The organism is Priestia megaterium (assembly GCF_046599315.1).
Taxonomy (GTDB): Bacteria; Bacillota; Bacilli; order Bacillales; family Bacillaceae_H; genus Priestia; species Priestia megaterium_F.
Genome location: NZ_JBKIKC010000005.1, coordinates 171,041 through 261,227, shown reverse-complemented (window position 1 = coordinate 261,227; position 90,187 = coordinate 171,041). Strand labels below are relative to the sequence as shown.

The following is a 90,187-nucleotide window of genomic DNA, read 5'->3' as shown; positions in this document are numbered from 1 at the left end:
CATGCGAGAGAGGAAATCCTTAAAACATTTGGCTGCATTGATTTACTCATTAATGGTGCGGGTGGGAACCATCCCGATGCTATTACAGAGGGGGAGAAATATAGTGAAAAGGGGGAAGAAAAAACATTTTTCGAATTAGACGAAAATGGTTTTTCACAAGTGTTTTCTAGTAATTTCATAGGAACATTTTTAGCTAGTCAAGTTTTTGGAAAAGCATTATTAGAAGCGAGTTCCCCTGTTATTATTAACATTTCTTCTATGAGTTCATATGCACCGATGACCAAAGTACCGGCATATAGTGCTGCTAAAGCTTCTATTAATAACTTTACCATGTGGATGGCTGTTCATTTTGCCGAAGCTGGCTTACGAGTAAATGCTATCGCTCCAGGATTCTTTTTAACAAAACAAAATCGAGATTTATTGCTTAATAATGATGGAAGCTTAACAGAAAGATCTAATAAAATCGTCACTTCGACACCAATGAAGCGGTTTGGAAAACCAGAGGATTTACTTGGAACGTTACTTTGGCTTGCAGATGAAACGTATTCAGGCTTCGTTACAGGTATCACAGTACCCGTTGATGGAGGATTTATGGCTTACGCAGGCGTTTAGACTATCCTATTCATTGTTAAATGGGGCGTTAGAAATTAAAACTATTCACAAATAATTGTAAATACATTCCTAATACAATAAAATATTGTTTGATTACATGAATCATGGATCACAATTACTCTTTATAAGTTAGGAATGAATAATATGAGCAAAGTAACTATTGCAGATGTAGCTCAACATGCTAAGGTATCCAAAAGTACAATTTCTCAGTTTTTGAACAAGCGATACGAACATATGAGTGAAAAGACCAGAAAAAAGATTGAAGAAGCAATTAAAGATTTAAACTATGAACCTAATATTTTGGCCCGTAGTTTAAAGCAAAAATCGACGTTTACAGTAGGAGTTGTTGTCGCGAATATACTCCATACGTTTTCAACCCAAATCATCCGTGCGATAGAGAATTATTTTTACAACCAGGGATTCCATATTATTGTTTGTAACGCTGATGATGAGCCAGATAAAGAAAAAAATTATATTCAAATGTTAAAAGCAAAACAAGTAGATGGTATTATTATTTTCCCTACAGGGGGCAATCCAGACTTATATAAGCGAATGAAAAAAGAAAAATTCCCTATTGTATTTATGGATCGAACCATTCCAGAACTTGAAATTGCGACGGTCATGCTTGATAATCACTTAGCGGCTAAGCTGGCAATTGATCACTTTGTTGAAAAAGGATATAAAAATATTGCTATTGTAACTACGTCCATCATCCGAAATATTAGTCCGCGGGTGGAGAGAATTGAAGGATATAAATCTTCATTGTTATCACATGGAATAAATCCCAATGAAAATTATATTAAAACAGCAGATATAGAAGCGCTTTCAGAAGCACTTTCTGAACTATTCAGTTTATCCCAGCCGCCTAAGGCAATATTAGCAGGGAACGATATTGTTCTTAATGAAGTCTTGCAATATATAAAAAAAGAAAATTTAAGAATACCACAAGACCTAGCCGTTATTGGTATTGATGAGGTATCGTTTGCAAAACTTTATACGCCAACGATTACCACTATTAAACAGCCAACCGTACAGATGGCGAATTTAGCAGCAGAACTTCTTTTTAATCAAATCAATAAAACAGATAAAATCGATACCAGCATCCATCGTTTGAAACCAGTTCTGCTTCTTGGAACTTCTTGTTAGAAACCATCAAGCAAAAAAGAAGAACTTTTTTGCTTGATCCTTAGTAAATCGATTTACTTTTCAAAATGACCTTGCTTGGAGAAAGAAATTATTTAGCTTTGGTTTATAATGGAATCGCTTTCAAAAGAAAGTAGTGGCTGTACAAACAAAGGGGGGCACTTATGTTTTCACAAGGGAAAGGTATTGTCATTCTATTTTTATTTTTAGCAGGAATTATTAATTACTTAGATCGTTCTGCATTATCAATTGCAGCTCCTTTTATTCAAGATGATTTATCTCTTACACCCACTGAGATGGGAATTATTTTTAGTAGTTTCTCTGTAGGTTATGCAATTTTCAATTTCCTTGGAGGAATGGCTTCTGACAAATACGGTGCTAAGTTGACGCTTTTTGTAGCTATGGTTGTATGGTCAATATTTAGCGGTGCTCTGGTCATTGCTGTGGGCTTTGCAAGTATGATTGCTATTCGTGTTTTGTTTGGGATGGGTGAAGGTCCCCTTTCCGCTACAATAAGTAAAATGGTAAATAACTGGTTTCCATCAAGTAATCGTGCAACTGTTATTGGTTTGACTAACAGCGGTACACCTCTTGGAGGAGCTATTTCTGGTCCAATCGTTGGTTTTATTGCCATCGCATATGGCTGGAAAGTGTCCTTTATTGCCATTATGTTAATTGGAATCATTTGGGCTGTTTGCTGGTGGAAATTTGTTAAAGAAAAACCTTCGGATACATCAGAAGAGATGCAGATGCAAGAAATTCCTGTAGCAACAGAAAGTAAATTGAAGCTAACTTTTTACTTAAAACACAGAACTGTGTTATTCACAGCATTTGCATTTTTTGCTTACAACTACATTTTGTTCTTTTTCCTAACTTGGTTTCCAAGTTACTTAGTAGATGCGCGTGGCCTGAGTGTTAAAGAGATGAGTATTACTACCGTTATTCCTTGGATCCTCGGTTTTATTGGTCTGGCTCTAGGAGGCTTTGTATCGGATTTCTTCTCCAAAAAATTCGCTCAAAAAGGAGTGCTGTTTTCGCGTAAACTGGTACTTGTCACATGTTTGTTTTTATCAGCCGTTTGCATAGGTGTAGCAGGACTTGTAACAACTACAGTCAGTGCGGTAACACTCGTTGCACTTTCCGTGTTCTTTCTGTACTTAACAGGAGCTATCTACTGGGCAATCGTTAACGATGTAGTAGACAAAAATAACGTTGGATCGGTAGGAGGATTCATGCACTTCTTGGCTAATACAGCAGGAATCATTGGTCCTACATTAACCGGTTTCCTTGTTGAAAAATCAGGAACTTACACTGCTGCCTTTTTACTGGCGGGAGGACTAGCAGTATTTGCCTCACTTGCGGTTATTCAATTTGTACGTCCAATTGTAAAACCAACATCACAATTTGTTTCAAAAGATGTTAATTTGAGTTCTAAAACAGGGGTCTAGAATTAGATAAAAGGGTACAAGCACATCGTCACTTATTTGCTTGTATCCTTTTTTCACATTACCTCGTTTACATGTTACTTGTATCAGTTTTCTTTCTATAGGTGGCTGGAGTTGTATTCATATATTTTTTAAACGTTCGATAAAAATGAGGATCACTTTCAAATCCACATATTTCAGCGATGTGAGAAATTGTATAATCGGTTTCTAGTAAAAAGGCTTTCGATTTAATAATCCGCTTTGTGTTTATATAGGCAGTTAATCCTATCCCTATTGTTTCTTTAAAAACCCTGCTGAAATGAGAAGGACTGACTAAACATTTATCTGCAAGAGTTGTCAATGAAAGAGATTCATGTAAATGTTCGTTTATATAAAGTAAAATGTCTGCAATCCACTCTACCTTATACGTATCATCTTTTATTCTTCCTTTGCTTTTGGCGTGAGCACGATATAACTCTAGCATCATCTGGTGAACAATCAGTAAGACGTAGTGCTTGAAACCCGGTTCTTCGTTAGTTACTTCCTCATAAATTTGTATAAGCAATTTTTCAATTTGTTTTTTTTCCTCTGATTGCAGCGAAATTTTATAGTTTTTACCCTTTTTTACTACATCAAACACATTGAGATAAGAAAAAGAATCATTAATCAAATCTTTATAGATCAACATAGGGCTAAAAAAAAGAATAGTAGACGTTACAGGGTTTTCTTTATCTGGCATTGCGCGATGAATTGTATTATTAGGAATTAAAAAAACATCTCCTTGATTCATTTCGTAAAAAATATCACCTACAAAAAAATTTCCTTTCCCTCCATAAACGTACACAATCTCATAATAATCATGCATATGGTTAGATAATTCTTTTTGAGGGCTTTTCGTATCCTTATAGATAAATAAAAATGGAAAATTACTGTGTAATTCACTTTTTAAGTTACTCATGAAATCCAACTCCCCTTTGTACTAATTTATATCAAAAAACAGTATAAATACAGCAAAAACCGCAATTTTTATTTCGAATATTGCTGGTACTATATAAATATATTCGTAAAATGAAAACGTTATCTTTTTTGAAGTATCTAAATATGAGGCAAATGGAGGGGGAAAAATGAGTAAGGTTATTCAGTTACATTCAAAAGACAGTGTCGTTATTTCTATCAAGGAGATTGCCAAAGGTGAAGTTATAAACGTGCAAGGCGAGGATAAAAACAGTATTAAAATTCCTATTCGTACTGATATTCCTAGAGGTCATAAAATTTTAGTAAAGCCCCGAAAAAAAGGTGAGGACATCTTTAAATATGGATACTCAATTGGAAAAGCTAAAACAGATTTAGAAGAAGGAGAGTGGATTCATACTCATAATTTACAATCTGGATTAAGTGGTATTTTGAATTATGAGTACCAGCCAATTCCTCAACCAAATATTCCAAAAGCTTTGAATTATACGTTTCAAGGGTATATTCGTGAAAATGGCGAAGTAGGGATTCGTAATGAAATTTGGATTATTAATACGGTTGGGTGTATTAATAAAACGTGTGAAATTCTAGCTAAAATGGCGACTGAACAGTTCAGAGATGAAAGAGTGGATGGAATTTATCATTTTCCTCATCCATACGGCTGCTCGCAATTAGGAGATGATCTCGTAAATACACAAAAGCTTTTAGCTGCTTTAACTCAGCATCCAAATGCTGCGGGTATCCTAGTCGTTGGATTAGGTTGTGAAAATAATCAAATTGAAGCGTTTAAAGAGGTTATTGGTGAGTATGCGACAGATCGTATTAAATTCCTTAAAGCACAAGAAGTTGAAGACGAATTAGAAAAAGGAATGTCTCTTATTTCGGAGTTAGTAGCACATGCTAATCAATGTGAACGCCAACCTATCCCTCTTTCAAAACTAAAAATAGGTTTGAAGTGTGGAGGATCGGATGGTTTCTCAGGTATTACAGCGAACCCTTTAGTCGGAGCAGTTTCTGATATAGTCGTTGCTAGTGAAGGAACAGCTATTTTAACAGAAGTACCAGAAATGTTTGGTGCAGAAACGATTCTAATGAGCCGAGCTAAGAATGAAGAAACGTTTAACAAAATTACAAACCTAGTTAATAATTTTAAAGAATACTTTATTCGGCATAATCAAGAAATTTATGAAAATCCATCTCCAGGAAATAAAGACGGTGGAATTAGCACTCTAGAGGAAAAATCTCTTGGTTGTATACAAAAAGGAGGGCATTCTAGAGTTGAAGATATTGTTCCATATGGTGAGAGGGTAATCAAATCAGGATTGAACCTAGTAGATGCCCCTGGAAATGATTTGATTTCCGTAACAGCATTAGCTGCAGCGGGTGCTCATATTGTGTTGTTTACAACGGGGAGAGGTACACCATTTGGAGGTCCTGTACCTACAGTGAAGATATCTACAAACTCCGAGTTATCCCATCGCAAAAAACATTGGATTGATTACAATGCAGGGAGGCTAATTGAAGATCAAACCATAGAGGAGCTAAAGCATGATTTATTGCAGTATATTTTGAATGTTGCTTCAGGTCAAACTCAAACAAATAATGAACGTTTGGGCTTTCGAGAAATTAGTATTTTTAAAGAAGGCGTCATTCTCTAATATGCGTTTATTGAATAAAAGAATTTTAAATTGAAATGGAGAGATAAAGCATGAAAAGCATTGTATGTGAACAGCCCAACCAGTTGAAAAAAGTGGAAAGTAAAAGACCTATCCCCCAGGCAGGAGAAGCATTAATTCGTATTCAACGTATTGGGATATGTGGTACAGACATTCATGCCTATGGAGGAAACCAGCCCTTTTTCACTTACCCTCGTGTACTCGGTCATGAATTGTCAGGATACATTGAATTTATTCCTCACAATGAGTTGGGATTAAAAGTTGGTAATCAAGTCTCCATTATCCCTTATATGGAATGTGGAAAATGCATTGCTTGTAGAAATGGAAAAACAAATTGCTGTACAGATATGAAAGTTTTAGGTGTACATATTGAAGGAGGAATGAGTGAGTGGATTACAGTTCCTTATACGCATTTAGTGACAACTGAGGGACTAACACTTGACCAAGCTGCAATGGTGGAACCATTAAGTATAGGAGCTCATGCAGTTAGACGCGCTGAAATTCAGCAAGGAGAGTTTGCCTTAGTTATTGGTGCTGGTCCTATTGGCTTAGGGGTGATGGCATTTGCTAAAGACCAAGGAGCAAAAGTCATAGCAATGGATGTAAATAACGAACGCTTAGCGTTTGCCAGTGACTGGGCTAAAGTGGACTATACGCTAAATGTACTTAATAATCCGTTTGATAAATTAGTAGAGTTAACAAATGGTGAGATGCCAACAATAGTATTTGATGCGACGGGCAATGCTAAATCAATGACAGAGGCATTTAACTATTCGGCTCATGGCGGAAAATTAATATACGTAGGTCTAGTGAAAGCAGACATCTCATTTAACGATCCAGAATTCCATAAAAGGGAGCTAACGCTGATGGGAAGCAGGAATGCTACGTTAGAAGATTTTCATTATGTAGTGGACACTCTGAAATGCAAGAAAGTAGATTTAAGTCGCTATATTACACACCGAGCACAGTTTGATCAACTAATTGAACAGTTTGAAGACTGGTTAACTCCTGAAGCAAATGTGATTAAAGCTATCGTAGAAATATAATCAATCACTGTGAAAAGCTAAGCAATTCATTAAGCAAAGGAGGAATCTACATTGAATAATTCACAAGATACCTTGAACCCACTTAATAAAAAGACCGCTCCTATTCAAGATAACTATGTAGGCTTAGAATATCCTATAAAAGTGTTACAGATTGGGGAAGGGAATTTTCTGCGTGGCTTCTGTGACTGGATGATTCATCAATGCAATAAGAAAGGCTATTTTCAAGGAAGTATTGCTGTCACGCAGCCTCGACCTGCAGGGAAAGAGAAAATAGACAAATTGAAGGAGCAAGATGGACTCTATACATTGCTTACACGTGGAGTGGAAAACGGAGATACAGTTACGTCTAGTGAAGTAATTTCTGTTTTCTCCCAAGTCATTAATCCATACGAAGAGTGGAATACATTTTTACAATTAGCAGCAAATCCTACATTGGAATTTGTAATCTCTAATACGACGGAAGCGGGACTTAACTATCAGCCAACTTTATTGGAAGAAGGTGTCCCAATTCAATCATTTCCAGGGAAATTAACACTTTTTTTGTACCATCGCTATTTGCATTTCAGTGGAAATACAGAAAAAGGGTTAACTATGCTTCCGTGTGAACTTCTTGAAAGAAATGGAGATACCTTAAAAGAATGCGTGCTCCGTTATAGTAAAGAGTGGGAGTTACCTGAAGCATTTATAAAATGGATAAAAGAACATAATTTATTTCTTAATTCGTTGGTAGACCGAATAGTCACAGGATTTCCTAAGGCAGAAGCAGACTCTTTATTTATAGAATGGGGATATAAGGATTCCTTACTGAATACAGCAGAACCTTATCATTTTTGGGCTATAGAAGGAAACAGTGAATTAGATCATCGCCTTCCTTTTAAAAAATCCGGTTTAAATGTGCATTGGGTGGAGGATTTATCTCCTTACCAAACACGAAAAGTCCGTATCTTAAACGGGGCTCATACACTTATGGCATTACGTGGAATTTTGTCAGGAGTGGAAACAGTAAAAGAATTTATGGAAAACTCCAATTTTAACCACTTTCTGCATGAAGTAATAGGAAAAGAAGTTATCCCTTCGACTCAAGGTGATTTTACTGAAAATAAAGTATACGCAGAAGAGGTATTTGAACGATTCACCAATCCATTTATTCATCATCGTCTTGCTGATATTTCATTAAACAGCTTATCAAAATTCAAACATCGTCTACTGCCTACTTTAAAAAGCTATTTCAAGCTAAACGGAGCACTTCCCCTTGGAATCGTTCAAGCCTTTGCAGTGCTTGTTCGTTTTTATAAAATAGAAAAGCTTAAAGGCACTTGGACAGGAGAAAATTTTAAGGGCCACCCATATATATTAAAAGATGAGGAATATGTTTTAGAGTTTTATAGAGACCAGTGGTTGAAATATCAAAAAAATCAGATGTCTCTCTTGCAACTTGTTGAAAATATCCTAGGGAATAAAGATTTTTGGGATGAGGATTTAAATCATATAGAAGGTCTCTCAAACTTGGTACATAAATACTTAAATGAGATAATAAAATCCTGATAAATAACGGAATAACAAAAAAGAGAAACGTGACGGAAAAGATAAATCTCTTTCACGTTTCTCTGCTTTGTCATGTGCATAAATTTTATCTGTACACTGTCATAGGCAAGTATGTTAAAGACTGACCGGTAGCAGAAGCTGTTAAATGCGATTCTAATTCAAAATCTTCAAACGGTTCAATATGAGAAAATGCCTCTAAAAATGCTTCTAATATGATTTTCATTTCAAGTCGGGCAAGAGGAGCACCCAAACAAAAATGAGGTCCGTTTCCAAATGTTAAATGCTTTTTATTGGTTGGACGGTGAATATCTACAGAAAAAGGGTTTTCAAACATATTCTCGTCCATATTACATGCACTCATCCAGGCAATAACAACATCTCCTTTTTTTAGCTTAACGCCTAATAACTCGTTATCTTGTTTAACCGTGCGATCTCGCCTGGAGATGTGAAAGCGATATCGAAGCATTTCTTCTACTGCTTTTGGAGCTAATTCTCGATTGTTTCTCAGCTCGCTGTATAACGACTTGTCGTCATATAAGAAAGAATAAAACATATTTGCAATGGCGTGACTTGTGGTTTCAACCCCTGCACCTAGAAGCAGCATAGTAGCGTGCACAATTTCTTCATCTGTGAATGTTTCACCATCAACTTCCGCTTGAATTAAGTCTGAGATAATATCATCAGAAAGGTTGGAGCGCTTTTCAATGACAATAGGGAAGAGGTATTGAAAATACTCTGCTTCTGCACGTTGTTTTTCTTGTTCAATCTCTGCTAATCTTTCTTGATCATAAGGCTGAAAGAGAATGTCTACCCATCTTTTGAACTGATATCGATCTTTTACCGGTACGCCGAATAGATCTGCTATAACTAAACTAGGAAAAGGAGAAGATAAATCTTCAACAATATCAATAGTGGAATTCTTTTGTATCACTTCTACAAGATCTGCAGCAATTTGTTTGATTCGCGGTTCCCAGTTCTTTAAACTGCGAGGAGTAAAAGCTGCAGCAAGCAAAGATCGAGCTTTCCGGTGATCAGGAGGATCTAAGTTTGTGAGATTGGTAATTGGAGATGTGCTTTTTTTCTTACTATTATCTCCAACAAAAATAGTCGTTCTTTGTCCATCGTTTGAAAAAAATTCGTAGTTGCTCAAGACTTGTTTAACATGGTCGTATTTAAATACATTCCATGTGTTTGTTTCTTCATGAAAATAAACAGGTTGTTTATGCAGCATTTCTTTATACCATTCAATAGGGAAAAACTCTTCTGCACGTGATTGGAATTTTGGAATTTCTGTAACGGGAATAACTTCTTTGTTCATATGATCTTATTCCTCCTTTAGAATATATAGATTTAAAATCTAATAGCTACATAGTTAAGCAGTTATCGCTTGCCAAGTAGATCATTTCTTTGTTGAATTGTACATTTAAGATGTTTTAAAAATTAACGGGTAATGAAGCTACTCCTTGTGAGCTCAGTGTAAAATGTAAATTCACTTCTTCCCGAGGAACCGAAAGGCGTAGATTAGGCAGACGTCTTAATAGGGTAGAAAAGGCAACATCTCCTTCTATACGAGCTAGCGGAGCTCCTAAGCACATATGAATACCATGACCAAAGGCCAAGTGACGCTTGATAGTACGCGTAATATCAAGTTCCTCTGAATCTATAAACTGCTGCTCATCACGATTTGCTGACTTTAAGACAGGAATCACCATGTCGCCTTTTTTAATCTGCTGACCACCCAGTTCAAGATTTTTTGTAGCATAACGAGGTCCTGAAATAGTGGCTGGCCCATTAAAACGAAGCAATTCTTCAACAGCTGAGGATACTAAGGAAGGGTCTGATTTAAGTTTTTCCAGCTGTTCAGGATGATCAAATAACATTAAAGATCCGGTCGCAATTAAATTTGAGGTAGTCTCATGACCTGCAAAAATTAATAATGTAATCATTGAAAGCAATTCTGCTTCACTCAAGCGATCTCCTTCTTCTTCAATCGCGACTAACTGACTTATTAAGTCGTCCGTAGGGTGCTTACGCTTAGCATCTACCAACTGCATAGTGTACGTTCCAAAAGCTTTTATTTGTTCTTCGACGCCGGGATCTCTTCGCCCTAAGCTCAGCCCTTTTGCAATGGCAGCCGACCAACCGTGAATTTTTTCTTTATCTTCTTTTGAAACACCGAGCATGTCAGAAATAACGTTGATAGGTAATGGGAAGGCGTAGTCTTTAACAAGATCCATTTTTCCTTTGTCCTGTACTTCATCAAGTAATTCATCGGCTATTTTCTGTACACGTGGACGTAAGCTTTCCATATATCTTGGCGTAAATGCTTTTGATACAAGCTTGCGCAGGCGCCGGTGATCTGGATCATCAACAGAAAGCATCGATTGTCCGCCAAAAAATGTAGGAGGATCGGACTCATCAGCTTTATGTTTTCGCATATCATGATTTTTACTAATAGAACTTTGGTCTACAGTAAAATGATGATGATCTTTTAGAACTTGCATAGCCTCTTCCATATGAGTCACTACCCAAGTCTGAGTTTTTATTTCTTCCATCGGAGAAGGAATAGGAATAACAGCCCCCATCTCCCGCATTTTCGAAAATAACACAAATGGGTTTTCACGGCTCTTACCACTAAATACGTCTAGGATTTCCTTATCTTCTACGGTTTTATCTAGGTTTTTCACAAAAACATTCCTTTCTACATATAGTTGTAGCCGGATATAGCTTTTTTCACAGGTGATTAACCTATACTATTAGTACATTTTTATACCATATGTATAAAAATGTACTAATAGTATATAATTATTTTTACTTGTTTATCAAGGAAAAAGGATAAAATTTACGTAGGAAAAGGCAGATAAGTTATACTAAATAAAGAGTAATTTGTAAACAGAGGAGTAGCAGCAATGAACCAAAAACAGCTCGATATTTTAGGGCATACACACCAGCTTTTTATGGAAAAAGGATACGTGGACACTTCGGTACAAGATATATTAAAGAGAAGCGGTATTTCAAAAGGAACATTTTATAAATATTTCTCATCTAAAAGTCAACTGCTTATCTCATTACTTTCTTCTCTGCAAGAATCACTTATTCTACAGAGAGAAAAAGTAGCCATTGAACATAAAGGGGATAATCAGAAGGTATTTGAAGAACAGATGATCTTTATGCTGAACTTTGCAGAGCAAAATAAAATTCCTGAAATAATTGAAAGCACACTGGTTTTAAATGAAGTTAAAACATTTCATTATATAGAGGAATTAAAAGCTGCAACATTCAACTGGATATATGAACGCTTTCAGCAGATTTTTCCGGCTGAGACTTCTCCTTATTTATTTGATGGAGCTGTGCTGCTAGAAGGAATGCTTAATAATATGTTTAAAATGAATAAAGCATTAAACTATCCATTACCTATTGAACAAATTGTCCGTTATTGTATGAAACGTACAGAGGAAATCGTAATCCGAGTAGCAGAACAGAAAGAACAATTATTTAACCATTCCGCTTACTCTGCGTTATTTAATGACAAATTGGAAAGTCATTTTTCGACTGAGCTTACACGCGTAACTGCAAAGTTAAAACGAGTGATTGAAAATAGATTAACAAATGAAGAGGAACGAAAGAAGAGTCTAGAATTTGTGACGTTTATATCTGATGAATTATTGCAAAATGATACAGAGCCTCGCATATTTATTATTCAAATCTCTCTTTTATCGCTAGAGAAAATCAAATCTCTTGCACAAAGCAAAGAGCTGGAGGAATATAAAGAAGTCATAACTTCTCTGACAAGAAATGCTTCATAATTTAAAAAGCAGGTAAGCTAAACTAAAAGGCAAGGCTTTCCGTAGTTCAGAAAAGAGCAGGTTGCCAATAACATATAAACAGCCAGTTGCCGTTATGATAGGTGACTGGCTGCTTGAGATGAAAGAGGTGAGAGTGGGGACAGAAATAATACTCTTATTAAAATAGGGTAATTCTTTCCCTTTGATAGAAAATCTAGTAATCAAAAATAGCTGCTTCATTCTTAAAGTCAAACGCGATATAGTTTACTAACCTTTACGTTGACTCAATTAACTTATAGGACTAACACTTAAGAAAGAATCAATAACAATGGAAACAGCTCCTAAAGCAGGTGCATTTTTTCCTAACGAAGAAGGCAATAGTTCACATTTATTGTCTAAATAAGAATGGACTCTGGAAGAAACTTCGTTTTTAATCGTATTTAAAACAATGGGATGAGATTCAATTATATGATTTCTCAAGATAACGGCCTCTGCATCAAATGTATTGAGAATATTGGTTAATCCAATGCTGATATAAAAGCCAAAGTTTTGAAGTGCATTTAACATTTCTACATCATTTTTATTTGCGCGTTCAATAATTTCTTTTCGAGAAATATTCTTTTCTTCTTTAGAGAGCGAAGCCAGTAACACTTTTTCAGAAGCATATAACTCCCAACAGCCTCGGTTTCCACAGCTACATTTGGGCCCATTAAAATCTATCGTCATATGACCCATTTCCCCAGAAAAACCCTGAACACCTTTATATAATTCGTTATTAATAACAAGTCCGGTTCCAATTCCGACATTAATACTGATGTAAACGATGTTTTCATAGTTTTTTGTCATACCAAATACTTTTTCACCGTATGCTCCTGCATTAGCTTCATTTTCAACAAAAACAGGGACATTAAACTCACTCTCAATTAAAAACTGCAAATCTTTAATATTCCAATTTAAGTTAGGCATAAAAATAATTTGCTGATGACGATCTACCAGACCTGGCACACAAATTCCTATTCCCACTAGACCATAAGGGGACTCAGGCATACGGGTTACAAAATCATGAATAAGTGCAAATAAAATCTCTTTCACTTCACTAGCAGAAGAACTAGACAAGTCAGAAGTTTGCTCGAGAATAATATTTCCTTCTAAGTCGGTTAGAATTCCGTTAAGATAGTCAACTCCTATATCGATACCGATCGAGTAGCCTGCATTCTTGTTAAAAACAAGCATTACAGGTCTTCTGCCGCCTCTAGATTGCCCTGCTCCAATTTCAAAAATAAAATCTTTTTCAAGCAGTGTATTTACTTGAGAGGAGACAGTAGACTTATTTAACCCTGTAATCTCAGAGAGAGTTGCCCTGGAGATAGGGGAGTTCTTTAAAATTTCATCTAATATTAATTTTTGATTCATTTTTTTTACTAAAGCTTGATCTGCAATTTGAATAATAACCCCTCCTTTGTTTATCTATACAACTAAGTTGATGTTTTGTGAAGCTTGAATTAGATATTCATAATCCTCATACCTAATATTATAACTAAATTTTCTAAAAAAAACATTGAAATATACATTTATTTTGTATATGATGAAATAAAGTTAGTTTATTGGATAAACAAACTAACTAAATTAAGATAATTAATGGATGAACTTGTTCACTTAAATCAAAGGGGGAAATGACAAATGGTCCAAACTAGTACTAATAAAATTAATTATTTTGAAAGCGTAAACAAAGTTTTATACGAAGGTAAAGATTCTAAAAACCCTTTAGCTTTTAAATATTATAACCCTGAAGAAATAGTAGGCGATAAAACGATGAAAGATCAGCTGCGTTTTTCCGTTGCTTATTGGCACACGTTTACAGCAGATGGTACTGATCCTTTTGGTGCAGCTACTATGCAAAGATCCTGGGACAGATATGATGGAATGGATTTAGCAAAAGCGAGAGTTGAGGCAGCTTTTCAACTTTTTGAAACACTAGATGTACCGTTCTTCGCATTTCATGACCGAGATATTGCTCCTGAGGGAAGCACGTTGCAAGAAACAAATAAAAATCTCGATGTTATCGTCACGATGATCAAAGAATACATGCAAACAAGTAACGTAAAGTTATTATGGAACACAGCGAATATGTTTACAAATCCCCGGTTCGTTCATGGTGCAGCTACTTCTTGTAATGCAGATGTATTTGCTTATGCAGCGGCTCAAGTAAAAAAGGGGCTTGAAACAGCAAAAGAACTAGGCGCAGAAAATTATGTGTTCTGGGGTGGCCGTGAGGGATATGAAACGCTGCTTAACACAAATTTACAGTTGGAGTTAGATAACTTAGCTAGATTTATGCATATGGCTGTAGATTACGCAAATGAAATTGGATATACGGGGCAGTTTTTAATTGAACCTAAACCTAAAGAGCCTACGACACATCAGTATGATACTGATGCTGCAACAACTATTTCATTTTTAAGACAATACGGATTAGATAAATACTTCAAACTTAATCTAGAAGCTAACCACGCAACATTAGCTGGTCATACATTTGAACACGAATTACGTGTGGCTAGAGTACAAGGCTTTTTAGGATCAGTGGATGCAAACCAAGGTGACCCTCTTTTAGGGTGGGATACAGATGAATTCCCAACGGATTTATATTCTACAACGTTGGCAATGTATGAAATTCTGCAAAATGGAGGATTGGGCAGCGGAGGATTAAACTTTGATGCCAAAGTGCGCAGAGGTTCTTTTGAACAAGACGATTTACTCTATGCTCATGTAGCAGGAATGGATACGTTTGCTCGAGGGTTAAAAGTAGCACATAAATTAGTGGAAGATCGTGTTTTCGAAAATGTTATTGGTGAACGCTACAGCAGCTTTAAAGAGGGCATTGGCCTTGAGATTGTGGAAGGAAAAGCTAACTTCCATACACTGGAGCAGTATGCGTTTAAGAATCCGAATATTGTGAATAAATCAGGAAGACAAGAACGATTAAAGGCCATTCTAAATCAATATATTTTAGAAGTTTAATGGACAAACGAGAGTAGAAACAATTTCTACTCTCGTTTATAAACGCGGAGGTATCAAGATGAAATATGTCATTGGAATTGATCTAGGAACAAGCGCCGTAAAAACGGTTTTAGTTGATACTAAAGGCGAGATTTGCTCAGTGGTTTCTAAGAATTATCCTCTTCTTCATGAAAAAACAGGGTATAGCGAACAGAATCCAGAAGAATGGGTTCAGCAGACGGCTAGTGCTTTAAATGAATTAATTGCTAACGCTAATATAAAATCAGAAGATATAGAAGGAATTAGTTATTCTGGACAGATGCATGGCCTTGTGCTACTGGATGAAAACTATAACCTATTACGTAACGCCATTTTGTGGAATGACACAAGAACAACAGAACAGTGTCATCATCTCTATAAAATGATTGGAGAAAAACGTCTTTTAGAAATAACGAAAAACCAGGCTTTAGAAGGATTTACTCTTCCTAAGTTATTATGGGTTAAAGAGTATGAACCAGAGATATTTGAAAAAACAGCTGTATTTATGCTGCCTAAAGACTATTTACGCTTTAAAATGACTGGCTTTATTCATAGTGAATATTCAGATGCTGCCGGTACATTATTATTAAACATCAGCAAGAAAAAATGGGATGAAGAGCTTTGTCAATCAGTAGGAGTCAATATTAACCTTTGTCCGCCACTAGTTGAATCTAGTGAATGCATAGGCAATATTAATGAGGAGTTCTCTCAAAAAACTGGATTAGCAACTTCAACGAAAGTATTTGCAGGTGGAGCTGATAATGCTTGCGGAGCAATTGGCGCCGGCATTTTATCATCAGGGGAAACACTATGTAGCATTGGGACATCTGGTGTTGTTCTTTCTTATGAGGAACGAAGCGATAGAGACTTTGGTGGAAAAGTACACTATTTTAATCATGGAAAAGAAAATGCATTTTATACAATGGGCGTTACATTATCTGCTGGTCACAGTTTAAGCTGGTTTAAGGAAAATTTCGCAGAAAACGATACGTTTGGAGAATTGTTGGCCGACCTAAAACATGTACCAATCGGCTCAAACGGCCTTTTATTTACCCCTTACTTAGTCGGGGAACGTACACCGCATGCAGATGCTACGATTCGCGGAAGTTTTATAGGGATGGATGCCTCTCATAAAAAGAGAGACTTTACGCGGGCAGTTATTGAAGGAATTACGTTTTCATTAAATGAATCAATTGAAATTTTTCGAGAAAACGGAAAGGAAATTACGTCTATTGTATCAATTGGCGGGGGAGCAAAAAACGATCACTGGCTTCAAATTCAAGCAGACGTTTTTAATGCAAAAATCGTAAAGTTATCTACTGAACAAGGCCCAGCGTTAGGAGCGGCCATGCTAGCAGCTTATGGCTGTGGCTGGTACAACTCATTGGAAGAGTGTGCAAACGTATTTATTACGTCTTCAAAAACATATTATCCTAACGTAGAACATGTGCAAGTCTATAAACAGCTTTATGAATTATATAAAGAAGTATATCTTCAAACACACGACTTAAGTAAAAAGCTAGGTGAATTTAAAGGGAAGTAATAGATTACAAAATATACAACCTTACTTTAAAAAGGAGTCTCATATGAAAGTAACTTGTATTATTTGATTATGTTTGTATATCGATATACCTGACACAAAAGGAAGTATAGAAAATGCTGTAGTAAGATTTGATTCGATAGAAAAATACGTACGTTAGAGGGGAGGATAAGAGCAGTTAGTAAAATGGACGAAGGAAATTTCTTTTGAGTTCTAAAGATTTGAAAACGCATTCAAACAAGTGCGAACCCATTTAGAAATAAAACTTCTGCTGTTACTCTGAACTGCTTTTAACAACGCATGAAACAAAATCGAAACTCATTATATATTTTTTCTATTACCTTAGTTGCCGCTATCGGAGGGTTATTGTTTGGATATGATACAGCTGTAATATCTGGAGCTGAAGAATCATTAAAGGTATATCTTATTGACAGCTTAGGCTTAGGATCTTTAGCACACGGTGTTACTGTATCAAGTGCTTTAATAGGATGTATTATTGGAGGGTTGATATCTGGTTATTTTGCGACAAAACTAGGGCGAAAGAAATCACTTATACTAGCAGCTATTCTTTTTATAGTCTCAGCGTTAGGTGCTTCTTATCCTGAGTTTTTATTTTTCACAAAAGGGGAACCGACACTCTCTTTATTACTTGCTTTTAACTTTTACCGCATTATAGGTGGAATTGGCGTTGGCTTAGCATCAGCTATTTGTCCAATTTATATAGGGGAGATTGCGCCGGCAGATATTCGCGGCAGATTGGTATCGTTCAATCAATTTATGATTATTTTTGGAATGTTAGTCGTTTACTTTGTGAACTGGGGTATTGCAAATGGGGAAACCTTAGAATGGATTAATGATGTAGGATGGAGATACATGTTTGCTTCAGGAGCTATTCCAGCTTTACTCTTTGTGGTACTCTTGTTTTTAGTTCCTGAAACGCCTCGCTACTTAGCTATACAGAATCAAGATCAAAAAGCTTTAGCTATACTAACTAAAATTAATGGATCTTCAGAAGCGAAATCGATTTTAGACGATATTAAACAGACAATCGCTACCAATGTTTCGTCTGAAAAATTATTGGCATATGGAAAATTAGTTATTGTTGTAGGTATACTGCTTTCTGTATTTCAACAGTTTGTAGGAATAAATGTAGCTCTATATTATGCTCCACGTATTTTTGAAAGCATGGGAGCAGCTAAAGGTTCTTCTATGCTGCAAACGATTATTATGGGATTAGTAAACGTTATTTTTACAGTAATTGCAATTTTGACGGTTGATCGTTTGGGAAGAAGACCTTTATTAATAACGGGTTCTATTGGAATGGCTATCGGAATGTTCGGTGTAGCAAGCATGGCGTTTTCAAACATCATTGGGATAGGTACGCTTGTATTTATCATTATTTATACAGCTTCCTTTATGATGTCATGGGGACCAATTTGTTGGGTGCTCATCTCGGAGATTTTCCCTAATAAAATTAGAGGTCGTGCTGTAGCTATTGCCGTAGCTGCTCAGTGGGCGGCTAACTATTTTATTTCCTCTACATATCCTATGATGATGGAATATAGCGGAGGATTAACATATGGTTTTTACGGTTTAATGAGTATACTTTCTGCTTTATTCGTCTGGAATTTCGTTCCTGAAACAAAAGGTAGAACTCTTGAACAAATGGAAAATATGTGGAGAAAAAAACACGAGACTTCAAAGAGTAAGACGGCCATATAAACATTGAGCTTTTGTTTAGAGTAAAAATAAATATAAAACTTTCAAAAACACCTAAACTAACTTTAGGTGTTTTTAATATGTAATCTTCATGAACAAAGCGGATAGCTTTTTTGAAGAAGATAGCTATAATGATAATTTTCTTTGAAACTACAAATGTAGTTCTCTTTATGAGGAGTGTTTCACCGTAAATATAAATAACGGTGCAATGAGGCTACACATTAATAATAGAGCAAGGTTACATCTGCTTATATAAATCAGATTATTCAAATTAATTGACTAGACTCTGTTTCAAAAAAGGGAAAATTAGTTGATAATTATAAATAAAGCAAGAATCTACTCTCAAGTTATTATAGAAAGGAGCTTATAACACTATGAAGAATACATTCCAAGAGCACATAGAAGTCGACTGTCCTTCTAAAGAGTTTAATTGGTGGCATGCCGTTATAAATTCGATAAATGATGGTATTCTAGTTATTGACCAAGAGGGGATTGTTAGGTTTATTAACCCAGAGTATACGAAGATTACGGGAGTAAAAAGTGATATTATCGGAAAACCACTGATAGAATATCGCCCAGGCGCTCAGTTAACAAATACCCTAAAAGATCAACAATGCAGAGTAGGAGTATATCGAAAAGAAAAAAATCGGGAATATATGGTGGACATGGCTCCAATTATAATAGAAGGTAAACTTGTAGGAGCCGTATCGGTTTGTAAAAGCCTCAATGAAGTTGACAAATTATCAAAAGAGTTAAGAAGACAAACGGAAAAGCTAAAGAATTTAGAAAACCGAATGGATTCTATTTATGAAGCAAAGTATACATTTGAACAAATAATCGGTAGGGACGGAGGGTTAAGGCACGCTGTTTATATAGCTGAAAAAGTAGCAGAATCTCAATTTCCTATTCTTGTGACAGGGGAAAGCGGCACGGGAAAAGAATTATTTTCACAGGCTATACATAATAAAAGTGAACGCAAGCATGGTCCTTTTATACCTGTAAATTGTGCTGCTATTCCCTCATCTCTGTTGGAAAGCGAGCTGTTTGGATATGGAGATGGAGCTTTTACGAACGCTAAAAAAGGCGGGAAAGCTGGACTATTCGAAATAGCAAACAACGGAACTATATTTTTAGATGAAATTGGAGATATGTCATATGATCTTCAGGCTAAGTTATTAAGAGTTTTACAAGAGAAAAAGATTCGAAGGGTAGGAGAAGCTACTGAACGTGTAGTTGACGTAAGAATTATTGCTGCTACACATCGCAATCTAAAGCAGCTTGTGAATAAAAAACAGTTTCGAGAAGATTTATTTTATAGACTTAACGTTATTCAATTAGAGATACCTCCTTTAAGAAAAAGGAGAGAAGATATACGTGAACTCGTCTATTCTTTTATTGAATACTCGACCACCAACACCTCTTACAAAATTGACGAATATACACTAGGTTTTCTTCAATCTTATCATTGGCCTGGCAACGTAAGGGAATTAAAAAATGTAATTGACTATGCAACATGTATGGCGGAAGACACAGATATTGTATTTCGTCACCTTCCAGAATTTATGATCAAAAACGAAAAAAACTTTTCAGATATTGTAAGTAAAACAGAAAAATCTAGTCAAACACTGCAAGAAGCTATACAGGATAAAGAGTGCGCATTTATTCAGGAAATAGTAAGAAAATATCCAAATAACATTGAGGGAAAAAAGAAAGCAGCAGAAGTTTTAGATATTTCTTTAGCTACTTTATACAATAAAATGAAAAAATATCATATTCATCTCTAAGTCTTTAGATAGATTTCTAGATTCTTAGAAATACTGAAGACTATGTCTTAAGAAGTGTATTTCTTTACCGAACAGCAGTTATTTCTAAAACATTAGAATTTAGATTAACAAAAACAAAGAAAGAAAGCAGCTTTATTGGTAGCGCTTTGATTCTTTGTTTTGTCTTAAATTTCTTTTATCATATTTTGAAAGGATTTAGTAACGGTTTGTTGCTATTTTTACATATCTTTGGCATGAATCCTGCAAGAACAAAAAGTACCGAAGTTTTTTACATCTGAGATTTTTGAATATATAAATTTAAGGCAGGGGGGATTACATGTTAGCATTATTAGGATTTTTAATTATTGGTGTATTTCTATTTTTAATTATGACCAATCGTTTATCTGTATTAATTGCGTTAGTTCTCGTACCAACTGTTTTTGCATTGATAGGCGGATTTGGTATAGAAATGGGAGACATGATGTTAGAAGGGATTATAAAAGTAGCGCCTACAGGCATTATGATTGTTTTTGCAGTTTTGTACTTCGGTTTAATGATTGATACAGGATTATTTAATCCTATGATTTCTAAAATGCTTCGTTTAGTTAAAGGAGATCCGCTAAAAGTAGTCGTAGGGACAGCTATCGTTACAATGCTTGTATCATTAGACGGAGACGGTGCATCTACTTTTATGATTACCATTACAGCGCTGCTACCTCTTTATAAGAGATTAAAGATGAACCCTCTTATTTTATCAGGAGTGGTTGCTTTAGGAGCGGGAGTTATGAACTTAGCTCCTTGGGGGGACCTACTGCTAGAGCCATGACTACATTTAATGCAGATTCTTCTCAATTATTTAACCCTGTTATCCCCGCAATGATTGCTGGAATTGTATGGGTGTTAGCATCTGCTTTTTGGCTTGGGAAAAAGGAGCGGCAGAGACTAGGAGTCATTGAGTTAGAAGAACATGTACAAGGATTTACAGAACATGCAGCTGCTCTAGAAACAAAAAGACCAAGGCTTTTTTTATTTAATCTTACCCTAACAATTTTGCTTCTTGTCGCTTTAATTAAAGTATGGCTACCTCTACCGGTTTTATTTATTGTCGCTTTTGTAATTGCTCTTTTGGTGAATTATCCAAATCCAGAAGAACAGCGAAAACGCTTACTAAGTCATGCAAATAACGTGTTAATTGTTTCTACGATGATTTTCGCCGCAGGCATTTTCACGGGTATCCTAACAGGAACAAAGATGATAGATGGAATGGCTTCTGCAATGGTTAGCATTATCCCTGAATCACTAGCTTCTTACTTACCTGTATTAGTAGCGATTACAAGTATGCCCCTTAGCTTAGTGTTTACGCCGGATGCTTACTATTTTGGAGTATTACCTATTATTAGCCAGACGACTAATAACTTCGGCATCGATCCGATTGAAATTGGCAGAGCAGCTATCTTAGGACAGATGACAACTGGGTTTCCTTTAAGTCCTTTAACCGCCTCGACCTTTATTCTTGTCGGATTAGCAGGTGTAAATTTAGGCGATCATCAGCGTTTTATCTTTAAGTGGGCGTTTGGAACGACCATTGTTATGACAATTGTGGCATTAATAACGGGAGCAATTACTATTTGAGGTGATGGAGATGATAAGAATTGGGTCAGGCGCGGGTTTTTCAGGAGATAGATTAGAACCGGCGGTTATATTGGCTGAAAAAGGAAATTTAGATTATTTAGTATTAGAATGTTTAGCTGAAAGAACAATCGCACTTGCCCAAAAAAGAAAAAGTCAAAATCCTTTAATGGGTTATGATCCCTTATTGGAAAAAAGACTAGAGCTTCTTTTGCCTATTATCAAGAAAAATAAAGTGCGAATTATTACAAATATGGGAGCAGCCAATCCAATAGGTGCTGCTGAAAAAGTTGTTGAAATGGCTAACCGATTAAACATTGAGATAAAAGTGGCAGCCGTATCGGGAGATGACGTACTAAAGTTGATAGATAGAAATGGATTGACTCTAGAAACAAATGAACCGATATCTCATTTTGGAAACGTCATATCTGCAAACGCTTACCTTGGTGTAGAAACAATATTGCCAGCTCTAGAGACAGAGGCTCAAGTTATTATTACTGGTAGAGTAGCAGATCCGTCTTTATTTGTTGCTCCAATGGTACACCACTTTGGATGGTCTTTAGACGACGTAGATAAAATTGCTCAAGGAACAGTAATTGGGCACTTATTGGAATGTGGGGGACAGGTAGCTGGTGGTTATTTTGCTGATCCCGGAAAAAAAGAAGTCCCAAAGCTTGCTGAATTAGGTTTTCCATTTGCTGATGTTAAAGAAGATGGGACAGCCATCATTACTAAAGTAGAAGGGACAGGAGGAGTCATTAACTTAGCTACTGTAAAAGAACAGCTTCTTTACGAAGTAACTAACCCTCATCAATATATAACACCGGATGTTATTGCAGATTTTACTTCCGTTCATTTACAGGAAATTAAATTGAACCAAATTCAAGTGTCTGGTGGAACAGGTATAACAAGGCCTGAAACGTTAAAAGTCAGCGTAGGTTACGAAGCAGGTGTTATTGGAGAAGGGGAAATTTCCTACGCTGGATCCAATGCTCTAGAAAGAGCTAAGCTAGCTAGTGAAATTTTATATAAGCGTTTAAAAGATAAAGTAGTTGACTTAAGAATTGATTATATTGGTATTTCCTCCGTTCATAGAGTCTCTTTTCAAGAATCGGCTCCTTATGAAATCAGGCTGAGAGTAGCAGGGAAATGTCTTACTTCAAAGGAAGCAGCCAAAATTGGAGAAGAGGTAGAAGCTCTTTATACAAATGGACCCGCAGGCGGAGGTGGAGCAAGAAAGTATGTTAATGAAGTAGTAGGAATTGTTTCTACGTTGATTTCACGTAATAAAATAGAAACCCACTTTACATTAAAGGAGAGCTTAACAAATGAAAAAGAAATTATATGAACTTGCTCACAGTCGAGCTGGGGATAAAGGAAACACGCTTATGTTATCACTAATTCCGTATGACGAAAAAGATTATTTCTTATTACATGAAAAAGTGACTGCTTCAGAAGTGAAAAAACACTTAAAAAATATTGTAGAAGGAGACATTGTTCGCTACGAAGTTCCTAATATATCAGCGTTTCAATTTGTATGTCACCGCGCGTTACTGGGTGGAGTGACTACTTCTTTAGGAATGGATACGCACGGGAAAAGCTTAAGCTATGCCCTTTTAGAAATCGAAATAGACATTTAAAAAATGGTATAAAGGAGGTACCCTATCAATGAACAATACGTCACTACAAAAAGTTCTAAGTTTTATTACTGTAGGAGTTCTTATTCTAGCTTTCTTTCCTTTAAATAGTGTTGCGGCAAAAGAAGAAAATAATTATAAAAACGTAAAAAAACCAACATCTTCAGTTTTATCAGGTAACTATTATTTGGAGCAGAAGATTGAATTAAAGACAGAAGCCTCGTTATAATGTGATGGCTTTAATACTTGGAATTGTTTTTGTTATTACGATTGTAGCAGGATCTATTTGGATAATGACTTTTAACTCTCAAGTTCAATGAAAACGGAGCTGTGTGTGGTGCACGGCTCTATTTTTTATTGATTTCTCTATTTTGTGATAAATGTCACATACTTTTGTTTTCGTAAGACGTAGAATAAAAAGTGTAGCAAGGAAGATCTTTATAAACGAAAGACAAAGGAGAGATTATGATGAATAGTTATCGTAATATACTCGTAGCAGTAGACGGCTCTGTAGAAGCAGAGTGGGCATTCAAAAAAGCAGTTAACAGTGCGAAAAGAAATAATTCTCATTTGATACTTTGTCACGTTATAGACATACAGGCGCTAAGTCCATCACCTTATGCATTTTATACGGATACACGCTTTCAAGATGCGGAGAAATTTGCTGAAGAACTTTTAACCAACTATAGTGAGCTGGCCATAAAAGCTGGAGTAACAAAAGTTGAGACATTAATTGAACACGGTTCTCCTAAAACAAAAATATCTAAAAAAATTGCACTCGAAAAGCACGTTGATTTAATTGTTTGCGGTGCAACGGGGGTAAACGCCGTAGAGCGCATCTTAATTGGAAGCGTATCTCAGCATATTTTACGCTATGCCAAATGTGATGTGTTGATTGTTCGCACCCCTAAAGAAGCTGAAGAGGAATTGAAGCCTTTGCAAGTGGAACTAACAGACTAGCAGTCACAGAAGAGAAAGAAATGAAGCTTATTATTTGCAGTAAAAATGTAGCTACCTAGTCATTTATTCAAAGAGGCTGGGACAAAAATAGTTTAGTTAAAAAAATCCGAACGGTGAACCGTTCGGATTTTTTTATTGTGATGGTGAACGTAGGTTTGATCTATTTAGTTGCTTCTAGCCGTTGATTAGAGGGCAAGACGAAGACTCCTGGGGGAAAAGAGGAAGAGGTGAGACCCTACAGGAGCGTAAGCGACGAGGAGGCTCACCAGCCGCCCGCGGTGCACGAAAATTAACAGCGGTGTAACAAGTAACAAGCGATCCCTACTAGCTCACGTATCCCATTTGTTCGTCGTTAGATTGGATTGATGTAGTTATGTCTCAATTTCTTTTTTATACGTAGTAATAAAAGGGCGGTAATGATAGTGGAGCATATTAAATATGTTTACTGAAAAAGAAGACGGGAAGAACAAGTATATAGAAAACTTTTCCTTAGTTGGTTAAGGGTAATTTATAAAGGAGTGACGAATATGTCAAAGTTAAATAATCCATTAACTCAATACTTTTATGAAGACTATCCAAAACAGTATCAAGAACCGCCTGGTGTACAAAAAGAAATGAACGTCATCCCAGACTGCGGGGAGAACAGTTACATAGGTGCAGGTAAATTAAAAGGCAGAAAAGCTCTTGTGACAGGTGGAGATTCAGGTATAGGCCGAGCAGCAGCGATCGCTTACGCAAGAGAAGGCGCAGACATTGCGCTTAATTATTTGCCACAAGAGCAAGCAGATGCAGAAGAAGTGCAAAGGCTCATTGAAGCAGAAGGAAGAAAAGCTGTGCTTATCCCCGGTGATGTAGGCGAAGAGTCCTTTTGCAAAGAGCTAGTAGACAAAGCTTATAAAGAATTAGATGGGTTAGATGTTTTAGCACTTGTAGCAGGTAAACAGCAGGCAGTAGAAGACCTTGCTGATTTAGAAACGGATCAACTACGCAAAACCTTTGAAGTGAATGTTTTCTCTCTATATTGGACGGTAAAAGCAGCACTGCCTTATTTACCAGCAGGAGCTTCTATTATCACAACAAGTTCTGTACAAGGCTATAGCCCAAGTCCTAATTTATTAGATTATGCAGCTACAAAGTTTGCAATTAACGGATTCACTAGAGGACTAGCCAAACAACTAGCTCCAAAAGGTATTCGCGTCAATTCCGTTGCTCCAGGACCTATCTGGACACCGCTGCAAATTTCTGGGGGTCAGCCAAGTGACGCCATTCCATCCTTCGGGCAAGATACACCTTTGCAGCGTGCAGGCCAGCCTGTAGAGTTAGCAAATGTATACGTATTTTTAGCTTCCACGGATGCAAGCTATGTAACAGCGCAAGTTTATGGCATTACAGGCGGAATAGAATTAGCTTAACTCAAAAAAACCACTTGCAGTTCATAACTGCAAGTGGTTTTTTTGTAGAGTTAATTTTGTTTTACTGCCTTTTGCCTTTTGCCTTTTAAAGTTTGTACACAAATGTAGCTAAGCGTAGCAAATAAAGCGGTAATGAATGCCGAGTGAGACAGTGTAGCAAAGACATTTAAACGAGACATTACAACAAATATACCGCTAAATATTTGAGCAATGGTTAAAGCGACCGCAATGATAGACGCGTAGTAAATATCACGGCGAGTTTCTTTATACTGCTTGATGGCGGACACCATAATCCAAATGATAAGAACAAACAGCACAAGAGCAGCAAAGCGGTGGGCAAAATGAATACCTGTTGTTCCTGAAAGCTTTGGAATAAAAGTATTACCATAACAAGCAGGAAAGCTTGTACACGCTAAGCTTGCACCTTTGTGACGCACATATGCACCTAAATAAATGTCGCAATAAGTGAACAGAAGCGTAAACCATGCGAGCCATTTAAATTTGCCTGTGACCGCTCCTTTAATAAAATGGTCCGAACGGTCCTTTTGAATAACAAACATGGAAAGTAAAAATACCCCGGTAAACGCAATAAGCGAAAGACCGAAATGCAGTGCTAGCGCTTCAGCTGACTGAGGCCAGATAACTGCAGAAGCTCCGAGTAATGACTCAATAACGATAAACGCAATACTCATAATCGCTAAAATTTTCACTTCGCGGTTTCTGCGATAACGAATCCAAGCCCAAATAGAAAATGCTAAAACAAGAAGACCTGCAAATGCGGTAATCAAACGATGCGTATATTCAATCATTGTTGCTACTGCGTATTCTGGTATTAACTGCCCGTTACACAATGGCCACTCGTTTCCGCATCCTAATCCAGATCCTGTGGTTGTTACAAGGCTGCCGGCAATCATCAAAATAAACATGACAATCGTTGTAAATATAGCTGTTATTTTAAATAAATTTCTCATACGTTGACTCCCTTTGCTGAGTTACTAATTATGACTATAGATTTGATGAATACGATAGTCAAGTAGTAGAGCGCAATTAACAAATAACTGTCACAAACTTACACATGCTCTTCTTAAGATTGATGTCAGAAAAGCTTTCTTTATTAAACTTGGGAACAGCTTTTTCATGTTAAACGATGTAAATATGGTTCCATACGTAAGATATAAAAAAATATATTAGTGATTTTATACAATTCACAAAAAAAACTTTAGAGAGAATGGAGATACAATCATATTCCAAAAGTGATAATATTAATATAAATCATACGATGTTACAAAACCTATCATTTTATGTTAGGTATAAAATAAACTTTTTATCACAGAGAAACTTTATTGAAAGGAGAGATAACGATGAGCTTAGAAGCTTTAAATAAAAGAGTAGAAACCGATCTGTCTTACCTTTCCTTTAGGAAACCAACAGAAGTACAGCCAATCACCCCTAAGAGCGGACACATATACGATGTAATCATTATTGGAGGAGGTCAAAGCGGTTTAGGAACGGCCTTTGGTTTACTGCGAGAACGCGTGTCAAATATTCTTGTTATTGATGAAAATCATTCGGGTTTAGAAGGTCCTTGGGAAACCTATGCGAGAATGATCACCCTGCGAACGCCCAAAAACTTAACATCTATCGATTTAGGTATTCCTTCGCTTACGTTTCAGGCGTGGTGGGAAGCACAATTTGGCTCAGAAGGCTGGGAAGCTCTTGACAAGATTCCAAGAGGAGACTGGATGAATTATTTACGCTGGTATCGGAATATTCTTAACCTTCCTGTGGCAAATGAAATAAAATTAACATTAATTGAGCCTATAGAAACAGGTATTCATCGCTTGCATATTGAAGGGAATGGAGCTGCGTGTCCTATATTGATGGCACGTAAAGTTATACTAGCTACGGGAATTCAAGGAGGAGGAGAGTGGCATGTTCCGCCTATGATTTCTGAAAAGTTGCCGCTTCATCTTTATTCTCACACTTCACAAGCTATTGATTTTACTAAGTTGAAGAACAAAAAAGTGGCTGTTTTAGGAGGAGGAGCTTCCGCATTTGATAATGCCAACTACGCGCTCTCCAAAGGGGTTGCTGAAGCTCATGTATTTGTACGGCGAAAAGAACTCCCGCGTATTAATCCAATCAGACAAATGGAAGCTTCAGGAATGATTGAACGTTTCAATGCACTATCGGATGCTGAAAAATATGCAGTAATGGCTCATTTTTTCGAATACAATCAACCGCCTACTAATGATACATTCGGACGCGCTTCCTCATGGCCAGGTTTTTATTTACACGTACATGCACCATGGCTCGATGTGGAGGGAAATCATGACAAAGCGGTTGTAACAACTCCTCAGGGAACGTTTACGTTTGATTATTTAATTATTAGCACCGGGCTTCTAACAGACCCAGCTCTGCGCCCAGAGTTACAGCTTGTCGAAAAACACATCGCCCGCTGGAGCGATCATTACAAAGCGCCACATGAAATCGCCAACCCAGTATTAGATGCCCATCCTTACCTTAGTAACGGCTTTGCTTTTTCAAGTCGCGATAAGGGAGGTCAAAAAATGGTATATGGCCTTTTTGCTTTTAATTATTCAGCTTTAATTAGCTGTGGAATTTCTGCTTCGGCTCTTTCAGGCCTCAAATATGCAATACCGAAGCTCGTATCAGAAGTCGCCAATCAGCTCTTTATTGATAACCGCCATGAGAATTTAACTAATTTCTTTGACTATGACGAGCCCGAATTTGTTGGCAACTGGTCGAAAGACAATAATCAAGTGAAAACAATATAATAAGAACACACTTTTAACAATGAAAAAGGTGAAGCATATGGAGCCCATCTCTAAAAAGAAGATAGCTACTTTATATACTCAAATCAGCCAAGAGATTTTTAATGTAGGCGTGAATACTCAAAAAATAGATATTATTGATAATAAAATTCTTATTCTAGCTCAATCAAAAAGAATGCCAGCACTAGAAGCCCTCAGTGAAGAATACAGAGAATTAGTAATGTCTCTTGATGCGGCTTTGTCGAATAAATATAAAAAAATGCTAAAGCAAAAAATGGAACTTTTATTTGATATCCAGGTCACTTCTTTATTTAGAGATTATGATCCTGTTACAGAGAATTCTTGTACGGTTATTTGCTTTAGGTAAGTTCTTCTCTAGATAAATTGCAAAACGTTCGATGAAATCGTTTGTTTCGCAAAACACGTAAAAGACGGATGCTTATCTTCTGTTTACAGAAGTAAAGAGCCGTGAAAATAGAAGGATTCCCTTCTATTTTCACGGCTCTTTTTATAGATATTTTCATAAAAAAAGGAGAGGGAAAATGGTTGAATATATACTTGCTGATAAAGTGGCTGTAAAAACTAGTTAAAAGAAAATCCAATCGATAATTAAAGGAGTGAAAAGCAAGTGGCGATGAATGAAAAAATGGAAGCTCAGCATATGGAACTAACAAAAAAATCATCCTCTAATCCTTCATGGTTAGATAAGCTGTTTCATCTAACCGAACGTAAAACAGATGTGAAAACAGAAATTCTTGCTGGAATTACTACTTTTGTGACAATGAGCTATATTATCTTTGTTAACCCGACCATTTTATCGGATGCAGGCATTCCAAAAGAAGCAGCAATTGCCGCTACGATTTTTGCCACTGTCTTTGCAACTCTTTTGTTTGCGTTGTGGGCGAACATGCCTATTGCAGTAGCACCCGGAATGGGACTAAACGCTTTTTTTACGTATACAGTGGTATTAGGGGAAGGGTTAACGTGGCAAACAGGTTTAGGAGCCGTATTCATTTCAGGCGTTGTGTTTTTTATTTTAACGATAACAGGCTTACGCAAGAAGATTATTGAAGGGATACCCACTATTTTAAAAAGTGCTATTTCCGTTGGAGTCGGCCTATTTATTGCTTTTATCGGTTTTAAGCAAGCTGGGATTATTGTAAGCAACAAAGAAAATTTAGTAGCGCTTGGTCAACTTACAAAACCAGGCCCATTCCTTGCTTTATTAGGTTTTATCGCGGTGACTGCATTAACTGCTCGAAAAATCAAAGGTGCTGCTCTAATTAGTATTTTACTAGTATCAATTGCCGGGATGGTGTTAGGCATAGTAGAAGCACCTAAAAGCATCAGCAGCGTTGTGTCGTTTTCAATGCCAAGCATGTCAGAAACTTTTTTACAAATGGATATTAAATCAGCTCTTCATTACGGCCTTTTCCCTATTATTTTTTCATTTACACTTGTGGAGCTATTCGATAATTTAGGATCGATGATTGGGCTATCTAAAAAAGCTGGATTAATGGATAAAAAAGGGGAAATTAAAGGGTTAGATAAAGCGCTTATGGCAGATTCTCTTGCGACTGTAGCCAGTGCTGCTATGGGATCTACTGCGATGAATGCGTATGTAGAAAACGCTGTGGGAATTGCAGAAGGAGGCAAAACGGGCCTTAAGGCACTGGTTGTTGCCATTTTATTTTTAGTGAGTATTTTATTTACTCCATTAATTAGTATTATTCCTTCTTTTGCTACGGCCCCTATTTTAATTATGGTTGGAGCTCTCATGTTAACAGAAATAAAAAACATTTCTTTAGACGAGATAACAGATGCTGTTCCTGCGTTTTGTACTATTATTTTGATGCCGTTAACGTTTAGTATCGGCGAAGGCTTAGCGTTAGGGTTTTTATCTTATACATTCGTTAAATTGTTAGCAGGCAGAGCGAAGGAAATTCACTGGATTATGTATATCATTAGCGTCGCTTTTATTATCAACTTTGTTTGGGCTACTTGAGCACATATATTTACAGTAAAAAGACTTCTCAATCGAGAAGTCTTTTTACTGTTCATGTAGATTTCAATTTCTCTTTCCTTACAAAAATAAAAGGTAGCGAAGGAAGATATATAATGTTGAAATCAGAAGAGATACGAGAGTGATTGGAGCTCCAATTTTTAAAAAGTCCATAAACGAAAATTTATGTCCTTTTTTCACAGCCATGCCAGCTACAATCACATTGGCAGACGCTCCAATTAACGTACCGTTTCCACCCAAACATGCTCCTAGAGCCAGTGACCACCATAATACATTAATTTGAGCAGAATCAGGGCTCATTCCCATTCCGTGAGCCATGTCTTGAATAAGTGGAATCATTGTAGCAACAAAAGGAATGTTGTCAATAACAGCTGAGGCAATTCCACTAATCCACAAAATGAGATAGGCTGACAGTGCGATGTTGCCATCTGTAACGTTTAACGCGCCAGCAGCCAGCTTTTTAATGATGCCTACATCAATTAATCCTCCGACAAGAATAAACAAACCTGCAAAGAAAATAATGGTTGTCCATTCAACAGAATCAAACGCACTTTCTACTTCATCATGACTTCTTAATCCGATTACCAATAATACAGCAGCACCTGTAATGGCTACCATAGCGGCATCAATATGTAAAACAGAATGCAGGGTAAAGCCTAAAATAGTTAATACTAATACAGTTAACGATTTTTTCATTAAAACGGAATCTTGAATATAATCTTTTTCATTTAAACTCATTAACTCTTGCTTTTTACTATCTTCTACTTTTAACTTCTTACGATAGATAAGAACGAGAATTCCTAGCGTAACAACACCGATAATAAGTATCACAGGAGTTAAATTTAATAAAAAAGCATTAAAATCAAGATGAGGGTTTGCTGCCCCAATCATGATATTAGGCGGGTCTCCTATTAAAGTTGCCGTTCCTCCAATATTTGAAAACAGCACTTCTGATATAAGAAACGGAAAAGGATTAATATTTAAAATAGTAGTAATGGAAAATGTAACGGGAACAATTAATAAAACGGTTGTTACATTATCTAAAAAAGCTGATCCGACGCCTGTTAAAATCGATAAAATAATTAGAATCCGAACTGGATCACCTTTAGCGATTTTAGCAGACTTGATGGCTGCGTATTGAAATACACCGGTCTTATTTGTAATACCGACTAAAATCATCATACCCATAAGAAGGACAATCGTTTCCCACTGAATGTGCTCCATAATGGCCTTATTAAAATCAACAATTCCTAACAGAACCATCAATATAGCACCTAAAAGTGCTGCTGAAGCACGGTTGATCTTTTCGGTCATAATCAGGAAATATGTAATAATAAATATAATAATGGCTGCGTATACATGAAAACTTGTAATGTGTTGAATTGCATTGTGCATAACAGTAACCTGGCAATGTGTCATCTAGTGACGAGAACTTTGGATGTTTTCCAGGTTTTCACCTCATCTTTCATCTTTTAATTTACATCCAACTTTATGGTGAAATTTTTATAAAATCCGCTTTGCTTTAACAGACCTCCTTTAAGAACTTTATTATTCCTCAAAAATAAGATAATTCCTTCAGCATTATATCATATGTACGTAAAAGGTTTCTTGTTGATTATTTAATGTTGTTTTCATCACGTAATCTTATTATGTACCTTAAATTTAGTTTATTGGTCTGTCTAAGTTTGGACAAAGTTAGACAAAGTTGGAATAGCGTCCAATTTTGTCTAATTTTATAAGATCAGATAAAACAATAGATTGCTAGTTTAAGGCGTTTTTAATGTTGGCACGATACTTGCAATAGTAGTTAAGTGAAGTCTAGAAATCAAATGAGGAGGCTCACCATAATGAAAACTGCTCAAAATAAAACAGAAAAGCTCACGAAAGATAAAGCCAGATGGATGTATCAGAAAATGGTAGAAATTCGAAAGTTTGAAGATGAAGTACATCAAATTTTCGCAAAAGGAGTACTGCCTGGTTTTGTTCATTTGTATGCAGGTGAAGAAGCAGTAGCGGTTGGAATGTGCGCTCATCTTAACGACAGCGACAGTATTACGAGCACTCATCGCGGACACGGCCATTGTATCGCTAAAGGTGGCGACTTAGATGGAATGATGGCTGAACTTTTCGGAAAGGTAACCGGGTTAGGCAAGGGAAAAGGGGGATCCATGCATATCGCGGATTTAGATAAAGGAATTTTAGGAGCAAATGGAATTGTAGGAGGAGGATTTCCGCTTGCATGCGGTTCGGCTTTAACAGCTAAGTATAAAAAAACAGAAGATGTAAGCGTTTGTTTTTTTGGAGACGGAGCTGGGAATGAAGGAACGTTTCATGAAGGAATTAACTTAGCAGCCATTTGGAAACTGCCGGTTGTTTTTGTTGCTGAGAATAATGGCTACGGAGAGGCAACTCCGTTTTCTTATGCTTCAAGCTGCAACGCTATTGCAGACCGTGCCGCATCTTATAACATTCCAGGCATACGAGTGGATGGAAAAGACGTGATGGCTGTTTATAAAGCAGCTGCAGAAGCTATTCAACGAGCTCGCAGAGGGGAAGGCCCAACGTTAATTGAATGTGTAACATACCGAAATTACGGGCATTTCGAAGGCGACGCACAAACGTACAAATTAGGAAATGAAAAGAAAGAACATCTTCAGGAAAAAGATGCTATTGCTCTGTTTGAAAACTATTTGCTTTCAGAACAAATAGTAACGGAAAAAGAGCTCAGAGATATTGATGGTAATGTAGAAAAAGCAGTAAAACGCGCAGTTGAGCTAGCAGAAACAAGCGATTATCCTGATGCTTCGGAACTATTAACAGATGTTTATGTATCTTACTAATTAAAGGGGGAAAAGAAGATGACTAGAAAATTAAGCATGTCTGAAGCCATTAATGAAGCTATGAAACTGGCGATGCGAAAAGATGAAAATGTGATTCTTTTGGGAGAGGATGTAGCTGGCGGAGCGGAAATTGACCACTTGCAAGATGATGAGGCGTGGGGCGGGGTCCTTGGAGTTACGAAGGGGCTTGTGCAAGAATTTGGACGGGAAAGAATTCTTGATACGCCTATTTCAGAAGCAGCTTATATAGGAGCTGCAATGGGAGCTGCAGCCACGGGGTTAAGACCGGTTGCAGAATTAATGTTTAACGACTTTATTGGCTGCTGCTTGGACCAAGTGCTGAATCAAGGCGCAAAATTCAGATACATGTTCGGAGGAAAAGCAGAAGTGCCAGTCACGATTCGAACGACTCATGGAGCTGGATTTAGAGCTGCAGCTCAGCATTCTCAGAGTTTGTACGCTTTGTTCACTAGTATTCCTGGCATTAAAGTAGTGGTGCCTTCTAATCCTTACGATGCAAAAGGGTTATTGTTAGCAGCAATTGAAGACAATGATCCTGTTATCTTTTTTGAAGATAAAACATTGTATAACATGAAAGGAGAGGTTCCGGAAGGCTACTATACAATTCCGTTAGGGAAAGCGGATGTGAAACGCGAAGGAACGGATTTAACGATTGTAGCAATTGGAAAACAAGTAAATACTGCGCTTACGGCAGCAGATCAACTATCTCACAAAGGAATTGACGTAGAAGTAGTCGATCCGCGAAGTTTATCACCTTTTGATGAAGAGACGATTCTTTCTTCTGTAGAAAAAACGAATCGATTAATTGTCATTGATGAAGCCAACCCAAGATGCAGCATAGCAACGGATATTGCTGCGCTAGTTGCAGATAAAGGATTTGATATGCTTGATGCACCTATTAAACGAATTACAGCACCACATACGCCTGTACCGTTTTCACCTCCATTAGAAGATATTTATCTGCCAACACCACAAAAAGTAATTGAAGTTGTATCGGAATTGCTAGGAGATAAATCGCTTCTAAGCGTGTAACTAAAGATAAAGGAGGAGGAAGCAAATGGCTGCAGAGGTTGTAATGCCAAAATTAGGAATGGCAATGAAAGAAGGAACCGTTTCGACTTGGAACAAAAAAGTTGGAGACTCCGTTTCAAAAGGAGATATGATTGCAAGCATTAATTCTGAAAAAATAGAAATGGAAATTGAAGCTCCGCAGGACGGTGTAATTCTTGATATTCTTGTGCGAGAAGATGTAGGAGTGCCTCCTGGAACTATTATCTGTTATGTTGGAAATCCAAACGAGCAGCTCACTGAGCAGAGCCGTTCAGCAAATGAGCTTCAAGCTCCTAAAAACGAGGTAGCAGCCACTATCTCTTTAGAAGAGCCGCCTGTAAATGCGGCTCCATCCAAAAAAAGCAAAGAAACCGTACGCATTTCACCAATTGCGAAGAAAATAGCAGAATCTGAAAACATTAATATTGAAACGATTAAAGGCACAGGACCAAAAGGAAGAATCACAAAAGCAGATGTAGAGAAAGTGCTGACGGAAAGAGCTTCGGAAGCGAGTCATTCACCCTCAGAAATAGATACTCCCGCTATAAAAAAAGAAACGCTTCCAGTAGCGGGCATGAGGAAAGTCATTGCAGGTCGAATGCATAATAGTTTATTAAACAGTGCCCAATTAACGATCAATATGAAAGCTGACGTGACGGATTTACTTTCTCTTCAGCGAGAGATCAAAGAGGTGATCCAACAACGCCATGAGGTGAAAATCTCTCTAACGGATTTTATTGCTCGGGCTGTTGTTCTTTCACTTCAAGAACACAAACAAATGAACAGTGCCTATATCGATAACGAAATTCACCTCTATCACCATATTCACCTTGGAATGGCCGTAGCTTTAGAAAATGGATTAGTTGTTCCTGTCATGCAACATGCTGAAAAGATGTCGTTAGTTGAATTAGCCGCAGAGATTAAAACACGAGCAGCCGATGCTCGGCAAGGTCAACTAGGCACTGATAGAATGCAAGGTTCAACATTTACTATTACTAATCTAGGTGCTTACGGAGTAGAGTATTTTACACCTGTATTAAATCCCCCTGAAACAGGAATTCTTGGTGTTGGAGCTACTGAAGATGTACCGATATATAAAGGAGATGAATTACAAAGAAGGAGTGTGCTGCCTTTAAGCCTAACGTTTGATCATCGCGTACTGGACGGAGCACCTGCAGCCAATTTCCTTGGAACCATCAAACAATACTTAGAACAACCTATTTTACTACTCTTATAGAAAGATGGTGCATTCCGTGAAACCTTTAGTTGTCATTGGCGGCGGCCCTGCAGGATATGTGGCGGCCATTACCGCTGCCCGGCAAGGGAAACAAGTTACGTTAATCGAACAAAAAGATTTAGGTGGAACCTGTTTAAATGAGGGCTGTATGCCAACAAAGTCATTATTAGCAAGCGCGGAAGCCTATGAGAAAATCAAGCAAGCTGAGCAATTCGGCATCACTCTTCCTTTGGAACAAGTGAAAATTAACTGGGATGGCGTTCAGCATCATAAAACAATCATTGTTAAAAAACTGGTTCAGGGAATTGGCTATTTGATGAAAAAGAATAAAATTAAAGTCATGAAAGGTGAAGCTTCGTTTTTGACAAATCATCGTCTAGCCGTACAAAACGAAAACCAGGTAGAAGAGGTAGAGGCTGAACAGTTTATTATCGCTTCGGGTTCAGAACCTGCTAGCCTGCCATTTGCTCCTTTTGATGGAAAGTGGATCATTCACAGTGGACAAGCCATGTCGCTGCCTGCTATTCCTTCATCTCTTTTAATAGTAGGAGGAGGTGTAATTGGATGTGAATTTGCAAGCATTTACAGTCAAATGGGAGCAAAAGTAACGATTGTGGAAGCTGCGGACCAGCTGCTTCCTGGTGAAGATGCCGACATCGCATTTACGTTACAAGAAGAGTTAGAGAAAAAAGGAGTAGCAATTTATACATCCGCTTCGCTAACAGAAATGCAGCCAGAATATAAAACGGCTCTATTTAAACATAAAGAAGAGCTACATGAACTGCAAGTTGACTACGCATTAATTTCAATTGGAAGAAAACCTAGAGTGCTAGGTTTAGGTTTGGAAAAAATCGGCGTACATTTTTCAAAACAAGGAATTGATGTTAATGAGCATATGCAAACGAATGTACCTAATATCTATGCTTGTGGAGACGTAGTTGGCGGAATTCAGCTTGCTCATGTAGCCTTTCATGAAGGCACAGTTGCTGCTTTGCACGCATGTGGAAAAGATAAGAACGTGAATTACCGAGCTGTACCACGCTGCATCTATACTCACCCTGAAATTGCAAGTGTCGGTATGACAGAAAAACAGGCCCGACAAGAATACGGCGATGTTCGTATTGGAGAATTTTCGTTTATGGCAAACGGCAAAGCGATGATTGCAAATGAGCCCGTTGGAAAAGTAAAAGTAATAGTAGAACCACAGTTTAATGAAATTATCGGGCTTTCCATTATAGGTTCACATGCCACAGAATTAATTGGACAAGGAACAGTCATGCTGCACGGAGAATTGACCACAGATGTAATGGAAGACTTTATCGCGGCTCATCCTACATTATCCGAAGCGATTCATGAAGCTCTTTTGCATTCAACGGGTCAGGCCGTTCACTCCTAATTATACAGGTGCCTAAGTTATTAAACTTTTTAAAAATGCAAAGTAAAAAATGAATGATTTAAAAAGATAAGCTAGAGGAGGAAGGAATTGTGGAAGAGGTATAGGTGTTTTTTCCCGCATCCTCGTCTAGTTTTTCTATTAATTTTTACATAAGGTGAGTTTAAAAATTTATCTTTGATAATGATAACGCTTTCTTTGTGATTTATAATAATGTTAACAAGCCTTGATTTACTATATTCAATCAAGTTTATAGGGGAGAGGTATAGAATGGAATCTACACTTTCTTTAAACACATGGAAACGTTTTGTAAACGAAGGGGCACTTGAATCTTCAAGGTTAAACGACATTATTATAAAATCATGGCATCGTTGTAAAAGCGCAGATGTTAATCCTTACCTAGATAAAGGCAGATCGATTTTAAGAAATGAAGCTTTTCAGTCTCGAAAACAAATGAACTCTTTGTTTCTTGATACGGCTTTGCCGCACTTAGAAAGAATAAAACAATCAACGGCGGATTTAGGAATGGTTGCTCTACTAATTGATCCAGAAGGCTATATTTTATCTATTACAGGAAATAGACTTACACTTAATGAAGCAAGGAAAATTAATTTTGTGGAAGGCGCCTGCTGGACAGAGAAAGAAGTAGGAACAAATGCAATCGGTACAGCTCTACAAACGGAAGAGCCAATTATGATAACAGGGACAGAACATTATTCGATTGCTTCGCATCAATGGAGCTGTTCGGCAGCACCTGTTCGAAATGACGACGGAAATTTAATTGGGGTTATTAATATTTCTTGCCCTGTAAACAGAGCCCACCCTTATATGCTTGGAATGGTTACCTCCATTGCGTATACCATTGAACGGGAGATAAGCATTCGAATGCACAAAGACGAAATCGAGTTGGTTCATGCTTCTATGAATTTTGTAGATAGCAAGCAGCTCTTGCTTCTTTGCAATTACAAAGAAGTAATTGTAGGAGCAAGTAAAACCGTTCGAGAATGTATACCTAAATGGTCAGGTATGCAGTTAAATACAATTGTACAACAGGGGTTTCGTATAGTCATGGAAGTGCCTGTATGTTCAAAAAGACACGGTAATTCTATAGGAAAGATTATTTATTTATCAGAAGAAGCACCTCATAATCAACCAAATAAGCAGATCCCTGCTCAATCATTTTGTTTTAAAGGAGAAGCGGGCATAAGCCGTTCCTTTCAGCGAACACTTGAAGAAATAAAGCATGCAGCGCCTACAGATACAACAGTTTATATTTTAGGGGAAACAGGTACTGGAAAAGAAGTGATAGCCCGAACGATTCATGAAAACAGTTCGCGTAAAAACGGGCCTTTTATTGCTCTTAATTGCGGTGCCATTCCGAAAGAACTTATGGAAAGTGAATTATTTGGGTATGCGGAAGGAGCATTTACAGGAGCACGGCGTCAGGGATATCGAGGAAAGTTTGAGCAAGCTAATCATGGTACGATTTTTCTTGACGAAATAGGTGAGCTTCCTCATCCTATGCAAGTTTCTTTGTTAAGAGTATTGCAAGAACGCAAGGTAACGCCCGTTGGAAGCAATCAGGAAATTCCGGTAGACATCCGAATTATTACCGCTACTCATCGAGATCTTCATCAGCTTGTCAGTGAAGGAAAGTTTCGAGAAGATTTATATTACCGACTTCACGTGTATCCTGTACATGTTCCCGCTTTGCGAGAAAGGAAAGAGGATATTCCACATCTGATACGCTACTTTTGTCAAAAAAATGCTTGGAATATTAATTTCCCTAAGAAATTAGTAGATAAATTGATAGATTACCAGTGGCCCGGAAACATTCGAGAATTATTTAATGTACTTGAACGCTTGAAGATCTCGCTTAAAACAGAAGCAGAAGAAGAGAAGATATTGAATTATCTGAGTTCTTTAAATCTTGGTGGCCAGAAGAACATCTCTCACTCTGATACCTCACAAGAAATAGAAGAAAATGATTTTACGTCCTTACCCGTACTCACATTTCGTGAAAAAGTTCAAAAAGACTTAATGATGGATGCTTTACGTAAAACACAGGGAAATGTGTCACTTGCCGCTAAGCTGTTAGATATACCAAGAAGTACATTTTATAACAGATTAAAAAAATTCAATTTGTAAGCTGAGAGTTCGTAGCTGTTTTAAATTTTTAAATAAGGATAGGAGCTGAGTAGAATGAAAGCATTAAGATGGCATGGCGTTAAAGATGTGAGGTTAGAACATATTGCAGAACCTACCGTCTCTCAAAGGAAAGTGAAAATTAAAGTAGAATGGTGTGGAATTTGCGGAAGTGATTTGCATGAGTACACGGCAGGACCAATCTTTATTCCTACAGAAGAACCACATCCATTAAGCAAAGATAAAGCACCAGTAGTGCTGGGACATGAGTTTTCTGGACAAGTTGTAGAAGTCGGAGGAGGTATTACGAATGTAAAAGTCGGAGACAGAGTAGTGGTAGAACCTATCTATGCATGCGGAGAGTGTGAAGGCTGTAAACAAGGAAAGTATAATCTTTGTAATAAAATGGGGTTTTATGGTCTTGCAGGAGGAGGCGGAGGTTTTTCTGAGTATGCCTCCATACCAGTAGAAATGATTCATAAAATACCGGAAACGGTGTCTTACGAGCAAGGAGCTCTTGTAGAGCCTTCAGCTGTGGCTCTTCATGCTGTGCGCCAAAGCAAGTTGAAGGTAGGGGATAAAGCCGCTGTATTTGGGACGGGGCCAATCGGTTTGTTAGTGATTGAAGCGTTAAAAGCATCGGGTGCATCTGAAATTTATGCCATTGAACTATCGGAGCAGCGCAGAAGGAAAGCTGAAGAACTTGGGGCGATTGTCATTAACCCACAAGAATATGATCCCGTAGCAGAAGTACATAAGCGTACAGGCGGAGGTGTAGACGTTTCCTATGAAGTTACGGGTGTTCCCTTAGTTTTAACTCAAGCCATTAATTCTACCAAAACTGGCGGAGAGGCAATGATTCTTAGTATATTTGAAAAAGAAGCGTCCATTCATCCCCAAACAATTGTTTTACAAGAGCGTACAGTAACAGGTATTATTGGCTATCGCGATGTATTTCCAGCGGTTATTAGTTTAATGGCAAAAGGATATTTTTCGGCTGATAAATTGGTGACAAAACGTATCAAGCTAGAAAATGTGATTGAAGAAGGTTTTGAGACATTATTAAAAGAAAGAGAACAGGTAAAAATTTTGGTGAAAGCTGAATAAAAAATGAGCTTATATCTTTAATAGATATAAGCTTTTAAATTTTATGTAGAATGTATGTGTATTTAATTATCGTACTATTCTGAACTATATACAGTATATTGTATACAATATATAATTTAATCATTATCTAATTAACAAAACTAGAGGTGATGAGTAAATGACAGACAAACAGTTTAGAAATGCACAAGACGGAACAAAAGCGGTATGGGCAGGAGAAAAAGAATCGCTTGCTTACAATGCCACTCAAGTTCCCGTCGTCTTCAGCGTAGCTTACAATTATGATGACGTAGATGAGTGGCAAGAAGTTGCTTTAGGAAACAAACCTGGCTATACGTATAATCGCATGAGTAATCCCACGGTTAGAGCGTTTGAAGAAAAAGTAAGAATACTTGAAGAAGCAGAAGAAGCGGTCGCATTGTCTTCAGGAATGGCGGCCATTAGCAGTACATTGTACACTTTTTTGAAACCAGGAGACCGCCTCGTATCGATAAAAGATACATATGGAGGAACCAATAAAATCTTCACTGAGTTCCTTCCTAACATTGGAGTTGATGTAACCTTATGTAATACGGGGAACCATGAAGAAATTGAAGCGGAAGTAAATAAAGGGTGTAAAGTGCTATATTTAGAATCACCTACAAATCCTACGATGAAAATTATTGATATTGAAAGAATAGCGAAAGCAGGAAAATCGGTTGGGGCAGTCGTCATTATTGATAATACGTTTGCGACACCAATTAATCAAAACCCTCTTCAATTAGGAGTGGATCTTGTCATCCATAGTGCTACAAAATTTTTAAGTGGACATGCGGATGCCTTAGGCGGCGTAGTATGTGGTTCTAAAGAATTAATGCAGCATGTATATCACTACCGTGAGATCAATGGAGCGACCATGGATCCCATGTCAGCATATCTTATTTTAAGAGGAATGAAGACTTTAAAATTACGTATACGTCAACAAGAACAAAGCGCCTTAGAAATTGCTAAATTTCTTCAAAAGAAAGAATCTGTTAAAGCCGTCTATTATCCTGGATTAGAAACACACCCTCATCATCATATTGCCAAAAAACAAATGAAAGGCTTTGGCGGAATATTAAGCTTTGTTTTAAAAGGAGAAATGGAAGCTATTAAAATTTTGCTTCCAAAGTTAACGTACGCAAATAAAGCCGGTAATTTAGGAGCGGTTGAAACGATTTATGGACCAGCAAGAACGACTAGTCACGTAGAATGTACGCTTGAAGAGCGTAAAGCCCTTGGAATATCTGAAGGACTGGTTCGTATATCTGTAGGAATTGAAGATACGGAAGATCTGATTGCAGATTTAGAACAAGCATTTGCTCACTTAGAATCCGCATCATCTATTAGTAATTAAAAAGATACGTATTACTTTTTTTAATAAAATTAAGGTAAGCACCTCTTTTTAGTCGATAGGGACCTATTCAACGTTGCAGAGATCTTGTGGAATAAAGCTGATTAATTAAACTACACGTGTATTTTTTCGTCTGATTTTGTAGGTATACTGATAAATTAGATGAAATAAAAATATTTTTACGCGCTTTAAAAAATAAACTAACTTACAATAGCCTACAAATAAGGAATGATAGTATGTCGAAACAAGAAAGTGAATACACAATGAAAGATGCATCATTGTTTGGATTAAAATTAATGCAGGTAAGTAAAGCCATCTGGAGAGCTGCGGAAGATGACTGGGAGCAATGGGTGAAACCTTATGGTCTGAATGTAAATGAGCATCATATTTTATGTTTAGCCAGTAACACGGGAGAAATTTCTATGTCAGAGTTAGCTAATTTAGGAGCTATGCATATCTCTACAGCGTTTAATTTTTCAAAAAAATTAGAAAATCAAGGATACCTGCATTTATCAAAAAGAGAAAATGATAAACGAAACACCTACATCAAATTAACTGAAAAGGGAGAAAAATTATTACTTACTACGCTTAAAGGGTATGAACCACATAATAGTAAGATATGTAAAGGTGCACTTCCTTTAAAAACGTTATACGGCAAATTTCCCGCTTTTCCAGAGCTAGTAACCGTTGTTCGCCACGTTTGCGGCGGCGAGCTCGTGAACGTGGCTGATCAACCTTTTGGGAATATAGAAGAAGCGGGAATAGACGAAAATGAAGACAAGGAGGAAGTCCAGCTAACTAGTAATTGAGTGCAGCGAATAGGTCCGACTTTAGATTAAAATACTTAAAAGTTAAGAAATAGATAAGGTAGAAAAAACCACCCTAAGAACAAATCGAGCTAGGAGATTATAGATAGAAACAATCAAACCAATTAAAATAGGTTCAAAAAAAATTTGAAAGAGAAATTAACAGCACCCGAAACAGGAAAACTTTGGGCAACCTATATGGGCAACAGCATGTCTTCGTATATTTTAAGTTACTTTCTTGAACACATTGAAGATCCCGATAAAAAAATATTACAGCATGCAAAAGACTTAACGGAAGAACTTCCAAGTAACGTAAAAGAAATTTTCACAAAAGAAAATGTGCCGATTCCTTATGGACTCACACAAGAAGACGTTAACCTAGGCGCTCTAAAGCTGTTTGAAGATGAATGTCACAAAATGAATATGTTCTCAATGAAAATGATGGCTTTTGGAAATTCAGTAGCTGTAAATGGAAGGCATGATTTAGCGCTGTTACACGGAAAATCAATGAAAAGTGTCTCAAGCTTTGTAAATGATGCAGCAGCTATTATGATGGAAACCAGCTGGATGGAAACACCATCAGAAGTGGTAGATAGAGATCATTTAACCTCCAATTAGTTAAGCAATTTTTCATAAAATGACGAGAACCTGTTTAAAAATAGTGCAGGTTCTCGTTATCTCGTTAGGTTAACGGAGCAGGGTTAAACAGGCATAAGTCATTATGCAATCCCCAATAATCACTCCACGTTTTTTTATTTCCGCTTGCAATTTCTATAATTAAGTGAAAGAGCTCCCAACCAACCTCCTCAATGGTTGCTTCTCCTTGTGCTATTCTTCCGGCATCTAAGTCTATTAAATCATGCCATTGCTCAGTTAATAAACTTCTAGTAGATACTTTAACAACAGGGGCCATTGCCAAGCCATATGGAGTTCCTCTCCCCGTTGTGAAAATATGCATGTTCATTCCAGAAGCTAACTGTAATGTTCCGCACACAAAATCACTCGCCGGAGTTGCTGCATAGATTAATCCTTTTTTAGTCGGTTTTTCTCCAGGTGACAAAACTTCGACAATTGGAGTTGTTCCGGCTTTAGCTATGGAACCAAGTGCTTTTTCTACTACGTTTACAAGTCCGCCTTTTTTATTGCCAGGTGAAGGATTTGCACTTCTATCTGCTTCGCCTCTTTTTAAATATTGATCATACCACTTCATTTCTTTAATCAGAGATTGACCGACTTCTTCACTAATTGTTCGTGGCGTTAACAAATGCATAGCATCTCGAACTTCAGTAACTTCAGAAAATAAAACAGTAGCGCCTGCTCTTACTAGTAAATCTGCCGCATACCCAACTGCTGGATTGGCAGTAACACCGGAAAAGGCATCGCTTCCTCCACATTGTAAACCTACCGTTAAGTCAGATACAGGACAGGTTACACGCGTCCGGCTATTTAGTTTAATTAATTTTTCTTCTGCCATCTCCATAATCGTAGCAACCATTTGCTTAAAACCCGCCTGGTCCTGCAAACGTGTTATATTTTCTGAACCCTCTTGTGGATTTAAACGTTCAGGAAGCAGCTTTTCACACCCCAAGCCCACTACTAAAACTTCGCCTCCGAAATTTGGATGAGTAGATAGGTTTTGCAATGTACGAATCGGAATGACGGCGTCCGGTGCATTAATGGCAACTCCGCAGCCATAATTATGAGTTAGAGCTACTACGTCATCTACATTTGGATAAGATGGAAGAAGCTCTGTTTTAATTTTTTTAACCACATAATCAAGTACTCCTACCACACATTGAACACTGGTCGCAATCCCAAGTATATTCTTTGTTCCAACACTTCCATTTGTATTTTTATAGCCTTCAAATGTGTATCCTTCTAAAGGAGATAAAGGGGCAGAGACTTTAGTTGCCAAAAGCAGCTCTTCTAAGACAGGCGGATTAGGTAGATTGACCAATGATTCTTTCACCCACGTCCCCTGAGAAATCGGCGAAGAAGCAAATCCAATAATTTCTCCATAGCGAATAATTTTGTCGCCTTTCTTAAAGTTTTTTAATGAAACTTTATGCCCCTGAGGGATATATTCTTTTAGTTCTAATCCAGATGGAAACACAGTTCCTTTCGATAATCCTTTTGAGTTTACAATCGTAGCAACATTATCTTTTTCATTCACTTTGATATAAAGGGGTTTTTCTGTTTGATTGATATGCAAAGACATGATTCATCTCTCCCTAATTGTTTTAAGTTTTTTACTAAACATGTTCATGGTTATTTATTGCAATAACCATGCCAATTGGTGTACCACATAAAAAAGGCTTTTTACCAAGTGGAAGTGATGAAATATACAACAATTGTTGTATTTAAAGCAACAATTGTTGTGCCTATGCGTTATAATAAATAGAATATTCTAACTAATTAGGAGGCAACGGACATGTCAAAAATCGCCTTTATTGCTCCGGATAAGCAACTATTTTTACAAGGAAGAAAAGTAATCCAAGAGTTAGGATTACAAGAAGACGTTGAAGTCTATCTTGCAAGGTTAAGTCGCGCCGTAAAACTTGCCAATAAATTAGAATCCCGATGTGATGTTATTGTTTGCCGAGGAGGAACTGCCAGGTTGATTACTGATTCTTTAATCAGAATTCCTGTAGTCGAGATTCCAATTACAGGACAAGATTTAGCTCACGTATTTTATAAAAGCAAAAAGGCAACAAATCTGGAGAATCCTAAAGTGGCAATGCTAGCGTTTCAGAATATGAAAAATGATGTGGAAATTTTAGCAGATATTTTGGGTATCAACCTTTCTATTTATGCTCTTGATTCAGTTGAAGATATTCCAGCCTGTATTGAGAAACTTTCTCCAGCTGAGACAGATATTGTTATTGGAGGAATGAAAACAATTACTTTATCACTTAGAAAAGGGTTTAAGGCAATTCCGATTTCATCTGGAAATTCTGCTGTTCAAACAGCTTTTTTAGAAGCTAAAAAAATTTCTTTAGGAAGGAAAATTGAAAAAGAGCGCGCCCAAACAGTTAAAGCCCTTATTGATTATTCTATACAAGGAATTATTAGTATTGATCGGGATAAAAAAGTAGAAGTATTTAATCATGCTGCTGAACACTTGCTAGAATTAAAAAGGCAAGAAGTGCTAGGAAAGCAGATTGATACTGTTATGCCTTTTATGCCTATTAAAGAGTGTTTTCAAGGAAAAGAACATTTAGGTATAATCAAAAAGCTCAAAAACAAGAGTTTAATATTTAATATTGCTCCAATTAGTGTGGAGAAAGATATTATCGGAGCAATGATAACTTTTCAAGATATTACAAGTGTTCAAGAAATGGAAGCTAAAATTAGAGGAGAAGTACTGTCTAGAAAATTTAAAACACGCTACACATTTTCTGATGTTTTAGGGCATTCCAAAGAAATTTGTGAATCCAAACGAATTGGACAGACAGTGTCTTCTGTAGATGCAACCGTTTTAATTTTTGGTGAGTCCGGCACCGGGAAAGAATTATTTGCTCAGAGTATTCACGCAGAAAGCTTGCGAAAAAACGGGCCTTTTGTTGCTGTTAATTGTGCAGCCATTCCGCCTAATTTACTGGAAAGTGAGTTATTTGGATATGTAGAAGGGGCCTTTACTGGGGCAACAAAGAAAGGAAAGCAAGGTCTGTTTGAAATGGCGCACCGAGGAACGATTTTTTTGGATGAAATATCGGAGATGGATACATATGGACAATCCCGTTTGCTTAGAATTTTACAAGAAAAGCAGGTGATGCGCTTAGGTGATAACAAATACATTCCTGTAGATGTAAGAGTTATTGCCGCAACTAACAAAAATTTATTAAAAGCGGTAGAAACAGGGCAATTTCGAGAAGATTTACTTTACAGGCTTAAGGTCTTAACGATAAATATTCCACCCCTCCGTAAAAGAAAAGATGATATTCGTTACCTTGCTCAGCATTTTTTAGTTTATTATACAAATCTTTATCAAAAGAAGAATGTAGAAATTACAGAAAAAGCTTTTTCACAATTAACTACCTATGAATGGCGAGGAAATGTAAGGGAATTAATGCATTTTATTGAAAGATTAGTGGTGATTAGTAAAAATGATATAGTTTCAGAGCAGGATATGAAAGAGCAGCTAAATGAAAACGTTTTTAAAATTAATGACACCAGCGAAGAAGCAGAAACCAACAATCATCTTCAATCTGAAAAAGAGCAAATTTTACTCGCTTTAGCAGAAAGCCATTCCAATATCTCTCAAGCAGCTAAATTGTTAGAAATTGATCGAAGCACACTTTACCGTAAGTTGAGAAACTACGGAATTGAAATAAAAAAGACGTATAAATAGAAAAAACACCTCTAAAAAGGTGTTTTTTTGTTGCTGTTTTGAAATTCTTTATTTAAAAATTAAAAGCATTTATTCTATTAATAAACAATTTAATTTGCCTTACAATAGAAATGTAAAAATTATCTGGAAATTTATAGAGGGATATGTATATGACTACGAATAGAAAAGCACCTACAGGAATTTTAGGTTTTCCCGTTGCTCCCCTTAATAACCAAGGAAAATTAGATGAAAAAGCTTTAGAAATAAACATTCAATTTTTATTAGACGAAGGGCTCGAGGCTATCTTCATTGCTTGCGGTTCAGGAGAATTTCAATCATTAACTACAAAAGAATATACAGCAATGTTAGAAGTAGCTATATCTGTCGTAAATCGAAAAGTTCCTGTTTACACAGGTGTAGGCGGTAATCTTTCTACAGCTTTAGAATGGGCTCGTATTTCAGAGGAAAAAGAAGCAGATAGTTATTTAATTTTACCTCCATACTTAATTGAAGGCGAACAAGTGGGCCTATACAACTACCTAAAAGCAATCATTGAGCATACAAGCTTGAATGCAATTGTTTATCAAAGGGATAATGCCATTTTACAGTTGCCAACTTTAGAAAAGCTCACAGAATTAAACCAACTAGTAGGGTTAAAAGATGGATATGGAAATATGGAATTAAATATAGAATTAACTCAGTCTTTTGGAAAACGATTAGGCTGGCTAAACGGGATGCCGATGGTCGAAGTAACGATGCCAGTATACGCTCCAATTGGATTTGATTCTTATTCATCAGCAATATCTAACTATATCCCGCACATATCAAGAATGTTTTACAACGCTTTATTAAGTCATGATCAAGATTTACTAAGTGAACTCTATCAAAATGTAATTCTTCCAATCAACGATATTCGCAAGCAGAAAAAAGGATATGCTGTTTCATTAATCAAAGCAGGGATGGAAATTATAGGTTTACCTATGACAGATACAGTAAGGCCCCCTATCGTTTCAGTAGACAAAGAACATTACACACAGCTCGCGGACAGTATCTTCACAAAGCTGCGGATATTATGGAAAATAGCTCCAGCACTTGTTTATGGAAACACTGTCATAATTAAGCCAGCTACTGAAACAGCTATTATATTTACAGGATCCGATCGAGTAGGCAAACAAATCGGTCAACAGGCTTTCGTTCGAGGAGCTAAATATCAGTTAGAAATGGGGGGAAAGAACCCGGTAATTGTAGCAGCAGATGCAGATTTAGATCTGGCAGTAGAAGGTACAATCAGCGGGGCATTCCGTTCAACAGGTCAAAAATGTACTGCGACCAGTCGGGTAATTGTTCAGCAGGAAGTATATGAAAAATTCAAACAAAAACTATTAGCAAAAACGAAAGAAATTACCGTTGGAGAAGGATTAAACAAAGACACGTGAATGGGACCTTGCGGAAGTGAAAATGGATATTCAGCAAGAGAAACAATGGCTGAATTTCGAAGAGCAACTGGGCTGCCGACTGCTACGAATATGATTGCTACAGATTGGCGTCAAATGGGGCATGCTATTCAGTTGAACGCTGTGGATATTCCTCTAGCAGATCCACATTTTTGGACACGATGCAAGGTTCAGTTCGTGTCGCTCAAATGTGTCACGAATGGGGCCTTACATGGGGATCACATTCAAATAATCATTTTGACATTTCACTGGCCATGTTCACTCATGTGGCTGCTGCCGCTCCTGGTAAAATAACTGCTATTGATACTCATTGGATTTGGCAAGATGGTCAGCGATTGACAAAAGATCCTTTTAAAATTGAGGGAGGAATAGTAACAGTGCCTAAAAAGCCAGGACTTGGCATAGAGTTAGATTTAGAACAAATTGCACAAGCGCATCAGTTATATAAAAAGATGCAATTAGGAGCACGTGATGATTCAAAAGCTATGCAGTATTTAATGAAAAATTGAAGCTTTGATAATAAACGTCCTTGTTTAGTACGTTAAAAAATAATTTTTTCTAAGTAATTATAGTATGCTTTTAGCTCGAACATCTCTACGCCTTTGTTCGAGCTTCTGTTTTATAATAATGAGCAGTTTAATACATATCCCTGTGTAGATAAGAGACAAGAATAGTTAAGAAGTAGGGATTAGTAATACATAAAGCAATTCTATATGATATAATTAGTCTTACAAATAAACAATATTCAGAAAAGGGGGGATGGAGATGAGTGGTTCGACTAAAAAAGTGTCATTTGAATCCGTTAATCGTAATACGCTGGCAAAACAAGTAGTCGACCGTATTATTCAGTTATTGGTCAGCGGGCAATTAAAGCCAGGAGATAAACTGCCAACTGAAATGGAGTTATTAGACGTACTGAATGTAAGTCGCCCTGTATTGAGAGAAGCTTTAAGTGCATTAGAAGTACTTGGTGTAATTACACGAAAAACCCGAGGAGGTACATATTTTAATAACAAAATAGGAGCGCATCCTTTTTCAGTTATGCTAGCGTTATCAATGGATAATTTACCTGCAGTAGTAGAAGCGCGGATGGCACTCGAACTAGGCCTAGTAACCATGGCGGCTGAAAAAATAAACGATGATCAATTAAGACAGTTAAAGGAAACGATTGAGGAAATAAAAAAGAGCACAGATAACAACTACGGTGCAGCGGATAAGGAGTTCCATCGAGTTATTGCTGTTAGTGCTGATAATCCAGTGGTAGAAGGAATGATTAATTCTCTGCTCTTCACTCATGAAAAAACAGATAGTGAAATTACTTTTAGAGAACCTGAACTTACTGTAGAACATCATACTGCTATTTATAATGCATTAGCAAATCATGATCCCGATGATGCATTCAAGAAAATGTATCATCATCTAAAATATGTACGCGATAAAGTTCTTAAACAATATAATCCTAATAAGTAAAAAAAAACACACAAAGCAGATGTAAAGAATTTGTTTTGTGTGTTTTTTTATGAAAGTATACATATGCATAAAGTAAGAAAGGGCATTTCTATTTTATAGAAGTGCTTTTTTAGTCCGTTATATATTATGTCTACCAAACTAGTAATCACTTTAGCTTAATGTTTACGTATATAAAAAACGCTATTTATTTGATGCCCTTTATTTTAGAGAAATTACTATACATTTATAAAAGATTAAAAAGAAATTAAAGAACTTATAAACATTGTTAAAACTTAGATTAGTAAAAGCCTTCTGCTGACTGAGTTTAAACGGAATTAACGAATCAAAAAAACTGCAGTTAGCTACAAGAATTTTCACAAAAAATTTTTGGTTTTTTGTGAAATAGTAATATTTTCTACGCAGCAGTTTGGAAAATAACTTATATTTATTTTATTTTTTATTCATTTAGTTGATTTTTTTCGCGAAAATGAAAATCATTATCATTTAAGAAGGCTTGTTATAGCTGAGAGCTGTTTTATATTTTAGTAAGTTAAAGAGAAAAAAAGAATGTGAGGGAAATAGAATAGAAATAAGTAAAAAAAAGCATAACAAAAAAGAGTATTATAGAGCGTTAATTTTTGCCTGATAATACCCGTTGGCAATTTTTCGGATATACGTAAAAAAGTTTGACTCCATTTCATGCACAAGAGGGCGAAATGCATCCATACTTTCTTCTATGTAAGTTTGTTGTAAGTAACTCTGAACAGACGTTAATGATTTTTCGATTATATCTAAGCCAAACTCATGCACAATAGAATGAATATCTTCTTTTTTAATTGAATAATGGCCAAAAGATTTAAAGAAATTCTTAAACTGAGCAAATGCATGCTCTCCGCGGATTTTTTCGATTTCTTTTTGCTTTTTACTATCATGAGTACCAGTTAAATTAAAGCTTAAAATAAAACCATCCTTGATTTTTTCAATAATCGATTTTCTTGGCTGCTTTTCTTCTAATAATGTTTTGACGCAATCATCTTTTTCTAATACATCAATACGGAAGATGGAGCTTAATTTACTAGCCATTTCCTTAATAGCAGCTTTATAGCCAATATATTTCGGGAGAATGTGCTTTACTTCGGTGTAAGATAAAAGTGCTTCTGAATCTTTCTTTACGTTTACATCAGATTCATATACATACAAAGCACGTAAAGCCAGACGTAGCATGTTAATGTTCTTGATAGCCAGCAATTGATAAATCACTTCCATTGAAACAGAAGTATAACCACCTTTTGAAGTATATGTATTGGGATCTTTATCAAGTATTTCAGGATTATATGATATGTTTTGAACATCAGCAGCTTCTTTTATATGTAAATCTAAAAAATCCTCTAAATAGTTGTTTAAAGAAATTTGAATATAGTCTCCCCATAAACGATCCCAGCGAATGATCTCATATTCTTCTAAAAGCCTATTATTATTTTGAACGGTCCGAACGGAACATTGGATGGTATTAGCCAGTTCTTGCTCAGAAATAATGGAAATATGACCTTGGCTATTACATTTAGCTACGTAAGCTAAAATTTGCTTAATCAGAGAACCCGTCCACTTTATACTTACAAAGTTTTTCGCTAGGCCAAATGAATGCTCTTCATAGTAATAGCTGTTTTCTCGTTTAGTATTTCTATTTAACCCACTCATGACAATCAGCAGCTTGTTTGCTACAAGGGTGTGCCGTTTTAGTGACAGCTTTTGTGTACTCATACAGTTACCTCCTTTCCAAAACTATATACGTCGTCTTTTACAGTATAGACACAGTCATATAGGCTGTAAAATGACATATTTGCACGGGAAATTGGTGCATTTTTTAAAGAGACCAGTGATATCAAGGGACGAGACGTCTATTTACACGGTGACATATTTGCACGGAGATGTGGAGCAAAAATAGCGGTATAGTTTATAAATGCTGATAAAACGGCATTTTTAAGAGAAATGTCGTATGATGGCGAACAAAATAAACAAAATGCGACAAATTCAAAAAAATTTTCATGTAAAAATGACATATTTGCACGGATAATAGGAGCAAAAATGATAAAATTAGAGATTCAGGCGAGGAAGTGACACATTTGCACGGAAAATGGGTGCAAAAAAAAAGAAAAATGCCTTTTAAAGACACAAAAAGTTCACATTTTAACAGGAGATAAATGAACATTTGCAGCAAAAATAGCGATTTTTTAAGAAAGTGGCATGTTTGCACGGAAACTTGGAGCAAAAAACACTTTTGCACGGAGATGTGGAGCAAAAATTGCACAAAACAAAGGAGAAGGTTCGCTACTACAAGAAAATTTATGTAAAAGTGGCATATTTGCACGGAAGATTGGAGCCAAACTTATTATGAATAAAGTATATAAGGAAAAGCGACACATTTGCACGGGAATCTGGAGCAAAAAGTAGACGCAACACCTTTTTAAGACACAAAAAGTTCACAAAATGATAGGAAATGTGAAGTTTAGCTGCTAGATTAATAGGGGAAAAATATGTTTAGGGAAAGATGTGGAGCAAAAAAACACTTTTGCACGGAAATGTGGAGCAAAAAATGCAGCGAATAATGGTAGATAGATAAAAAGAATGCCCTTATGGAGATTATAAGGGCATTCTTTTTTAGCCTATAGAACTTGTTACGTTTTGATAAATAGAAAGGGGAGCATATTCGTAATCCCCGGCTAATAAGTCTTTTACTTCACTTTCGCCCACAGGAATAAAGGTAATTTGAAATACTTGGCCGACTCTTTTATAAGATTGGACAGCTAATTTTTGTTCCACTAGCTCATCTAAGGCTGTTTCAATTTCAACAAGGTTTTCTTTTTTACGTCTTTTTCGAAAGCGGACTCTTGTCGAAAAATACAAATAATCTCTTGTGACATTATATGAAGATTTTGTTTCATAGCAAATGAGACGCTCTTTCTGCATAACAAATAGCAAATGATAAGCGGCGTCTAAACTTAATTTTTCTACTTTATTTTTGTAAATACGCACTGTTTGGCGTTGAATATAGTCTCTGTATATTACTTCATTGACGTGAATTTCAGCAATTCGCGTTCCATTTGGCATCGTAGTAATATCCACAAAGTCAAAAATACCATAGGCAATTTTCTTATTATGCTGCACTTTTGTCATACTGTAGTGCTTCATTTTCGTAATTCGTTCTTCTATCATCTGATAGTTACGCTTACTGTCTGTTTTATAAAGTGCTTTCACAAGATCACCAATTTTTACGTTAATGATTTTTTGTGTAGCGAACAATTCGTCGCGTTGGCTCATGATCTCTAAAAACACTTTATAGTCAAATCGATCTAAATCACTAATTTTATTTCCATTTTCTTCAGCGTATTCTTTTTCTATTAACAATTCGTAATCTGTCCCGTCTTCAGAGTTATAAGTACTTAAAAAATATTCTTTTCCTTCTTTTTCTAATAGGGGTTGCTCGACGAGAAGCTTTGCTCTTGAGTTAGAGAAAAAAGGGTTCTCTACAGTTGAAAAAGGGCTTTCAATAATACTATGATTTCCGTTTTGGAAGCTTGGATCCAGTATAGTCAGCCCAATAATAATGGATATATCCGTGTGGATTGCTTTTTCTCGCTGCGTTTTGGTTTTTTGATGAATATAAGGATAATCAGTTAAGAAAAAGCTATCTTCTTGGCTCCATTCGCGTAGAATATCAATTCGTTTATTAATTACTTCTTCCGGAGACGATACGTTTTCAAACTGCTTGCAAAAGAGTTCTTTTCCGTTTGTTTTATAATAAGCTGTTAGCGCTTTGTATTCTCCAATCAGCTCTTTATTTTTCTTAGGCTTTTTTTGGTCATAGTCACGTATAGCAGCATCTAACCATCTGCGTTTCGTACGATTGAGAAAGTCTTTTTTTAAAATCCTCAACGCTTCATTTACATCTTTATTTTCAAAGTGCTGCTGATAAAGAGGGAGAATGGTGCTCTCTAAATCACCGTTTATACTTTCATTATAAACAGATAAGAGGCGTAATTTAGATACTCTATCAATGACTTCGCGTATGAGTAAAGATGAATAATCCATACACATCTAACCTCCTTAATCTTAAGTTAGTCATTTTTAATTCTTAGTTAGATAGTAGCTTTAAATTTATTGTAATGTACTAAAGTTCGATGCTTCAAACAAAAGACAGCTACTATTTATAGTCTATTTTTCATTATACACGTGCAAAGCAGGCGAAGGGGGAGATTTTCTCATTTTCTTTTTTAGTAAGCTAAATTTGGTCAGAAAATATCTACAGTTCATTGATAGAAAGTACCTCAAAATTAGAAGGATATGAATGAGGGGAAGCGAATACTTTGTAGAAATTACTAGATTCATTCCGGAGGTCATAGATGAATCCTATACTAAATGAAGTAGGCACCGTTTTCATTCCTGTAAATGACATAAAAAAAGCACGAGATTGGTATTGTGACATGCTAGGTTTGCCAGCAGACGGAGAAATTTTATATGATCATTTATATGTTATCCCTATGAATGGAACAGGGATTGTATTAGATAGCAAAACTTATTCAAAGGATACGATTTTTAAAACGCCAGCTTTTCATTTGAATACAAATAATATTAAACAAGCCTATGAATATATGAAAAAGAAAAAAGTAGAGCTAACGACAGGAATTGCACACAATCACTGGTTTACATTTAAAGATCCCGATGGAAATCATCTTATGGTTTGTCAGTGCTAAACCTATTGAATAAAGAAAGGACCTTCAAGAGAAGGTCCTTTCTTTATGTTACCTTTGCATTTTATAACTTGATAGATTTGTTTCTGAATTGAATCATTCTTACGATATTTATCACAATCGTTTTTGTTACAGCATAGGCCGGAATCGCTAAAATCATTCCAAGTATTCCTGCAATATTACCCGCAACAAGCAATAAGATAATAATCGTTAAAGGGTGAGTGTTTAACTTCTTACCAATTACCAGCGGAGAAATAATATTCCCATCAAGCTGCTGAACGATTACGACGACTATAATCACTAATATCGCTTTTGTAGGAGAGTATAATAAACCTACGATCAAAGCAGGGGCTACGCCAATGAAAGGACCGACGTAGGGAATGATATTAGTAAGGGCTCCTATTAGTGCGAGTATTAATGCATAAGGCAACCCAATGATAAGATAACCAATAAATGTACTAATACCCACAAACAAACAAACGAGCATTTGCCCTTGGATATAAGTCGCTAGCGTATTTGTTGTTTCTTTCATTGTACGTAATGTTTCTTTTTGGTAAGAAACAGGCACCATACGTAACGTGTTTTTACGGAGTTTGTGGCTGTCTTTCAGCATATAAAAAAGAATAAAAGGAACGGTTACGACCGTAAGTGTAATATTTGTTACGACGCTTAAAACAGATGAAATACTGTTTGTGAGATTCGTAGGTAAAGTAGACGCATAGTTTAAAAGTGACTCTTCAATATGATCAAGTGACACATATTTTTGTTCAATGAGCCAGTTAAACCATCTTGAGTTAGATAAGTCATTTATGTATTCTCTCGTTTCTACAATGTAAGAAGGAATATTCTTAGCCAAATCAGTTAATTGTTTGGATAGAGTAGGTCCCACACCTCCCACAATAGAGGCGATTACGCCAATAAAAACAACGTACAATAGTAAAATGGCCAGTGTTTTCGGCACTTTTTTTCTTGTGAGAAATGACACAATTGGTTCGAATAAAAAGAAAAGAAAACCAGCTACAAGAATAGGAAAAAACAAGGTGGAGATAAACACACCGATTGGTAGAAAAACAAACGAAATATGTTTACAAATGTAGATCAGTAAAGCAATCATTAATAGTTCTAATGTCCAAAAATGCAGTTTTGATTTAAACAAAAAGTTACCCTCTTTCTTTACTATTTTTTACTATCATACATCAAAAAAGAAACCCACTGCACGTGAAAAGTGGGCTTTTTTAGTCTTTACAACTTTCATTTACACAAAAATTATGATTTTTCCTCTTTATCTTTAGCAGTATTCTCTGGAGTTTGTTTATCGTCATCCTGTATAATTCCTTCTGCTGCATTTTTAAATTCTCGCAGGGAATGTCCAAATGCTCGTCCTATGTCCGGCAATTTACTTGGTCCAAATACAATTAAGGCAGTAATTCCGATTACGACCATGCTTGTGGCTCCTGGCATGATATCCTCTCCTTTAAAAGCAATGAATATATATAAATTAAAAAGAGATAGTAAATAAAGTGCATGTTTATACTATTCACTTTTCTCTTTAAAATTCCTTTATTTTAAATGATACGAAAATAAGGTGCAGCGGTTATGTATGATTTAAATGCTTGTAGTGATATTTCTCTCTTATGCATACGAAGCTAATTATAGCATTAAAGACAGCCCTTCGTCTTAGTAATCTTGTATAAGCTTTATGTAAAGAAATCTCCTTTAATTCTTATAGAATCGTGTAACAAACCCTATTTTTCAACATGAAGAATCAGTACGTCAGAAAAAATTGAAAAATATAAAGATAAATTGTTGTAAAATTTAGAAATAAGTAATAAAATAAAGTAAAATGTTAACGTTAACATTTTTCAAGTGTGAAGATTGCAACTTATTAATATAGTTATCTATAAATAAGATTATTTATTAGTTTATATAATTTTGTTAACGTTAACAAAAAAGTAGAGGAGTGAATGGGAATGAAAAAGTTTATGGATGAAAATTTTTTATTAACAAATGAAACAGCCGCACATTTGTATAATACTTACGCAAAAGATATGCCAATTATTGATTATCATTGCCACTTAAATCCACAGGAAATTTATGAGAATAAACAGTTTAAAACGTTAACTAACGTTTGGCTAGATGGAGATCACTATAAATGGAGACTGATGCGAGCCAACGGAATTGAAGAGGAAAAGATAACAGGGTCAGCAAGTGACTATGAAAAATTTCTCGCATGGGCTAAAACAGTTCCAATGACAATTGGGAATCCGTTATATCATTGGACGCATCTAGAGTTAAAACGTTTTTTTGATATCGATGAGATACTAAATGAACATACGGCACCGGTTATTTGGGAAAAAGCAAACGAGAAATTAAGCAGTGGTAAGTTTGGTGCACGAGATCTTATTACACGTTCTAACGTAAAAGTTATTTGTACAACCGACGACCCGACAGATTCATTAGAGTATCATATGAAACTAAGAGATGTACAAAATTTTGAGACTCAAGTACTCCCAAGTTTTCGTCCGGATAAAGGGCTTGAAATCAACCAAGAAGGATTTAAGAGCTGGATTACAAAGCTGCAAGGTTGTTCACATCACTCCATTCACACCTATGATGATTTGTTAAAAGCTCTTGAAAGTCGAGCTCGTTTTTTCCATTCTATGGGGGGGCGTTTATCTGATCACGCACTAAATAAAATAGTATATACCCAGACTTCAAAAGAAGAAGTTTCACAGATTTTCTTAAAAGCCTTAAAAGGCGAAGTCGTAAGTGCTGAAGAAGAAAGTAAATACAAGTCATATACGTTAATCTTTTTAGGAAAGCTGTATAATGAGTTAGATTGGGCAATGCAATTTCATCTTCATGCTCTTAGAAACAATAACACAAAAATGTTTCGCCAGTTAGGGCCGGATACAGGGTATGACTCGATGTATGACGGACAAGTGGCAGAACCTCTCGTGCAGCTTCTTGATCGAATGGACGTACAAAATAGTTTACCAAAGACGATTTTATATTCGTTAAATCCAAAAGACAATTATGTATTAGCAAGTATAATTGGCAGCTTTCAAGGAGATGGAATTCCCGGCAAGCTGCAGCTTGGTACGGCATGGTGGTTTAATGATCAGAGAGAAGGTATGCTGGAACAAATGAAAGCGTTATCAAACGTTGGGCTGTTTAGTCGGTTTATCGGTATGTTGACAGATTCTCGAAGTTTTCTTTCATATACAAGACATGAATATTTCCGGCGATTAGTATGCAGTTTAATCGGTACGTGGGTAGAAGCAGGAGAAGTACCTAATGACCAACAGTTGCTTGAGCAAATTGTAAGGGGAATATGCTATGAAAATGCTAAAGACTACTTTAGCTTTCCAGCCTACACGCTGCAAAAATAAAGGGGCAAAATAGTGGAAAGAATTGCAAGGGGAGAAGGGGGATTACCATGAGTGTTGTAGCAACAGAAAGAAAGGTTGAAATTAAGGTAGAAGAGAAAAACCTTAGTGTAAAAGAAAAAATATCTTATGGTATGGGTGACTTTGGTAACGGTTTCATGTTTGATTTAGGGCAGTTATACTTATTGAAGTTCTTTACAGATGTGGCAGGAATTCCTGCCGCTGCTGCGGGTGGGATTTTTCTAGTAAGTAAGTTATTTGCGGCAGTTTGCGACCCAATTGTTGGTTCCTCCATTGATTACCGTAAAAATATAGGAGCTAAAGGGAAATTCCGCCCGTATTTATTATTCGGAAGTATGGTGTTGGCCATTTTAACGGTGCTAACGTTTATTTCGCCAAACCTTTCACTAGCGGGTAAATTAATTTATGCTTACGCTTCTTATATGATTTGGGGAATTGGCTATTCATTCGTAAATATTCCGTACGGATCACTAGGCGCATCCATGACTCAAAATACTTCCGATCGTACGTCTCTTGCTGCTTTTCGTCAAACAGGATCATTAGGTGCACTGTTTGTAACAAGCATTGCTGTAGTACCGCTCATTCTGTTATTTCCAAATGAAAAAGTCGGTTACCCCGTTGTCATGGGAATTATGTCGATCATTGGAGTCATTGCTTTTTATGTGTGTTATCGTAATTGCAAAGAGCGAATTGTTGTAAAAGAGAGTCCAAAAGAAAAATTATCAGTCCAGTCTATTTTTAAAACGTTTGTAAGCAATAAACCTCTTTTAATTTTAGTGTTTATGACGGTATTTACCATTTCAGCTTACAATATTAAATCAGCTATGCTTATTTACTTTGCACAATATAATTTAGGAAATGTTAAATTGATGGCATATATGAACTTTATTATTATTGGTTCATCCTTCTTAGGAGTCATTATGCTGCCAAAGCTTGTTAGCCGATTTGGAAAAAAGCAAGCAGCAATGATTGGTTTAGGAATCAGTATTGCAGCAGACACACTAAATTTCTTTATGCCTTCTAACGTAGTAATTTTTACGATTTTAGCAAGTATTGCTTTTATAGGTATCAGCATTCCTAATGGAATTACGTGGGCGTTTGTATCAGATATTATTGATTACGGTGAATGGAAAACAGGTGAAAGAAAAGAAGGCACAACGTATTCACTGTTCAACTTTTCTCGAAAACTCGCTCAGTCGTTATCTGGCTTTTTATCAGGTATTGGTTTAGGGCTAGTTGGGTATATCCCGAATGTGGCACAAAAGGCAGGTACATTAGTGGGGATTAAAAGTTTGTTGTTACTATATCCTGCTATTGCTTTATCTATTGCTGCAGTGATTATTGGTTTTATGTATAAGCTAACAGATAAAAAGCACGCGGAGATTGTCCGAGATATTCATGCTAGGTCTTAGTCAAAACTCTCATAACATTCACCATTTGCTTATTATTCCTACTAAGTTGTGATATCCTTATAATAAAAATCGATACTGATTCATTAAAGGAAGGTAAAGGAAATGAGTGTTACAATTAAGGATATTGCAAAACTAGCAAACGTATCACATACAACAGTTTCACGTGCATTAAACAATAGTCCGCTTATTAAAGAAAAAACAAAAAAGAAAATTTTAGACATTGCAAATACACTTAACTATATCCCTGATTATCATGCTAAAAATTTAGTTCTTCAAAAATCTCATACAATTGGATTGTTTTTTACGAGCATGGCAAATGGTACGTCACCAAGTTTTTTAGTAGATAGTATTAGAGGGGTAAGTAAAGTCATTGATGTTCAGTATAATTTATTTGTAAGAGGCATTGACGATTATGATGATTATACGTACATCAATAATAAACGTTTTGATGCCATTATTTTAATGAGTCAAAGCGATCGTGATAACACATTTATATATAACGTAGTAGAGAAAGGTATCCCATTGATTGTACTCAACCGCCAAGTTGACGATTCATCAATTATTAATATTTTGTCAAATGACAAAGAAGGAGCCTACAAAGCCGGCGAATATTTGATTGAATTAGGTCACAGGCATATAGCCATTATAGAAGGAATAGAAGGCTTCAAATCAACTCAGCAGCGTAAGGAAGGATTTCTTAATTCATTAATTGATCATGATGTTTCCATTCGACAAGAGTATATGATTCAAGGAAATTACGATATGCAAAGCGGATATGAAGGCATGAAAGCACTATTAAGTTTGAAGCAACCGCCTACTGCTGTTTTTTGTTCGAATGATGATATGGCGATCGGTGCTATGAATGCCGCATTCGAGTCTGGGCTACACGTACCTCATGATATCTCGATTATTGGATTTGATGATATTGAATTAGCCAAATATACCACTCCTTCATTAACAACTATTAAAAGACCAATCGAGAAAATCAGCATGACAGGAGCAGAAGCGGTTTTATCTCTAATGAATAAAGATGACAAGAGTGTGCTGCAAAATAAAGTTTTAATTAATACTGAATTAATGGTTCGCCAGTCTGTAAAGTCACGCTCATCTATGTAGCCGGTTATTTAGTATAACCGGCCCAAAAATGTTAACGTTAACATTTTTAATTAAAAACTAGGTTAAACCCTTTATAATTAATAATGTTAATGTGTGCAAAAAAGGAGATGCTAATATGAAGTTAAACCGTCAGATGCAAGTTGACACACGTATATACCCGGAAAGAATTCTGCAGTTTGGAGAAGGGGTATTTCTAAGAGGGTTTGCTGATTGGCAAATTCATCAAATGAACAAAAAGACTGAATTCAATGGCAGTATAGTAGCCGTCAATCCAAGAATCACGGGAAATGCAAGTAAATTGAATAAGCAAGACGGTTTGTTTACGGTTTCTCTCCAAGGGCTTCAAGGCGGTAAAGCAGTCAAAGAACACGAAGTAATTGAATCCATTAGCCGAGGTCTAAATCCATACGAAGACTATGAGGCGTATATTCAATTAGCAGAGAAAGAAGAGCTAAGATTTCTCATTTCTAATACAACAGAGGCAGGCATCGCATTTTTAGAAGAAGATCGCTTGGAACATGCTCCGCAAACGAGTTTTCCAGGTAAAGTCACGGCATTTCTATATAAGCGGTTTAAAGCTTTTCGAGGAGATCCAACCAAGGGACTTATTATCCTGCCGTGTGAGTTAGTGGAGCGAAACGGGGACTTGTTAAAGAAAATGGTATTACGCTATGCCGACAAATGGAATTTAGAAGAGAAGTTTATTGAGTGGGTACACCAAGCAAACGCTTTTTGCTGCACGCTTGTTGATCGAATTGTGCCAGGGTATCCAAGCGATGAAAATATAATCACCGAACTGAGTTATGAAGATGATTTTTTTATTATCGCAGAACCTTTTTACTTATGGGTTATTGAAGGGCCAGAGTGGGTGAAAGAAGAGTTTCCGGCGGAGGAAGCTGGTTTACATGTGAAATTTGTAAACGATATTGCGCCCTATGCGCTGCAGAAAGTAAGAATTTTAAACGGTATTCATACTGCTATGATGCCTGTTGCGTATTTAGCGGAATTAAACACGGTAAGAGAAGCAGTCGAAGATGAAGTAATCGGGGCGTTTATTCGAAAATGTCTTTATAAGGAAATTATTCCTAGTTTACCAGTTTCCGAGGAAGAGTCTTTGTCATTTGCTAAATCTGCATTAGAACGCTTTCAAAATCCGTTTATCCACCACGAATTAATGAACATCTCTTTGAACAGCATGACAAAGTTTAAAACGCGAAATATCCCAACGCTTAAAGAGTACGTTGAAAAACAAGGGGCGCTGCCTGTCTTGCTTACATTCTCTCTAAGTGCTCTCATCTCTTTTTATAAAGGAAAAAGAGGAGGAGAAAAATTTGAGCTATCAGATGACTCTGCAGTTCTAGAGATGTATGAGTCGCTTTGGAATACGTATGACGGTACTGAAGAAAGTATTTCATACATTGTAAAAGAAGTGCTGGGATATAAACAGCATTGGGGAGAGGATTTGAATATGATTCTTGGCTTAACAAAAACCGTAACAAAAGGAGTTATAGCCATTGAAACTTCCGGAATGAAGCAGGCAATTAAAGAAATTCTTTATGTATCCGCGACTAAACAGTAAGAGGTGAAGCATATGAAAGAAGTAATTCGTATTCATCAAGAAGATAATGTAGCAGTAGCTTTACGAGACTTTTTAGCACAAGAGAATCTTATGGTTAACGGAAAGGAAGTTTCTCTAAAAGAAGAAGTGAAACGGGGACACAAAATAGCTATTGCGCCCATTTCAGCCGGTGATAACATTATAAAATATGGTTTTCCAATCGGGCATGCGACTCATTCTATTTCACCTGGTGAATGGGTGCATACGCATAACACAAAAACAAATTTAAATAGGATGAACGAATATGAATTTCACCAGGAGTTAGCAGCTCCTAAAGAAAAAAAGCAATCGCTAACGTTTAAAGGATATCGCCGCAAAAATGGAAATGTTGGAATTAGAAATGAGCTTTGGATTGTTCCAACAGTAGGATGCGTGAATGGTATAGCTGAACAAATCATCAAACAGTTTCAAAAAGAAATAGGGGATCTCTCACCTTTTGAACATGTGACCGTTTTAAAGCACAATTATGGATGTTCTCAGCTCGGTGATGATCACCTTAATACAAGAACCATACTCACAAGAATGGTACAGCATCCAAATGCAGGTGGAGTATTAGTATTAGGCCTTGGGTGTGAGAATAATAGCTTAGAAGAGTTTAAACAAGCGTTAGGTACAATTGATGAAAGCAGAGTGAAGTTTTTACAATCTCAAGATGTCGAGGATGAAGTTGAGGCAGGGGTAGCCTTGTTAAAAGAAATTTACGACGCTGCTAAAGACGATAAAAGAGAGGATGTTGACATTTCTAGGCTAAAAGTAGGTCTCAAATGCGGGGGGTCAGATGGATTATCAGGTATTACAGCAAATCCGCTGCTCGGCAAATTCTCCGATTGGCTTATTGCTCAAGGAGGTACAACAGTCTTAACAGAAGTGCCTGAAATGTTTGGAGCGGAAACCTTGCTAATGGAAAGAGCGGTTGATGAACAAACATTTAATAAAATTGTTAATCTGGTTAATGACTTTAAAACATACTTTCTCAATCACAACCAGCCGGTATATGAAAATCCTTCTCCCGGCAATAAAGCAGGCGGCATTACAACGTTAGAAGATAAATCACTTGGCTGCACTCAAAAAGCAGGAACAGCCCCAGTTGTAGATGTCTTAAAGTACGGAGATCGCTTACAAATTAACGGTTTAAATTTACTAAGTGCTCCTGGAAATGATTTAGTTGCCTCCACTGCTTTGGCCGCTTCAGGGTGTCATATTGTATTGTTTACAACGGGAAGAGGCACGCCGTTTGGAACGTTTGTGCCCACTGTAAAAATTTCTACAAACACCGCTCTTTATAACAAGAAGCCTCACTGGATTGATTTTAATGGTGGAGTACTGGTTGAAGGTGAGAACGAAGAAGCTACGTTAGAAAGCTTTATTCAGTATATGATCGGCGTTTCTAGTGGAGAGCTTGTAAATAACGAAAAAAACGATTTTAAAGAAATGGCCATTTTTAAAACAGGGGTTACTTTATAAATAAGGCGGTTACTAGATTGTTGAACGAGAGGGGAAAAGCTAGTGAAAAAATATGTGCTTTTTTTGTTTGTAATGACTCTTATGATTGTTTTACCTTTCTCTGCACAAGGAGAAGTTCTTTCAACAAGTAAAAAAATAACGGCAATTAAAGAACAAATTCAGCCTCTCTCATTTCCAAACCGTACGTTTAATATTAAGCGGTACGGAGCAGTAGGAGATGGGAAATCTGATTCAACCACGGCTTTTAAAAAAGCGATCGAAGCGGCTAATAAAGGAGGAGGAGGGCGCGTTGTTGTTCCACCAGGAACTTACGTTACCGGTGCGATTTATTTAAAAAGCAACGTAAATCTTCATATAATGAAAAAAGCTACGATTAAGTTTAGTCAAAATCCTGACAAATACTTACCCGCTGTTTTAACAAGATGGGAAGGTGTGGAGCTATATAATTATTCACCACTTATCTATGCTTATAACGAAAAAAATATTGCAATTACAGGAGAAGGAACGTTAGATGGACAGGGTGATAACGAACATTGGTGGCCATGGAAAGGAAAACAGGAATTTGGATGGAAAGAAGGAGAACCGAATCAAAAGCAAGATCGCGATTTGCTGTTTGAAATGGCAGAAGAGAAAGTACCTGTTAAAGATCGCGTATTTGGCAAAGGGCACTATTTGCGGCCTAGTTTTATTCAGCCTTATCACAGCAAGAATATCATGATAAAAGGCGTAACCATTTTAAATTCGCCAATGTGGCAAATCAATCCGGTCTTAAGTGAGAACATTTTAATCGATGATTTGAAAATTATAGGTCATGGTCCTAATAATGATGGAGTAGACCCTGAATCGAGTAAAAATGTGCTTATCAAAGATTCCTACTTTGATAATGGAGATGATTGTATTGCGATTAAGTCGGGACGCAATGCGGACGGAAGAAGAATCAACGTACCAAGTGAAAATATTATTATTGAAGGAAATGAAATGAAAGATGGCCACGGGGGTGTTGTAATCGGCAGCGAAATATCAGGAAGCGTTCGGAACGTATTTGCTCAGCATAATATCATGGACAGCCCAAATCTAGACCGGGCGCTGCGGATTAAAACAAATTCAGTTCGCGGCGGTACTATTGAAGATATCGATTTTAGCGATAATACGGTTAAAAGCGTTGGTAGCGAAGTGATTCAAATAGACATGTACTATGAAGAGGGAGACACCGGGAATTTTACACCGGTCGTTCGTAATATCAACATAGAAAATTTGCAAAGCAATGGAGGCAAATATGGTGTATGGATTCGAGCCTATGAACGTTCTCCTGTCACAAACCTAACGATTCGTCATTCCAATTTCCAACACGTTGCAACACCATTGTTAATGGAGAATGTAAAGAATCCTGTGTTTGAAGAGTTTTGTATAAATGGAAGCTGTATGAATACAAACCATTAAAAGGTGTGTTCATAATTATCTGCAAGTAAGAGGCTGGGACAAAAGTATTTTAGTCGAAGAAATATCCGCACAATTAATCAAGATTATTGATTAATTGTGCGGCCTTTTTTCGTTGTTACGGTGAACGTAGGCTTAATGTGTTATTTGCTTCTAGCTGCGGATTAGAGGGCAAGGCGAAGACTTCTGCGGGAAAGGCGAACTAGGTGAGACCCCGCAGGAGCGTAAGCGACGAGGAGACTCATCGGCTGCCCGCGGAAAGCAAAGTCTTGCACGAAAATCAACAAAGGTGTAACAAGCAATTTATACTAGCTCATTTATCTAATTTATTCGTCTTTAGATTGAATTGATTTAGTTATGTCTCAATTTCTTTTATGCGAATACTTCAAAACATATACATAAATGATATGTTTGTGTGTTGATAATGGTAAAAAATCGCTACATAATTTTTGCTATTTTATAGATGAGTCAAATGGCTCTTACTAATTGATAGATAACATGTGTGAAAGAAATAACTTTTAACGATTATTTTATTAGCAATTTATTACCTAAATGTGGATATGGGAGTTACGATGGAAGGTACATGAAAGGATTATAAAAACATTTGTCTTTGTAAGCGTTTTATCTATTGTTTTAATAAAGAGCAAAAAAAGGATGTTTTTCTCTATTTTTTTACCATTGAATATTTGGAATAAAGTTCATAAAATAAACTTGTAAGCGTTTTAAAAGCATTGAAAATATCTCAGTTGAAAGTTAAATAGAGAATTAGTTATGAAGAAAGGAAATGTTCTTTTTTTTGCTTTCGATTATCGTTTCCGAGTATACCCTAACAATTAGAAGCAATCATTCATTTAATGAAATAAAGAAATAGATAGGAGTAGAGAAAAATGTACATCGGTGTCGATTATTACCCTGAACATTGGCCAGAGAATATGATGGAAGAAGATATTCAAGGTATTAAAGAGTTAGGATCAAATATGGTGAGAATAGGAGAATTCGCTTGGCATCTTATGGAGTCTAAAGAAGGACAATATGATTTTTCTTTTTTTGATAGCGCTATCAAAAAGCTCAAAAAACAGAATATTGATGTTATGTTTGGTACTCCTACGGCAACTTTTCCGGCTTGGCTTGCGAAGAAACATCCTTCTGTTTTATCAAAAGATGAAAACGGGGCGATCAGAGCATTTGGAGGAAGACGTCAATAGTGTTTTAATTCTCCTCTTTACCGGAAGTATAGTGCTCAGATTACAGAGCAATTAGTAAAGCGCTACTGCTCAGAAGAAGCAATCGTAGCATGGCAGGTTGACAATGAATTTGGCCATGAAGGCAGTGATATGTGTTACTGCGAACAATGTCATAAAGAGTTTCAGCAGTTTTTGGAAAGAAAATATGAAGATATTAATAAGTTAAATGAAAAGTATGGCACTATTTTCTGGGGACAAACATATAACGACTTTACTGAAGTGCCTATGTCTGTAAAAACAATTAAGACACACAGCCCTTCGTTAAAGCTGGACTGGGCGCGCTTTCGCTCTTTTTCATTAAACAGATATGCTCACGAACAAACAGCAATTGTCAGGAAATATAAAGGTGATCACCAACTGGTGACAACGAACGTATCAGGAGGCTTTTTTGATAAATGGTTTGATCACGAAGAAAACCTAGAAGTAATGGACTTTGTATCCTATGACAATTATCCGGTATGGGGCGGTCAAACAGAGCCGATTACCCCGGCTCATATTGCACTAGGGCATGATTTTAATAGAGGTTTGTTACATAAAAGCTTCTGGATTGTAGAGGAATTAATGGGCGCTCAAGGTCATGATGTAATTGGTTATCTTCCGCGACCTAACCAGGCAAAGATGTGGTCTTATCAGGCGTTTGCTCATGGATGCACGGACATGCTGTATTTTCGTTGGCGCGGCATGACAAGAGGAGCTGAGCAATATTGCTATGGAAGACGTTACAAAGAAGTTCAGTCGTTATTTAGTGAAATCGTTAATTACGAACATGTACTGAAATCTGATATTAAATCGGATGTGGCCGTTTTATATGATTATGAAAATATATGGTCATGGCGCTTTCAGCAGCAAAGTGAAGGATTTGACTTTATTCAAGAGCTTCTTAGAGGGTATACACCGTTTTATAAGTTAAATACACCTATTGATGTTATTCCTGCTACAAGAGATTTTTCAAGTTATAAAGTACTGGTTGTTCCCGCTTTGCAAATAATTGATGAAGAACTAGGCGGAAGATTTACTGAATTTACAGAAAACGGTGGCGTGATTATTTTTACTTTTAGAACCGGTATTAAAGATAAACAAAATAACATTCACTTTAAACAGACGCTGCCGGGATACGTAAAAGAGATAACAGGGATTGAAATTCATGAAGTGGAAGCACTGTCTTCTACTCAAAAAGCAGCCATCAAAGGAAGCGGACAGTATGAAGGAGAACAGTCAACTGCGTCCGTGTGGAGAGATATTATCACGCCTGTAACAGCTGAAGTGCTGTATGAGTATGATGATCCATTTTATAATCAAGCGGCAGTAACGAGAAATCAGTTTGGGCGCGGAACGGCTTATTATGTAGGCTGCGGAATTGAGGAACAGACTTTTGAAAAAATTGCGCTTGATATTGTAAAACAACAGCATATTGAGCATACAGAAAGTGAAGAGGGAATTGAAGTATATCCTCGAAAGCTTGGAGAGAAGAGTTACTACTTCATAATGAATCATACGCAAGAAGTAAAAGTGTTTAGAGATATTGTTCTGCAGCCTTACGAAAGTCGTATTGTAGAAAACGTGTAGTAGCAACAGAAGACTAGAATCTCATAAAGTAATGAGATTCTAGTTGCCAATGATATGAAAGCGTTTTATAGGAGAAGGGAGTCAAGTTATATGAGCATGGGAGTACAGTCAAAAGTTTCTCTGAAAACCGTATTATCATACGGTATGGGGAGCTTTGGAAACAATATTGTTTATGCATTAACAAGTACATATTTAATGATTTTTTATACAGATAGTGTAGGATTAAATGCCGCAGCTGTAGGAACTTTATTTCTTATTGCTAGGATATGGGATGGAATTGCAGACATTATTATTGGAATGATTGTTGATAATACAGAAACGAGATTTGGTAAGTTTAGGCCTTATCTTTTAATAGGCGGATTTTTTGCAGCCGTCGCTACAGTTGCTTGCTTTATTAGTCCTGATCTTTCTCATACAGGAAAATTAATTTATGCTTATATCACCTACATCGCGTGGGGAACAAGCTTTGCCATCATGGATATTCCCTATTGGTCGCTTTCGGCAACGATTACACAAGATGTAAAAGAACGAAATAAAGTAGTAGCTTTCCCTAGAACTATTGCAGCAGTAGGATCTTTATTTGCTAGTTTATTAACTCTTCCATTAGCTCATTATTTCGGAAATTGGTTTATGCTTAGCCTTATTTATGCGTGTATCTTGATGATTACAATGATTATTACATTTTCAGGAGTAAAAGAAACCTATACTGTAAAAAGACAAGAAAAGCAGACGCCAAAAGTAGTTTGGAACTTATTTATTCAAAATAAACCGCTGCGCTATCTGGTCTTCTCAATGCTTTTAGTAGAAACGATTTTAACAATTCGCACTACGTTTTCTATTTACTACTTTAAATACAATTTAAATGCAGAAAATATCGCGTCTCTTTATTTAACCTTATTTTTCACAGCACAAATTTTGGGAGCGATTGCGTCTCCTTTTATTTCAAATAAATTTGGAAAGAAACGTGCAGCGATATGGGGAATTGCGCTAAATGCTGTGGCTACTATCACAATGTTTGTAACTGGTTTCCACGTTATGCCGGTGATGATTTTAAGCTTTTTAGCTTCTTTCGGTGGTGGAGTTAGCAACATTGCTCAAACATCTATGCTTGCTGACTGTGTAGAATACGGCGAATGGAAAACGGGGAACCGAGCAGAAGGAATGGTGTTCTCTACGAATATCTTCAAAACGAAAGTTGCTTCAGCCATGGGCGGAGCAGTAGGCGGGTATATTCTTTCAGCAGTAGGATATATCCCAAATCAAATTCAGTCACACAGCACACTCATTTGGATTGCTTTAATCTTTACGATGATTCCAGGCATTCTCTGCTTGTTATCACTTGTTCCGCTCGCGAAATATGAATTGACTGAAAAGAGATACCTAGAGATTTTACAGGATATGAAAAAGCGTTCAAGCGGTACAAAAGAAAAAACGGCTATGAGAGTGTCTAGCTAATTCACATTAGCATAACCATTGTACACAAAAACAATAAGAAAAAAAGACTGCATTTTCTCGGCTCCTCTTGCTATGATGTCAGGTAGACGGATATCAATGTAAAGAGGAGTTTTTATTTATGTTTATTAATTTTTCAAAAGAAGATAAAGATAAAATGCTGAATGAAATTCAAACGTTCTTTTATAACGAACGAGATGAAGAACTAAGTGAATTTGCAGCGGAAAATGTATTAGAGTTTATTAAAGAGCATATCGGCCCCCACTTTTATAACCAAGCAATTAAAGATGCAGAAGATATTATGAACCAGGTCATGCTTTCTGCTGAAGAAAATTTACATGCATTAAAAAAACCAATTGAAAAGTAATTCAAAAAAGAAAATATGAAGTGGGATAAAAGCGTTTTATGTATAACAACATAAAGCGCTTTTGTTTGTCTATGAAACAAATTATTTGTTCGAACAAGTGATATATGATACATTCATTTTAAGATAATATTAACGTTTACGTAGAGGTTATATTTGGGTGTTTTGATTCAATTCAATGAAGGCATACCTTCAGCAAAAGACAGGGGTGGAAATATTACGTTTTACGGAGAAGATCCAATTGTTCCTAGTACCCTGCGTCTGGCTTCAGCAGCAGCTATTGCACTAGTTGCTAAATCAGTAGCTGTCTCAAAAATTTAGAGAGTACGCGGAGGAAAAGGACAAGATATTCATATGGATTTGCGAAAAGCCATCCGAAGATTATCACCTTTTTACGATAAGAAATGGGAAAAACTTAATGGATATGCGCCAAGTAAAGCGAATGATCCGTATAACCCATTAGGTTTTCGCTTTTATCAAACAAAAGATGACAAATGGGTGATGTCGCTGAATCCATATCCGCGCTCTAAACATGAAACGCTAAAGCTATTAAATTGTATAGAAGACCCTGATGCAGTCGCAAAAGCAATTCGCGAATGGAATGCGGAAGAATTAGAAAAAGCCGCAGCGGAACGAGGAGTTATCATGCCTGTTGTTCGGACAATTGAAGAATTTATGAAAGAGCCTACGTATGAAGAAGTAGCGCAACTTCCATTGATTGAAATTGAAAAGATTGGAGAAAGTGAGCCGATTCCTTTTTCAAAAGATTCTAAAACGCCGCTAGATGGTATTCGAGCATTAGAACTTGGTCATGTTATTGCAGGAGCAGGATTTGGTAGAGCTCTCGCTTTACACGGTGCGGACGTATTAAATATTTGGAAGCCAACGGATTAGGAGCACGATACGATTTACGCTACGTCTAATGTCGGTATGCGCTCTTCAACGCTTGATATTGGTGAAAAAGAAGGAAAAGAAAAAATGGTTGAACTTCTAAAAGGAGCCGATATCTTTTTTGCGAACCGTCGATACGGATTTCTAGAAAGATACGGTTTGACAGGTGAAGAATGTGCGGAACTAAAACCAGGAATCATTCATTGCACCGTTAATTTGCACGGAACGCAAGGAGACTGGGCGAAAAGAAATAGGTTTGATCAAACAGCGGGAAGTGTAACGGGAGCCACGGCGCTAGAAGGATCACCAGAAAATCCTAAGCTGCCTCCTATTGTAGTTGTAAATGATTATGCAGTTTCTTGGTTGCTTGAAGTTGGTGCCTTAATGGCACTAGAAAGAAGAGCAAAAGAAGGAGGCAGCTACCGCGTGCGTGTATCATTAGATCGCGTATCTTTATGGATTTTATCAATGGGCATCTATGACAAAGCGTACGCTCATCAAACAGCTGGTTCCTCAAGGTTCTTCACGTCCAGAGTGGTTGTGATAACAAGAGGCTGGGACAAAAGTATTTTAGTCAAAGTGAAAAACGAACTAATAATCAAAATTATTGATTGTTAGTTCGTTTTTTGTTGTTATGGTGAACGTAGGTTTCATCTGTTTAGTTGCTTTTAGCTGTTGATTGGAGAGCAAGGCGAAGACTCCTGCGGGAAAGGCGGAACAAATGAGACCCCGCAGGAGCGTAAGCGGCGAGGAGGCTCATCGCCCGCCCGCGGAAAGCGAAGTCTTGCACGGAAATCAACAGCGGTGTAACAAGCAGTCCAGAATTTGTCCAATTTGTTTGTCTTTAGATTGGATTGATTTCGTTATGTCTCAATCTCATTTTTTGGGGGTCACATTTAAAATGAAAGATAAGAAAAAATATTTGAATAATTATATGATTTCTTATATAATAGCGAAAAGGATGAGGAGTTGACTTGTAATGGAAAACTATACGTCCCGCAAAATGACACGAGAAGAAGTAAAAGTATCAGATGCGACAGCAGCTCAATTAGTATTAAATAAATCTCTTCGTGACTTTAAAAAAGCGCAGCTTTTACTGCAAATCGATCAGTCTTTAGAAAAAAGAGATAAAGAAACTTTTTTACGTTTAACGGAAGAGTTAAAAGAAGTCTGTTAACTAATCTACCAACATAAACAATCAGCCTTTGCTTTTAGTGAGCAAAGGCTTTTTATATGGAAAAAAACGGATAAATGTTTTGGCTTTTCTGAAAGTGGTAAAAGTATAGTATGGATGATAAGGCAAAAATCAAGAAGTCTCTTACTTTATTATTTTTTGCTTTATCATCTACAACATCTAGGTGGTAATGCATCAAGAAAGAACAAAAAGAGAGAGGGTTCTTTAAATGTATAAAAAAATCTTAGTCGCCTTTGATGGTTCGGCACCTTCTATTCGTGCTCTTAAACATGCAAGTGAACTAGCTAAAAGCGTAAACGCTAATAAGCTGACAATTGTACATATTAAGGAAAGAATTCACTTGCAGCAGCCTGTTTTTAGCGTTGACTTAGATGCGCTGATAGAAGAAGAAAATCGCGACATTTTATCTGAAGCTCACAACCATTTAACTCAATCAGGTATTCCGTATGAGACATACGGTTTAGAAGGCACAGCTTCGAAGAAAATTGTTGAATATGCACATGACAAACACCAAGACGTCATTGTAATAGGAAGTCAAGGGAAGGGCTTCGTTAAAGAAACATTTTTAGGCAGCGTAAGCCACGAAGTTGCTCAATCAGCAGAATGTCCTGTTATCATTGTTAAATAAAAAGCATGTTCTCCTAGGAGAACATGCTTTTTATTATGAGTTAATATGCGTTGCCTTTAAATCGTCTAGTGATTTAGCTGCTTGGAAAATTTCAATAAGGTGAAAACGCAGGGGGTCTTCATGTAATTGTAATACACCACTTTTATCAGAAAGCTTTAAGAAAATGAAAAAATACATGCCTAAATAACTAATAAGACGAGGTAAGACCTAGAAGGAGGTATGGTTGTAAAGCCTTACACTTCCATAAGTTATCTCTAAATTCGATAAATTAGCATATATACCGCCTGATTTACTTCTGTTATCCTTTTGTTTGCAGAAAAACTTATAGTGTCAGATGCACAGGGTTATAAAAGTTTTCGCTCTTTTGAGTATATGACTTTTTACAAAAACAACGCGATCTCTACTCTTTTTTCTACTAACAAAATAAAAAGTGTAGAGAAAGTGATAAAAATACATAGAGGATATAAAAACAGCGGTAGAAACGTTTTTTTCTTTACATAATAGCTAAAAAGGATAGAAAGCAGGTATGCATGTGCAAACAACACCATTCAACAAAAAGAACAGGCGAGGTGAGAAGACGACTGGTTCGCACACGGACAAAAGTAAGAAAAAATTCATTTTTGAGACTAGTTCTCTAAAGCGATGGCATATCATTATAAGTCTATTTATACTCGTAATCATTTTTACTCTTTTTTCAGCTTTTGTTTCAGGCTTAAGCCTTCACTTTAATCCGGTTTTGCCAACATGGGGGACTGAAGAAAAGAATGAATTTTCCACTATTTATCCATCTGATAACGATAGCGGCCAGCTCTCTTCTTTTTCAGAAGATGAGTCTCATAAAAAGTTTTTAGAAAAACGGATTGTGAACAAAGATGATTTTTATGCGTTCTATGTTAATTGGGATAAAAATAGTGAACGTTCATTAAAAAATAATATTGACCAAATTGATGTTCTTGTACCTCAATGGTTTTCATTAAATTCGAACTTGGAATTAAAAAGCAGTATTCAAAAAGATATCGGAGTTTTTGCTAAAAAGCATGATACAAAAATTTTACCGTTGCTGACAAATGAGTCAAATGGAAAATGGGACGAGCAAACGGTTCACCGCTTGCTGCAATCTCCTCAGGAACAATCCAAACTCATACATAATTTACATCATCAAATTAAAGAAAATGGATATGATGGGGTAAATATAGATTTTGAAAATATCAAAAGCAGCGACAGAGATTTACTAACGGACTTTATGAAAAAACTTTATACAGCCTTCCATGAAGATGGGTTAATGGTAACCATGGATGTGCCTCCAGCTAATAAAGTATTCGATTATAGCCGTTTAGAACAGTATAATGACTGTATGATTTTAATGATGTACGATGAACACTTTCAAAGACCGGGTCCTGTTGCTTCATTTTCTTGGTATCAAAACAATTTATCAAAATCATTAAAAGATAAGATGATTGTTAGTCTTGGAAACTACGGATATGACTGGGATGAAAAGAGCAAGCAAGGCGGAGAGGTTGTATCATTTGAAGATGTTATGCGAATGGCTCAAAAAGCCCACTTGAATGTGGAGTGGGATAATAAAAGCAAAACCCCGTATGTAAATTATAAAGATGCAACGGGTGCGCATGAGCTATGGTTTTTGGACAGCGTGACATTTTATAACCAGTGGAAAGCCGCTTCATCAAGCGGTGCTAAAGGAGTTGCTTTGTGGAGGCTGGGAACGGAAGACCCATCTGTATGGGATGTAGTAAAAGGACATAAAGTAAGTGAGATTCAGACTGTTAAAAATGGCGAAGTTGCTTACAATTATGGAGAAGGAAGCATACTTCATGCAAAAACAGAGGCTTCTCCCGGGGAAAAACGTTTTGCTTTTGATTCGAAAGGATTTATTTCAGGGGAAGAGTACACAGCAATGCCGCAAGCTCCTGAGATTGAGCGGCTAAGCAAAATATTTAACAAAGAAATTGTTTTGACATTTGATGATGGGCCAGATCCTGAATACACAGAGGAAATTTTAAAAATTTTAAAAGCCTACGATGTCAAAGCTACTTTCTTTATGATTGGTGAAAATGCAGTATTTCATCAAGATATTGTTAAAGAAGTATATGAAGATGGTCATGAAATTGGAAATCATACGTTTTCCCATCCAAATACAATCAATATTTCTAAAAATCAGCTAAAGTATGAAGTAAATGCAACAGAACGAGTCATTCAAGGTATAACTGGTCATTCATCTATTTTATATCGTCCCCCGTATGGAGATAATCAAAACACTTACAATGGTTATGATGAATCGGTATATGACCCAGCTTCATTTCAAAAAATGGCGGATACGACGAAGATGGGATATATAACTGTTAACTACGATATTGATTCGAGTGACTGGAAAGCTAAAAATAGTAAAGAGATTGTAAACCGTGTGATGAAGCAAGCAGAGAACGGTGATATTATCTTACTTCATGATGGAGGAGGAAACCGAGAAGCAACAGTAGAAGCACTGCCTCAAATCATTGAAAAGCTGCAGGCGCAAGGGTATACATTTGTAACAGCAGGGGATTTGACGAACAAAAGCAGGGAAAGTACAATGCCCGCCGTTTTAAAAGCAGAGAATCCGATTATTCAAAACATCAAATTGATTCTAGCGAATATTGCTGCGTTACATACTGGTTTTTTCGTTTTGTTTTATGGAACATTAATTGTATTTACGCTGCGTTTGCTTATTATATTTTATCTCGCTCTTAAACATAAAAGAAAAGCTAACAAACTCCAGTTTGATGCTTCATATCAGCCTTTAGTCACCGTAGTCATCGCTGCATACAACGAAGAGAATGTCATAAACAGGACAATCAAATCGGTATTAAAGAGTTCATATCAAAATCTTGAGATTATTATGGTTGATGATGGTTCAACAGATGGTACATCAAAGGCTGTTACTGAAGCTTTTAGAGACAATGACAAGTTTCGCCTCCTTCGAAAAAAAAATGGAGGAAAGGCTGCGGCTATCAATTTGGGTATCCAAAAAGCACAAGGAGATATTATTGTGTCAATCGATGCCGATACTATTATTTCACCTGAAGCTATATCACTTATGGTGAGACACTTTGACGATGACAAAGTAGGAGCGGTGTCGGGGAACATTAAAGTGGGAAATGTCCGTAATTTATTAACAACATGGCAGCATATTGAATATGTGTCAGGTTTTAATTTAGAGAAACGAGCTTTTTCCATGCTTAATTGTGTGACGGTTGTCCCAGGTGCAATAGGAGCATGGCGGAAAAAACTTGTTCAAGAATTAGGATATTTTACGGCCGATACATTAGCTGAAGATACAGACATGTCTCTGCGTATATTACGCAGCGGTTATAAAATTTCAATTGAAGAGAAAGCAAGTGCGTATACAGAAGCACCGGAAAAGCGTAAAGATTTTCTCAAACAGCGCCATCGCTGGAATTTTGGAACTTTACAATGCTTGTGGAAGCACAAAAGAGCTTTTGGAGGGCGCAAGCATAAAGCATTAGGCTTCATGGCTCTTCCTAATATGCTGCTGTTTCAATTCATTTTTCCTTTATTTGCACCATTTCTAGACCTTTTATTTGTTTTGAGGCTATGTACTGGAGATGTTAAACATTCGATTCTTCTATACGGCTGCTACTTCATTGTTGATTTTCTTGTTTGTTTAGTGGCTTTTAGATTAGAGCGAATAAGCAGTAAACCATTGATCGCTCTAGTGATACAAAGAATTGTCTATCGCTACTTATTACTATGGGTAGCCTGGAAGGCAGTTTTAGCCGCATTAAAAGGAACAAAAGTAGGATGGAACAAATTAAAACGCTCCGGAAATTTGCAAGTAACAAGAGACAGTTCAGCTGAGAGAACTGGATGAAATTATACTATTTAACGAGGTTAATTAGCTTTTGCTGATTAACCTTTCTTTAATTGAAGAAGTAGTGAAGGGTTGGCTTAATAAAGATAGTTAAAAGAACCTTCGTTTTTACGTGTATCAATAGGGATCATTCAACATCCCTTTCTTGTTCTTTGAAAAGCCGTTCTGTGTACGTACGTATCAGTGTACCTATGGTAAAATGTCAGAGAATAACGCTTATTTGACCAATCGAGTACAGCTGTACCAACAAAGGAAGCTTCTTCTCAGAAAATTTTTCATAGAATAAAGACAATTATTTTGTGAAGCATTTTTATTCTGCACAGTTTCTTCAATTATTATTTCTATAATGAAAGCAAGGGATGTGAATAAATGAATAGAATTTCTATTAAGCTTGGACTCTTGTTTTTAATGTTCATGTTACTAGTTGAAGCCGCTCTCTTTTTTTACTTATATAGCGGTCTTGCTAACACTAGAATTTCAGAAGAACTACAAAGCCTACGTCTAAGAGGAAACAGTCACCGGGAAGTATTGGAAAAGCATCATGATTCAGCTACGCTTAGCCATGTTGCACTGATGGAATCCGAAGCAGAAACTGATGTTGTCATAACAGATAAATCTGGAAAAATTATTAGTTCGTCTAGGCCTTTAATTCGAGGTGCAAGAAAAGCAGTAGAAGAATGGAAAGGAAAGTCTCTTACATATAAAGGTGAAATTATGCAAGGCGACTGGAAAAGCAAACCTTATATCGCCACCGCATCACCTATTAAAAAAGGTCATCAGCAGTTTGGAACGGTTTATATGTTCAAAAACACAAATGATATTCATGAAATGATCGCGAGGCTTCAGCATCATTTTTACGTGGCAGGAGCTGTTTCCATTTTATTTTCAATTGTAACTATTTTTGCCCTGTCTAAATTTATAACCGCTCCTTTAATCAAGATGAAAAAAGCAACAGAGAAGCTGAGTCAAGGAGATTTGTCTGTGAAACTTGGTGCTCATTCAAGAGATGAACTAGGCCAATTAGGAATGTCCATTCAATCGCTAGCTAACGAGCTGCAGCGGTTACGAAAAGAGCGAAATGAATTTTTAAGCAGCATTTCACATGAACTTCAAACGCCTTTGATGTATTTAAAAGGCTATGCGGACGTAGCAAGACGACCTTCTAATCGACCGGAAGAACGTGATAAATATCTTGCTATTGTGGAGGAAGAAGCGGAAAGAATTTCACAGTTAGTCAAAGATTTGTTTCAGCTGGCGCAGCTCGATCAGCATACATTTTTTATCCAAAAACAAAAAGTAGAACTAGCTACATATTTGCACACCATATGTGCGCATTTTAATTTAGCTTTAAAAGAAAAGGAGATGGAGTTGGATATAAGCTGTTCGCAAGGCCTTTACATCTCAATAGATCCTGAAAGATTTCAGCAAGTAATTATCAATTTACTTGATAATGCAATGAAATATTCAAAAGAAGGGACCGAAATTGATTTAGTTGTAAAAAAATCAGCTAGATCATTAATAATAACACTTAAAGATCAAGGGATAGGTATTCCAGAAAAAGATTTACCTTATATATTTGACAAGCTGTATCGAGTAGAAAAATCTCGCTCGAGAAAAAGCGGAGGATACGGGTTAGGCTTATCGATTGTAAAAGAGATTGTGGAAGCTCATGGAGGAGAAATAACGATCACAAGTGAGACAGGAAAAGGAACAGCTGTAGAGATTGTATTAAGAGAGGATGAATAGGATGACAACCGTTTTATTAGTGGATGATGAAGTAAGGATGCTAGATCTACTAGAACTTTATCTACTACCAAATGGATTTACATGTATAAAATTTGAAACAGGCACAGACGCGCTACACTATCTTTGTGAAGGTAACAAAGCAGATTTGATGTTATTAGATATTATGATGCCAAGCCGAGATGGGTGGGAGATTTGTCAAGAAGTAAGGAAAATGTCTGATCTACCGGTCATTATGCTCACAGCCCGCAGCCAAACGTTAGATGTAGTAAAAGGATTAAATATGGGGGCAGACGACTATATTACTAAACCGTTTAGTGAAGAAGAATTAGTTGCACGTATTAGTGCAGTTCTTAGACGTTCATCAAAAGAAAAAAACGAAATCACCTACAAAGGGTTAGTATGGAGCAAGGAAGACCACGTATTAAAATATAAAAATCAGCACATTCAAGTAACGCCCAAAGAGTTTGAGTTAGTGGGGCTACTTCTTCAGCATTTAAATCGTGTGTTCAGCCGAGATGACTTGCTTATGTTAGTGTGGGGATATGAGACCGAGATTGGAGATCGCACCATTGACTCTCATGTGCGAAACGTTCGGGATAAGCTTAGAAAAGCGGGCTTTCCTGTAGACGAATACTTGCAAACCGTATGGGGAATAGGCTATAAGTGGGTTGATGTTGGTTGAAAATGATATGAGCATAGCCATTGAAATTAGTGAAAAGATAAAGTAAGCAGAAGTGATCTTTTTCCTTTACATAGGGTAGGGGGGTATAGTATCATGAAACCATGAAGGGAGGACGTTAAATGGTCGAAGCCAATCACATGAATAGTGAAGAAAAATGTTGTACGATAAATAGTGAAAGAAAAAGTCACCATTCTCCAGAAGTTAAAAAAAATCTAACAAGCCGATTAAATCGAATTGAAGGTCAAATTCGAGGGATTAAAGGATTAATTGAAAAAGATACGTATTGTGACGACGTGATTACTCAAATCGCAGCCGCGCAGTCTGCTTTAAATAGTGTAAGTAAAATTTTGCTTGAAGGTCACTTGAAGCATTGCATTGTAGAACGCGTGCAAGATGGTGATAAAGAAGTAGTAGATGAATTATTAACAACCATTAAACGATTAATGAAATAAAGGAGTGCTAGAAATGGAAAATGTAACATTATCAGTACAAGGAATGTCTTGCGGTCATTGTGTCAAAGCGGTTGAAGGAGGCGTAGGCGAACTTAATGGCGTTAAAAGCGTTGAAGTAAGCTTAGAAGAGGCAAAGGTAACAGTTGCATTTGATCCGAGTCAAGTAACGATTGAAGCTATTAAAGAAGCTATTGATGACCAAGGTTATGACGTATTATAAAACCACATCGCGTGCGAATATCTTCGCACGCTTGATTTAGGAAAAAAATATACCCCTTATAGGTATATAACAGGAGGCGAAACGTAATGAGTGAGAAACAAAAAGAAGCCACCTTGCAAATTACGGGTATGACATGTGCGGCGTGTTCAAACCGAATTGAAAAAGGGTTAAAAAAAATAGAAGGCGTAAAAGAAGCAAGCGTAAATTTGGCTTTAGAAAGATCCACTATCATATTTGATCCGTCTAAAACAAGTCCCCAGGCTTTTGAAGAAAAAATCGAAAAGCTTGGGTACGGAGTTGTAAGTGAAAAAGCCGAATTTTCAATTACGGGCATGACGTGTGCCGCTTGTTCAACTCGAATTGAAAAAGGGTTAAACAAATTAGAAGGCGTGACAAAGGCAACCGTTAATCTTGCTTTAGAAACGGCTTCTGTTGAATACAGCCCTTCTCAAATTGCTCCGCAGGATATAACACAGCGAGTTGAAAAACTTGGATACGGAGCAAAGCTAAAGTCGGAAGAAAAAGAAGAAGAGCAAAGCTACCGAGAAAAAGAAATAAACAAACAAAAAGGCAAGTTTTGGTTTTCTTTTATTTTAAGCGTACCGTTATTATGGGCAATGGTTAGCCATTTTACGTTTACGTCATTTATTCCTTTACCTCATATGCTAATGAATCCATGGGTTCAGCTCGCTTTAGCTACGCCTGTTCAATTTGTGGTAGGGAAGCAATTTTATGTAGGCGCATTTAAAGCCCTGCGTAACAAAAGTGCCAATATGGATGTTTTAGTAGCGCTAGGCACAAGCGCAGCTTATTTCTATAGTCTATACTCTTCTCTTAAATCGCTTGGGTCATCTGCTCATACAGCTCAGCTTTACTATGAAACGAGTGCTATATTAATTACGCTGATTCTTTTAGGGAAATTATTTGAAGCAAATGCCAAAGGCCGTTCTTCAGAAGCAATTAAAAAGATGATGGATTTACAAGCCAAAACGGCCGTTGTATTAAGAGACGGAGCGGAAGTTGAAATTCCTGTGGAAGAAGTGCAAAAAGGCGAAGTTATTTTTATTAAACCCGGTGAAAAAGTACCTGTAGATGGAGAGATTATTGAAGGACAATCAGCTTTAGATGAGTCCATGCTGACAGGTGAAAGCGTACCGATAGATAAAAATATTGGAGATAAAGTAATTGGAGCCACACTCAATAAAAATGGTTTTCTAAAAATAAAAGCTACGAAGGTTGGAAGAGAGACGGCGCTTGCACAAATTATTAAAGTAGTAGAAGAAGCGCAAGGGTCTAAAGCGCCTATTCAGCGATTAGCTGATTATATCTCAGGTATATTCGTGCCAATTGTAGTCGGTATTGCTCTTCTCACTTTCTTTGTTTGGTATATCTGGATTGTGCCTGGCGAATTTGCACCGGCTTTAGAAAAGCTTATTGCCGTATTAGTGATTGCGTGTCCATGTGCGTTAGGCTTAGCTACTCCAACTTCCATTATGGCCGGGTCGGGCCGCGCCGCGGAATTTGGTATTTTGTTTAAAGGCGGCGAGCATTTAGAAGCAACGCATAAAGTCGTTACGATTCTTTTAGATAAAACGGGAACTGTTACAAATGGAACCCCCGAGCTAACCGATGTACGTATTGCACAAGGATACAAAGAAAATGAGCTATTACAGTTAGTTGCATCCGCTGAGCGTTTATCGGAGCATCCTCTAGCTCAAGCCCTCGTAGCAGGTATAAAAAATAAAGGTATAGAGATTCAAGACCCGTTATCTTTTGAAGCTATTCCAGGCTATGGGGTAAGGGCAACTGTACAAGAGCGAGAGCTGTTAGTAGGAACAAGAAAGCTTATGAACCAACATAAAGTGAACGTTGATACAGCTTTAGAAGAAATGACAAATTTAGAACGGGAAGGAAAAACGGCTATGCTTGTTGCTGTTGACGGGGAATATGCCGGCATGCTTGCTGTTGCAGACACCATTAAACTGACTTCTAAAGAAGCAGTTTCTAGGTTAAAAGAAATGGGCTTAGAAGTGATGATGATTACAGGAGATAATCGTCAAACAGCGCAGGCTATTGCAATGCAAGCGGGTATTGAGCACGTTATAGCAGAAGTGTTACCAGAAGGGAAAGCAGAAGAAGTAAAAAAGCTTCAGCAGCAAGGTAAAAAAGTCGCAATGGTAGGAGATGGTATTAATGACGCTCCTGCACTAGCGTTAGCTGATATTGGAATGGCCATCGGAACAGGAACGGACGTAGCGATGGAAGCCGCCGATATTACGCTAATGCGAGGAGACTTGATGAGCATTGCAGATGCGATTGAAATGAGTAGAAAAACAATCTCTAATATCAAGCAAAACTTATTTTGGGCAATGGGCTACAATACGCTCGGTATTCCAATTGCAGCTGTTGGGCTGTTAGCACCCTGGGTTGCTGGAGCCGCGATGGCTTTTAGTTCTGTATCTGTTGTATTAAATGCGCTGCGCTTGCAGAAAGTGAGGCTATAAGGTATGAAAAAGTGGATCATCTCAGCTATTTTGTACGTGCTTGTAGTAATAGCGGTATATGCTGTGTGGGAAATATAAAGTGGAAAGTATTAGAGCTGATGAAAAAACAAAGCTGCTAAAGAATATTCTTTAGCAGCTTTGTTAGGTGTAAGGAATTTTTTTGGTTTAATTCATATCCTATAAGGTGGAGGTCCTCGGGATGCTTTTGATGAGCAATTAACACATCGCGTCCATCATCCATAATCCAGATGAAATAATGACGGCTAGAACCATCTTCATAGGTGATGGTCATTTTACAATCAATGCTCCCAGCCGATTCTTCATCCAAGAGAAGTTTCATGCGCTGTGCCTTTTTTATACTGTCGGTAAATGCGTTCATATCCTGTTCATCGATAAAAGTTTTGAGCGTTTTCATTTTAATGGACGTTACTTCTATCTTTTGTACGCTAGAGGGAGGCTTCGGGTGTGCGGAAGCAAGGGGGACTCCAGTCACCAAGCAAACTGTAAGTAAGAGTGAGGACAGAGCAAAGCGTATTTTTAGCATGTTTCTTTCCTCCTTTTATTTTTATACTTTCTCCTTGTGGTAAGTGATTCATACGCAGGCCTTTTTAGGCAAAGGAATTCTTTTTACCAAACTACTCGTATCTTCACAAAATCTGCACAAAGTCTGGCTACAATAAAGAAAAGGATATCTATCATTTCAATAGATTAAGGAGTTCTTTAATAGAAATTTATAATGTGGAAAAGAGGGACTGTTATGAAAAAACAGCTATTTATTCTTGGTGCATCTGTCATTATTGGACTAAGCGGATGTGGAAACGATTCTAGTCATGAAAAGCCTTCAGCGGATAAGAACGAATCTATGCATGACCATTCAGAAATGAATCACTCTAGTTCTGGCGAGATTCCAAAAGGATTAAAGAAAGCTTTATCTCCAACATATAAAGTTGGAGATAAAGCTGTTATAAAAGCTAATCATATGAAAGGCATGAACGGGGCTGAGGCAACGATTGCCAGTGCTTACGACACTACCGTCTATACCGTTTCGTATACGCCAAAGACTGGCGGAGAAAAAGTGGAAAATCATAAGTGGGTTATTCAAGAAGAAATAAAAGGTGCGGGTAATGAGCCTTTAAAGCCAGGTAGCGAAGTGACGCTTGAAGCAGATCACATGAAAGGTATGAACGGAGCAAAAGCAACGATTGATTCAGCCGAAAAAACAACGGTATATATGGTAGATTACACACCGACTACAGGCGGAGAAAAAGTGAAAAATCACAAGTGGGTAACCGAAAGTGAACTTTCAACAAAATAGACTGTTAGCGAAAAAAGCTTACGAATAGATTGATTCGTAGGCTTTTTGTTTGCTTCTTGTTTTTATGTTTGATAATAATGAATTTTTTGCACGATGTATGAAGAAAGCTCATGTTTCTTTCAAAAAGAGTTGTGGTATTAAGTAGAATGCTGCGGTAATAAAATGAACAAACTACTGATGAAAGGAGCTAGCTATGAGTGAATATACAGTAAAGCGAATAGGACGCACACGATGGTTCATTTCATCTTTGTTAAGCAGTATGATTATTTTAAATTATTTTGATCGTGTAGCGGTGTCGGTAGCCGCTCCTGCAATACAAGATGCATTTCACTTAACCGGAACAGAACTCGGAATTGTTTTTTCTATTTATACATATTCTTATACGATCATGCAAATACCTGCCGGAAGCTTGCTTGATCGGTTCGGAGTAGCATGGGTGACAAGAGTCGGTATGGTAATTTGGAGTTTATTAACGATGTCGATGGCTTTTTTGCAAGGAAAACTTCTTCTCTATATCGTCCGATTTTTAATAGGGATAATGAGCGCTTCGGCTTTTCCCGCAGCGTCAAAAGCTACGTCGCTATGGTTTCCTCCAAACGAAAGAAGCTTACCAAATTCTTTGTTTGATTCAGCTGCCAAATTTTCAAATGTAATTGGTGCGCCTCTTGTAGCGTTTCTCATTACAAAATTTGATTGGCGCACAGCGTTTTTATCCATTGGAATTATAAACGTACTGTTTACGCTACTGTTTTGGTTTTATTACGAAAAACCAGAAAATCATAGACGCATATCAGATGATGAGTTGAAGTATATCCAAGAAAATAATCTAAGTGCGAACGATGAGCAAACATCAAAATTTTTACATACCTTAAAAATATTATTTACAAATCGAAAAGTCTGGGGGCTAATGATTGGATTTACAGGCTATGGATATACGTTTAACTTACTGTTAACGTGGCTACCAACTTTTTTAAAAGAAAAATACGGTATGGATATCATGTCATCGGGTCTGCTTACGGCAGTACCTTGGCTAATTGCTACATTTGCTGGCATTTTAGTTGGCGGGTGGCTTGTTGATTACCTCATAAAAAAAGGGTATGACAGTCAAAAAGTATATCGAACAATCATTGTCGTAGGATTATGCTTAGGGTTTGTTTTTTTAGGCTCTATTTTCACCCACAGTGTCGTCGTAGCGATGATTTGTATCTCGATTGGACTGGCAGGTATATCTGCAACCGCACCAATCGGCTGGTCTATTTCTGCAGAAATTGCGCCTGCAGGCTCTATTTCTCTTCTCAGTTCTATTGTTAATTTAGCTAATAATTTGTTTGGAGGAATTATAGCTACAGCTTTAACAGGATATCTTTTGGATAAGACAGGTTCTTTTGATCTAAGCTTTATTGTAGCGGGAATTGTATTATTGCTAGGCTTAATTTTTTATATTTATGTGTTAGGCGATATTAAACAAATTAAGATTCCGAAAACCCAACATACAAAGTAAAATCCCGTGACTAGTCATGGGATTTATTTTTGATTATAAATAACGACCTTGCTTATGCGTTTAGTGATGTGGAAAAGCCTAGCCTTCCGAGTTGATACGCTGCTAAAGAAGGAAATAAGGTGAATTTGTTTTTCTGAAACATATGATAGGGATGTATTTTAAAATAGAATTGTTAGTATAGCATGTTCTTAAAAAGGTTAAGATGGTTTTTATAAAGAAATTCTGTGTCTATTTCTGTTATTTCAGCAGAAGTAGATATGAACTACACTATAAAAAATAGAAAGGCAGAGGAACATGAATCATAAAGAAAGTGAACACAATACTGAGTTAAATCAAAGTGATTTGTTAAAGGAGCCTCAACGCGTAGAACTATCTAAGTATCAAATTTTAAAAGCACTGATACCTGTTATTATACTTGGGATTGTAGTTTTAGTTGCCGTATTACAAAACGATGGTCTTCTTAATTGGATTTAGACGTGTAAAAGAGGTCTGTAACGTACATACAGAAGTGGCCACCATTAGAAAGAAGGGGTTGTCACTAATTACAGGCATTCAATAAGAAAAATGTGCATATAGTGTAATTTAAATCGCTTGTATATAATATATGGAAAGAGGGAGATACATGCCAAGAGTAACCGTTTTAGGATACGGAAGTTTTGAAGTAGCAAAAGGAAAAAAGCTTGTCTTGGCACTCGAAGACAACGGTATAAATATTCTTCATCGGTGCGGCGGGAAAGCTAAATGCACGACTTGTAGGGTAGAAGTGCTCGAAGGTGAATATTGTGATTTAACAAACGCAGAGAAAAATGCATACTCAGAAAATTCAATTGAAGATCATTTACGCTTATCTTGCCAAATTCGTGTAAATGAAGATGTTACGGTTCGACCAATACTAACGGTCGAGAGCTCGGGGAGCGAAGCAGGACCTCGACCTGCAGAGTAGTCTTGCAAACGCGAAAAGCAGCGTGCATAATATTTAGCATGCTGTTTTTTTATTTTTACTAAAAAAAGAACAAGAACAGCTGCGGGGAGAAGCAGCTGTTCTTGTTCAAGTAAAATACCTACGGAACGATTCTTTTAAATTATAGTATTTTATAAGACGGATAGTAAATCACTCAAAAGAGGGATTATGTAGGCTTATTTTCTTTATTTTAACATGTGAAGAGACAGAAATTAGTGTGAACAGCGTAGAAGCTCCTTCTTGTTGAAAAGAAGGAGCCTCTTTCCAACCGTTATTTGTAAATAGATTCAATTGGATCCTTCAATCACATCTCCATTTTTATAGATATGATACCACCCAATGGTACCTGATCCCCCTTGGTCCATCCAGTCTTTATTTTTTGCTAAAAATCTATAGTAAGCTTTATCGTTGCTATCTTTTCGCAAGCGGTCGTCTGTACTGAAGACAATGTTGTCACCCAATTCTTTTTTACCGAATGTAATAGCTGTACTGACAGAGAATTGCTTTCTTTCTATCTTGTTTTCATCTAGAGCTGCCCATGTTAAGGGGCCAACAATACCATCTGGAGACAAGTTGTGATCGATTTGAAATTCTTTTACTGCATTTTGTGTTTGCATACCGAAAACGCCATCGACTGATAAGCTATACTTCACATCTTTTAAGCTTTGCTGCAAGTCTCTTACATAGCTAGAGTTAGAACCTTTACGAAGTGTAGGTCTTGTTTCTGCTTTAGCTTCAATTTTTTGTGAGTAGGTATCTTTAGCAGCTGCTCCAGTAGTTGGAGTGCTGAATGTTACGCATGTTGTTACAAGCGTGAGAGTCGAAAGCATGACAAGTGTTTTTTTCGTTAACATGAAATAACCTCCTTGTTTTAGCAACTATTTGTCGCTTTTCATGAGTTTTATAACTAATCAGTAGCTATAAAGTCAATTTATTATAGCGCAGGTAATTTTTTATTTGTTTTTATATTCCTATGATTATATAAGATAGTCATAAAAACCTAGTGAAGTAGATAAATTGTTCTATGTTTTCACCATAATTTCATTTTTCTCTGATACAGTACGGAATGAAAAAACGGTAGGTTTTAGTATCTTTTATACCTACAGTATGTCTTACTGTATGACGCTCAAAATAAACGAACGAAAAGACTGCAAAGGAATTTAGATCTCTTTGCAGTCTCTTCATGTTCAAAAGCTCTGCATTCAAATGATAACCAGAAAGGAAAGTATGTTATGTCTCCTCAGCATATAAGGAATCTTTTTTTGAAAGTAAAGTCCAGCAAATCATCACGTAAGCAAATCTCTATATATATACTAGGAATTTGCTGTTTGTGTATCGTGCTTTTTTTAACAAACCACAATTATTCTCTTTATAAAAAACCGATAGCTGAGGTAGTGAAGACGAATGTTGTAGAACAAAACAAATCTGCTGATTTAAACCATAACAAAGATACCGTGTATTCTCAGAAAATGATTGCTAAAATAATGAACGGAAAATATAAAGGGAAGCTTATCCATTTAGAGAATACGTACTCATACTCAGGTGCTTATGATCAAAAGTACACGGTAGGGACAGATCTTTTTGTCTCCCTAGATAAGAATTCACAGCATGCTCTAAACGGAACGATTGAAGGAGTGAAGCGTGACAAGCAGGTTACCGCTGTCGCGGGTTTATTTATATTAATTTTGCTGGCTATTGGAAAAAAACAAGGTTTTTATTCAATCATTAGCTTGTTTATTAATATCATCCTTTTAATCGGCGCCCTCAATGTATATTTAGCGCTAGGGAATGTGAGCTTGTTAGCTGTATGTATTGTAGCTGTCGTTCTTTTTACGGTTATTTCTTTGTTATTAGTAAGCGGTAATAAAGAAAAAACGCATGTAGCGATTATTTCAACTTTAATAGGTACATTTGTGTCTCTTTTAATTGCATATGGTGTCATGCAACTAACGGATTCCAATGGTCTTCATTATGAAGGAATGGAGTTTGTGACGATTCCTCCTCAAAAAATATTTATGAGTCAGGTATTAATAGGATCTTTAGGAGCTGTCATGGATGTAGCAATTACGATTACTTCTTCTGTTTACGAACTATATGAAAAGAATAAAGAGATAGCGCACAAAAATTTACTGAAATCTGGCAAGGAAATCGGCGGGGACATCATGGGAGCGATGACGAATATTTTATTTTTTTCATATATAAGCGGAACAATCCCAATGGTTCTTCTTTATTTAAAAAATGGTTCTCCTTTAGGATACACATTTTCGATGAATTTCTCGTTAGAGTTAATCCGTGCCCTTACTGGCAGCATTGGCATTGTTTTAACGATTCCAATTACACTCTATCTTTCGATTCTTTTTATTTTTAGAAAGGGGAAAAGAAAGTGAACGTTTTACTATTGCTTGCACTTATTTTATTTATTCTTATGAGTATTGTGGGCGGGAAAAAAGGAATTAGATCTTTCCTTGCTTTGTTCTTGAATTTTGGCGTTATTTTTCTAACCATTCTCTTTATGCTGTCTATAAAAAATACGATTATTGTTACGTTGATAGCTTGCACAATCATTAGCTGCATCAATTTATTTTATATCAATAAATTCAATCATAAAACGCTTGCTGCGTTTGTTTCAACCATCCTTACCTTGGCCGTGTTAGTACTCTTTATTTTTACCATTGAACATCATGCAATGATTCAAGGATTTGGAGAAGAACAGGAAGAAGAAATTAACGCTTTTTCACTTTATGTTGGAATTGACTTTGCTAAAATAGCCATTTGTACAATTATTATGGGTGCCATAGGAGCAATCATTGATATTTCGTTATCTATTTCATCTTCTATGAACGAATTATTTGTTCATGATCCGTCCGTATCTAAAAAAAATCTCTTCAATTCTGGTTTAAAAATCGGAAGAGATATTTTGGGCACCACAACCAATACACTGTATTTTGCTTTTGTAGGCGGTTATTTGACTTTAATTATATGGTTTAAGAGATTGTCGTACTCGTTTGGAGATATCATTAATTCAAAAACCTTTTGTGCAGAAGTCATTTCTATTTTAAGCGGAGGTATCGGTGTAGCCATTATTATTCCGATTACTTCTTGGATTAGTGCCTCTGTTTTTTTACAAAAGAGAGAAAAAGCGAAGCGAGTTCTAAAATAAGCCGATTAATTAAAAAGCTACACCTTAGTTGCTAGTTATAGTCTAACAGTTAAGGTGTAGCTTTTTGTAACAAATTTTAAATGAAAAGACAACTTAACAAGAAATCAGGAATTTCAAAAGGACATGATAGTGTAAAAGGACACTGGCGGGAGCTGTCAGTATAACTTTTATGATAAAGATCGAGGATAATTATCCACTATATAAGTTGTATCTAGTAAAATAAAGTCCAAGAACCAGTCATTATTCGTCCTGTTTTATCCACTTCATTTCTCTAAAAGAGTTGTAAATAATGTAGAAATCAATTATAGTAATGAACGTTAATACATAAGTACATTATTATATATCAATTGAAATGAAGCAGGAGGCGTTCATCAATGAGTACAAAATCTGTAGATAGTATAGAAAAAGCAGCCCAAATTTTAAAGCTGTTAGGAGACAAGACAAGACTTTCGATGCTGAAATTAATAGAGAACAATGAATGCTGTGTATGTGAGTTTGTGGATATTTATCAAGCTAGTCAACCTTCAATCAGTCAGCATTTACGAAAGTTAAGAGATGCTGAACTTGTGAAAGAAAGAAGAAAAGGGCAGTGGATTTTTTATTCTCTTAATAAAGAAAGCCAGTACTATGAGTTTGTTCTTAGCATACTTGAATCTGTACCAAGTCAGGACGAGCGTTTAAAAGAGCTAGAAAAACAAGGACTACGTATTAGTTGTTGTGAATAATTGGAGGTTTAAAAAGTGGCATCAGTTGTACTAGCATCATTGATTTTTTTAGTAACATTAATTTTTGTTATTTGGCAGCCGAAGAATTTATCAATCGGTTGGTCGGCTTGCGGGGGAGCTATTCTTGCTTTACTGACAGGTGTGGTTGATTTTCAAGACGTTCTTGAAGTCACTAGTATTGTGTGGAATGCAACTCTTACGTTTATCGCTATTATTATTATTTCTTTAATTTTAGATGAAATTGGTTTCTTTGAATGGGCAGCTCTTCATATGGCCAGAGCTGCAGGTGGGAACGGCGTGCGTATGTTTGTTTACGTGTCTCTTCTTGGAGCTGTTGTAGCAGCGCTATTTGCTAATGACGGAGCGGCCTTGATTTTAACACCTATTGTCTTAGCTATGGTTCGGGCATTAAAGTTCGACGATAAAATGGTTTTTCCGTTTGTTATCGCAAGTGGCTTTATCGCGGATACAACGTCTTTGCCCCTTGTTGTTAGTAACTTAGTCAATATCGTATCAGCCGACTTCTTTGGTATTAGCTTTTCTGAATTTGCATCACGTATGATTGTTCCAGA

Annotated in this window: 73 protein-coding genes and 6 pseudogenes (1 of these 79 only partly in view); 66 read left to right on the top strand and 13 right to left on the bottom strand. The window is 36.7% G+C overall.

Going from position 1 to position 90,187, the window contains the following annotated elements:
- From ACLHDF_RS17880 to ACLHDF_RS17870, 3 genes are all read left to right on the top strand, one after another.
- Window positions 1-612 (top strand): SDR family oxidoreductase (locus ACLHDF_RS17880; RefSeq protein WP_413920037.1); only part of this gene is annotated, 612 nt, incomplete at its 5' end.
- A 144-nt stretch (window positions 613-756) separates the two neighbouring features.
- Window positions 757-1,758, top strand: coding sequence for a substrate-binding domain-containing protein (locus tag ACLHDF_RS17875; RefSeq protein ID WP_413920036.1), 1,002 nt, complete (start codon window positions 757-759; stop codon window positions 1,756-1,758).
- 161 nt (window positions 1,759-1,919) lie between these two features.
- Window positions 1,920-3,203 (top strand): MFS transporter, encoded by a 1,284-nt coding sequence (locus tag ACLHDF_RS17870; protein WP_413920035.1) that lies wholly within the window; start codon window positions 1,920-1,922, stop codon window positions 3,201-3,203.
- 67 nt (window positions 3,204-3,270) lie between these two features.
- On the opposite strand, the gene ACLHDF_RS17865 is transcribed toward ACLHDF_RS17870, so the two are convergent.
- A complete protein-coding gene (locus ACLHDF_RS17865) occupies window positions 3,271-4,137 on the bottom strand; it encodes an AraC family transcriptional regulator (RefSeq protein WP_413920034.1) in 867 nt (288 codons plus the stop codon).
- Between the two features lie 166 nt (window positions 4,138-4,303).
- On the opposite strand from ACLHDF_RS17865, the gene ACLHDF_RS17860 reads away from it, so the two are divergent.
- Genes ACLHDF_RS17860 through ACLHDF_RS17850 form a run of 3 tightly spaced genes read left to right on the top strand, consistent with a single transcriptional unit; the run spans window position 4,304 to window position 8,418 of the window.
- Window positions 4,304-5,809, top strand: coding sequence for a UxaA family hydrolase (locus tag ACLHDF_RS17860; protein ID WP_413920033.1), 1,506 nt, complete (start codon window positions 4,304-4,306; stop codon window positions 5,807-5,809).
- Between the two features lie 50 nt (window positions 5,810-5,859).
- Complete coding sequence (locus ACLHDF_RS17855; protein WP_413920032.1) at window positions 5,860-6,873, top strand: zinc-binding alcohol dehydrogenase family protein; 1,014 nt, start codon at window positions 5,860-5,862, stop codon at window positions 6,871-6,873.
- Window positions 6,874-6,924: 51 nt separating this feature from the next.
- Entirely contained in the window at window positions 6,925-8,418 is a 1,494-nt protein-coding gene (locus tag ACLHDF_RS17850; protein ID WP_413920031.1) for a tagaturonate reductase, read from the top strand.
- An 85-nt stretch (window positions 8,419-8,503) separates the two neighbouring features.
- On the opposite strand, the gene ACLHDF_RS17845 is transcribed toward ACLHDF_RS17850, so the two are convergent.
- Together ACLHDF_RS17845 and ACLHDF_RS17840 are read right to left on the bottom strand one after the other, a co-directional pair.
- Window positions 8,504-9,736 (bottom strand): cytochrome P450, encoded by a 1,233-nt coding sequence (locus ACLHDF_RS17845; protein ID WP_413920030.1) that lies wholly within the window; start codon window positions 9,734-9,736, stop codon window positions 8,504-8,506.
- A gap of 115 nt (window positions 9,737-9,851) precedes the next feature.
- Window positions 9,852-11,105 (bottom strand): cytochrome P450 family protein, encoded by a 1,254-nt coding sequence (locus ACLHDF_RS17840; RefSeq protein ID WP_413920029.1) that lies wholly within the window; start codon window positions 11,103-11,105, stop codon window positions 9,852-9,854.
- A gap of 222 nt (window positions 11,106-11,327) precedes the next feature.
- On the opposite strand from ACLHDF_RS17840, the gene ACLHDF_RS17835 reads away from it, so the two are divergent.
- Window positions 11,328-12,224, top strand: coding sequence for a TetR/AcrR family transcriptional regulator (locus ACLHDF_RS17835; RefSeq protein ID WP_413920028.1), 897 nt, complete (start codon window positions 11,328-11,330; stop codon window positions 12,222-12,224).
- 267 nt (window positions 12,225-12,491) lie between these two features.
- Here the strand turns inward: ACLHDF_RS17835 and ACLHDF_RS17830 are convergent, their stop codons facing one another.
- Entirely contained in the window at window positions 12,492-13,649 is a 1,158-nt protein-coding gene (locus ACLHDF_RS17830) for an ROK family protein (RefSeq protein WP_413920049.1), read from the bottom strand.
- Window positions 13,650-13,883: 234 nt separating this feature from the next.
- Between ACLHDF_RS17830 and xylA the strand changes: the two genes are divergently transcribed.
- The 12 genes and pseudogenes from xylA (at window position 13,884) to ACLHDF_RS17770 (ending at window position 25,899) form a co-directional block, all read left to right on the top strand.
- A complete protein-coding gene (gene xylA, locus ACLHDF_RS17825) occupies window positions 13,884-15,221 on the top strand; it encodes a xylose isomerase (RefSeq protein WP_413920027.1) in 1,338 nt (445 codons plus the stop codon).
- Window positions 15,222-15,279: 58 nt separating this feature from the next.
- Entirely contained in the window at window positions 15,280-16,782 is a 1,503-nt protein-coding gene (gene xylB, locus ACLHDF_RS17820) for a xylulokinase (RefSeq protein ID WP_413920026.1), read from the top strand.
- A gap of 297 nt (window positions 16,783-17,079) precedes the next feature.
- Window positions 17,080-18,501 (top strand): D-xylose transporter XylE, encoded by a 1,422-nt coding sequence (gene xylE, locus ACLHDF_RS17815; protein WP_413920025.1) that lies wholly within the window; start codon window positions 17,080-17,082, stop codon window positions 18,499-18,501.
- Between the two features lie 371 nt (window positions 18,502-18,872).
- Window positions 18,873-20,282, top strand: coding sequence for a sigma-54 interaction domain-containing protein (locus tag ACLHDF_RS17810; protein ID WP_413920024.1), 1,410 nt, complete (start codon window positions 18,873-18,875; stop codon window positions 20,280-20,282).
- A gap of 316 nt (window positions 20,283-20,598) precedes the next feature.
- Window positions 20,599-21,893, top strand: a pseudogene (locus tag ACLHDF_RS17805) (CitMHS family transporter).
- A 10-nt stretch (window positions 21,894-21,903) separates the two neighbouring features.
- Window positions 21,904-23,238, top strand: coding sequence for an acyclic terpene utilization AtuA family protein (locus tag ACLHDF_RS17800; RefSeq protein ID WP_413920023.1), 1,335 nt, complete (start codon window positions 21,904-21,906; stop codon window positions 23,236-23,238).
- Window positions 23,219-23,530, top strand: a complete 312-nt coding sequence (locus ACLHDF_RS17795; protein ID WP_413920022.1) for a hypothetical protein — start codon at window positions 23,219-23,221, stop codon at window positions 23,528-23,530. Before ACLHDF_RS17800 ends, ACLHDF_RS17795 begins: the two co-directional genes overlap by 20 nt.
- Window positions 23,531-23,558: 28 nt before the next feature.
- The gene (locus ACLHDF_RS17790; protein WP_413920021.1) at window positions 23,559-23,756 is read left to right on the top strand and encodes a hypothetical protein; all 198 of its coding nucleotides are present in this window, start codon (window positions 23,559-23,561) and stop codon (window positions 23,754-23,756) included.
- Window positions 23,740-23,847, top strand: a pseudogene (locus ACLHDF_RS17785) (cytochrome o ubiquinol oxidase subunit IV); the annotation flags it as partial. The gene ACLHDF_RS17790 and the pseudogene ACLHDF_RS17785, both read left to right, overlap by 17 nt.
- Before the next feature lie 145 nt (window positions 23,848-23,992).
- Window positions 23,993-24,487 (top strand): universal stress protein, encoded by a 495-nt coding sequence (locus ACLHDF_RS17780; RefSeq protein WP_413920020.1) that lies wholly within the window; start codon window positions 23,993-23,995, stop codon window positions 24,485-24,487.
- A gap of 181 nt (window positions 24,488-24,668) precedes the next feature.
- On the top strand, window positions 24,669-24,791 hold the full coding sequence (locus ACLHDF_RS17775) for a hypothetical protein (protein ID WP_413920019.1): 123 nt from the start codon (window positions 24,669-24,671) through the stop codon (window positions 24,789-24,791).
- Window positions 24,792-25,014: 223 nt separating this feature from the next.
- Window positions 25,015-25,899, top strand: a complete 885-nt coding sequence (locus ACLHDF_RS17770) for an SDR family oxidoreductase (protein WP_413920018.1) — start codon at window positions 25,015-25,017, stop codon at window positions 25,897-25,899.
- Between the two features lie 50 nt (window positions 25,900-25,949).
- On the opposite strand, the gene ACLHDF_RS17765 is transcribed toward ACLHDF_RS17770, so the two are convergent.
- Window positions 25,950-26,870, bottom strand: coding sequence for a COX15/CtaA family protein (locus ACLHDF_RS17765; RefSeq protein ID WP_413920017.1), 921 nt, complete (start codon window positions 26,868-26,870; stop codon window positions 25,950-25,952).
- A gap of 390 nt (window positions 26,871-27,260) precedes the next feature.
- Between ACLHDF_RS17765 and ACLHDF_RS17760 the strand changes: the two genes are divergently transcribed.
- From ACLHDF_RS17760 to ACLHDF_RS17750, 3 genes are all read left to right on the top strand, one after another.
- On the top strand, window positions 27,261-28,697 hold the full coding sequence (locus tag ACLHDF_RS17760) for an NAD(P)-binding domain-containing protein (protein ID WP_413920016.1): 1,437 nt from the start codon (window positions 27,261-27,263) through the stop codon (window positions 28,695-28,697).
- A gap of 37 nt (window positions 28,698-28,734) precedes the next feature.
- A complete protein-coding gene (locus ACLHDF_RS17755) occupies window positions 28,735-29,061 on the top strand; it encodes a Na-translocating system protein MpsC family protein (RefSeq protein WP_413920015.1) in 327 nt (108 codons plus the stop codon).
- A 261-nt stretch (window positions 29,062-29,322) separates the two neighbouring features.
- On the top strand, window positions 29,323-30,699 hold the full coding sequence (locus tag ACLHDF_RS17750) for an NCS2 family permease (protein ID WP_413920014.1): 1,377 nt from the start codon (window positions 29,323-29,325) through the stop codon (window positions 30,697-30,699).
- A gap of 78 nt (window positions 30,700-30,777) precedes the next feature.
- Here ACLHDF_RS17750 and ACLHDF_RS17745 read toward each other — a convergent pair whose 3' ends face one another.
- Complete coding sequence (locus tag ACLHDF_RS17745) at window positions 30,778-32,112, bottom strand: ArsB/NhaD family transporter (protein ID WP_413920013.1); 1,335 nt, start codon at window positions 32,110-32,112, stop codon at window positions 30,778-30,780.
- 452 nt (window positions 32,113-32,564) lie between these two features.
- Here ACLHDF_RS17745 and ACLHDF_RS17740 point away from each other — a divergent pair, with 452 nt between their 5' ends.
- The 9 genes from ACLHDF_RS17740 (at window position 32,565) to ACLHDF_RS17700 (ending at window position 43,303) form a co-directional block, all read left to right on the top strand.
- Window positions 32,565-33,557, top strand: a complete 993-nt coding sequence (locus ACLHDF_RS17740; protein ID WP_413920012.1) for a thiamine pyrophosphate-dependent dehydrogenase E1 component subunit alpha — start codon at window positions 32,565-32,567, stop codon at window positions 33,555-33,557.
- A gap of 18 nt (window positions 33,558-33,575) precedes the next feature.
- Window positions 33,576-34,610 (top strand): alpha-ketoacid dehydrogenase subunit beta, encoded by a 1,035-nt coding sequence (locus ACLHDF_RS17735; protein WP_013082775.1) that lies wholly within the window; start codon window positions 33,576-33,578, stop codon window positions 34,608-34,610.
- Between the two features lie 25 nt (window positions 34,611-34,635).
- On the top strand, window positions 34,636-35,865 hold the full coding sequence (locus ACLHDF_RS17730; RefSeq protein ID WP_413920011.1) for a dihydrolipoamide acetyltransferase family protein: 1,230 nt from the start codon (window positions 34,636-34,638) through the stop codon (window positions 35,863-35,865).
- Window positions 35,866-35,881: 16 nt separating this feature from the next.
- The gene (gene lpdA, locus ACLHDF_RS17725) at window positions 35,882-37,261 is read left to right on the top strand and encodes a dihydrolipoyl dehydrogenase (RefSeq protein WP_413920010.1); all 1,380 of its coding nucleotides are present in this window, start codon (window positions 35,882-35,884) and stop codon (window positions 37,259-37,261) included.
- Window positions 37,262-37,528: 267 nt separating this feature from the next.
- On the top strand, window positions 37,529-39,406 hold the full coding sequence (locus ACLHDF_RS17720; protein WP_413920009.1) for a sigma-54-dependent Fis family transcriptional regulator: 1,878 nt from the start codon (window positions 37,529-37,531) through the stop codon (window positions 39,404-39,406).
- A gap of 54 nt (window positions 39,407-39,460) precedes the next feature.
- On the top strand, window positions 39,461-40,510 hold the full coding sequence (locus tag ACLHDF_RS17715) for a 2,3-butanediol dehydrogenase (protein WP_413920008.1): 1,050 nt from the start codon (window positions 39,461-39,463) through the stop codon (window positions 40,508-40,510).
- A gap of 157 nt (window positions 40,511-40,667) precedes the next feature.
- On the top strand, window positions 40,668-41,882 hold the full coding sequence (locus tag ACLHDF_RS17710; RefSeq protein ID WP_413920007.1) for a cystathionine gamma-synthase family protein: 1,215 nt from the start codon (window positions 40,668-40,670) through the stop codon (window positions 41,880-41,882).
- A gap of 233 nt (window positions 41,883-42,115) precedes the next feature.
- The gene (locus ACLHDF_RS17705; RefSeq protein ID WP_413920006.1) at window positions 42,116-42,688 is read left to right on the top strand and encodes an HTH-type transcriptional regulator Hpr; all 573 of its coding nucleotides are present in this window, start codon (window positions 42,116-42,118) and stop codon (window positions 42,686-42,688) included.
- A 144-nt stretch (window positions 42,689-42,832) separates the two neighbouring features.
- The gene (locus ACLHDF_RS17700; protein ID WP_413920005.1) at window positions 42,833-43,303 is read left to right on the top strand and encodes a DUF3231 family protein; all 471 of its coding nucleotides are present in this window, start codon (window positions 42,833-42,835) and stop codon (window positions 43,301-43,303) included.
- Between the two features lie 64 nt (window positions 43,304-43,367).
- Here the strand turns inward: ACLHDF_RS17700 and garD are convergent, their stop codons facing one another.
- Window positions 43,368-44,903: a galactarate dehydratase gene (gene garD / locus ACLHDF_RS17695; RefSeq protein ID WP_413920004.1), complete on the bottom strand. Its 1,536-nt coding sequence runs from the start codon at window positions 44,901-44,903 to the stop codon at window positions 43,368-43,370.
- 213 nt (window positions 44,904-45,116) lie between these two features.
- On the opposite strand from garD, the gene ACLHDF_RS17690 reads away from it, so the two are divergent.
- From ACLHDF_RS17690 to ACLHDF_RS17670, 5 genes and pseudogenes are all read left to right on the top strand, one after another.
- Window positions 45,117-47,036, top strand: a complete 1,920-nt coding sequence (locus ACLHDF_RS17690) for a sigma 54-interacting transcriptional regulator (RefSeq protein WP_413920003.1) — start codon at window positions 45,117-45,119, stop codon at window positions 47,034-47,036.
- Between the two features lie 149 nt (window positions 47,037-47,185).
- Window positions 47,186-48,055 (top strand): annotated as a pseudogene (kdgD, locus tag ACLHDF_RS17685) (5-dehydro-4-deoxyglucarate dehydratase); the annotation flags it as partial.
- A 30-nt stretch (window positions 48,056-48,085) separates the two neighbouring features.
- Window positions 48,086-48,448: pseudogene (locus ACLHDF_RS17680) on the top strand (aldehyde dehydrogenase family protein); the annotation flags it as partial.
- A 9-nt stretch (window positions 48,449-48,457) separates the two neighbouring features.
- Window positions 48,458-48,978 (top strand): annotated as a pseudogene (locus tag ACLHDF_RS17675) (enolase C-terminal domain-like protein); the annotation flags it as partial.
- A gap of 256 nt (window positions 48,979-49,234) precedes the next feature.
- Window positions 49,235-49,939, top strand: coding sequence for a FadR/GntR family transcriptional regulator (locus tag ACLHDF_RS17670; protein WP_413920002.1), 705 nt, complete (start codon window positions 49,235-49,237; stop codon window positions 49,937-49,939).
- Window positions 49,940-50,539: 600 nt separating this feature from the next.
- Here ACLHDF_RS17670 and ACLHDF_RS17665 read toward each other — a convergent pair.
- A complete protein-coding gene (locus tag ACLHDF_RS17665) occupies window positions 50,540-51,679 on the bottom strand; it encodes a hypothetical protein (protein ID WP_413920001.1) in 1,140 nt (379 codons plus the stop codon).
- Window positions 51,680-52,576: 897 nt separating this feature from the next.
- Window positions 52,577-54,007, bottom strand: coding sequence for a hypothetical protein (locus tag ACLHDF_RS17660; protein ID WP_413920000.1), 1,431 nt, complete (start codon window positions 54,005-54,007; stop codon window positions 52,577-52,579).
- 311 nt (window positions 54,008-54,318) lie between these two features.
- On the opposite strand from ACLHDF_RS17660, the gene ACLHDF_RS17655 reads away from it, so the two are divergent.
- A complete protein-coding gene (locus tag ACLHDF_RS17655) occupies window positions 54,319-54,669 on the top strand; it encodes a VOC family protein (RefSeq protein ID WP_413919999.1) in 351 nt (116 codons plus the stop codon).
- Window positions 54,670-54,730: 61 nt separating this feature from the next.
- Here ACLHDF_RS17655 and ACLHDF_RS17650 read toward each other — a convergent pair whose 3' ends face one another.
- Window positions 54,731-55,822 carry an AI-2E family transporter gene (locus ACLHDF_RS17650; protein ID WP_413919998.1) on the bottom strand — a complete coding sequence of 364 codons (1,092 nt, stop codon included), beginning with the start codon at window positions 55,820-55,822 and terminating at the stop codon, window positions 54,731-54,733.
- 110 nt (window positions 55,823-55,932) lie between these two features.
- A complete protein-coding gene (locus tag ACLHDF_RS17645) occupies window positions 55,933-56,127 on the bottom strand; it encodes a twin-arginine translocase TatA/TatE family subunit (RefSeq protein WP_413919997.1) in 195 nt (64 codons plus the stop codon).
- 509 nt (window positions 56,128-56,636) lie between these two features.
- Between ACLHDF_RS17645 and uxaC the strand changes: the two genes are divergently transcribed.
- The 21 genes and pseudogenes from uxaC to ACLHDF_RS17540 all read left to right on the top strand — a co-directional run bounded on the left by uxaC (window position 56,637) and on the right by ACLHDF_RS17540 (window position 81,953).
- On the top strand, window positions 56,637-58,058 hold the full coding sequence (gene uxaC / locus ACLHDF_RS17640; protein ID WP_413919996.1) for a glucuronate isomerase: 1,422 nt from the start codon (window positions 56,637-56,639) through the stop codon (window positions 58,056-58,058).
- Between the two features lie 47 nt (window positions 58,059-58,105).
- Complete coding sequence (locus ACLHDF_RS17635; protein WP_413919995.1) at window positions 58,106-59,488, top strand: glycoside-pentoside-hexuronide (GPH):cation symporter; 1,383 nt, start codon at window positions 58,106-58,108, stop codon at window positions 59,486-59,488.
- A 102-nt stretch (window positions 59,489-59,590) separates the two neighbouring features.
- Window positions 59,591-60,604 carry a LacI family DNA-binding transcriptional regulator gene (locus ACLHDF_RS17630; protein WP_413919994.1) on the top strand — a complete coding sequence of 338 codons (1,014 nt, stop codon included), beginning with the start codon at window positions 59,591-59,593 and terminating at the stop codon, window positions 60,602-60,604.
- A 115-nt stretch (window positions 60,605-60,719) separates the two neighbouring features.
- A complete protein-coding gene (locus ACLHDF_RS17625) occupies window positions 60,720-62,183 on the top strand; it encodes a tagaturonate reductase (RefSeq protein WP_413919993.1) in 1,464 nt (487 codons plus the stop codon).
- Window positions 62,184-62,195: 12 nt separating this feature from the next.
- Window positions 62,196-63,686 (top strand): UxaA family hydrolase, encoded by a 1,491-nt coding sequence (locus ACLHDF_RS17620; RefSeq protein ID WP_413919992.1) that lies wholly within the window; start codon window positions 62,196-62,198, stop codon window positions 63,684-63,686.
- A 72-nt stretch (window positions 63,687-63,758) separates the two neighbouring features.
- Window positions 63,759-65,126 carry a glycoside hydrolase family 28 protein gene (locus ACLHDF_RS17615; protein WP_413920048.1) on the top strand — a complete coding sequence of 456 codons (1,368 nt, stop codon included), beginning with the start codon at window positions 63,759-63,761 and terminating at the stop codon, window positions 65,124-65,126.
- An 884-nt stretch (window positions 65,127-66,010) separates the two neighbouring features.
- Window positions 66,011-67,933, top strand: a pseudogene (locus tag ACLHDF_RS17610) (beta-galactosidase).
- A 90-nt stretch (window positions 67,934-68,023) separates the two neighbouring features.
- A complete protein-coding gene (locus tag ACLHDF_RS17605) occupies window positions 68,024-69,388 on the top strand; it encodes a glycoside-pentoside-hexuronide (GPH):cation symporter (protein WP_413919991.1) in 1,365 nt (454 codons plus the stop codon).
- A 118-nt stretch (window positions 69,389-69,506) separates the two neighbouring features.
- On the top strand, window positions 69,507-69,752 hold the full coding sequence (locus ACLHDF_RS17600; protein ID WP_413919990.1) for a DUF2164 domain-containing protein: 246 nt from the start codon (window positions 69,507-69,509) through the stop codon (window positions 69,750-69,752).
- A gap of 153 nt (window positions 69,753-69,905) precedes the next feature.
- Complete coding sequence (locus ACLHDF_RS17595) at window positions 69,906-70,070, top strand: hypothetical protein (protein ID WP_413919989.1); 165 nt, start codon at window positions 69,906-69,908, stop codon at window positions 70,068-70,070.
- A 33-nt stretch (window positions 70,071-70,103) separates the two neighbouring features.
- Window positions 70,104-70,643: a hypothetical protein gene (locus tag ACLHDF_RS17590; RefSeq protein WP_413919988.1), complete on the top strand. Its 540-nt coding sequence runs from the start codon at window positions 70,104-70,106 to the stop codon at window positions 70,641-70,643.
- A gap of 12 nt (window positions 70,644-70,655) precedes the next feature.
- Complete coding sequence (locus tag ACLHDF_RS17585; protein WP_413920047.1) at window positions 70,656-71,258, top strand: CoA transferase; 603 nt, start codon at window positions 70,656-70,658, stop codon at window positions 71,256-71,258.
- A 57-nt stretch (window positions 71,259-71,315) separates the two neighbouring features.
- A complete protein-coding gene (locus ACLHDF_RS17580) occupies window positions 71,316-71,450 on the top strand; it encodes a hypothetical protein (protein WP_413919987.1) in 135 nt (44 codons plus the stop codon).
- A 169-nt stretch (window positions 71,451-71,619) separates the two neighbouring features.
- Window positions 71,620-71,817 carry an IDEAL domain-containing protein gene (locus tag ACLHDF_RS17575; protein WP_013082792.1) on the top strand — a complete coding sequence of 66 codons (198 nt, stop codon included), beginning with the start codon at window positions 71,620-71,622 and terminating at the stop codon, window positions 71,815-71,817.
- Between the two features lie 226 nt (window positions 71,818-72,043).
- Complete coding sequence (locus ACLHDF_RS17570; protein ID WP_413919986.1) at window positions 72,044-72,463, top strand: universal stress protein; 420 nt, start codon at window positions 72,044-72,046, stop codon at window positions 72,461-72,463.
- A gap of 532 nt (window positions 72,464-72,995) precedes the next feature.
- Complete coding sequence (locus ACLHDF_RS17565) at window positions 72,996-76,349, top strand: glycosyltransferase (protein ID WP_413919985.1); 3,354 nt, start codon at window positions 72,996-72,998, stop codon at window positions 76,347-76,349.
- 369 nt (window positions 76,350-76,718) lie between these two features.
- Complete coding sequence (locus ACLHDF_RS17560; RefSeq protein ID WP_413919984.1) at window positions 76,719-78,095, top strand: sensor histidine kinase; 1,377 nt, start codon at window positions 76,719-76,721, stop codon at window positions 78,093-78,095.
- Window position 78,096: 1 nt separating this feature from the next.
- Window positions 78,097-78,777 carry a response regulator transcription factor gene (locus ACLHDF_RS17555; protein WP_413919983.1) on the top strand — a complete coding sequence of 227 codons (681 nt, stop codon included), beginning with the start codon at window positions 78,097-78,099 and terminating at the stop codon, window positions 78,775-78,777.
- Window positions 78,778-78,896: 119 nt separating this feature from the next.
- Window positions 78,897-79,229 (top strand): metal-sensitive transcriptional regulator, encoded by a 333-nt coding sequence (locus ACLHDF_RS17550; protein ID WP_335389186.1) that lies wholly within the window; start codon window positions 78,897-78,899, stop codon window positions 79,227-79,229.
- Window positions 79,230-79,242: 13 nt separating this feature from the next.
- Entirely contained in the window at window positions 79,243-79,449 is a 207-nt protein-coding gene (gene copZ, locus ACLHDF_RS17545; RefSeq protein WP_413919982.1) for a copper chaperone CopZ, read from the top strand.
- 86 nt (window positions 79,450-79,535) lie between these two features.
- Window positions 79,536-81,953, top strand: a complete 2,418-nt coding sequence (locus ACLHDF_RS17540) for a heavy metal translocating P-type ATPase (RefSeq protein ID WP_413919981.1) — start codon at window positions 79,536-79,538, stop codon at window positions 81,951-81,953.
- A gap of 115 nt (window positions 81,954-82,068) precedes the next feature.
- On the opposite strand, the gene ACLHDF_RS17535 is transcribed toward ACLHDF_RS17540, so the two are convergent.
- On the bottom strand, window positions 82,069-82,497 hold the full coding sequence (locus tag ACLHDF_RS17535; RefSeq protein ID WP_413919980.1) for a hypothetical protein: 429 nt from the start codon (window positions 82,495-82,497) through the stop codon (window positions 82,069-82,071).
- Between the two features lie 213 nt (window positions 82,498-82,710).
- Here ACLHDF_RS17535 and ACLHDF_RS17530 point away from each other — a divergent pair, with 213 nt between their 5' ends.
- The 4 genes from ACLHDF_RS17530 (at window position 82,711) to ACLHDF_RS17515 (ending at window position 85,712) form a co-directional block, all read left to right on the top strand.
- Window positions 82,711-83,268: a DUF1541 domain-containing protein gene (locus tag ACLHDF_RS17530; protein WP_413919979.1), complete on the top strand. Its 558-nt coding sequence runs from the start codon at window positions 82,711-82,713 to the stop codon at window positions 83,266-83,268.
- A gap of 193 nt (window positions 83,269-83,461) precedes the next feature.
- Complete coding sequence (locus ACLHDF_RS17525; RefSeq protein ID WP_413919978.1) at window positions 83,462-84,769, top strand: MFS transporter; 1,308 nt, start codon at window positions 83,462-83,464, stop codon at window positions 84,767-84,769.
- Window positions 84,770-85,063: 294 nt separating this feature from the next.
- A complete protein-coding gene (locus ACLHDF_RS17520) occupies window positions 85,064-85,243 on the top strand; it encodes a hypothetical protein (RefSeq protein ID WP_413919977.1) in 180 nt (59 codons plus the stop codon).
- 148 nt (window positions 85,244-85,391) lie between these two features.
- Entirely contained in the window at window positions 85,392-85,712 is a 321-nt protein-coding gene (locus ACLHDF_RS17515) for a 2Fe-2S iron-sulfur cluster-binding protein (protein ID WP_413919976.1), read from the top strand.
- Window positions 85,713-86,017: 305 nt separating this feature from the next.
- On the opposite strand, the gene ACLHDF_RS17510 is transcribed toward ACLHDF_RS17515, so the two are convergent.
- Window positions 86,018-86,584, bottom strand: coding sequence for a peptidoglycan-binding domain-containing protein (locus ACLHDF_RS17510; RefSeq protein WP_413919975.1), 567 nt, complete (start codon window positions 86,582-86,584; stop codon window positions 86,018-86,020).
- 540 nt (window positions 86,585-87,124) lie between these two features.
- Here ACLHDF_RS17510 and ACLHDF_RS17505 point away from each other — a divergent pair.
- The 4 genes from ACLHDF_RS17505 to ACLHDF_RS17490 form a co-directional block, all read left to right on the top strand.
- The gene (locus ACLHDF_RS17505) at window positions 87,125-88,117 is read left to right on the top strand and encodes a YibE/F family protein (protein WP_413920046.1); all 993 of its coding nucleotides are present in this window, start codon (window positions 87,125-87,127) and stop codon (window positions 88,115-88,117) included.
- Window positions 88,114-88,890 carry a YibE/F family protein gene (locus ACLHDF_RS17500; protein ID WP_413919974.1) on the top strand — a complete coding sequence of 259 codons (777 nt, stop codon included), beginning with the start codon at window positions 88,114-88,116 and terminating at the stop codon, window positions 88,888-88,890. The genes ACLHDF_RS17505 and ACLHDF_RS17500 overlap by 4 nt, the downstream gene beginning before the upstream one ends.
- A 374-nt stretch (window positions 88,891-89,264) precedes the next feature.
- Window positions 89,265-89,615, top strand: a complete 351-nt coding sequence (locus ACLHDF_RS17495) for an ArsR/SmtB family transcription factor (RefSeq protein WP_195780367.1) — start codon at window positions 89,265-89,267, stop codon at window positions 89,613-89,615.
- 15 nt (window positions 89,616-89,630) lie between these two features.
- On the top strand, window positions 89,631-90,187 hold the 5' portion of the coding sequence (locus tag ACLHDF_RS17490; RefSeq protein WP_413919973.1) for an arsenic transporter. 742 nt of this gene lie beyond the right edge of the window; the window shows 557 of its 1,299 coding nt (coding positions 1-557); it begins with the start codon at window positions 89,631-89,633; its stop codon lies off the right edge, out of view.

Coding starts and splice junctions, on each gene's coding strand:
- ACLHDF_RS17555 (WP_413919983.1), top strand. CDS start 78,097: ATGACAACCGTTTTATTAGTGGATGATGAAGTAAGGATGCTAGATCTA.
- ACLHDF_RS17625 (WP_413919993.1), top strand. CDS start 60,720: ATGAAGTTAAACCGTCAGATGCAAGTTGACACACGTATATACCCGGAA.
- ACLHDF_RS17710 (WP_413920007.1), top strand. CDS start 40,668: ATGACAGACAAACAGTTTAGAAATGCACAAGACGGAACAAAAGCGGTA.
- ACLHDF_RS17800 (WP_413920023.1), top strand. CDS start 21,904: ATGATAAGAATTGGGTCAGGCGCGGGTTTTTCAGGAGATAGATTAGAA.
- ACLHDF_RS17770 (WP_413920018.1), top strand. CDS start 25,015: ATGTCAAAGTTAAATAATCCATTAACTCAATACTTTTATGAAGACTAT.
- xylA (WP_413920027.1), top strand. CDS start 13,884: ATGGTCCAAACTAGTACTAATAAAATTAATTATTTTGAAAGCGTAAAC.
- xylB (WP_413920026.1), top strand. CDS start 15,280: ATGAAATATGTCATTGGAATTGATCTAGGAACAAGCGCCGTAAAAACG.
- ACLHDF_RS17660 (WP_413920000.1), bottom strand. CDS start 54,007: ATGGATTATTCATCTTTACTCATACGCGAAGTCATTGATAGAGTATCT.
- ACLHDF_RS17855 (WP_413920032.1), top strand. CDS start 5,860: ATGAAAAGCATTGTATGTGAACAGCCCAACCAGTTGAAAAAAGTGGAA.
- ACLHDF_RS17845 (WP_413920030.1), bottom strand. CDS start 9,736: ATGAACAAAGAAGTTATTCCCGTTACAGAAATTCCAAAATTCCAATCA.
- ACLHDF_RS17745 (WP_413920013.1), bottom strand. CDS start 32,112: ATGCACAATGCAATTCAACACATTACAAGTTTTCATGTATACGCAGCC.
- ACLHDF_RS17795 (WP_413920022.1), top strand. CDS start 23,219: ATGAAAAAGAAATTATATGAACTTGCTCACAGTCGAGCTGGGGATAAA.
- ACLHDF_RS17670 (WP_413920002.1), top strand. CDS start 49,235: ATGAGTGGTTCGACTAAAAAAGTGTCATTTGAATCCGTTAATCGTAAT.
- ACLHDF_RS17535 (WP_413919980.1), bottom strand. CDS start 82,497: ATGCTAAAAATACGCTTTGCTCTGTCCTCACTCTTACTTACAGTTTGC.
- ACLHDF_RS17515 (WP_413919976.1), top strand. CDS start 85,392: ATGCCAAGAGTAACCGTTTTAGGATACGGAAGTTTTGAAGTAGCAAAA.
- ACLHDF_RS17590 (WP_413919988.1), top strand. CDS start 70,104: ATGGATTTGCGAAAAGCCATCCGAAGATTATCACCTTTTTACGATAAG.
- ACLHDF_RS17860 (WP_413920033.1), top strand. CDS start 4,304: ATGAGTAAGGTTATTCAGTTACATTCAAAAGACAGTGTCGTTATTTCT.
- ACLHDF_RS17715 (WP_413920008.1), top strand. CDS start 39,461: ATGAAAGCATTAAGATGGCATGGCGTTAAAGATGTGAGGTTAGAACAT.
- ACLHDF_RS17645 (WP_413919997.1), bottom strand. CDS start 56,127: ATGCCAGGAGCCACAAGCATGGTCGTAATCGGAATTACTGCCTTAATT.
- ACLHDF_RS17705 (WP_413920006.1), top strand. CDS start 42,116: ATGTCGAAACAAGAAAGTGAATACACAATGAAAGATGCATCATTGTTT.
- ACLHDF_RS17525 (WP_413919978.1), top strand. CDS start 83,462: ATGAGTGAATATACAGTAAAGCGAATAGGACGCACACGATGGTTCATT.
- ACLHDF_RS17510 (WP_413919975.1), bottom strand. CDS start 86,584: ATGTTAACGAAAAAAACACTTGTCATGCTTTCGACTCTCACGCTTGTA.
- ACLHDF_RS17835 (WP_413920028.1), top strand. CDS start 11,328: ATGAACCAAAAACAGCTCGATATTTTAGGGCATACACACCAGCTTTTT.
- ACLHDF_RS17790 (WP_413920021.1), top strand. CDS start 23,559: ATGAACAATACGTCACTACAAAAAGTTCTAAGTTTTATTACTGTAGGA.
- ACLHDF_RS17690 (WP_413920003.1), top strand. CDS start 45,117: ATGTCAAAAATCGCCTTTATTGCTCCGGATAAGCAACTATTTTTACAA.
- ACLHDF_RS17865 (WP_413920034.1), bottom strand. CDS start 4,137: ATGAGTAACTTAAAAAGTGAATTACACAGTAATTTTCCATTTTTATTT.
- garD (WP_413920004.1), bottom strand. CDS start 44,903: ATGTCTTTGCATATCAATCAAACAGAAAAACCCCTTTATATCAAAGTG.
- ACLHDF_RS17530 (WP_413919979.1), top strand. CDS start 82,711: ATGAAAAAACAGCTATTTATTCTTGGTGCATCTGTCATTATTGGACTA.
- ACLHDF_RS17605 (WP_413919991.1), top strand. CDS start 68,024: ATGAGCATGGGAGTACAGTCAAAAGTTTCTCTGAAAACCGTATTATCA.
- ACLHDF_RS17760 (WP_413920016.1), top strand. CDS start 27,261: ATGAGCTTAGAAGCTTTAAATAAAAGAGTAGAAACCGATCTGTCTTAC.
- ACLHDF_RS17755 (WP_413920015.1), top strand. CDS start 28,735: ATGGAGCCCATCTCTAAAAAGAAGATAGCTACTTTATATACTCAAATC.
- ACLHDF_RS17575 (WP_013082792.1), top strand. CDS start 71,620: ATGGAAAACTATACGTCCCGCAAAATGACACGAGAAGAAGTAAAAGTA.
- ACLHDF_RS17560 (WP_413919984.1), top strand. CDS start 76,719: ATGAATAGAATTTCTATTAAGCTTGGACTCTTGTTTTTAATGTTCATG.
- ACLHDF_RS17620 (WP_413919992.1), top strand. CDS start 62,196: ATGAAAGAAGTAATTCGTATTCATCAAGAAGATAATGTAGCAGTAGCT.
- ACLHDF_RS17570 (WP_413919986.1), top strand. CDS start 72,044: ATGTATAAAAAAATCTTAGTCGCCTTTGATGGTTCGGCACCTTCTATT.
- ACLHDF_RS17615 (WP_413920048.1), top strand. CDS start 63,759: ATGACTCTTATGATTGTTTTACCTTTCTCTGCACAAGGAGAAGTTCTT.
- ACLHDF_RS17550 (WP_335389186.1), top strand. CDS start 78,897: ATGGTCGAAGCCAATCACATGAATAGTGAAGAAAAATGTTGTACGATA.
- xylE (WP_413920025.1), top strand. CDS start 17,080: ATGAAACAAAATCGAAACTCATTATATATTTTTTCTATTACCTTAGTT.
- ACLHDF_RS17735 (WP_013082775.1), top strand. CDS start 33,576: ATGACTAGAAAATTAAGCATGTCTGAAGCCATTAATGAAGCTATGAAA.
- ACLHDF_RS17875 (WP_413920036.1), top strand. CDS start 757: ATGAGCAAAGTAACTATTGCAGATGTAGCTCAACATGCTAAGGTATCC.
- uxaC (WP_413919996.1), top strand. CDS start 56,637: ATGAAAAAGTTTATGGATGAAAATTTTTTATTAACAAATGAAACAGCC.
- ACLHDF_RS17495 (WP_195780367.1), top strand. CDS start 89,265: ATGAGTACAAAATCTGTAGATAGTATAGAAAAAGCAGCCCAAATTTTA.
- ACLHDF_RS17740 (WP_413920012.1), top strand. CDS start 32,565: ATGAAAACTGCTCAAAATAAAACAGAAAAGCTCACGAAAGATAAAGCC.
- ACLHDF_RS17520 (WP_413919977.1), top strand. CDS start 85,064: ATGAATCATAAAGAAAGTGAACACAATACTGAGTTAAATCAAAGTGAT.
- ACLHDF_RS17780 (WP_413920020.1), top strand. CDS start 23,993: ATGATGAATAGTTATCGTAATATACTCGTAGCAGTAGACGGCTCTGTA.
- ACLHDF_RS17765 (WP_413920017.1), bottom strand. CDS start 26,870: ATGAGAAATTTATTTAAAATAACAGCTATATTTACAACGATTGTCATG.
- ACLHDF_RS17720 (WP_413920009.1), top strand. CDS start 37,529: ATGGAATCTACACTTTCTTTAAACACATGGAAACGTTTTGTAAACGAA.
- ACLHDF_RS17600 (WP_413919990.1), top strand. CDS start 69,507: ATGTTTATTAATTTTTCAAAAGAAGATAAAGATAAAATGCTGAATGAA.
- ACLHDF_RS17635 (WP_413919995.1), top strand. CDS start 58,106: ATGAGTGTTGTAGCAACAGAAAGAAAGGTTGAAATTAAGGTAGAAGAG.
- ACLHDF_RS17540 (WP_413919981.1), top strand. CDS start 79,536: ATGAGTGAGAAACAAAAAGAAGCCACCTTGCAAATTACGGGTATGACA.
- ACLHDF_RS17630 (WP_413919994.1), top strand. CDS start 59,591: ATGAGTGTTACAATTAAGGATATTGCAAAACTAGCAAACGTATCACAT.
- ACLHDF_RS17665 (WP_413920001.1), bottom strand. CDS start 51,679: ATGAGTACACAAAAGCTGTCACTAAAACGGCACACCCTTGTAGCAAAC.
- ACLHDF_RS17655 (WP_413919999.1), top strand. CDS start 54,319: ATGAATCCTATACTAAATGAAGTAGGCACCGTTTTCATTCCTGTAAAT.
- copZ (WP_413919982.1), top strand. CDS start 79,243: ATGGAAAATGTAACATTATCAGTACAAGGAATGTCTTGCGGTCATTGT.
- ACLHDF_RS17870 (WP_413920035.1), top strand. CDS start 1,920: ATGTTTTCACAAGGGAAAGGTATTGTCATTCTATTTTTATTTTTAGCA.
- ACLHDF_RS17730 (WP_413920011.1), top strand. CDS start 34,636: ATGGCTGCAGAGGTTGTAATGCCAAAATTAGGAATGGCAATGAAAGAA.
- ACLHDF_RS17810 (WP_413920024.1), top strand. CDS start 18,873: ATGAAGAATACATTCCAAGAGCACATAGAAGTCGACTGTCCTTCTAAA.